Annotated in this window: 106 protein-coding genes (2 of these 106 cut by a window edge); 86 read left to right on the top strand and 20 right to left on the bottom strand. The window is 60.6% G+C overall.

Annotated elements, in window-relative coordinates:
• The 3 genes from tadA to LHAB_RS11160 form a co-directional block, all read left to right on the top strand.
• Positions 1-192 carry the end of a tRNA adenosine(34) deaminase TadA gene (tadA, locus tag LHAB_RS11150; RefSeq protein ID WP_090046357.1) on the top strand. Its footprint begins 1188 nt before the window's first position, so 192 of the gene's 1380 nt are visible here — the last part of the coding sequence; its start codon lies off the left edge, out of view; it ends in the stop codon at positions 190-192.
• Positions 193-207: 15 nt separating this feature from the next.
• Positions 208-1119: an LD-carboxypeptidase gene (locus tag LHAB_RS11155; protein WP_090046359.1), complete on the top strand. Its 912-nt coding sequence runs from the start codon at positions 208-210 to the stop codon at positions 1117-1119.
• A gap of 85 nt (positions 1120-1204) precedes the next feature.
• Positions 1205-3685: a penicillin acylase family protein gene (locus LHAB_RS11160; RefSeq protein WP_090046362.1), complete on the top strand. Its 2481-nt coding sequence runs from the start codon at positions 1205-1207 to the stop codon at positions 3683-3685.
• A 30-nt stretch (positions 3686-3715) separates the two neighbouring features.
• Here LHAB_RS11160 and LHAB_RS11165 read toward each other — a convergent pair whose 3' ends face one another.
• Positions 3716-4333 (bottom strand): helix-turn-helix domain-containing protein, encoded by a 618-nt coding sequence (locus LHAB_RS11165; protein ID WP_194943164.1) that lies wholly within the window; start codon positions 4331-4333, stop codon positions 3716-3718.
• A 317-nt stretch (positions 4334-4650) separates the two neighbouring features.
• On the opposite strand from LHAB_RS11165, the gene LHAB_RS11170 reads away from it, so the two are divergent.
• The 3 genes from LHAB_RS11170 to LHAB_RS11180 all read left to right on the top strand — a co-directional run bounded on the left by LHAB_RS11170 (position 4651) and on the right by LHAB_RS11180 (position 8577).
• A complete protein-coding gene (locus LHAB_RS11170; protein WP_090046367.1) occupies positions 4651-5832 on the top strand; it encodes a YbfB/YjiJ family MFS transporter in 1182 nt (393 codons plus the stop codon).
• A 137-nt stretch (positions 5833-5969) separates the two neighbouring features.
• Positions 5970-8042, top strand: coding sequence for a RecQ family ATP-dependent DNA helicase (locus tag LHAB_RS11175; RefSeq protein ID WP_228763414.1), 2073 nt, complete (start codon positions 5970-5972; stop codon positions 8040-8042).
• Positions 8043-8073: 31 nt separating this feature from the next.
• Positions 8074-8577 carry a hypothetical protein gene (locus tag LHAB_RS11180; protein ID WP_090046372.1) on the top strand — a complete coding sequence of 168 codons (504 nt, stop codon included), beginning with the start codon at positions 8074-8076 and terminating at the stop codon, positions 8575-8577.
• Positions 8578-8607: 30 nt separating this feature from the next.
• On the opposite strand, the gene LHAB_RS11185 is transcribed toward LHAB_RS11180, so the two are convergent.
• Entirely contained in the window at positions 8608-9315 is a 708-nt protein-coding gene (locus LHAB_RS11185) for a VOC family protein (RefSeq protein ID WP_090046373.1), read from the bottom strand.
• A gap of 85 nt (positions 9316-9400) precedes the next feature.
• On the opposite strand from LHAB_RS11185, the gene LHAB_RS11190 reads away from it, so the two are divergent.
• From LHAB_RS11190 to LHAB_RS11230, 9 genes are all read left to right on the top strand, one after another.
• Entirely contained in the window at positions 9401-10006 is a 606-nt protein-coding gene (locus tag LHAB_RS11190; protein WP_090046375.1) for an isochorismatase family protein, read from the top strand.
• Positions 10007-10179: 173 nt separating this feature from the next.
• Positions 10180-12078: a propionate--CoA ligase gene (locus LHAB_RS11195; RefSeq protein WP_090047912.1), complete on the top strand. Its 1899-nt coding sequence runs from the start codon at positions 10180-10182 to the stop codon at positions 12076-12078.
• Positions 12079-12305: 227 nt separating this feature from the next.
• On the top strand, positions 12306-15173 hold the full coding sequence (locus tag LHAB_RS11200; protein ID WP_090046377.1) for a 2-oxoglutarate dehydrogenase E1 component: 2868 nt from the start codon (positions 12306-12308) through the stop codon (positions 15171-15173).
• A 91-nt stretch (positions 15174-15264) separates the two neighbouring features.
• Complete coding sequence (odhB, locus tag LHAB_RS11205; RefSeq protein WP_090046379.1) at positions 15265-16518, top strand: 2-oxoglutarate dehydrogenase complex dihydrolipoyllysine-residue succinyltransferase; 1254 nt, start codon at positions 15265-15267, stop codon at positions 16516-16518.
• A 58-nt stretch (positions 16519-16576) separates the two neighbouring features.
• A complete protein-coding gene (lpdA, locus tag LHAB_RS11210) occupies positions 16577-18004 on the top strand; it encodes a dihydrolipoyl dehydrogenase (RefSeq protein ID WP_090046381.1) in 1428 nt (475 codons plus the stop codon).
• Between the two features lie 113 nt (positions 18005-18117).
• Complete coding sequence (gene zapE, locus LHAB_RS11215; RefSeq protein WP_090046384.1) at positions 18118-19215, top strand: cell division protein ZapE; 1098 nt, start codon at positions 18118-18120, stop codon at positions 19213-19215.
• The gene (locus LHAB_RS11220; protein WP_090046386.1) at positions 19212-19550 is read left to right on the top strand and encodes a hypothetical protein; all 339 of its coding nucleotides are present in this window, start codon (positions 19212-19214) and stop codon (positions 19548-19550) included. Before zapE ends, LHAB_RS11220 begins: the two co-directional genes overlap by 4 nt.
• A complete protein-coding gene (locus LHAB_RS11225) occupies positions 19547-19765 on the top strand; it encodes a DUF465 domain-containing protein (protein WP_369814116.1) in 219 nt (72 codons plus the stop codon). Before LHAB_RS11220 ends, LHAB_RS11225 begins: the two co-directional genes overlap by 4 nt.
• A 95-nt stretch (positions 19766-19860) precedes the next feature.
• Entirely contained in the window at positions 19861-21876 is a 2016-nt protein-coding gene (locus tag LHAB_RS11230; protein ID WP_090047914.1) for an ATP-dependent DNA helicase, read from the top strand.
• Here the strand turns inward: LHAB_RS11230 and LHAB_RS11235 are convergent.
• The gene (locus LHAB_RS11235) at positions 21842-22627 is read right to left on the bottom strand and encodes an outer membrane protein assembly factor BamD (protein WP_369814117.1); all 786 of its coding nucleotides are present in this window, start codon (positions 22625-22627) and stop codon (positions 21842-21844) included. The genes LHAB_RS11230 and LHAB_RS11235 overlap by 35 nt on opposite strands.
• 73 nt (positions 22628-22700) lie before the next feature.
• Between LHAB_RS11235 and LHAB_RS11240 the strand changes: the two genes are divergently transcribed.
• The 22 genes from LHAB_RS11240 (at position 22701) to LHAB_RS11345 (ending at position 44103) form a co-directional block, all read left to right on the top strand.
• Positions 22701-23702 (top strand): RluA family pseudouridine synthase, encoded by a 1002-nt coding sequence (locus tag LHAB_RS11240; RefSeq protein WP_090046390.1) that lies wholly within the window; start codon positions 22701-22703, stop codon positions 23700-23702.
• 139 nt (positions 23703-23841) lie between these two features.
• Positions 23842-24624 carry an SMC-Scp complex subunit ScpB gene (gene scpB, locus LHAB_RS11245; protein ID WP_090046392.1) on the top strand — a complete coding sequence of 261 codons (783 nt, stop codon included), beginning with the start codon at positions 23842-23844 and terminating at the stop codon, positions 24622-24624.
• Positions 24621-25829 (top strand): pseudouridine synthase, encoded by a 1209-nt coding sequence (locus tag LHAB_RS11250; protein ID WP_090046395.1) that lies wholly within the window; start codon positions 24621-24623, stop codon positions 25827-25829. Before scpB ends, LHAB_RS11250 begins: the two co-directional genes overlap by 4 nt.
• A gap of 125 nt (positions 25830-25954) precedes the next feature.
• Positions 25955-26380 (top strand): nucleoside-diphosphate kinase, encoded by a 426-nt coding sequence (ndk, locus tag LHAB_RS11255; RefSeq protein WP_090046397.1) that lies wholly within the window; start codon positions 25955-25957, stop codon positions 26378-26380.
• Between the two features lie 33 nt (positions 26381-26413).
• Positions 26414-27565, top strand: coding sequence for a dual-specificity RNA methyltransferase RlmN (gene rlmN / locus LHAB_RS11260; RefSeq protein WP_090046400.1), 1152 nt, complete (start codon positions 26414-26416; stop codon positions 27563-27565).
• Positions 27558-28514 (top strand): helix-turn-helix domain-containing protein, encoded by a 957-nt coding sequence (locus LHAB_RS11265; protein WP_090046401.1) that lies wholly within the window; start codon positions 27558-27560, stop codon positions 28512-28514. Before rlmN ends, LHAB_RS11265 begins: the two co-directional genes overlap by 8 nt.
• Positions 28511-29782 (top strand): flavodoxin-dependent (E)-4-hydroxy-3-methylbut-2-enyl-diphosphate synthase, encoded by a 1272-nt coding sequence (gene ispG / locus LHAB_RS11270; protein ID WP_090046404.1) that lies wholly within the window; start codon positions 28511-28513, stop codon positions 29780-29782. Before LHAB_RS11265 ends, ispG begins: the two co-directional genes overlap by 4 nt.
• Complete coding sequence (hisS, locus tag LHAB_RS11275; protein ID WP_090046405.1) at positions 29779-31116, top strand: histidine--tRNA ligase; 1338 nt, start codon at positions 29779-29781, stop codon at positions 31114-31116. The genes ispG and hisS overlap by 4 nt, the downstream gene beginning before the upstream one ends.
• A gap of 24 nt (positions 31117-31140) precedes the next feature.
• The gene (locus LHAB_RS11280) at positions 31141-31812 is read left to right on the top strand and encodes a YfgM family protein (RefSeq protein WP_090046408.1); all 672 of its coding nucleotides are present in this window, start codon (positions 31141-31143) and stop codon (positions 31810-31812) included.
• The gene (bamB, locus tag LHAB_RS11285; RefSeq protein WP_090046410.1) at positions 31812-32945 is read left to right on the top strand and encodes an outer membrane protein assembly factor BamB; all 1134 of its coding nucleotides are present in this window, start codon (positions 31812-31814) and stop codon (positions 32943-32945) included. The genes LHAB_RS11280 and bamB overlap by 1 nt, the downstream gene beginning before the upstream one ends.
• Before the next feature lie 19 nt (positions 32946-32964).
• The gene (gene der, locus LHAB_RS11290; RefSeq protein WP_090046412.1) at positions 32965-34305 is read left to right on the top strand and encodes a ribosome biogenesis GTPase Der; all 1341 of its coding nucleotides are present in this window, start codon (positions 32965-32967) and stop codon (positions 34303-34305) included.
• A 70-nt stretch (positions 34306-34375) separates the two neighbouring features.
• Positions 34376-34639: an RNA chaperone Hfq gene (gene hfq / locus LHAB_RS11295; protein ID WP_082431612.1), complete on the top strand. Its 264-nt coding sequence runs from the start codon at positions 34376-34378 to the stop codon at positions 34637-34639.
• Between the two features lie 43 nt (positions 34640-34682).
• Complete coding sequence (gene hflX / locus LHAB_RS11300) at positions 34683-35879, top strand: GTPase HflX (protein WP_369814118.1); 1197 nt, start codon at positions 34683-34685, stop codon at positions 35877-35879.
• Positions 35880-35935: 56 nt separating this feature from the next.
• Entirely contained in the window at positions 35936-37321 is a 1386-nt protein-coding gene (gene hflK / locus LHAB_RS11305; RefSeq protein ID WP_090046415.1) for an FtsH protease activity modulator HflK, read from the top strand.
• A gap of 12 nt (positions 37322-37333) precedes the next feature.
• Positions 37334-38233 carry a protease modulator HflC gene (gene hflC, locus LHAB_RS11310; RefSeq protein WP_090046418.1) on the top strand — a complete coding sequence of 300 codons (900 nt, stop codon included), beginning with the start codon at positions 37334-37336 and terminating at the stop codon, positions 38231-38233.
• 3 nt (positions 38234-38236) lie between these two features.
• Positions 38237-38419: a DUF2065 domain-containing protein gene (locus tag LHAB_RS11315; RefSeq protein WP_090046420.1), complete on the top strand. Its 183-nt coding sequence runs from the start codon at positions 38237-38239 to the stop codon at positions 38417-38419.
• Between the two features lie 66 nt (positions 38420-38485).
• Positions 38486-39646 carry an ATP phosphoribosyltransferase regulatory subunit gene (locus LHAB_RS11320; RefSeq protein ID WP_090046422.1) on the top strand — a complete coding sequence of 387 codons (1161 nt, stop codon included), beginning with the start codon at positions 38486-38488 and terminating at the stop codon, positions 39644-39646.
• Between the two features lie 17 nt (positions 39647-39663).
• Positions 39664-40992 carry an adenylosuccinate synthase gene (locus LHAB_RS11325; RefSeq protein WP_090046423.1) on the top strand — a complete coding sequence of 443 codons (1329 nt, stop codon included), beginning with the start codon at positions 39664-39666 and terminating at the stop codon, positions 40990-40992.
• Between the two features lie 53 nt (positions 40993-41045).
• The gene (locus LHAB_RS11330) at positions 41046-41570 is read left to right on the top strand and encodes a phosphoribosyltransferase (RefSeq protein ID WP_090046425.1); all 525 of its coding nucleotides are present in this window, start codon (positions 41046-41048) and stop codon (positions 41568-41570) included.
• Between the two features lie 73 nt (positions 41571-41643).
• On the top strand, positions 41644-42900 hold the full coding sequence (locus LHAB_RS11335; protein WP_090046427.1) for a PLP-dependent transferase: 1257 nt from the start codon (positions 41644-41646) through the stop codon (positions 42898-42900).
• Between the two features lie 125 nt (positions 42901-43025).
• Positions 43026-43895 carry a DUF2189 domain-containing protein gene (locus LHAB_RS11340; RefSeq protein WP_194943165.1) on the top strand — a complete coding sequence of 290 codons (870 nt, stop codon included), beginning with the start codon at positions 43026-43028 and terminating at the stop codon, positions 43893-43895.
• Positions 43896-43905: 10 nt separating this feature from the next.
• Positions 43906-44103 (top strand): hypothetical protein, encoded by a 198-nt coding sequence (locus tag LHAB_RS11345; RefSeq protein ID WP_090046429.1) that lies wholly within the window; start codon positions 43906-43908, stop codon positions 44101-44103.
• Positions 44104-44218: 115 nt separating this feature from the next.
• Here LHAB_RS11345 and mnmH read toward each other — a convergent pair whose 3' ends face one another.
• Together mnmH and LHAB_RS11355 are read right to left on the bottom strand one after the other, a co-directional pair.
• Positions 44219-45277, bottom strand: coding sequence for a tRNA 2-selenouridine(34) synthase MnmH (mnmH, locus tag LHAB_RS11350; RefSeq protein WP_090046431.1), 1059 nt, complete (start codon positions 45275-45277; stop codon positions 44219-44221).
• Positions 45274-45924 (bottom strand): arylesterase, encoded by a 651-nt coding sequence (locus tag LHAB_RS11355; protein ID WP_090046433.1) that lies wholly within the window; start codon positions 45922-45924, stop codon positions 45274-45276. Before LHAB_RS11355 ends, mnmH begins: the two co-directional genes overlap by 4 nt.
• Between LHAB_RS11355 and LHAB_RS11360 the strand changes: the two genes are divergently transcribed.
• The 3 genes from LHAB_RS11360 (at position 45923) to LHAB_RS11370 (ending at position 47834) form a co-directional block, all read left to right on the top strand.
• Entirely contained in the window at positions 45923-46621 is a 699-nt protein-coding gene (locus LHAB_RS11360; protein WP_090046435.1) for an ABC transporter ATP-binding protein, read from the top strand. The genes LHAB_RS11355 and LHAB_RS11360 overlap by 2 nt on opposite strands.
• Before the next feature lie 7 nt (positions 46622-46628).
• Positions 46629-47363 carry a 23S rRNA (guanosine(2251)-2'-O)-methyltransferase RlmB gene (gene rlmB, locus LHAB_RS11365; RefSeq protein WP_090046437.1) on the top strand — a complete coding sequence of 245 codons (735 nt, stop codon included), beginning with the start codon at positions 46629-46631 and terminating at the stop codon, positions 47361-47363.
• A gap of 120 nt (positions 47364-47483) precedes the next feature.
• Positions 47484-47834: a hypothetical protein gene (locus LHAB_RS11370; protein WP_090046439.1), complete on the top strand. Its 351-nt coding sequence runs from the start codon at positions 47484-47486 to the stop codon at positions 47832-47834.
• 6 nt (positions 47835-47840) lie between these two features.
• Here LHAB_RS11370 and LHAB_RS11375 read toward each other — a convergent pair whose 3' ends face one another.
• From LHAB_RS11375 to LHAB_RS11385, 3 genes are read right to left on the bottom strand one after another with little or no spacing between them, the layout of a single operon-like run.
• A complete protein-coding gene (locus LHAB_RS11375) occupies positions 47841-48443 on the bottom strand; it encodes a chromate transporter (protein WP_090046440.1) in 603 nt (200 codons plus the stop codon).
• Positions 48440-49045 (bottom strand): chromate transporter, encoded by a 606-nt coding sequence (locus LHAB_RS11380; protein ID WP_090046442.1) that lies wholly within the window; start codon positions 49043-49045, stop codon positions 48440-48442. Before LHAB_RS11380 ends, LHAB_RS11375 begins: the two co-directional genes overlap by 4 nt.
• 13 nt (positions 49046-49058) lie before the next feature.
• A complete protein-coding gene (locus LHAB_RS11385; protein WP_090046444.1) occupies positions 49059-49658 on the bottom strand; it encodes an IMPACT family protein in 600 nt (199 codons plus the stop codon).
• 129 nt (positions 49659-49787) lie between these two features.
• Between LHAB_RS11385 and LHAB_RS11390 the strand changes: the two genes are divergently transcribed.
• Positions 49788-52160 carry a YgiQ family radical SAM protein gene (locus LHAB_RS11390; protein ID WP_090046446.1) on the top strand — a complete coding sequence of 791 codons (2373 nt, stop codon included), beginning with the start codon at positions 49788-49790 and terminating at the stop codon, positions 52158-52160.
• 48 nt (positions 52161-52208) lie between these two features.
• On the opposite strand, the gene LHAB_RS11395 is transcribed toward LHAB_RS11390, so the two are convergent.
• Complete coding sequence (locus LHAB_RS11395; RefSeq protein WP_090046448.1) at positions 52209-54848, bottom strand: [protein-PII] uridylyltransferase; 2640 nt, start codon at positions 54846-54848, stop codon at positions 52209-52211.
• A gap of 1 nt (position 54849) precedes the next feature.
• Positions 54850-55725: a type I methionyl aminopeptidase gene (map, locus tag LHAB_RS11400; protein WP_090047918.1), complete on the bottom strand. Its 876-nt coding sequence runs from the start codon at positions 55723-55725 to the stop codon at positions 54850-54852.
• Positions 55726-55866: 141 nt separating this feature from the next.
• Between map and LHAB_RS11405 the strand changes: the two genes are divergently transcribed.
• From LHAB_RS11405 to LHAB_RS11430, 6 genes are all read left to right on the top strand, one after another.
• Positions 55867-57210: an NAD(P)H-dependent oxidoreductase gene (locus LHAB_RS11405; RefSeq protein WP_090046450.1), complete on the top strand. Its 1344-nt coding sequence runs from the start codon at positions 55867-55869 to the stop codon at positions 57208-57210.
• A gap of 196 nt (positions 57211-57406) precedes the next feature.
• Positions 57407-61393 carry a phosphoribosylformylglycinamidine synthase gene (gene purL, locus LHAB_RS11410; protein ID WP_090046452.1) on the top strand — a complete coding sequence of 1329 codons (3987 nt, stop codon included), beginning with the start codon at positions 57407-57409 and terminating at the stop codon, positions 61391-61393.
• Between the two features lie 10 nt (positions 61394-61403).
• A complete protein-coding gene (locus LHAB_RS11415) occupies positions 61404-64802 on the top strand; it encodes a DEAD/DEAH box helicase (protein WP_090046453.1) in 3399 nt (1132 codons plus the stop codon).
• A 106-nt stretch (positions 64803-64908) separates the two neighbouring features.
• Positions 64909-65172 (top strand): cystatin domain-containing protein, encoded by a 264-nt coding sequence (locus LHAB_RS11420; protein WP_194943166.1) that lies wholly within the window; start codon positions 64909-64911, stop codon positions 65170-65172.
• A 61-nt stretch (positions 65173-65233) separates the two neighbouring features.
• Positions 65234-65488, top strand: coding sequence for a ribbon-helix-helix domain-containing protein (locus LHAB_RS11425; protein ID WP_194943167.1), 255 nt, complete (start codon positions 65234-65236; stop codon positions 65486-65488).
• Entirely contained in the window at positions 65485-65973 is a 489-nt protein-coding gene (locus tag LHAB_RS11430; RefSeq protein ID WP_090046459.1) for a type II toxin-antitoxin system VapC family toxin, read from the top strand. Before LHAB_RS11425 ends, LHAB_RS11430 begins: the two co-directional genes overlap by 4 nt.
• Here the strand turns inward: LHAB_RS11430 and LHAB_RS11435 are convergent, their stop codons facing one another.
• The 6 genes from LHAB_RS11435 to LHAB_RS11460 all read right to left on the bottom strand — a co-directional run bounded on the left by LHAB_RS11435 (position 65974) and on the right by LHAB_RS11460 (position 72061).
• Positions 65974-67944: a peptidase U32 family protein gene (locus LHAB_RS11435; RefSeq protein ID WP_090046460.1), complete on the bottom strand. Its 1971-nt coding sequence runs from the start codon at positions 67942-67944 to the stop codon at positions 65974-65976.
• A gap of 453 nt (positions 67945-68397) precedes the next feature.
• Complete coding sequence (locus LHAB_RS11440) at positions 68398-69171, bottom strand: peptidylprolyl isomerase (RefSeq protein ID WP_090046462.1); 774 nt, start codon at positions 69169-69171, stop codon at positions 68398-68400.
• A gap of 82 nt (positions 69172-69253) precedes the next feature.
• On the bottom strand, positions 69254-69526 hold the full coding sequence (locus LHAB_RS11445; RefSeq protein ID WP_090046464.1) for a BolA family protein: 273 nt from the start codon (positions 69524-69526) through the stop codon (positions 69254-69256).
• Entirely contained in the window at positions 69523-70065 is a 543-nt protein-coding gene (locus LHAB_RS11450) for a septation protein A (protein ID WP_090046466.1), read from the bottom strand. Before LHAB_RS11450 ends, LHAB_RS11445 begins: the two co-directional genes overlap by 4 nt.
• Before the next feature lie 44 nt (positions 70066-70109).
• Positions 70110-70517, bottom strand: coding sequence for a peptide-methionine (R)-S-oxide reductase MsrB (msrB, locus tag LHAB_RS11455; protein WP_369814119.1), 408 nt, complete (start codon positions 70515-70517; stop codon positions 70110-70112).
• On the bottom strand, positions 70514-72061 hold the full coding sequence (locus LHAB_RS11460; protein ID WP_090046468.1) for a protein adenylyltransferase SelO: 1548 nt from the start codon (positions 72059-72061) through the stop codon (positions 70514-70516). The genes msrB and LHAB_RS11460 overlap by 4 nt, the downstream gene beginning before the upstream one ends.
• Positions 72062-72182: 121 nt before the next feature.
• Here LHAB_RS11460 and LHAB_RS11465 point away from each other — a divergent pair, with 121 nt between their 5' ends.
• From LHAB_RS11465 to LHAB_RS11555, 19 genes are all read left to right on the top strand, one after another.
• The gene (locus LHAB_RS11465) at positions 72183-73811 is read left to right on the top strand and encodes a 3-(methylthio)propionyl-CoA ligase (RefSeq protein ID WP_090046470.1); all 1629 of its coding nucleotides are present in this window, start codon (positions 72183-72185) and stop codon (positions 73809-73811) included.
• A gap of 125 nt (positions 73812-73936) precedes the next feature.
• Positions 73937-75169, top strand: a complete 1233-nt coding sequence (locus tag LHAB_RS11470) for a branched-chain amino acid ABC transporter substrate-binding protein (protein ID WP_090046472.1) — start codon at positions 73937-73939, stop codon at positions 75167-75169.
• Between the two features lie 198 nt (positions 75170-75367).
• Positions 75368-76402: a branched-chain amino acid ABC transporter permease gene (locus LHAB_RS11475; protein ID WP_090046473.1), complete on the top strand. Its 1035-nt coding sequence runs from the start codon at positions 75368-75370 to the stop codon at positions 76400-76402.
• A 4-nt stretch (positions 76403-76406) separates the two neighbouring features.
• Entirely contained in the window at positions 76407-77699 is a 1293-nt protein-coding gene (locus LHAB_RS11480) for a branched-chain amino acid ABC transporter permease (protein ID WP_090046475.1), read from the top strand.
• Positions 77696-78466: an ABC transporter ATP-binding protein gene (locus LHAB_RS11485; RefSeq protein ID WP_090046477.1), complete on the top strand. Its 771-nt coding sequence runs from the start codon at positions 77696-77698 to the stop codon at positions 78464-78466. The genes LHAB_RS11480 and LHAB_RS11485 overlap by 4 nt, the downstream gene beginning before the upstream one ends.
• Complete coding sequence (locus LHAB_RS11490; RefSeq protein WP_090046479.1) at positions 78466-79161, top strand: ABC transporter ATP-binding protein; 696 nt, start codon at positions 78466-78468, stop codon at positions 79159-79161. Before LHAB_RS11485 ends, LHAB_RS11490 begins: the two co-directional genes overlap by 1 nt.
• 132 nt (positions 79162-79293) lie before the next feature.
• Positions 79294-81405, top strand: coding sequence for a 3-hydroxyacyl-CoA dehydrogenase NAD-binding domain-containing protein (locus LHAB_RS11495; RefSeq protein ID WP_090046481.1), 2112 nt, complete (start codon positions 79294-79296; stop codon positions 81403-81405).
• Between the two features lie 59 nt (positions 81406-81464).
• Positions 81465-82640 carry an acetyl-CoA C-acyltransferase gene (locus LHAB_RS11500; protein ID WP_090046483.1) on the top strand — a complete coding sequence of 392 codons (1176 nt, stop codon included), beginning with the start codon at positions 81465-81467 and terminating at the stop codon, positions 82638-82640.
• 96 nt (positions 82641-82736) lie between these two features.
• On the top strand, positions 82737-84578 hold the full coding sequence (locus LHAB_RS11505; RefSeq protein WP_090046485.1) for an acyl-CoA dehydrogenase: 1842 nt from the start codon (positions 82737-82739) through the stop codon (positions 84576-84578).
• Entirely contained in the window at positions 84578-84880 is a 303-nt protein-coding gene (locus LHAB_RS11510) for a Dabb family protein (protein ID WP_090046487.1), read from the top strand. The genes LHAB_RS11505 and LHAB_RS11510 overlap by 1 nt, the downstream gene beginning before the upstream one ends.
• Before the next feature lie 30 nt (positions 84881-84910).
• Positions 84911-85702, top strand: coding sequence for an SDR family oxidoreductase (locus tag LHAB_RS11515; protein WP_090046489.1), 792 nt, complete (start codon positions 84911-84913; stop codon positions 85700-85702).
• A 17-nt stretch (positions 85703-85719) separates the two neighbouring features.
• Entirely contained in the window at positions 85720-86142 is a 423-nt protein-coding gene (locus tag LHAB_RS11520; RefSeq protein WP_090046491.1) for a PaaI family thioesterase, read from the top strand.
• A gap of 25 nt (positions 86143-86167) precedes the next feature.
• Positions 86168-87184 (top strand): NADP-dependent oxidoreductase, encoded by a 1017-nt coding sequence (locus LHAB_RS11525; RefSeq protein WP_090046493.1) that lies wholly within the window; start codon positions 86168-86170, stop codon positions 87182-87184.
• Between the two features lie 10 nt (positions 87185-87194).
• Positions 87195-88130: a glutathione S-transferase family protein gene (locus LHAB_RS11530; protein WP_090046495.1), complete on the top strand. Its 936-nt coding sequence runs from the start codon at positions 87195-87197 to the stop codon at positions 88128-88130.
• Complete coding sequence (locus tag LHAB_RS11535; protein WP_090046497.1) at positions 88127-89032, top strand: SDR family oxidoreductase; 906 nt, start codon at positions 88127-88129, stop codon at positions 89030-89032. The genes LHAB_RS11530 and LHAB_RS11535 overlap by 4 nt, the downstream gene beginning before the upstream one ends.
• Before the next feature lie 100 nt (positions 89033-89132).
• Complete coding sequence (locus LHAB_RS11540) at positions 89133-91493, top strand: Tex family protein (protein ID WP_090046498.1); 2361 nt, start codon at positions 89133-89135, stop codon at positions 91491-91493.
• Between the two features lie 5 nt (positions 91494-91498).
• Positions 91499-92596 carry a patatin-like phospholipase family protein gene (locus LHAB_RS11545; RefSeq protein ID WP_090046500.1) on the top strand — a complete coding sequence of 366 codons (1098 nt, stop codon included), beginning with the start codon at positions 91499-91501 and terminating at the stop codon, positions 92594-92596.
• 9 nt (positions 92597-92605) lie between these two features.
• On the top strand, positions 92606-92893 hold the full coding sequence (locus LHAB_RS11550) for a DUF1330 domain-containing protein (RefSeq protein WP_090046502.1): 288 nt from the start codon (positions 92606-92608) through the stop codon (positions 92891-92893).
• A gap of 28 nt (positions 92894-92921) precedes the next feature.
• Positions 92922-93875 carry an oxygen-dependent tRNA uridine(34) hydroxylase TrhO gene (locus LHAB_RS11555; RefSeq protein ID WP_228763416.1) on the top strand — a complete coding sequence of 318 codons (954 nt, stop codon included), beginning with the start codon at positions 92922-92924 and terminating at the stop codon, positions 93873-93875.
• Between the two features lie 130 nt (positions 93876-94005).
• On the opposite strand, the gene LHAB_RS11560 is transcribed toward LHAB_RS11555, so the two are convergent.
• The gene (locus tag LHAB_RS11560) at positions 94006-95142 is read right to left on the bottom strand and encodes an iron-containing alcohol dehydrogenase (protein ID WP_090046506.1); all 1137 of its coding nucleotides are present in this window, start codon (positions 95140-95142) and stop codon (positions 94006-94008) included.
• Between the two features lie 200 nt (positions 95143-95342).
• Here LHAB_RS11560 and LHAB_RS11565 point away from each other — a divergent pair, with 200 nt between their 5' ends.
• Both LHAB_RS11565 and LHAB_RS11570 read left to right on the top strand, forming a co-directional pair.
• Positions 95343-96329 carry an alpha/beta hydrolase gene (locus LHAB_RS11565; RefSeq protein WP_090046508.1) on the top strand — a complete coding sequence of 329 codons (987 nt, stop codon included), beginning with the start codon at positions 95343-95345 and terminating at the stop codon, positions 96327-96329.
• Between the two features lie 106 nt (positions 96330-96435).
• The gene (locus LHAB_RS11570; protein ID WP_090046510.1) at positions 96436-97293 is read left to right on the top strand and encodes a YbgC/FadM family acyl-CoA thioesterase; all 858 of its coding nucleotides are present in this window, start codon (positions 96436-96438) and stop codon (positions 97291-97293) included.
• 59 nt (positions 97294-97352) lie between these two features.
• Here the strand turns inward: LHAB_RS11570 and LHAB_RS11575 are convergent, their stop codons facing one another.
• Positions 97353-98309, bottom strand: a complete 957-nt coding sequence (locus LHAB_RS11575; RefSeq protein WP_090046511.1) for a CAF17-like 4Fe-4S cluster assembly/insertion protein YgfZ — start codon at positions 98307-98309, stop codon at positions 97353-97355.
• Positions 98310-98379: 70 nt separating this feature from the next.
• Between LHAB_RS11575 and mltG the strand changes: the two genes are divergently transcribed.
• The 9 genes from mltG to LHAB_RS11620 all read left to right on the top strand — a co-directional run bounded on the left by mltG (position 98380) and on the right by LHAB_RS11620 (position 105612).
• Positions 98380-99381, top strand: coding sequence for an endolytic transglycosylase MltG (gene mltG / locus LHAB_RS11580; protein ID WP_194943168.1), 1002 nt, complete (start codon positions 98380-98382; stop codon positions 99379-99381).
• 58 nt (positions 99382-99439) lie between these two features.
• Positions 99440-100138: a dTMP kinase gene (gene tmk, locus LHAB_RS11585; protein ID WP_090046513.1), complete on the top strand. Its 699-nt coding sequence runs from the start codon at positions 99440-99442 to the stop codon at positions 100136-100138.
• Entirely contained in the window at positions 100135-101139 is a 1005-nt protein-coding gene (locus tag LHAB_RS11590) for a DNA polymerase III subunit delta' (RefSeq protein ID WP_090046515.1), read from the top strand. The genes tmk and LHAB_RS11590 overlap by 4 nt, the downstream gene beginning before the upstream one ends.
• A 3-nt stretch (positions 101140-101142) precedes the next feature.
• Positions 101143-101952: a TatD family hydrolase gene (locus tag LHAB_RS11595; protein WP_090046517.1), complete on the top strand. Its 810-nt coding sequence runs from the start codon at positions 101143-101145 to the stop codon at positions 101950-101952.
• 4 nt (positions 101953-101956) lie between these two features.
• The gene (locus LHAB_RS11600; protein WP_090046518.1) at positions 101957-102784 is read left to right on the top strand and encodes an ankyrin repeat domain-containing protein; all 828 of its coding nucleotides are present in this window, start codon (positions 101957-101959) and stop codon (positions 102782-102784) included.
• A 173-nt stretch (positions 102785-102957) separates the two neighbouring features.
• Positions 102958-103239 carry an HU family DNA-binding protein gene (locus tag LHAB_RS11605; protein WP_090047922.1) on the top strand — a complete coding sequence of 94 codons (282 nt, stop codon included), beginning with the start codon at positions 102958-102960 and terminating at the stop codon, positions 103237-103239.
• 170 nt (positions 103240-103409) lie between these two features.
• Positions 103410-103970 (top strand): hypothetical protein, encoded by a 561-nt coding sequence (locus tag LHAB_RS14695; RefSeq protein ID WP_194943169.1) that lies wholly within the window; start codon positions 103410-103412, stop codon positions 103968-103970.
• Positions 103971-104078: 108 nt separating this feature from the next.
• Complete coding sequence (ylqF, locus tag LHAB_RS11615) at positions 104079-105014, top strand: ribosome biogenesis GTPase YlqF (protein ID WP_090046521.1); 936 nt, start codon at positions 104079-104081, stop codon at positions 105012-105014.
• Between the two features lie 4 nt (positions 105015-105018).
• Positions 105019-105612, top strand: coding sequence for a 3'-5' exonuclease (locus tag LHAB_RS11620; protein WP_090046523.1), 594 nt, complete (start codon positions 105019-105021; stop codon positions 105610-105612).
• Between the two features lie 22 nt (positions 105613-105634).
• Here the strand turns inward: LHAB_RS11620 and LHAB_RS11625 are convergent, their stop codons facing one another.
• Positions 105635-106729, bottom strand: coding sequence for a DNA glycosylase AlkZ-like family protein (locus tag LHAB_RS11625; protein WP_090046525.1), 1095 nt, complete (start codon positions 106727-106729; stop codon positions 105635-105637).
• 90 nt (positions 106730-106819) lie between these two features.
• On the opposite strand from LHAB_RS11625, the gene LHAB_RS11630 reads away from it, so the two are divergent.
• Positions 106820-107722, top strand: coding sequence for a hypothetical protein (locus LHAB_RS11630; RefSeq protein WP_090047923.1), 903 nt, complete (start codon positions 106820-106822; stop codon positions 107720-107722).
• A 35-nt stretch (positions 107723-107757) separates the two neighbouring features.
• Here LHAB_RS11630 and LHAB_RS11635 read toward each other — a convergent pair whose 3' ends face one another.
• Entirely contained in the window at positions 107758-108669 is a 912-nt protein-coding gene (locus LHAB_RS11635; protein ID WP_090046526.1) for a LysR family transcriptional regulator, read from the bottom strand.
• Positions 108670-108843: 174 nt separating this feature from the next.
• Here LHAB_RS11635 and LHAB_RS11640 point away from each other — a divergent pair, with 174 nt between their 5' ends.
• The 8 genes from LHAB_RS11640 to LHAB_RS11675 form a co-directional block, all read left to right on the top strand.
• Positions 108844-109563, top strand: coding sequence for a succinate dehydrogenase/fumarate reductase iron-sulfur subunit (locus LHAB_RS11640; RefSeq protein ID WP_090046528.1), 720 nt, complete (start codon positions 108844-108846; stop codon positions 109561-109563).
• A 77-nt stretch (positions 109564-109640) separates the two neighbouring features.
• Positions 109641-109928, top strand: coding sequence for a succinate dehydrogenase (locus tag LHAB_RS11645; protein ID WP_090047924.1), 288 nt, complete (start codon positions 109641-109643; stop codon positions 109926-109928).
• The gene (gene sdhC, locus LHAB_RS11650) at positions 109925-110287 is read left to right on the top strand and encodes a succinate dehydrogenase, cytochrome b556 subunit (protein ID WP_228763418.1); all 363 of its coding nucleotides are present in this window, start codon (positions 109925-109927) and stop codon (positions 110285-110287) included. The genes LHAB_RS11645 and sdhC overlap by 4 nt, the downstream gene beginning before the upstream one ends.
• Positions 110288-110334: 47 nt before the next feature.
• On the top strand, positions 110335-111330 hold the full coding sequence (locus LHAB_RS11655; protein WP_228763419.1) for a tripartite tricarboxylate transporter substrate binding protein: 996 nt from the start codon (positions 110335-110337) through the stop codon (positions 111328-111330).
• A gap of 100 nt (positions 111331-111430) precedes the next feature.
• Positions 111431-112306: a fumarate hydratase gene (locus LHAB_RS11660; RefSeq protein WP_090046531.1), complete on the top strand. Its 876-nt coding sequence runs from the start codon at positions 111431-111433 to the stop codon at positions 112304-112306.
• A gap of 29 nt (positions 112307-112335) precedes the next feature.
• The gene (locus LHAB_RS11665; protein ID WP_090046534.1) at positions 112336-112947 is read left to right on the top strand and encodes a fumarate hydratase C-terminal domain-containing protein; all 612 of its coding nucleotides are present in this window, start codon (positions 112336-112338) and stop codon (positions 112945-112947) included.
• Positions 112944-114737 (top strand): L-aspartate oxidase, encoded by a 1794-nt coding sequence (locus LHAB_RS11670; protein ID WP_369814120.1) that lies wholly within the window; start codon positions 112944-112946, stop codon positions 114735-114737. Before LHAB_RS11665 ends, LHAB_RS11670 begins: the two co-directional genes overlap by 4 nt.
• 53 nt (positions 114738-114790) lie before the next feature.
• On the top strand, positions 114791-115343 hold the 5' portion of the coding sequence (locus LHAB_RS11675) for a sulfite exporter TauE/SafE family protein (protein ID WP_090046538.1). 194 nt of this gene lie beyond the right edge of the window; only the first 553 of its 747 coding nucleotides appear in the window; the start codon lies at positions 114791-114793; the stop codon falls past the right edge of the window.

Here is a 115343-nt window from a genome sequence, read left to right on the forward strand (position 1 = left end):
AAGGACTGGCAAGGCCAGACGTTCATGGCCATCGGTCAGCAAGACCCGGTGCTGGGCGAACCGGTGATGCGCCAATTGCAAAGCCAGATCTTGGGCTGCCCCGAGCCGATGCTGCTGCCTGATGCCGGGCATTTTGTGCAGGAGCAGGGCAGGGTGATTGCCGAGGCGGCTGTGCGACACTTCAAGCCCTGAATCCGGACTCCCGCTATGGCCCACATTTACATCTTTTCTCCGTCCAGCGCGGTGCGCGACAAGGCCGCATTCCGCCGTGGCGTCAAGCGATTGCAAGCCCAAGGGCATGAGGTGGAAGTCGATGAAGCGGCGCTGGCCAGCCACATGCGTTTTGCGGGCGACGACGCCACGCGCATTGCGGCCATCGCCCGCGCCTCAGCCAGTGGCGCCCATGTCGCACTCATTTCGCGCGGGGGCTATGGCCTCACGCGCATCTTGCCCAGCTTGCCCTACAAGCAGATCGCCAAAGCGATTGATGGGGGCATGCAGTTCGTAGGCCTGAGCGATTTCACGGCGTTCAACCAAGCGGTGTATGCGCAAACCGGGCGCATCAGCTGGCAGGGCCCGGCATTGGGCGAAGACTTTGGCCCCGAGCAAGAGCCCGACGACATCATGCAGGCCTGCTTTGACGACCTGATTTTGGAGCAAGGCGAGGGCACGGGCTGGCAACGCCCCAAGGCCGAGACCGAGCGCTCAGTGCGTGTGAAAGACGCGCCGTTGTGGGGCGGCAACCTGTCGGTGCTGACCTCGCTGCTGGGCACGCCGTACTTCCCGCAAATCAAAAATGGCGTGCTGTTCCTCGAAGACGTGGGCGAGCACCCTTACCGCGTCGAGCGCATGCTGACCCAGTTGTTGCACGCAGGCGTTTTGGCCCAGCAAAAAGCGGTGCTGATGGGGCAGTTCAGCCGGTACAAGCTGGTCCCCGCCCACGACAAGGGCTTCAAGTTGACCGCCGTGATCGACTGGCTGCGCAGCCAGATCAAGGCCCCTGTGCTCACGGGCCTGCCCTTTGGCCATGTCGAGACCAAAGTGCTGCTGCCCGTCGGGGCGAAGGTGGACCTTGTCACCGAGGGGCGTGACGCGTTGATGGTTTGGGGCCATATTTGAAGGGCGTGTTCAAGCCAGTCTGCTCTGGCCTTGGCGCACAGAAGTCGGCTGCAGTGCCGACGCTCTGAAAAAAATGGAGACAAACATGAAATGGATCGCAAGAATCCTGTGGCTGGCTTTGGTCGCTACCTTGGCAGCAGGTGGTGCGCTCAGCGTCTATCTGTTGCGCGGCATGCCCCAACTCGATGGTGAGGTTCAACTCAAGGGCCTGTCTGGCGCGGTTGAAATCACCCGGGATGCCTCGGATGTGACCCACATCAACGCCAAGAACGCCTTGGACGCCTGGCGCGCCATTGGCTTTGTCCATGCGCAAGAGCGTGGTTGGCAGATGGCGTTCAACCGTCGCCTCATGCGCGGCGAGTTGTCTGAAATTTTGGGCAAAGCCACACTGGACACCGACAAGCTGATGCGCACGCTGGGCATTGTTGGCATGGCCCAGCAGCAGTTGAAAGGCCTGTCGCCAGCCACCCAAGCTGCGTTGCAGGCCTACAGCGAGGGCATTCAAAACGCGTGGCAAAGTGGTGCGGTGCGTCCTTCGCCCGAGTTCAAATTGTTGGGCAGCCAGGCCATCGGTGCCGATGGCCAAGCCTGGACGCCCGAAGACAGTGTGGGCTGGGCATTGATGATGGCGCTGGACTTGGGCGGCAACTGGGGCCAGGAATTTGCCCGTTTGTCCGCAGGCCAGGTGCTCAACAACGCGCAGCTGTGGCAACTCTTGCCCGCATACCCCGGCGAAAAACCGGCGACATCCGTGGACTTGCCCGCACTGTACCGAGGGCTGGGCGTTTATGCCCCTTCGACGGCCAAAGCGGCCCATGCGCCAGTTCCCCACACCCCTTTGGCCCAATGGTCGGCCGAGTGGGTGCGCGACATGGGCATTCTGGAGGGCAAAGGCAGCAACAACTGGGTGCTGCCTGGCAGCCGCACCGTGTCGGGCAAGCCTTTGCTGGCCAATGATCCCCATCTGGCCTTGAGTTCTCCCGCCATTTGGTACTACGCCCACCTCAAAGCCCCGGCGGGTGAATTGCCCGGTGGGTACCAACACCCGCCGCTCGACGTGATCGGCGCCACCTTGCCCGGCCTGCCTTTTGTGGTGCTGGGGCGCACCACCGGTGTGGCCTGGGGTTTCACCAACACCGGCCCCGACGTGCAGGACTTGTATCTGGAGCAACTTGATGCAGCCAAGCCCGGGCAATACCGCACACCCGATGGCTGGGCCGCTTTTTCACAGCGCAGCGAAACCATCCGCGTCAAAGGGCAGGCCGATGTCGCGCTCCAGGTGCGCAGCACCCGCCATGGTCCGGTCATCAGCGATGTGCAGCCGCAATACCAAGGCCTGATCGACGCGAGCCGTTATGCCGTCAGCCTGCGTTGGTCTGCGCTCACGCCCGACAACAAAACCATCGAAGCGGGCATGCAGGCCAACTGGGCCCAAACAGTGCCGCAACTGCTAGAGGCCTTTGCCGAACACCATGCGCCCATGCAAAGTGTGGTGATGGCCGATGCCTTGGGCGATGTGGCCTACAAAGCCGTGGGCAAAGTGCCCACGCGTTCGGCCCAAAACGACATCCGTGGCGTGGCGCCATCCCCGGGTTGGCTGGCCCCATACGACTGGACCGGTTGGCTGCCCTATGCACAAAACCCGGCGGTGGACGCCGCCCAGATCGAGAAAAAGGGCTGGCACGCCACAGCGAACCAGAACATCCTGCCGCCCGGGTATGCCCATTTTTTGGGGGGTGACTGGACCACGCCCGAGCGCTTCGAGCGCATCGAACAGCTGCTGGCGGCCACGCCTCGCCACAGTCTGCAAAGCATGCAGGCCATTCAGAACGATGTGCTGTCCCTGGGTGCCAAAAACTTGCAGGCCAAGCTCGGACAGGTCACATCAGCGCACGCCTTGGCCCCTGCTGCCTTGAAGCTGTTGGCCGGTTTTGATGGGCAGATGCGCACCGACAGTGCAGCGGCTTTGGTGCTGAATGTCTGGGCCGATGAGTTGACGCGGGGCTTGTTGGTGCCGCATTTGGGCGCAGAGCGTTTCCAAGCGCTGTATGGGAAGCGCCATTTCAGGGCCGCCGTGGAGGGCATCCTGGAGCGTTCCGATGCGTTTTGGTGTGGCCCTTCTGGCTGCCTCGCGCAAGTGACTGGGGCGCTGGAGCGGGCGCTTGACCGGATTGTGGCCAGCCAGGGGCGCGATCTGTCGGCTTGGCGTTGGGGTGCGTGGCACCCGGCCATCAGCAGCCACAAACCTTTTGGCAAAGTGCCTTACCTCAACGCCGTGTTCGATGTGCGGGTGGAAAGTGCCGGGGATTTATTCACCGTGAATGTGGGTCAATATTGGGCCAATGACAAGCAAGCCCCTTTTGCCAACCGGCATGCGGCCTCCATGCGGGCGGTCTACGACTTGAGTGGGGCTGGTCCGTCGGTTTTCATTTACCAGACAGGGCAGTCTGGCCATGCGTTTGATCCACGCAGTCGCGACATGGCCGGGCTTTGGGCTAAAGGGAGCTACCGCGCATTGCAGCAACAGCCACAAGCCGTGATGCATCACATGACGCTGCGGCCTTGAGTCGCCCAACGGTCTTGTAGGGTGTGGACGTCAGGCGCGGCGCTGCGCGACAAAGCCTGACAAATAGGCCGACATCCAGACGGGTGACAGCGCCTTGTTGAGGACCTGAATACTGGCCGTGTGGCTGGCTAATTTGGACGGCGGCAGCAAATCTGCCTCCGCAGTCAGGATCAGCGTGTGGGCCACGGTGTGCCTGGAGCTCACAAATTTCTGCAAGATGTCCAAGGCTTTTTCTTGCTGTTTGCGCGACTCGGTCATTTGAACGACCAGCAGGTCGTGCTTTTCGTTCAACAACGCCAGCAAAGCTTCTGTCAGGGAATCGTAAAACGACATTTGAAGTGGCAATGGCCATTGGGCCATGTCCTTTTTGAGCCGGTGGGTCAGCTCTGGGGACTCGATCACCATCATGACTTTGGCGCGCCGGTCCGTGGGCAAGCGCGGTGCTTCAGAAAAATTGTTGGCACTTTGGTAATTCAGCACCGAGGACAGCGAAATCCGACGGTGTCCGCCAAAGGTTTTCCAAGCCTGCAAGATGTTGTTGTCGACCAGTTTCTGGATGGTCGCCATCGACAAACCCAAACGCTTGGCGGCCTGTGAACTGGTCAGAAACTCGGCAGTTTCTGCTTCGAGGGGTTCGGCTTCGGTCATGGTGTGTGGGCTCTCTGGGTGGTTTAGGGCGTTGCGCGATGCTCGGTCCGCTGGCACATTCCCTGGCGTGCCTTGCCAAATTTTTGACTTTTTGGTGGATGCCACGGTGCTATGAAGCATCAAAATCATCCGCCGCAGCGCTTTCAATTTTCAAGAAAAACAATTCGTCAGAACACCCCCAATTAGGGATGTTTTGATTGAATTTATTGAAAATTTAAAAATAATTAACAAAATTGATGAGATTCAAAGGGGATCTCTGCGTGGCCACGCCCCAGGGTGACTGTCGGGTCAAGCGCCTGCAGTTACATTCAAGGCACATGTCTTCCGATCCTCCGTCCCACCTACACCCCTGGCAAGTGATCACAGGCGGTATTTGCGGCTTGGTCTTGTCCATCGGCCTGGCCCGGTTCGCCTTCACCCCCTTGTTGCCCCAACTGCAGTTGCAGACGGGCCTGAGCGATGCCGCAGCTGGGGGCCTGGCCGCCACCCACTACGCGGGTTACATCTCAGGCGTTCTGGCGGCTGCCTGGATCGACGATGTGCGCTGGCGGCACCGCCTCTACAGCATGGGACTTTGGGTGTCGCTGCTCACCGTGGCCGGGATGGCCTTGTCCACTTGGATGCCTGCTTGGGCCATGTGGCGCTATTTGGGGGGCTTGTGCGGTGCCACCGGCATGTTGCTCGGTGCAGGTTTGGTGTTGGGTTGGCTGATGCGACAAGGCCGACGGCCCGAGTTGGGGGTGCTTTTTATCGGATTGGGCTTGGGCATCGTGGTGTCGGCCCTGGGTGCCTGGGGCGTGTCGCACATCTGGGCGAATTGGTCGCATCAATGGCTGGCCATGTCGGCAATCGGGCTGGTGTTTTTGGTGCCGGCCTGGTGGTGGCGGCCGCCCGTGCCGCCTGCTCAGGCTGCCGTGACCTCTGCAGAGGCTGGGCCCAAAGTGTCGCGCCGTTGGATGCTGACCATGGCGGCCAGCTACTTTGCGGCGGGTTGGGGCTTTGTGATCAGCGCCACCTTCACGGTGGCCGTTGTCGAGCGAGAACCGGCATGGGCCGGGCAGGGCGCATTGGCTTGGGCACTGGTGGGGCTGGCGGCCATGCCTGCGGTATTTTTGTGGGACAAGGTGGCGCGGCGCTGGGGTGACACCCGGGCCCTGCTGCTGGCCTTTGGTTTGCAGACCTTCTCGGTCATCTTGCCGGCCCTGTCGGGCTCTTTGGCGGCCGCACTGGGTGGCGCCATCGGCTATGGCGCCACCTTCATCGGCATTGTCAGTTTGACACTCGCGTTGGTCGGGCGGCGAGCCCCGAACAACCCGGGCAAAGCCATGGCCCGCCTGACCTTGAGTTATGGCGCAGCGCAGGTGATTGCCCCCGTGGTGGCCGGCGCCATGGCGCAGGCCACTGGCACTTTCAAGGGCGCTTTGTGGTTGACCGCTGGGGTGATGCTGCTGGGCATGGCCTTGCTGGCCACTTTGCCGGATGACCCTTCTACGACATGATCACCTTGCGTTGGCCAAGACGGCTGATTCAACGCAAATGGCTTGAGACCCATGCGCGTCATCGGTCAATGGGTGTTGTTCGCAAAATGGCTTTTCTCTAAAAAGCCTTTCAAGGCAACAGGGTGGAAAATATGAACATGTCCGACACCTTGGACGGGCCAGGACGCCATTTTGCCGAGCAGCATCTGCACACCGTCCTGGCCCGCCTGGCCGGGCCGGGTGCTCTGCCCCGCGCCGATCAGGTTGACGCGGTGCATGCTGCGCTGCAACCGGCGTCCCGCGTGTTGGTGGTGCAAGCCACGGGCTGGGGCAAGTCGGCGGTGTACTGGGCAGCTACTCACGCCATTCGCAGCAAGGGCGCTGGCCCCACTTTGGTGATCTCGCCCCTGCTGGCACTGATGCGCGACCAGGTGAGCGCCGCCGAGCGGGCGGGTCTGAAGGCGGCCACCGTGAACTCCACCAACCTTGACGACTGGGACGAGGTGTTTGCGCAACTGGACGCAGACAGGCTGGACGTGTTGCTGGTCTCGCCCGAGCGGCTGGGCAACCCGCGCTTTGCGGCGCGCTTGGGCGCTTTGCTGGCCCGGGTGGGCCTGATTGTGATCGACGAGGCGCACTGCATCAGCGACTGGGGCTTTGACTTCAGGCCCGATTACCAGCGGCTGGCGCGGGCGCTCTTGTCCACCCCCACGGCCAGCGTCCTCGCCACCACTGCCACGGCCAACCAGCGGGTGACGCACGACATTGGCCAGCAGCTGGGCGTGGGCACGGTGATCTTTCGCGGCACGCTGGCTCGCACCTCCCTGACGCTGTCGGTGGTGCCCGGCTTATCCCCCTTGCAGCGTTATGCCTGGTTGGCCGACGCCCTGGAGCAGTTGCCTGGTTCGGGCATTGTCTATGTGCTCACGGTGGCCGAAGCCGAACGGCTGACGGCGTTTTTGCGCAGCTGCGGGCATGCGGTCGATGCCTACACCGGACAAAGTGACGCGGACACGCGCTGGTTGGTGGAAGACCGTTTGCGCCACAACCAGATCAAGGCGGTGGTGGCCACTTCGGCGCTGGGCATGGGTTACGACAAGCCCGACCTCGGGTTCTGTGTGCATGTGGGTTCCCCCTCGACCCCGGTGGCGTATTACCAGCAGGTGGGCCGGGCAGGACGGGCGGTGGCGCATGCCGAAGGGGTGTTGTTGCCTTCCGACGCCGATGAGCGCATTTGGGATTACTTCGCCACCGCGTCGATTCCAGACCCCGTCACGGCGGCCAAAGTCCTGGCGAGTTTGGGCACGGACGGGCGCAGCTTGCTGGAAATCGAAGCCGATACCGGCGTGCGCCGGGGAAGACTCGAAGCGCTGCTCAAAATTTTGGCTGTGGATGGCGTCGTGGACAAAGACGGCTCGGCATGGCGGGCGACGGGCGTGCCCTACGAACACGACGCGGCCAAATGGACGGCCTTGGCGCAGGTGCGCCAGCAAGAGGCCGACATCATGCGCCAGTACGCACACGGGCAAGGTTGCTTGATGGCTTATTTGCAGACTGCTCTGGACGACCCTTTGCCCACGCCTTGCGGCCGCTGCTCGGTGTGCACCGGGCATTTGCCCTTTCCGGGGCTTTCGCCCTCACCCGAAAAGCTGATCGCTGCCCGCGACTTCTTGCGGGGCATGGACGTGGCCATCGAGCCGCGCAAACGCTGGCCGGGCGGGGTGGGGCGCCGGGGCGCGATTCGCGGCTTTGATGCAGGCCGCGCCGTGGCGTTTGCCGATGACCCGGCCTGGGTGACCGAGCTGCAGGCGCTGCGCACGGCGGTGTCGGGGGATGTGCCTGCCGAGATCCTGGCAGGGGCTGTGGCCTTGCTCGGGCGCTGGGCCAAGAGCTGGCCAGCCCGTCCGCTGTGCGTGGTGCCCCTGCCTTCGCCCGACATGGCCTTGAACCGGCGTGTGGCCGATGACATCGCCCAAAAGGGCCGCCTGCCTTTGCTTGACGTGTTCAGCTGGACGGGCGGACCTGCGCCGGATGACGCGGCCTCTACCCCGGTGGTGGCGCATCTGGAGTCGGCCATTCGTCTGGCACCCGATGCCGCTTTGCCCGCCGGGCCGGTGCTGCTGGTGGCCGCCGATGTGCGCACCCGCTGGACGGCTACGGTGGCGGCAGCGCTCTTGCGCGAGCGGGGGGCCAGCCAGGTTCTTTTGCTGGCCTTGCACCTGCGGCCTTGAGGCATGATGAGCGATTGATTTGAAGAAGACGATGAACGACCACACCCCAGACATGCAAGACCGGCCCCTGCTTCAGGAACCACGCCTGTGGCAAAACGAGCAATGGACCGCCCAAGTCATCAAAAATGACGATGACGACGGTTGGGCCGTGGCCATGTACCGAGAAGGCGAGAGCGAGCCCGCCTTGGTGGGGCCGTGGACCATGGGTCGCGACAAAAAGAACCCCAAGCCGCTGGACGGCTCGGCATTCATCACCTTGGTGAAAACCGCCAGTGAGTTTGTGCGACGCAGCGAGCAGCAGTTGCACGCCACGCTGCACCAGTCGGTCGTGGTCAATGGCCCAGGCGGGCGGGTGACGGTGCTGTTGGACATCGTGCCCGACGAGGACAGCCCATACGCCACGCTCAGCGCGCAAGATGACGCTGACACCCTGCTGGCCCAGGTCAAGGTGGAGGCCGGCTTCAAGCTCAACCGCCAAACGGCGCAGGCCTGGGTCGATGCCGACTTTGCCAAGTCGGGTGCGGCTCGCCGCTGAAGCATCAGCAAGCCGATGCGGCGATGGGGCTCAAATCCCCAGGCTTTGCAACTGAACCAGCCCTTTCGGGGTTTGCAGCGTGGCCACCAAATTGGCTGGGCCGGCCTCGATGGCAATGCCTTCGAGTCCAATGGCCGCGTAGGCCGCTTGGAGTTTGGCGGCGCTGGGGTGGCTCACGCTCAGGCTTTGCAAGGTCACGCCGGAGCGCGGCAGGCTGTTGCGCGGGTGCAGGCGCAGCGGGTCGGTCGCGTCGGGTTTGCCCCATTGGATCAAGGTGGGCAAGGTGCCGTCGAAGAGGCGCTCGCCGTCTTCGCGCACTGTAATTTGCCAGTTGAGAGTGCCTTTGCCAGACTTGCGGCTGGCGTGCACGACTTGGCCACGCTCAATGCCTTGGGCCCGCAGCAGATGGCGGGCGGCCTTGATGTCGTCGGTGCTGGACACGAAGTGGATCAGCCGGGGTTGCTCGGCAACGGTTTTTTGCAAGGCCTTGTTGTCCATGTCGAACCAGCGTGGCACCTGCGAACGTTTGGGGATCACGGCCGCTGGGTTGATGGCGATGATTTCAAAATAAGCCAAGGGGAATTGGGGGGAGGCAATTTTGAACAGGCGGTTGTGCGTGCCATATTTTTCGTGTTCGCCGCCGGGGCCGGGTGTGATGCCCAGGGTCTCTTCACACCATTGCACGCCGTCTTGCAATGACGCTGCCATCACCACCAAATGGTCAATTTGAGTTTTCATTTTTTCAAAATCAGATATTGCCTCAGAGCATAACGGATGCATGCTCGCGCCTGCGACAATCGCAGGCACTGTTCTTGGAGTCTTTATGTTGATCGATGCTGATGAAAGCCAACTGGTGCTGGTGGATTTTCAGGTCCGCCTGAAACCTGCGATGCTGGACGCAGACGCCGTGTGGGCCAACGCCGCACGCCTGGCCACCTTGGCCCAAGCGCTGGAGGTGCCCACTTGGGGCACCGAGCAAAATCCATCGCGCCTGGGCGAGATGCCCCCCGACATCCGCAGCCATTGCCGCCAGGTCCTGGCCAAGATGCAGTTCAGCGCTGTCGAAGAGGGTCTGGGCGAATGGCTTCAGCCCGAGCCAGTTCAGGCCCCGCGCGGCAATGCCCGCAGTTTGCCACGCCACTTGCAAAAGCCCCAGACCGGAACCGAGCCACGCAAGATCATCGTGTTGGCCGGTTGTGAAGCGCACATTTGTTTGATGCAGACCGCCCTGGATTTGCTGGAAGATGATTTCGAGGTCTGGGTGGTGACCGATGCCTGCAGCTCGCGCACCGAGCGCAACCGCGATGCCGCTTATGACCGATTGGCGGGGGCAGGCGCAGAGTTGGTCACTGCCGAGATGGTGGCGTTTGAGTGGATCCGCACCGCCGAGCATCCCGACTTCAAGTTGCTGCAAAGCTTGTTCAAATGAAGGGCCATCGGTCAGTACAGCGCTGTCCGACTCTGTGGGTGGCTATTTTGCAGCCGGTTTGAGTCAGCTTATTGCAAGTCCTTTGTCCATAATTATGAATTCAGAAGTTCGGGGTGATGCGAGACCATCGCACCCTTCTGGGTTTCAACTTGGTGGGTTTTCAGGAGACATCCATGGGCCATTTCGAAGAATTTCATGCCCGGTCGATCAACGACCGTGACGCTTTTTGGGCCGAGCAGGCCAAACTGGTGGACTGGAAAGTTCAGCCGCAGCAAATCTGCGATTACAGCAACCCGCCTTTTGCCAAATGGTTTGTCGGCGGCGAGACCAACCTGTGCCACAACGCGGTGGACCGTCATCTGGCCGAGCGGGCCGACCAGCCGGCTTTGATCTTCGTTTCGACCGAAACCGACCAGGAAAAAACCTACACCTACCGTGAGCTGCACGCCGAAGTGCAGCGCATGGCGGCCATCTTGCAAGACCTGGGCGTGGTCAAGGGCGACCGCGTGCTGATTTACATGCCCATGATCGCCGAGGCCGCTTTTGCCATGCTGGCCTGTGTGCGCTTGGGGGCCATCCACTCGGTGGTGTTCGGCGGTTTTGCCTCGCATTCTCTGGCCACCCGCATCGAGGACGCTTCGCCCAAAGTCATCATCAGCGCCGATGCCGGCTCACGCGGGGGCAAGGGCGTGCCCTACAAGCCGCTGCTGGACGAAGCCATCAAGCTCTCGGCCCACAAGCCGGTCAATGTGGTCATGGTGGACCGTCATCTGGCTGCATTCACCCCCGTGGCCGGACGTGATGTGGATTACGCCACCGAGCGCGCCAAGCACATGGATGCGGTCGTGCCCTGCGTGTGGGTCGAATCCACCCACCCCAGCTACACCCTCTACACATCGGGCACCACCGGCAAGCCCAAGGGCGTGCAGCGCGACACCGGGGGCTACACCGTGGCTTTGGCCGCCAGCATCCCCAACATCTTTGAAGGCAAGCCCGGCGGCACCTTTTTCTGCACCAGCGACATCGGCTGGGTGGTGGGCCACAGCTACATCATCTACGGCCCACTGATCGGTGGCATGGCCACCATCCTCTACGAAGGCCTGCCGATTCGCCCCGACGGCGGCATCTGGTGGAGCTTGGTCGAGAAGTACAAAGTCCAGGTCATGTTCAGCGCCCCCACGGCCATCCGGGTGCTCAAAAAGCAAGACCCTGCGCTGCTGACCAAGTACGATCTGTCCAGCCTGCAGGCCCTGTTCCTGGCCGGAGAGCCACTCGACGAGCCCACCGCCAAATGGATATCTGAAGGCCTCAACGGCAAGGCCATCATCGACAACTACTGGCAGACCGAAACCGGTTGGCCGATCTTGAGCATCTGCAACGGCGTGGAAAAAGCACCCAGCAAGTTCGGCTCGCCCGGTAAGGCGATTTACGGCTACAACGTCAAGCTGGTCGACGACCAAACCGGCGAGGAGCTGACCGGCGCCAATCAGAAAGGCGTGCTGACCATCGAAGGCCCCTTGCCCCCCGGCAACCTGCAAACCATCTGGGGCGACGACGAGCGTTTCGTCAAGACCTACTGGAAAACCGTTCCGAACAAGCTGGTCTACAGCACCTTCGACTGGGCGGTGCGCGACGAAGACGGCTACTTCTTCATCCTGGGCCGCACCGACGATGTGATCAACGTGGCCGGCCACCGCCTGGGCACCCGCGAGATCGAGGAAAGCATCTCCAGCCACCCCAACATCGCCGAAGTGGCGGTGGTCGGTGTGGCCGATCAACTCAAAGGGCAAGTGGCCATGGCCTTTGCCATTGCCAAGGACACCTCGGGCCTGACGGATGCGGCAGCGCGTCTGAAGCTCGAAGGCGAGGTCATGAAGGTGGTGGATTCGCAATTGGGTGCGGTCGCCAGGCCATCCCGTGTGCTGTTTGTGACGGCGTTGCCCAAGACGCGCAGCGGCAAATTGCTGCGCCGGGCCATTCAGGCCGTGGCCGAGGGGCGCGATCCCGGCGACCTGACCACGATGGACGATCCGGCTGCTTTGCAGCAGATCGTGGATCTGATCAAAGGCTGACCATTCTGGACCCCGCTTTGCCGGGGTCTTTTTTTGTCCCGAAAACCTTGTGCACACTTTCTGGGATTCGACTGTAAGTTTGATATCGGACTGGGCGTGGCACAATGCACACTGTACTCAGGCCCTTCCTTTGCCACAGTCGCATCCGCCAACCGGTTCAGCCGTGTCGCGGAAGGTAAATCTCAACCAACTAATGTTTCCCAGAGGGAAACGGAGGTCAGCGAAATATGAGCGAGACTAATTCCGTCTACGCTGCCTACCAAGGCAACACCTATTTGTTCGGCGGTAACGCCCCGTACGTCGAAGAGATGTACGAAAACTACCTGGCCAATCCCGGAAGCGTTCCTGATTCTTGGCGTGAGTATTTCGACGCCCTCCAGCATGTCCCCGCAGTCGATGGCAGCAACGCCAAAGACGTCCCCCATCTGCCCGTCATCAACGCCTTTGCCGAGCGCGCCAAGTCCGGCGGTACCAAAGTCGTCATGGCCAGCGCCGATGTCGAGATGGGCCGCAAGCGCACCGCCGTGCAGCAGCTGATCGCCGCCTACCGCAACGTGGGCCAACGCTGGGCTGATCTGGACCCCTTGAAGCGCACCGAGCGCCCCAACATCCCTGACCTCGATCCCGCTTTCTTCGGCTTCACAGACGCCGACCAGGAAACCGTGTTCGATACCAGCAACACCTTTTTCGGTAAAAACCGGATGTCTCTGCGCGAGTTGCTCAATGCGCTGCGCGAGACCTATTGCGGCACGATTGGCGCCGAGTACATGTACACCACCGAGCAGGCTGAAAAGCGCTGGTGGCAGCAAAAGCTCGAGAGCATCCGCAGCAAGCCCAATTTCACGGCTGAGAAGAAAAAACAGATCCTCGACCGCCTGACGGCTGCCGAAGGTCTGGAGCGCTACCTGCACACCAAATACGTGGGTCAAAAGCGTTTCTCGCTCGAAGGCGGTGAGAGCTTCATCGCCGCCATGGACGAGCTGATCCAGTCGGCCGGCGCCCAAGGCGTGCAGGAAGTTGTGATCGGCATGGCCCACCGTGGCCGCTTGAACGTGCTGGTCAACACCATGGGCAAGCTGCCGGCGGACTTGTTTGCCGAGTTTGACCACACCGCCCCCGAAGATTTGCCTGCCGGTGACGTGAAGTACCACCAGGGTTTCAGCTCCGATGTGAGCACGGCCGGTGGCCCGGTCCACTTGACTCTGGCCTTCAACCCCTCGCACCTGGAAATCGTGAACCCCGTGGTGGAAGGCTCGGTGCGCGCCCGCATGGACCGTCGTGGTGACCCGCAAGGCAAGCAGGTGTTGCCCGTGCTGGTGCACGGCGACGCCGCTTTCGGCGGCCAGGGTGTGAACCAAGAAACCTTTGCCCTGGCCCAAACCCGTGGTTACTCCACCGGCGGCACGGTGCACATCATCATCAACAACCAGATCGGTTTCACAACGTCGGACCCTCGCGACATGCGCTCGAGCGTGTTTTGTACCGACATCGTCAAGATGGTCGAAGCCCCGGTGCTGCACGTCAACGGCGACGATCCAGAAGCCGTGGTCATGGCGGCGCAACTCGCGCTGGAATACCGCATGACCTTCCGCAAGGACATCGTGCTGGACGTGGTCTGCTTCCGCAAACTGGGCCACAACGAGCAGGACACTCCGGCGCTGACCCAGCCGCTGATGTACAAAAAGATCGCGGCCCACCCCGGCACGCGCAAACTGTTTGCCGACAAACTGGCCGCGCAAGGCCTGGGCGACAACTTGGGCGAGGAGATGGCCAAGGCTTACCGCGCCGCACTGGACGCTGGCAAGAACACCACCGACCCCGTTTTGACCAACTTCAAGACCAAGTTCACCGTGGACTGGTCGCCCTTCTTGGGCAAGAAGTGGACCGACGCTGGCGACACCGCTGTTCCCTTGGCTGAGTGGAAGCGTCTGGCTGAAAAGATCTCGACCATCCCTGAGTCGGTCACGCCTCACCAACTGGTCAAGAAGGTGTACGACGACCGCGCGGCCATGGGCCGTGGCGACATTCCCGTGGACTGGGGCATGGGCGAGCACATGGCTTTCGCATCCTTGGTGGCCAGTGGCTACCCGGTGCGTTTGTCGGGTGAGGACTGCGGCCGTGGCACGTTCACACACCGCCATGCGGTCATCCACGACCAAAAGCGTGAAAAGTGGGACACAGGCACTTATGTGGCCCTGCAAAACGTCTCAGACAAGCAGGCACCCTTTGTGGTCATCGACTCGATCTTGTCCGAAGAAGCGGTGCTGGCCTTTGAATACGGCTACGCCTCCAACGACCCCAACACCCTGGTGATCTGGGAAGCCCAGTTTGGCGACTTTGCCAACGGTGCACAGGTGGTGATTGACCAGTTCATCGCCTCGGGTGAAGTCAAGTGGGGCCGCGTCAATGGCATCACCTTGATGTTGCCCCATGGCTACGAAGGTCAGGGTCCTGAGCACAGCTCGGCCCGCGTCGAGCGCTTCATGCAGCTGGCCGCCGACACCAACATGCAACTGGTGCAGCCCACCACGGCCAGCCAGATCTTCCATGTGCTGCGCCGCCAGATGGTGCGCAACTTGCGCAAGCCCTTGGTCATCTTCACGCCCAAGTCACTGCTGCGCAACAAGGACGCCACATCGCCGGTGTCCGAGTTCACGCATGGCAGCTTCCAGACCGTGATCCCGGAGAACAAAACGCTCAAGGCCGATAAGGTCAAGCGCGTGGTGGCTTGCTCGGGCAAGGTCTACTATGACCTGGTCAAGCACCGCGAAGCCAAGGGCGCCGAGGACGTGGCCATCATCCGCGTCGAACAGCTCTACCCCTTCCCGCACAAGGCGTTTGCGGCCGAGCTGAAAAAGTACCCCAACGCCACCGACATCGTGTGGTGCCAGGACGAGCCGCAAAACCAGGGTGCCTGGTTCTTCATCCAGCACAACATCCACGAGAACATGCTGGAGGGCCAAAAGCTCGGTTATGCCGGTCGCGCCGCTTCGGCCTCGCCTGCAGTGGGTTACTCGCACCTGCACCAGGACCAGCAAAAGGCGCTGATTGAGGCGGCATTTGCCAAACTCAAGGGCTTCGTGCTGACCAAGTGAGGCGGCCTCTGGTGCTGAGTGTTCAGCGCCAGGCCCTTCACCCCAATCCTCCAGTACACCTTCCTAACGTTCAACGCATAACGGAAAAATCATGGCAATCGTAGAAGTCAAAGTTCCCCAACTGTCCGAGTCTGTGGCCGAGGCCACCATGCTGCAGTGGAAAAAGAAAGTCGGCGACACCGTGGCCGCCGACGAAATCCTGATCGAGATCGAAACCGACAAGGTCGTGCTTGAAGTGCCAGCGCCCTCTGCTGGCGTTCTGTCCGAAATCATCCAGGGCGACGGCGCCACTGTGGCCGCTGAACAGCTGATCGCCCGCATCGATACCGACGGCAAAGTGGCCGCCGCGGCCCCAGCGGCTGCCGCACCTGCTGCCGCTGCGCCAGCTCCTGCGGCTGCAGCGCCTGCTGCTGCTGCCTCGGCGAGCATGGCCGGTGTGGCCATGCCCGCTGCAGCCAAACTGATGGCCGACAACAGTTTGGCTGCAGGTTCTGTGGCCGGCTCTGGCAAAGACGGCCGCGTGACCAAGGGCGATGTGCTGGCCGCTGTGGCCGGTGGCGTCAAGTCCACCGCTGCCGTGATCCCGACCGGCGTGCCCACCAAGGCCTTGCCTCAGGTGTCCGGACCGGCGGTCGACTTGGGCGAGCGCCCCGAGCAGCGCGTGCCCATGACCCGTCTGCGCGCCCGTGTGGCCGAGCGTTTGCTGCAATCGCAGTCGACCAACGCCATCTTGACCACCTTCAACGAAATCAACATGGCCCCGGTCATGGAGATGCGCAAGCGCATGCAAGAGCGTTTCGAGAAGGAGCACGGCTGCAAGCTGGGTTTCATGAGCTTCTTCGTCAAAGCCGCTGTGCACGCCCTCAAGAAGTTTCCGGTCTTGAACGCCTCGGTCGACGGCAACGACATCGTCTACCACGGCTATTTCGACATCGGTATCGCGGTGGGTTCGCCGCGCGGTTTGGTGGTGCCCATCTTGCGCAACGCCGACCAGATGAGCTTTGCCGACATCGAGAAGAAAATTGCCGAATTCGGCGTCAAGGCCCGTGACGGCAAGCTGGGCATGGAGGAGATGACCGGCGGCACCTTCTCGATCTCCAACGGTGGCACTTTCGGCTCGATGATGTCCACCCCCATCATCAATCCACCCCAGTCGGCGATTTTGGGCGTTCATGCGACCAAAGACCGCGCCATGGTGGAAAACGGCCAGGTTGTGGTTCGCCCCATGAACTACTTTGCCATGTCCTACGACCACCGCATCATCGACGGCCGCGAAGCGGTGTTGGGCCTGGTGGCCATGAAGGAAGCGCTGGAAGACCCAGCCCGCCTGCTGTTCGACATCTGATTTCCTTGTTTCAATGCCCCCTGCCCAGGGGGCGTTTTTCATCCAGAAGACCTATCCCATGAGCAAACAATTCGACGTCGTTGTCATCGGCGGTGGCCCCGGTGGCTACATTGCAGCCATCCGCGCTGCACAACTCGGTTTCCAAGTCGCTTGTATCGACGAATGGAAAAACGCAGCCGGTGGCCCAGCCCCTGGCGGCACCTGTACCAATGTGGGTTGTATCCCCTCCAAGGCGTTGCTGCAGTCCAGCGAGCACTTTGACCACGCCAACCACCACTTCGCCGAACACGGCATCAGCGCCACGGGCGTGAAGATGGACGTGGCCCAGATGATTGCGCGCAAAGACACCGTCGTGAAGCAAAACAACGATGGCATCTTGTATTTGCTCAAGAAAAACAAGGTCACCTTTTTTCACGGTCGGGGCAGCTTTGCTGGCCAAGCCGAAGGCGGCTACACCATCCATGTGGCAGGCAAGACCGAAGAGGCCATCTCGGCCAAGCAAGTCATCATTGCCACGGGCTCCAACGCCCGTGCCTTACCAGGCACGCCTTTTGACGAAGTCAATGTCCTGTCCAACGACGGCGCTTTGCGCTTGGGCGCGGTGCCCAAGAAGCTGGCCTTGATTGGCTCTGGCGTGATTGGTTTGGAAATGGGCTCGGTCTGGCGTCGTCTGGGGGCTGAAGTCACCATCCTCGAAGGCCTGCCTACTTTTCTCGGCGCGGTGGACGAGCAAATCGCCAAAGAGGCCAAGAAAGCATTCGACAAGCAGGGCCTCAAGATCGAGCTGGGCGTGAAAGTGGGCGAGATCGTCAACGGCAAGAAGGGTGTCACCGTCCACTACACCAACGCCAAAGGCGAAGCCGTGAAGTTGGACGCCGACAAGCTGATCATCTCGATTGGCCGCGTGCCCAACACCATCGGTTTGAACACCGAAGCGGTGGGCCTGCAGCTCGACGAGCGCGGCGCGATCGTGGTCGACGCCGACTGCAAAACCAACCTGCCTGGCGTGTGGGCGGTTGGCGACGTGGTGCGCGGCCCCATGCTGGCGCACAAAGCCGAAGAAGAGGGCGTGGCGGTGGCCGAGCGCATCGCGGGCCAGCATGGACACGTGAACTTCAACACCATCCCCTGGGTCATCTACACCAGTCCCGAGATCGCTTGGGTGGGCCGCACCGAGCAGCAACTCAAAGCCGATGGCGTGGCGTACAAGGCGGGCTCGTTCCCCTTCTTGGCCAACGGCCGTGCCCGCGCTTTGGGCGATACGACCGGCATGGTGAAAATGCTGGCGGACGCCACCACCGACGAAATTCTGGGCGTGCACATCGTGGGCCCACAAGCCTCCGAGTTGATCGCCGAGGCCGTGGTGGCCATGGAATTTCGCGCCAGCGCCGAGGACATCGCACGCATTTGCCATGCACACCCGTCCTTGAGCGAATCGACCAAAGAGGCTGCTTTGGCTGTGGACAAGCGCAGCTTGAATTTCTGAGACCTTGACGCACCCGTCACTGCGGTTTCGGGTGAGTTGGGTTAAAGTTCCGCATCCCTGAAAACCCGGGCTTTGTCCCGGGTTTTGTTATTGAAATCAAGAGCAAGCCACCCATGTCCGTTCGTGCAGTTTACGAAGAAGAACTCCAAAAACGGGGCTACCAAAGCGACCCCGCGCAGTTGCGGGCCATTGAGGCACTGGAGCGCTGCGCCGGCGAGTGGTCGGCCTACAAGTCCAAGCGCTCGGGCCTGCTGGGCAAATTTCTGAGCCGCCCGGAGATCCCCAAGGGGGTCTACATGTTTGGTGGGGTAGGGCGTGGCAAGAGCTTTTTGATGGATTGTTTTTTTGCGGCCGTCCCGATCGAGCGCAAAACCCGTTTGCATTTTCATGAGTTCATGCGTGAGGTGCACCGCGAACTCACCGTGATCCAGGGCACCGTCAACCCGCTCGATGAGTTGGGCAAACGCATGGCCAAGCGGTACCAGCTGATTTGTTTTGACGAGTTCCATGTGGCCGACATCACCGACGCCATGATCTTGCACCGCCTGCTGGTGGCACTCTTCGATAACGGGGTGGGTTTTGTCACCACCTCCAACTTTGAGCCCGACGGCCTCTACCCCGATGGCCTGCACCGCGACCGCATACTGCCTGCCATCGCTTTGCTGAATGCGCGCATGGAGGTGCTCAATGTGGACAACGGCACCGACTACCGCCGCCGCACCTTGGAGAGGGTCAAGCTCTACCACGCCCCTTTGGGCGAGCAAGCCGACGCCGAGATGAACGACGCCTTCAACCGCCTGGCCACCGGGCCCGATGAAGACACGGTGCTGCACATCGAAGCGCGGGAAATCACGGCCAAGCGCCGTGCCGGTGATGTGGTTTGGTTCGACTTCCGAGCGATTTGCGGGGGGCCTCGCTCGCAAAACGATTACCTCGAAATCGCCACGCAGTACCACACGGTGCTGCTGAGCAATGTGCCGCACATGCCCGTCAGTATGGCCTCCGAGGCGCGACGCTTCACTTGGTTGATTGACGTGCTGTATGACCGCCGGGTCAAGTTGATCATGTCGGCCGCCGTGGCCCCTGAAGGGCTGTACACCTCGGGGCCCATGTCGCATGAATTTCCGCGCACGGTGTCTCGTCTGCACGAGATGCAGTCGAGCGAGTTCCTCGCGCTTGAGCACCGCACCGTGGACACGCACCTCACATGAAACGCTACGCCATGGCGGTTTTGGCCGCATTGTCGAGTTCTTGGTTGGGCGCGCAATCTTTGGTGGGCGAGCCAGAGTTCATCCGTGTGCAGCGCGAAGCGCTGGCCAGCCAACGTGCCGAGGTCATGGCGGTCTATCAGGAAGAGGCCAAGGCCTGCTGGCGAAAATTTGCCGTCAATGCTTGCCTGAGTGAAGCCCGGCAAATACGCCGGTCCGCACTGGAGCCCTTGCGCCAACAAGACCTGCTGCTCAATGCCCAAGAGCGTCAGTGGCGAACCGAGCAGCGTGATTTGCGTTTGCAGGGCAAGCAAACCAGTCAGCCCACTGCGCCATGATGGACGCTTCAGCCGAAAACCTGCGCTCGCCCCAGCGGCAGTTGATCGAGTGCCAGATGGCCCATGCCGATTTGGATGCCTTGATTGACCAGGCGGTGTTGGCCCCGCAGCCTCTGGACGAGTTGCTGCTGCGTCGGCTCAAAAAAAGGCGATTGGCTTTGCGCGACCAAATGACCCGATTGCAGTGGCTTCTGGACCCTAAGGAGCCTGCTTGAGCTTGTTGCTGCAAAGGGTGTCCGAAACCTTGTCCAGCCATGGGGCCTTGGCCCATTCGGTGCCGGGTTTTCAACCACGTGCTGGGCAAACCGACATGGCGCTGGCGGTGACGCAGACCCTGGAGCAGGGTGGCCAGCTGGTGGTGGAGGCTGGCACAGGTGTTGGTAAAACCTATGCCTATCTGGTGCCGGTTTTGCTCAGCGGGCAACGGGCGCTGGTGTCCACGGCCACCAAGGCGCTGCAAGACCAATTGTTTTCTCGCGACATTCCTCGCCTGATCGAGGTGCTGGGTTTGCCGATCCGCGTGGCGTTGCTCAAGGGCCGCGCCAACTATCTGTGCTTGCACCGCATGGCGCAAGCCCGCCACAGCGCCGAGTCCGCCCAGCCGGGTGCCGAGTGGGCGCTGGCCAAGATCGAAACCTGGTCACAGACCACCCGCACCGGCGACATGGCCGAGCTGACGGGTCTGGATGAGCGTTCTGCCTTGTGGCCGCTGGTCACGTCGACCCGGGACAATTGTCTCGGGTCGAGTTGTCCCAGCTACCGCGCCTGCCATGTGAACCTGGCCCGCAAGGAAGCGATGGCCTCGGATGTGGTGGTCATCAACCACCATCTCTTCTTTGCCGACATGGCTGTGCGCGAGTCGGGTGTGGCCGAGTTGCTGCCCACGGTGCGCGTGACGGTGTTTGACGAGGCCCATCAGCTCAACGAGATCGGTGTCAACTTTCTGGGCAAGCAACTGTCCACAGTGCAGCTTTTGGAGTTGTCGCGCGATGTGCTGGCCACGGGTCTGCAGCTGGCCCGGGGCCTGGTCGATTGGCATGCCTTGACCGATGGCCTTGAAAAATCAACCCGCGATTTGAGATTGGCCGCCGGCCTGCACCGCGGATCCGTGCGCTTGCGCTGGACCGAGCGCTGCCCCGAGGGCGTGGCGTCGGCCGATTGGGCGCAGGCCTTACACACATTGCAGCAAGCTTTGGCGCTCATGCAGGCCGGGCTGGAGATGGTGGTCGAGCTGGCGCCGGATTTTCAGCGCCTGTTGGAGCGCACCCGTGAGTTGGAACAGAAAGCGGCCTTGTTTGCCAATCCACCGGACCCGGAGGGTGTGCGTTGGGCCGAAGTCAGTGCACAGCTGCGATTGATCGAGTCGCCTTTGGACATCGCGCAGGCCTTTTCTGCCCTGACCTGTCCTGTGCAGCCCACCTTGTCCGGCGCGGCTGTTGAGCCCGCTGATCCCGATTCACTGGAGGCCTTGATGGCGGGCGACCCCCGGCACCCGGCAGACGATTCGACAGCGACGCCCGTTGGGGTCGGGCAGCGGGCCTGGATTTTCACCTCGGCCACGCTGGGGGACGAGCCCAGATTGCGCTGGTTCACCGAGCCTTGCGGTCTGACTTCCGCGCAGGTTATGCAGGTCAGCAGCCCCTTTGACTACGCACAGCAAGCTGCACTGTATGTGCCCGAGCATTTGCCCAAACCCGCAGACCCGGGTCACGCTGCGCATGTGGCGCAGCTGGTGGTCGATGCGGTGGAGTTGCTGGGCGGGCGCACACTGGTGCTCACCACCACCTTGAATGCCATGCGCTCGATCGGGGAGTATTTGCAGACCCGACTAGACCCGGCATCGAACGTGGAAGTGCTGGTGCAGGGGCAAAGCCCCAAGCGGCGCTTGATGGAGCGCTTTCGCGAAGGCGGGGGCGATGGGCGTGCAGGTTGTGTGCTGGTGGCATCGGCTTCCTTTTGGGAGGGCTTTGATGTGCCCGGTCAGGCCTTGCAGTTGGTGGTGATCGACAAGCTGCCCTTCCCGCCGCCCGGAGATCCCTTGTTTGAAGCCCGAAGTCAGCGCATCACCCGTGAAGGGGGCAGTGCTTTTGCCGACCATGCACTGCCCGAAGCCGCCGTGACCCTCAAGCAAGGGGCTGGACGTTTGATCCGCAGTGAAACGGATCGGGGTGTTTTGGTGGTGTGCGATACACGCCTGGCCACCATGTCTTATGGCCGCAGACTGCTCCGGGGCTTACCGGAAATGCGCCGCTTGAACGGCCATGACGAGTTTTTAGCGACTTTGCGTCAACTCACCACAGACGCCACCAGCTGGACGACTTCTTGACCCCGCCGGCTTTGAGGTAATCGGATTGGGGAAAATTCTTTTCGAGCACGCGCTTGGCGTCGTCTCGCAGGGCAGTCATGCCCATGGCATCGTAGGAGCTGACCAAAATCGCCAATGCTTCCTCGACCGCTGGCACACCCTGGTATTCGGCAATCGCCTGTTGAGCGCGGTTGACTGCGGCCACATGGGCCCCGCGGCTGGCGTAGTAGCGGGCCACGTGCACTTCGTAGGCGGCCAGTGCGTTCACGATGTGCAGCATGCGTTGACGTGCTTCCGGGGCATATTTGGAATCGGGAAAGCGTGTGGTCAATTCTTTGAAGGATTCGTAGGAGTCCTTGGCTGCTTTTTGGTCGCGTTCCGAAAGATCTTGTCGGGTGATGAAAGCGAACAATCCCAAGTTGTCATTGAAGTTGACCAAGCCTTTGAGGTAAATCGCGTAGTCGAGCGCTGGGCTGGCCGGGTGCAGGCGGATGAATCGGTCCAAGGTGGCGATGGCCTGGATTTTGTCGCCGGTTTTGTATTGGGCGTAGGCCTTGTCGATCTGGGCTTGTTGCGCCAAAACGGTACCGGCAGCGCGGCCTTCGAGCTTTTCGTAATAGGTGATGGCCTTGTCCCAGGCACCGGCGTTGGCCTCGTCACGTGCTTCAGCATAGATTTTCTCAGGGGTCCAGCCCGCTGTGACGTCCTTGGTGGTATTGGCGCAGCCTGACAGGAACAGTCCCGCAGCCAAAACCAGGCCAGTTGGAACCATCGATAATCTCAAGCTTCGCATCTGTGACACCCTTGTACTGTTGAACGCCTTGATTATATCGACCGACCCTGAAATGGATGAGCCCTCTGCCTTGCTGGACGATGGCGAGCGCGTGCTGGAGGCATCGGACGAGGAGGTGCGCACCTGTCTGGTGCCGGTGGCCCTGCATGGCCAACGCCTGGACCGTGCTTTGGCGCAAATGGTGCCCGAGTTTTCGCGCAGTTACTTGCAGCAATTGATCGAGCAGGGCGATGCCCTGATCGACGGGCGAGTGGTCACCAAGGTGTCGACCAAGGTGCGCCTGGGGCATCAGGTGTTGGTCACCTTGCGGGCCACCCCCCAGTCGCAGGCATTTGTGCCGGAAGACATGCCCATCGATGTGGTCTACGAAGACGCTCACCTGCGTGTCATCAACAAGCCAGCGGGTCTGGTGGTGCATCCGGCCCCTGGCAACTGGCGCGGCACGCTGCTCAATGGTTTGTTGGCGCTGGACCCGCAAGCCTGCGAAGTGCCCCGCGCAGGCATCGTGCATCGCTTGGACAAGGACACCAGCGGCTTGATGGTGGTGGCCCGTACGCGCCAGGCCATGGATGCGCTGGTCCACTTGATTGCGGCTCGTGACGTGCGCCGTCAGTACCTGGCCATTGGACACAAAGCGTGGCATACACCTTCGCCAACCAAGGTGGAGGCTGCCATTGGCCGTGACCCTGCGAACCGCCTGCGCATGGCGGTGGTTGATTTGACGCACCAGTCCGGCAAGACGGCCGCCACCACCATCGAGGTGTTGGACCACAACAAGCTCGGATGCTTGGTCGAATGCACCTTGCACACCGGTCGCACCCACCAAATCCGGGTGCACATGGCGCACATGGGCCACCCCTTGCTGGCGGACGCCGTCTATGGCGGAGCCAAAGCCGCTGGCATGGCGCGCCAGGCTTTGCATGCTTGGCACCTGGCCTTTGTTCACCCCATCACCGGTCAGTCGGTCGACATCCGATCGCCTTTGCCCGAAGACATGGCGCGGGCTTTGTCCGATTGGGGCCTCAGCTACAATGCAACCACTCAGGGAGCTTGAGCCGGAACACCGGTTTGGGCGCATCCAGGGCCTGGCCAACGGCCAAAGCCCTCCAGAACGGGGTTGTTTCTTTGCAGAAGCGGCCATCACCTCTGCACCTTTGACGCCGTGAGGCGTCTTTTTCCCGAAAGATCGACACATGAATACGGCGCAAGCCAAGCGTGTCCTGGAAACGGCCTTGCTCACGGCAGGTCAGCCTTTGTCATTGCGCGACATGCGCGTGCTTTTTGACGATGCGCTCGGGGCCGACACCCTGCGGCAATTGCTGCAAGACCTGCAAAACGAATGGACCCCAAAGGGACTGGAGCTGATCCGTGTGGCCAGCGGCTGGCGCTTTCAAAGTCGCCCCGAGTTGCGCACATACCTAGATCGCTTGCACCCCGAAAAGCCCCCCAAGTACACCCGCGCCGTGCTGGAAACATTGGCCATCATCGCCTACCGCCAGCCGGTCACGCGCGGCGACATGGAAGACATCCGTGGCGTCACCATCAACTCGCAAATCCTCAAGCAGCTTGAAGACCGAGGCTGGGTTGAAGTCATCGGCCACCGTGAAACTGTCGGTCGCCCTGGGCTCTATGCCACGACACGCCAATTTCTGGATGATCTGGGCTTGGCCGCGCTGGATCAGTTGCCCATGCTGTCGCAAGTCGATGGCCAGACCTCGGCTTTGTCGGGTCTGGTGGACGAGTTGCCGGTTCAGCCGTCCTTGTCTCTAGAAGACGCGATCAATGCCTTGCCGTTCGAGATGCCCATCGTGGCGGACTCGAACGATGACCAATTTCCGGCCGAATCGGTCGGCTTGAATGAATCCCAGGACGCACCGAGCGCTCCTTCCGATCACAACGATGATCCTAGCTTGTCTGCGCCATCAGATCACCACCCTGACCATCCGCTCAATGGCGAAGCGTCTTCCAACACATGAACCAAGATCATCAAGACGACCCCCGCTCGGCATCACCTGAGACCCCAGCGCACCGATCCAAGGCTGGGGGGGCCGCCGAGTCGGTCTACAAGCCAATTGCGTTGGCCGATGTGGTCTCGGGACAGTTTGACGACGAAGAAGCGGCCCAAGAGGTCGCCATCGACCTGGGTAAGCGTGTGCTGGCCCCTCAGACCGATTCTCCCAAGCTGCACAAAGTGCTGGCCCAAGCGGGCATGGGCTCGCGCCTTGAGATGGAAAAACTCATTGCCGAAGGTCGAATTTCGGTCAACAACGAATCCGCCCACGTGGGCCAGCGTGTTCAATATGGTGACCAGATCAAGGTCAACGGCAAGGCCATCCACATCCGGATTGACCCGCCGCCCGCCCGCGTCATTGCCTACCACAAGCCCGCAGGCGAGATTGTCAGCAACGACGACCCGCAAAACCGCCCCTCGGTGTTTCGCAAGCTGCCGCGCTTGCAAAATGGCAAATGGCAATCGGTGGGTCGTCTGGACCTGAATACCGAAGGCCTCTTGTTGTTCACCAGCTCGGGCGAGTTGGCCAACCAGCTGATGCACCCGCGTTTCGGTCTGGAGCGTGAATACGCAGTTCGCGTTTTGGGCGCTTTGAGCAAGGACGAAAAGCAAAAACTGCTCGACGGCGTGATGCTCGACGACGGCCCGGCGCAGTTCGGCTCCATTGAAGACGGCGGTGGCGAAGGCTCCAACTGTTGGTACCGCGTCACCATTTCCGAGGGCCGCAACCGCGAGGTGCGCCGCATGATGGAAGCCGTGGGCCACGCGGTCAGTCGCCTGATCCGCATTCGCTATGGCGCCATGGTGCTGCCGCATGGCCTGCGCCGCGGCGCCTGGCTGGAGTTGGACGAATCCGACATCCGTGCGCTCATGCGTGCTGCGGGGACGCTGGATCGGACTCGGACCCCTGCGCCGCGCCCCGTCTCACGCACCGACCGCAATGATCGGCGCCCTCGTACTGGCGGGCAGGGCAGGGCAGGCACGGCTGTTCCGCGGGCCAAGCCTGTGGCCAAACCCAACCAGGCCCCAGGTGGTTCAGGCTTGCATGCCAAGCCGGATGGCCCCAAAAGCGAGGCCAAGTACATTGGAGCCGAGAGTTTCAACCGCTTGAAAAAAGCCCCGGGTGGCCCTGGCCGTGGTGGGCGGGGCAGCGGTGGCCGCAGCCGCTGATTCCAGCTTTTTCCATGGGGCCATGTGCCCCACGGCTGCCTTTGGGCGGGCCCGCTCAGGTTAGAATGACGGGCTTTGCCGCAGGGCAAAAATGCAATTAAAACCCTTTCGTTACAGGAAATACCATGGCCATCGAACGCACCCTCTCCATCATCAAGCCCGACGCAGTCGCCAAGAACGTCATCGGTCAAATCTATGCCCGTTTCGAAGCTGCTGGCCTGAAAGTGGTCGCTGCCCGCATGGCGCACTTGTCGCGCGGTGAAGCCGAGCAGTTTTACGCTGTGCACAGTGCACGTCCTTTCTTCAAGGACTTGGTTGACTTCATGATCTCCGGCCCCGTGATGATTCAGGCTCTGGAAGGCGAAAACGCCATTGCCAAAAACCGCGACCTGATGGGTGCGACCGATCCCAAGAAAGCCGATGCTGGCACCATCCGTGCTGATTTCGCTGACAGCATCGATGCCAACGCTGTGCACGGCTCCGACGCGCCTGAAACTGCTGCCGCCGAAGTTGCCTTCTTCTTCGCTGGCTTGAACGTTTACCCACGCTGATCGCGTCGCGGCTCCTGCGCGACTGACGACCCCATGACGGCCAACCTTCTCGAATTCGACCTGGAAGGTCTGGCCGTTTTTTGCGAAGGCTTGGGCGAAAAGCGCTTTCGGGCCACCCAGTTGTTCCGCTGGATCCACCAGCGGGGCGCTGCAAATTTTGATCAAATGAGCGATTTGGCCAAGTCCTTGCGCCAAAAGCTCCAAGCCCATGCACACGTTTCGGCGCTGCCTGTGATCAGTCAGCACATGTCTGCCGACGGCACCATCAAGTGGCTGTTCGATGTGGGCGATGGCAATGCCATCGAATCGGTGTTCATCCCCGAGGACGACCGCGGGACCTTGTGCATTTCGTCCCAAGCCGGTTGTGCGGTGGGCTGCCGTTTTTGCTCGACCGGCCATCAGGGTTTCAGTCGCAACCTCAGCACAGGTGAGATCCTGGCCCAGCTGTGGTTTGCCGAACACTTTTTGCGCCAACACCTGAAAACCGAAGAGCGTGTCATCTCCAACGTGGTGATGATGGGCATGGGCGAGCCACTGCAAAACTATTCGGCCCTGCTGCCTGCATTGCGCGCCATGCTCGACGACCATGGTTACGGCCTCTCGAGACGCCGTGTCACGGTCTCCACATCGGGGGTGGTGCCCATGATCGAGCGCTTGTCAGCCGATTGTCCGGTGGCTCTGGCGGTCTCGCTGCACGCGCCCTTTGATGCGCTGCGCGACAACCTGGTGCCGCTCAACCGCAAATACCCGCTCGATGAACTCTTGCAGGCCTGTATCGGCTATTTGGCCCATGCCCCGCGTGACTTCATCACCTTTGAATACTGCATGCTCGATGGTGTCAATGACCAGCCCGAGCACGCCAGCGCTTTGATCGACCTGGTGCAAAAGCACGCCCGTCAGGGGCTGCGTTGCAAATTCAACCTGATTCCTTTCAACCCTTTTCCGGCTTCGGGCTTGCTGCGCTCACCTCAGGCCCGAGTGCAAGCCTTTGCCAAGCAGTTGCAGGACGCGGGGCTGGTCACGACCGTGCGCAAAACCCGCGGTGACGACATCGATGCCGCTTGCGGCCAGTTGGCCGGTGATGTGAAAGACCGCACCCAGGTGCAAAATCGCATGGCGCAGCAGCGCACCATCCGTTGGGTGCCTGCGTCTTCTGTTCCAGCCCAGGAGCCCGGTGATGCCTGACCAAACGAATGCGGACACCCTTTCATTGACGCCTGAAGGCGCGGCGACCGCGCCCACGACAGCGGGCTCTTTGTTGAAAGCTGCACGGCAACTGGCCGGGGTGCATCTGGCGGTCTTGTCGGTGAACCTGAAAGTGCCCGTGCGTCAGCTGGAGGCTTTGGAGGCGGACCAGTACCCCGCTGACCAAAGCCCAGTGTTTGCCCGGGCGCTGGCTGCCAGCATGTGCCGCCAATTGCGCGTCGATCCCGCCCCAATTTTGGCTTTGATGCCCATGTCGTCCAATTACCTGGAGCCGCATGGTGCAGTGCGCCATGCGTACGTCGCACCCACCGATCTGGGGCGAGTGCGCAGGGTTTCGGCGGATGTGCCCAGCAAGGCCAGGTGGGCTGCTGGCGCGATGGTGGTCCTGATCGTTGTCCTGATCTGGGCGCCTCATCCGTCGCAATGGGTCTGGCTCAAGGCGGTGACGGCAGCGTTGACTGCAACCTTGGCCTCGCCCGAGTCCCAACCCGAGTCGGTGGCCACGGTCATCACACCGGTTTCTGAAGCCATGTCCCCAAATCCTCCCGCCATCACCGATCCATCGCAGGCTGGTGGGCAGGGCGGCCCTGTGAGCTTGCCGATGGCCATTCCCTTAACGCCTGGCATGCTTGCTGCGGCCTCCGTGCCTGTTTCGGCCTCAGTGCCCACTGCGGCTTCGGTTGCGCTGCCACCTGAATTGCTCTTCAGTGCCCTCAACACCAGCTGGGTCGAAGTGCGGGACAGCCAAAATCAACTTTTGTGGAACGGGGTGCTTCACACGGGCGATTCAAAGCGCTTGCCAGCACCCCATCCTGTCTCTGTGGTGGTCGGCCGGGCCGATGCCATTGAGGTGAATTTCAAGGGCCAACCTTTGGACCTGAAGCCACACACCAAAATCAATGTCGCCCGTTTTGAGGTGAAACCATGAGTGCTTTGTCTCCCGTTGCCATCGCTGTGCCTGCCCAGCGCAAAAGTCGCCAATCCAAAGTGGTCTGGGGTTCGCGTGTCGTCACCGTCGGTGGCGGCGCCCCGGTGCGCGTGCAGTCGATGACCAACACCGACACGGTGGACGTGATCGGCACCGCCATCCAGGTCAAGGAACTGGCCATTGCCGGCTCCGAGATGGTGCGCATCACCGTCAACACCCCCGAAGCTGCCGAGGCCGTGCCGCACATTCGCGACCAGCTCGACAAAATGGGCATTGATGTGCCGCTGATCGGCGACTTTCATTACAACGGCCACCGCTTGCTGACCGATTACCCGGCTTGCGCCGAGGCGCTGTCGAAGTACCGCATCAACCCGGGCAATGTGGGCAAGGGTGACAAGCGCGATGTGCAGTTTGGCCAAATGATCGAAGCGGCCATGCGGTGGAACAAAGCCATCCGCATCGGTGTGAACTGGGGCAGCCTCGACCAAGACCTGCTGGCCGAGTTGATGGACGCCAACAGCCAGCGCGCCCAACCTTGGGAGGCGCGACAGGTCATGTACGAAGCGCTCATCTCTTCGGCCATTTCGTCAGCCCAGCGTGCCGAAGCCATGGGCTTGGATGGGGCGCAGATTGCCCTGTCGTGCAAGGTCTCCGGCGTGCAGGATTTGATTTCGGTGTACCGTGAGCTTGGCCGCCGCACCGACTACGCCTTGCACCTGGGCCTGACCGAAGCGGGCATGGGCACCAAGGGCACGGTGGCTTCGGCGGCGGCTTTGTCGGTGCTGCTGCAAGAAGGCATTGGCGACACCATCCGCGTGTCCCTCACCCCCCAGCCGGGCGAAGCCCGAACCCAAGAGGTGGTGATCGCGTCCGAGATTTTGCAGTCACTGGGCTTGCGCATTTTTGTGCCCAGCGTGACGGCCTGCCCAGGCTGTGGCCGCACGACCAGCAGCACCTTCCAGGAGCTGGCCAAACAAATTGACGACTTTTTGCGCGCCCAAATGCCCGTCTGGCGTGTGCGCTACCCTGGGGTCGAAAACCTCAAGGTGGCCGTGATGGGCTGCATCGTCAACGGCCCTGGCGAGAGCAAGCACGCCGACATCGGCATCAGCCTGCCCGGCACCGGCGAAGCGCCTGCAGCCCCGGTGTTCATCGACGGTGAAAAGCGCCTGACCTTGCGCGGCGAAGGCATCGCGCAAGAGTTTCAGGGGCTGGTTGAAAACTACATTGAGAACCGATTCGGTTCCGGATCTGCTGAGAAAAAATGAGCGAGTCGCTGAAAGAAAACACCCCCAAAGTCGAAAAAACGGCCAAAGCCCAGAAGCTGGTCGGCGTCAAGGGCATGAACGACATCTTGCCGCCCGACTCGGCGCGTTGGGAGTGGCTGGAGGGCCAAGTTCGTGCTTTGATGGCCCGTTACGCCTACCGCAATGTGCGATTGCCCATCGTCGAGCCGACTGCCTTGTTTGTGCGTGGCCTGGGCGAGGTCACCGACATCGTCGAGAAGGAGATGTACTCCTTTGAAGACCGCTTGAACGGCGAGCAACTCACGCTGCGCCCAGAAGGCACGGCCGGTTTGGTGCGCTCGGTGGTCGAGCACAACCTGCTGTACGAAGGCGGCAAGCGCCTGTATTACATGGGCCCCATGTTCCGCCACGAGCGGCCGCAGCGCGGTCGCTATCGGCAGTTTCACCAGATCGGCGCCGAGGTACTGGGCTTTGGTGGCCCGGAGGTCGATGCCGAACTGATCTTGCTGGCGCATGACCTGTGGAAGGTGCTGGGCCTCCAAGACGTGCGCTTGGAACTCAACAGCCTGGGCCAGCCGGCTGAGCGCCAAGCCCACCGCGCGGCATTGATCGCCCACCTCGAACAGCACAGCGATGTGCTGGACGAAGAGGCCAAACGCCGCTTGCACAGCAACCCGTTGCGCATTTTGGACACCAAAAACCCGGCCATGCAAAGTGTGGTGGATGCTGCGCCCCGTTTGCTCGATTTTTTGGGTGAGGCCTCATTGGCCCACTTCCAGGCCGTCACGGCCATCCTCGATGCCAACGGCGTCACCTACAGCATCAACCCGCGCCTGGTGCGCGGCATGGATTACTACAACCTCACGGTGTTCGAGTTCATCACCACCCGCTTGGGCTCGCAAGGCACCATCTGTGGCGGTGGCCGGTATGACTACCTGATTGAACAAATTGGCGGCAAGCCAGCGCCTGCCGTCGGCTGGGCTTTGGGCGTCGAGCGTGTGCTTGAACTCATCAAGGAACAGGGTGAGGCTTTGCCCGATTTGGCCCCTGATGTGTACGCCATCGTTCCCGAAGCGGCTGCCTTGCCTTTGGCCATGCAGGTGCTGCAGGCTTTGCGCGCTTGCGGCCTCTCGGCCCAGATGCATGCAGGCAGTGGCGAAGGCATGGGCAGCATGAAGTCCCAATTCAAGAAGGCCGATGCCTCGGGGGCTCGGTATGCCCTGGTGTTTGGGGCCGAAGAACTGGCCCAAGGCCAGGTGGCGGTCAAATCGCTGCGCGACGGCGCAGGTGCCCAGCGTACCGAGTCTTTGAGCACGGTAGCCGACTGGGCCCTGAGCCTACAATCTCCGCTTTGAAGCGCAAACAGCAACCAACACACCATGGCCAAAGCACTCGACCTCGATGAACAAGAACAACTTGACCAGATCAAACACTTCTGGAAGACCTGGGGCAACCTGATTTCCTGGGTGCTGATCGCTGTTTTGGGCAGCTTTGCTGCCTGGAACGGTTACCAGTACTGGGAGCGGACTCAGGCCACCAAGGCCGCTGCGCTTCATGACGAGGTCGAGCGGGCAGTGGCCTCCGGGGACATCAGCCGGGTCGAGCGCAGCCTGGCGGACATGAAGGACAAGTTTGGGCGAACCCAGTTTGCCCAGCAATCGGCCTTGTTGGCGGCCAAAGCACTGCATGCACAAGGCAAAGCCGAAGCCGCTCGCGATGCACTGAGCTGGGTGGCCCAAGGCGCTTCTGACAAAGCCTACCGCGACATTGCGCGTTTGCGTTTGGCTTCACTGCAACTCGATGTCAAGGCGTATGACGAGGCTTTGAAGCTGCTGACTCTGGAATTCACGCCTGAGATGTCAGGCTTGGCCGCGGATTTGCGCGGCGATGTGCTCCATGCCAAAGGCCAACGTGCCGAAGCCATCGCTGCTTACCAGCAAGCCTGGAAAAAACTGGCAGACACCCCTGATTACCGGCGTTTGGTCCAAGCCAAGCTCAACGCACTGGGCATCGATCCTGATGCGGCTGCTGTTTCGGAGGCCCCAAAGTGATGTCTGTCTTGTCAAACACCTGGACCCGTTGGGCCTTGTTGGGGGCCTTGGCCATGTCGATCGCGGCATGCTCGAGTTCGCCCGACAAGCCCAAGCCAGCCGAGCTGCCTGCCGTCAGCGGCGAATTGACCGTGCAAAAGGCCTGGTCCACGACCTTGGGGCCTGTCACCACACCTTTGTTCGCTTCGGTGCATGGTGATCAAGTGGCGGTGGCTTCGACTCAGGGTCAGGTGGCCTTGATCAACGCCTCCAGCGGCAAGGACGTTTGGCGACTCCAATTGGACAGCCCCATCCAAGCGGGCGTCAGCGGTGACGGTCAGCGTTTTGCGGTGATCACCCGAAACAACGAGGTCGTCGCCATCGAGTCGGGCAAGGTCGTTTGGCGTTACCGTTTGTCTGCCCTGTCTTACACCGCACCTGTGGTCGCGGGTGCACGCGTGTTTGTGTTGACGGCGGACCGTGCGGTCACCGCACTCGACGGTGCTTCGGGCCAAAAACTTTGGAGCCAGCAGCGCACCGGAGACCCTTTGGTGTTGCAACAAGCCGGTTTGCTGATGCCCTTGGGTGACACTTTGCTGGCCGGTTGGGGTGGGCGTTTGGCCGCTCTGAACCCGAATACGGGTGCTGTATTGTGGGAAACCCTGGTTGGATCGACGCGTGGCACGAACGAAGTCGAGCGACTGGTGGACTTGGTTGCAGGGGCTAGCCGTCAAGGACAAACCCTGTGCGTGCGCGCCTTCCAGTCGTCGGTGGCCTGTGTGGATGCCAACCGCGGGACCACCTTGTGGACGCGTCCTGCACAAGGCCATGAAGGCCTGGATGGGGATGACAAGTGGGTGTTTGGTGTGGAATCAGACAGCAAGGTGTTGGCTTGGCAGCGCCAGGGCGGACAGCCTGCATGGACTCAGGATGCCTTGCGTTTTCGGGGCCTGAGTGCACCTTTGGTGCTGGGTCGCTCGGTGGTCATGGGCGATGACAATGGCTTGGTTCACTTCCTGTCTCGACAAGACGGAAAGCCCTTGCAGCGTTTGAGCACGGATGGCAGTGCCATCATGGGCAAGCCGGTGGCCGCTGGGCAGACTTTGGTGGTGGTGACACGCGCCGGGGGCGTTTTTGGATTTCGCCCTGAATGATGGATCGGAAAATTTTTAAGTGAAACCTGTACTGGCCCTCGTTGGCCGCCCCAATGTGGGCAAATCCACGCTGTTCAACCGCCTCACCAAGACCCGGGATGCCATCGTGGCCGATTTTGCGGGCCTGACACGTGACCGCCATTACGGCAATGGCAAACAAGGCCGTCAGGAATTCATCGTCATTGACACGGGCGGTTTTGAGCCCGATGCCAGCGCTGGTATCTACAAAGAGATGGCCAAGCAGACGCAGCAGGCCGTGGCCGAGGCGGACATCGTCATTTTTGTGGTGGACGCCCGCGGTGGGCTGTCGGCGCAAGACCATGACATTGCCAAATACCTGCGCAAGATCGGCAAACCCTGCTTGTTGGTGGCCAACAAGGCCGAAGGCATGCTCGAAGGCATCCAGCTGACCGAGTTCTACGAACTGGGTCTCGGCGAGGTGATCGCCATCTCGGCAGCGCACGGGCAGGGCACACGTGGCCTGGTGGAGTTGGCTTTCGAGTCGCTGAATTTGCCCGATGAACCCGAGGAGACCGAAGAAGACCCCTCGGTCATCAAACTGGCGGTGGCCGGTCGCCCCAACGTGGGCAAGTCCACCCTGATCAACACTTGGCTGGGTGAAGAGCGCCTGGTGGCTTTTGACATGCCGGGCACCACGCGTGATGCGATCAGCGTGCCGTTTGAGCGCCAAGGTCAGAAGTTTGAGCTGATCGATACCGCCGGATTACGCCGCAAAGGCAAGGTGTTTGAAGCCATCGAAAAGTTTTCGGTGGTCAAAACCCTGCAGGCGATCGAATCGGCCAATGTCGTGTTGCTGCTGCTGGATGCCGAGCAGGGCGTGACCGACCAAGACGCCCACATTGCCGGTTATGCCCTGGAAAGCGGCCGCGCCATGGTACTGGCCGTGAACAAATGGGACGCGATCGACGAATACCAGCGCCAATTGGTCCAGCGCTCGATTGAGAACCGCTTGCCGTTTTTGAGTTTTGCCAACATGCACTTCATCTCGGCCAAGAAACGCCAAGGTTTAGGCCCGGTCTGGAACTCGATCGTGCAGGCCCACAAATCGGCCATGTGCAAGATGAGCACGCCCATCTTGACGCGCTTGCTGCTTGAAGCGGTGCAGTTCCAAAGCCCGCAGCGTGGCGGCATGTTCCGCCCCAAGATGCGTTATGCGCACCAAGGCGGCATGAACCCGCCTGTGATCGTGATCCATGGCAACTCGCTCGAGCACGTCACCGATACTTACAAGCGTTTTCTGGAGGGGCGCTTTCGCAAAGCCTTCAACCTGTCGGGTACACCTTTGCGCATTGAAATGAAAACCTCGGTGAACCCCTTTGCCGACAAGGAATCCAGTTGAGATTTGAGGAATTTGAGACTTCTACCGAATTGACTTTTGCCCCTGTGGTAAGGTCTTGACTTCAAAACTTCTGAACACGGAGAATATCGTGAGCAACAAAGGTCAACTTTTGCAAGACCCCTTTCTGAATGCACTGCGCCGCGAGCATGTGCCGGTTTCGATTTACCTGGTCAATGGCATCAAGCTCCAAGGTCAGATCGAGTCTTTTGATCAATACGTGGTGCTTTTGCGCAATACAGTTACCCAAATGGTCTACAAGCACGCCATCTCGACCATCGTGCCTGGCCGCTCCGTCACCTTCAGCACCCCCGAAACGGGTGAAATCACCGCTTGATGTGGTTTGGGCTTGCCCGGCGGTGTGACCCCGCCGATGCTGGTTGCTGACATTGTCTGAAATATCCTTCCAAAAAACCCCGCCGACCTTACTGGTCGGCGTTGACTTTGGGCTGCCCCATTTTGATGGCGACTTGCAAGAACTCGGTCTTTTGGCTGAATCCGGCGGCTTGAAACCTGTGGCGCGTCTGACTTGCAAACGCAAGGCCCCTGACCCAGCGCTCTTTGTGGGCAGCGGCAAGGCCGATGAAATCAAGGCCTTGGCCCTGCTGCACGGGGCGGTCGAGGTGCTGTTTGACCAGGCTTTGAGTCCGGCGCAGCAGCGCAATTTGGAGCGCCACATCGGCTTGCCGGTGAACGACCGCACCTTGTTGATCCTTGAAATTTTCGGCCAGCGTGCGCGCAGCCACGAGGGCAAACTCCAGGTGGAGCTGGCGCGTCAGCAGTATCTGAGCACCCGCTTGGTGCGCCGTTGGTCGCACTTGGAGCGTCAAAGCGGCGGCATTGGCATGCGCGGCGGACCTGGTGAGACGCAGATTGAGCTGGACCGCCGCATGATCAATGATTCGATCAAGCGCATCAAGGAGCGATTGGTCAAGGTCAAAAAGCAGCGCAACACCCAGCGCCGCCAGCGCGAGCGGCGCGACACCTTCAACATCTCTTTGGTGGGTTACACCAACGCGGGCAAGTCCACCTTGTTCAATGCTTTGGTCAAAGCCCGTGCCTATGCAGCCGACCAGCTGTTCGCCACCTTGGACACCACCACACGCCAGCTTTACCTGGGTGAAGCGGGACGCTCTGTCTCCTTGTCCGACACGGTGGGTTTCATCCGTGATTTGCCGCACGGTCTGGTCGAGTCTTTTCAGGCCACACTGCAAGAAGCCACCGAGGCAGATTTGCTGCTGCACGTGGTCGATGCATCCAACCCGGATTTTCCGGAGCAGATGACCGAGGTGCAAAAAGTGCTGACCGAAATCGGCGCCGAGCATGTCCCTCAACTGCTGGTTTTCAACAAACTCGACGCCCTGCCACCGCAGCTTTACCCCCTTCAATTGCAGGATCAATACGAGCTGGACGGCGTGCCCGTTCCCCGTGTATTTTTGAGCGCCCAATCGGGGAAGGGTTTGGACTTGTTGCGTTCTGCCTTGTCCGACATCGTCAAAAAGGCCTTGCCCCCCACCATTTCTGAAGCCGCAGATCCCCGTGACTTGACCCGGGAATATCCGGGTGATCTGCCATGAAGTCCAACCGAATTCGGCACAATGCGGATTCGTCATCCTGACAAAGACTCTTCACCATGAATTTTCACCTGCCAGCCCTGCGATGGTCCTTGCTTCCCGCAAAGATCCGAGGCATGTTCAATCTGAATGACCCACGTTGGGGTCGGGACGACGACAAATCCACAGCGGACTCGGGCAACAAGCCTGCAGGCGATGTGCCGCCACCGGGCTCCAAGCCAGAATCTTGGCAGCAAGCACCCGGTCGTGGTTCGCAGCAGCAACAAAGCGGCCCCCCTGACCTGGACGAGCTCTGGCGCGACTTCAACCGCAAGTTGGGCCAGTTGTTTGGCGGCAAGGGCGGACCTCAAAAACCCCAAGGCCCGGGTGGCTCCGGCGGCGGATCGGGCGGACCTGGCATGCCTGTTTTCTTGAAAAATCTGGGCTTGGGTGTGATTCTGGCGGGCGCCTTGTTGGTCTGGCTAGGCACAGGATTCTTCATCGTGCAAGAAGGCCAGCAAGCCGTGATCACGCAGTTTGGCAAGTACCACTCCACAGTGGGTGCCGGTTTCAACTGGCGGATGCCATACCCCATTCAACGCCAGGAACTGGTGTTCGTGACCCAAATCCGTTCGGTGGACATTGGCCGTGACAACATCATCAAGGCCACGGGCCTGCGCGAATCGGCCATGTTGACCGAGGACGAGAACATTGTCGAGATCAAGTTTGCCGTTCAATACCGACTCAATGATGCCCGCGCTTACCTGTTCGAAAGCCGCAATCCGACCGAAGCCGTGGTTCAGTCTGCTGAAACGGCGGTGCGCGAGGTGGTGGGCAAAATGAAAATGGACTCGGCCTTGGCCGAGGAACGCGACCAGATTGCGCCCCGCGTGCGTGAAAAAATGCAGACCATCCTTGACCGCTACAAAGTGGGCATTGAAGTGGTGGGCATCAACTTGCAGCAAGGCGGCGTGCGCCCACCCGAGCAGGTTCAGGCAGCGTTTGATGATGTGCTCAAGGCCGGTCAGGAGCGCGAACGCGCCAAAAACGAAGCCCAAGCCTATGCCAACGATGTCGTGCCCCGGGCTGTGGGTGCGGCTTCGCGCTTGAAAGAAGAGGCCGATGCTTACCGCGAACGCATCGTGGCGCAAGCCGAAGGTGATTCGCAACGCTTCAAGACCATCTTGCCTGAATACCAAAAGTCGCCGCAAGTCATGCGTGACCGCATGTACACCGACGCCATGCAGCAGATTTACAGCAACGTGACCAAGGTGCTGGTGGACAGCAAGCAGGGCTCGAACCTTTTGTACCTGCCGCTTGACAAGATCATGCAGCAAGTGGCTGCCGCTGCACCTCCCGCCGTGGATGTGCCCGCTGGGCCTGCCAATGGCAATTCGGTCAACAACGGGGCTGTGGACACACGTTCACGCGACCTCCAGCGTTCGCGTGACCGCGATCCACGATAAGGACAAATAAAAATGAATCGCATTGGATTGTTGATATCGAGCTTGCTGGTGGCCTTTGTGCTGTTCAGCTCGACCGTGTTTGTGGTTGACCAGCGCCAATTCGGGGTGGTTTATGCCCTGGGTCAGATCAAGGAAGTCATCACCGAGCCAGGTTTGCACTTCAAGTTGCCGCCGCCGCTGCAAAACGTCAACTACATCGACAAGCGCTTGCTGACTTTGGACAGCCCCGACAACGAGCCCATGCTCACGGCTGAAAAGCAGCGTGTGGTGATCGATTGGTATGTGCGCTGGCGCATCACCGACCCACAGGCTTACATTCGCAACGTGGGCCTGGACGAGAAGGCGGGCACCAACCAGCTCAACCGGGTGGTGCGCAATGCCTTCCAGGAAGAGATCAACAAGCGGACCGTCAAGGAATTGCTTTCTTTGAAGCGGGAAGAGCTGATGGACGATGTCAAAGCCGCCGTTCTGGTGGTGGTCAAGGGTGCCAAGCCATGGGGGGTGGATGTGGTGGATGTGCGCATCACACGCGCCGACTATGTGGACACCATCACCGAATCGGTTTACCGCCGCATGGAAGCCGAGCGCAAGCGCGTGGCCAATGAACTGCGCTCGACCGGCGGTGCCGAGGGTGAAAAAATCCGCGCCGATGCCGACCGACAGCGCGAGGTGACGATTGCCAATGCTTACCGCGATGCCCAAAAGATCAAAGGTCAGGGCGATGCCCAAGCGGCCCGTTTGTATGCCGAGTCATTTGGTCGCGACCCCCAGTTTGCGCAGTTTTACCGCAGTCTAGAGGCCTACAAATCCAGCTTTGCCAGCAAGAGCGACGTGATGGTGCTCGATCCCGGCAGCTCCGAATTTTTCAAGGGCATGCGCGGCACACCCGGCAACACGCCTGCCCGGAAGTAAATCTTGCTGGACACCCTCCTGCTGGCGTTGGGCCTCATGCTCATCCTGGAGGGCTTGATGCCCATGGTCTCACCATCGAATTGGCGTCGCCTGTTTGAGCAGCTGCTGCAGCTCGAGGATGGGCAAATCCGGTTCTTTGGGATGGCCATGGTCATCACCGGCTTGTTGTTCTGGTTTGTTTCCTGAGCGCAAACCCGGAAACGGGCTTTCCAGCCGGTAAAATCTCGTTTTTAACAGTCCCCCTCCATCCCCATGTCTGCTTGGGTCCTCCCGGATCACGTTGCCGATGTCTTGCCTTCCGAGGCTCGTCACATCGAAGAACTCCGTCGCGAACTGCTGGACACCGCCCGTGGCTATGGCTACGAGCTGGTGATGCCGCCGCTGCTGGAGCATTTGGAATCCCTGCTGACCGGCACGGGTGAAGCCCTGGATTTGCAGACCTTCAAGCTGGTCGACCAACTCTCGGGCCGCACCTTGGGTTTGCGTGCCGACACGACCCCCCAGGTGGCACGCATCGACGCCCATTTGCTGGGACGCACCTCACTGACCCGTCTTTGCTACTGTGGACCCGTGCTGCACACCCGTCCAGCACGTCCGCACGCCACCCGCGAGCCGCTGCAACTGGGCGCTGAAATCTACGGCCATGCCGGCCCTGAAGCCGATCTGGAAATTCTGCAATTGGCGCTGGCCTGTCTGGCCGCTGGCCGTGCATCCGGGCTGCAGGTGGACCTGGCCGATGCCCGCATCGTGAACCGCTTGCTGCAAGACCAGCCTTTGAGCGAAGTGCAACGCCACGCCCTGCATGCCGCTTTGGCGAGCAAGGACGCTTCGGCGGTGGCCCGTTTGAGCACCGGTTTGACCCCCGCGGCGCGAGAGGGGCTGTTGGCCCTGGTTGATTTGTACGGCGATATCGGTGTTTTAGACCGGGCTGCATCGCGCTTGCCTGACGACCCCGAAATCACCCAGGCCTTGGCGCAATTGCGCTGGTTGGCCGAGCAGATCCCGGGTGTGGCCGTCAGTTTTGACCTGGGCGACTCCCGAGGCTACGCCTATTACAGCGGCATGCGCTTTGCCATTTATGCCAAAGGAGCTTCGGACGCCCTGGCCCGTGGCGGGCGTTACGACGGCGTGGGTGCGGTCTTTGGCCACCGCATCGACCGGGACCGTCCGGCCGTGGGTTTCAGCCTCGATTTGAAAGAATTGGTGGCTGCCGTTCAGCCTCTGGCTTTGCGTGCAGCCATCCGCGCCCCTTGGGGCCAGTCGGCTTCCTTGCGCGCGGCCATCGCTGCGCTGCGCAGCCGTGGCGAAACCGTGGTCTGCGTGTTGCCGGGCCACGAAAGCGAAGTGGACGAATTCCATTGTGACCGTGAGTTGATCGAAGCGGCAGGGCAGTGGTTGGTACAGGCTCTTTGAGAAAGAACATTTCAAGCATGAACAAGTTGCAAGGCCGTAACGTGGTCGTCGTGGGCACCCAATGGGGCGACGAGGGCAAAGGCAAACTGGTCGACTGGCTGACCGAAAGCGCCCAGGGCGTGGTGCGTTTCCAGGGCGGTCACAACGCGGGCCACACCTTGGTGATCAATGGCGTGAAAACCGCTTTGCACCTGATTCCCAGCGGCATCATGCGCGCAGGCGTCAAGTGCTACATCGGCAACGGTGTGGTTTTGTCGGTGCCCAAGCTGCTCGAAGAAATTGCAGGCCTTGAAAAAGCCGGTGTCGAGGTGCGCTCCCGCTTGCGCGTGAGCGAGGCCTGCCCGCTGATCTTGCCCTACCACGTCGCCCTGGATGTCGGCCGTGAAGCCGCCAAGGAAAAGGCCGGGACCGCCAAAATTGGCACCACCGGTCGTGGCATTGGCCCCGCCTATGAGGACAAGGTGGCGCGCCGTGCCCTGCGCGTGCAGGACCTCAAATACCCCGAACGTTTCGCCACCAAGCTGCGCGAAAACCTGGCTTTGCACAATGAGATCCTGGTCAATATCCTGGGCGCTGCGCCGGTGGACTTTGACAGCACCTACAACGAAGCCATGGCCTACGCCAAAGAGCTGCTGCCCATGGTGGCCGACGTCTCGCGCGAGTTGAACGATGCGCACAAGGCGGGCGCCAATTTGCTGTTTGAAGGCGCACAAGGCACCTTGCTCGATGTGGACCACGGCACATACCCGTTTGTGACGTCCAGCAACTGCGTGGCCGGCAATGCCGCTGCCGGGGCTGGCGTGGGCCCTGGCATGCTGCACTACATTTTGGGCATCACCAAGGCTTATTGCACGCGCGTGGGCGGCGGTCCATTCCCAACCGAACTCGACTGGGAAACCCCAGGCACACCCGGTTACCACATGTCTACCGTGGGCGCTGAAAAAGGCGTGACCACAGGCCGTTCACGCCGCTGCGGCTGGTTCGATGCGGCCTTGCTCAAGCGCAGTGCGCAGGTCAACGGTTTGAGCGGTTTGTGCATCACCAAGCTCGACGTTCTCGACGGTTTGAAAGAGTTGCTGCTGTGCACGGGCTACGAGTTGGACGGCGAAACCATCGACATTTTGCCCATGGGCGCGGACGAAATTGCTCGCTGCAAGCCCATCTACGAAGTGATTCCCGGTTGGACCGAGACCACCGTGGGCGTGACCGAGATGGCCAAGCTGCCGGCCACGGCCCGTTATTACCTGGACCGCATAGCCCAGGTGACCGGTGTGCCCGTTCACGTGGTGTCCACCAGCCCTGACCGCGACCACACCATTTTGTTGCACAACCCCTTTGCGGCCTGATCGCATTCGCCTGATTTTTTTACCCTGACTGATTTTTCAATGGAGTTCACCCCATGTTGACCGAAGACGGCAAGCACCTGTACGTGAGTTACGACGAGTACCACAACCTCATCGAAAAACTCGCCATCAAGATCCATCAATCTGGCTGGCAATTTGACAACATCCTTTGCCTGGCCCGTGGCGGCATGCGCCCCGGCGACATTCTGTCGCGCATCTTTGACAAACCATTGGCCATCATGTCCACCAGCTCGTACCGCGCAGAAGCTGGCACGGTGCAAGGGCATCTGGACATCGCCCGCTACATCACCACCCCCAAAGGCGAGATCGCGGGCAAAGTTTTGCTGGTGGACGATCTGGCCGATACAGGCCACACCCTGCGCGCGGTGGTTGATCAGTTGAAAAACAACTACAAACCTGTGACCGAGTTGCGCACCGCTGTGATCTGGACCAAAGGTGTGTCCACTTTCAAGCCCGATTATTCGGTGGATGATTTGCCCACCAACCCCTGGATTCACCAACCCTTTGAGCCGTATGACAACATGCGCCCCGAGAAGTTGATCGAAAAGTGGAGCGTCTGAGCGCCCTCGGACATACCCTGCCTGAACCGACCACAGCCTCCTTTTGGGAGGCTGTTTGCATTAGGATGCGCGGATGCAAGACGAACCGACAGCTTCCTCATTCATGGGCACCTCGACCGGCCTGATTCACCATCCCTACACACCGCCAGCCGGTTTTGACGCACCCCAGCCGGGTGTGTTCAAGGCCTCGACGGTTTACTTTCCCACCGTGGCTGACATGCGCCAGCGCGAATGGAAAGACAAGTCGGCTTACACCTATGGCCTGCACGGCACGCCCACCACCTACATGCTGGAAGAGCGTTTGTGCAGCTTGGAAGGCGGCCTGCAATGCGTGCTGGTGCCCAGTGGCTTGGCGGCTTTGGCCCTGGTGGCCTTGTCGGTGCTCAAAACCGGCGATGAAGTCCTGATTCCAGACAACGCCTACGGCCCCAACAAGGCGCTGGCCGGTGCTGAGTTGCGGTACTTTGGCATCACGCACCGGTTTTACGATCCGATGGACCCGGATGACCTGTCTGGGCAGATCACCGAACGAACCCGCCTGGTGTGGCTCGAAGCGCCTGGCTCGGTCAGCATGGAGTTTCCCGATTTGCCCGAGATGGTGCGCCGCTGCCGCGAGCGCGGCGTCTTGTGCGCTCTGGACAACACTTGGGGGGCTGGCTTGGCCTTCAAGCCATTTGATTTGCTGGGCGATGGTGCAGGCAGTGAAGGCAGCCTGGCGGTGGACATCAGCGCCCACGCATTGACCAAATACCCCAGCGGCGGCGGTGACGTGTTGATGGGCAGCGTCATCACCCGCGATGCGGCTTTGCACCTTCAGATCAAGCTTTGCCACATGCGACTGGGCTTGGGCGTGGCGGCGAACGACGCCGAAACCGTGCTGCGCTCTTTGCCCAGCATGGCGCTGCGTTATGCCGCGCATGACCAGACCGCCCGCGCCCTGGCCGCCTGGTGGCAAGCGCAGCTGCCATGCACTCAGCTGCTGCACCCGGCCTTTGAAGGGGCACCGGGCCATGCCCATTGGCAGGCCCTGTGCGATCGCGTGCCTGGCACGGGGCTGGCCGCCGGCTTGTTCAGCGTCATGATCGATGCGCGGTTCAGCCAAGCGCAGGTGGACGCGTTTTGTGACGGCCTAAAACTCTTCAAGATCGGCTACAGCTGGGGTGGCCCGGTGAGCTTGGTGGTGCCTTATGACATCGCCTCGATGCGTCAGGCCTGGCCTGGCCATTTGAAGCCCGGCACCCTGGTGCGTTTTTCGACCGGTCTGGAGTCGGCGCATGACTTGATTCTTGACTTGCATCAAGCTGTGCAGGCGCATTTGCCCATGGCCTGAACTCCCCTCTGCCATGTTGGGCAGTTGGGTGGCCCAGGACACACCGAGTTGGGGCTTTTCTGACTGTTCAAAGTGTCTCTGTGGGGGTAACCTGAAAACCTTTGTGATGTCAGATGGATGTGTCCATGAGCACCGATGCCAAGTCTCTTGAAGCTGCCCAGGTGACAGACCTGCCCACGATGGCCTCGCCCTATGAGTTGCCACCGCCCGTAGGGCCGCGCTCGCACATGCGGCCCCTGGGTTTGTCAGATCCTTTTCGTTGGCTGGCGCGGGGCCTGATCGACCTGCGCCAGCACCCGGGCATTGCCTTGTTTTATGGCCTGTGCTTTTGGGGCATGGCGCAGGTGTTGGCCCTGGTGTTCAAGCACAGGCCCGAGTACACCTTGTCGCTGGTTTCTGGCTGTCTGCTGGTGGGGCCGTTCATGGCCATGGGCCTGTACGAGGTCAGCCGCAAACGCGAGCGCGGCGAGTTGCCCGAGATGGCCTCGTCGCTCATGTGCTGGGATCAACACATCCGGAGCATGGCCATGCTGGTGCTGGTCTTGATGGTGCTGGAGCTGCTGTGGGGCAGGGCGTCCCTGGTGGTGTTTGCGGTGTTTTTCAACACCAGCATGCCTTCCACCACGGGGGTGATCGAAGCGGTGTTCAATCCGCAAAACATCGAATTCTTGATGGTTTACCTGGCGGTGGGGGGCGTGTTCGCCGCTTTGGTTTATGGCCTGTCGGTGGTGTCCATCCCCATGATTTTGGACCGCGACACCGATGCCATTTCGGCGGTGCTCACGAGCATGCGGGTGGTTTTTTCGCACCCGGGTGTGATGCTGCTGTGGGGCTTGCTGCTGAGCATTTTGGTGCTGGCGGCCTTGTGGCCTTGGGCCTTGGGCATCATCGTGGTGGGGCCCTGGCTTGGCCATGCCAGCTGGCACGCTTACCGCGGCAGTGTCGAGTGGGAAGAATGCCCTGAAGAAGCTGTTACATTGGGCAGCACAAATTAAAGGAGCCACCTTGGCCACACCCAACTACGGATTCGAAAAACGCCAGAAAGAACTGGCCAAAAAACGCAAAAAAGAAGACAAGCTCAAGGCCAAATCCGACCGCAAATCGGGCCTGTTGCCTGAAGACGGCTCCGAGGTCGATGGTGATGAGGTTGATGCCAACACCGCAGCGCCGGGTGCGGCCGAAACACCCACGCCGGCCCCCTGACACCAGGGGTGCGGCCATCCGCCCTGTCGCCATGTCACTCTGGTTGGCTTAGACCGGTGGGCCTCCAGTTCAGCCAATAAGCCCATGACTGGGCTACAGAACAAGGCTCCTGCAGTCAGGCCGTTGACACCAGTTGCTTGGCCACACCCAGCATGTCCGCCATGCTGTGGCTCGCAGGGGTGACCCGCGGGGCTTGGGCGTAATGCACAAAGTTATGGCCCGTCGATGTCTCGTAGCCTGGGTCGTAATGGCCTGAGAGCAACTCGGTCACCACCTCGCGCATTTCGCCCCGCTCGATGCGTTCTTGCCAGCCTTGCACCACGGCCTTGCCGCGCAGGGCCGTGAGGCGCTCCAGCCGGTCGGCAAAAAGGGCACGGTCGTGTGTGAAGAACGCATAGTCCTCCAGCAGCAAATTCACCCGATTCTCCAGCGACAGGTCCACCTTCAGGCATGGGCTGGCCCGCATGGCGGCCATCAGCGCATCGGGTACCGCCAGATTGCCCACCTTTTTGCTTTCGGCTTCGACGAACACCGGGCGATCGGCACTGAAGCCGCGTAAGGCGTCCCACACCTGCGTGTCAAACGCCTTTTGGGTGGGCTGCGGCGTACCGGGAATCAGGCCCAGCACCGAGCTGCGGTGGCAGGCAATGGCTTCGAGGTCCAGTACCTGCGCGCCTTCTTGCGCCAGCGCTTGCAGCATGCGCGTTTTGCCCGAACCGGTGGGCCCGCACAGCACCTTGAACTGCAGGCGCTGAGCTTGGCGGGGTGTGTCTTCCATCACCTCTTTGCGAAAGGCCTTGTAGCCGCCTTCAATGAGGTGCACCTTGAAGCCAATTTGCCCCAGGATCAATGCCAGCGAGTTGCTGCGCTTGCCCCCGCGCCAGCAATACACCAGAGGCTGCCAGTTGCGCGGCTTGTCCATCACCTGGGTTTCGATGTGGCGGGCGATGTTTTTCGCGACCAGCGCTGCGCCGACCTTTTGCGCCTCAAAAGGGTTGACTTGCTTGTACAGCGTGCCCACCCGGATGCGCTCTTCGTTGTTCAGCGATGGCCAACTCAAGGCGCCAGGCAAGCGGTCTTCGGCGTGTTCGCCTTCGGAGCGGGCGTCGAGGATCGCATCGAATTGGTCCAGTCGGGCCATGGCATCGGAGGCTGAGATCAGGTGAAGGCTCATTTCAATTGTTTTTTCAAAGTGGGCCAGACGTTGGCCAGCATGCGCGGCTGCGCGGCTTCGTTGGGGTGGATGCGGTCGGGCTGGAACCATTTGAGCGGATCGGGGTCGTCGCCCACGCCTTTCAAAAAGAAAGGGACCAGCGCCACCTTTTGGGTTTTGGCGACTTGGGCATAGGCCGCTTCAAACTGACGCGCCATGTCGGGGCCGTAATTGGGCGGCATTTGCATGCCCAGCAGCAGAACTTGGGCGCCGGCGGCTTGGGCTTGCTGCGTCATGGCCAGCAAATTGCCTTGCGTCAGGGTCATGGGCAGGCCGCGCAGTGCATCGTTGCCGCCCAGCTCAATGACCACATGGGTGGGCTGGTGACGCTTGAGCAGGGCAGGCAGGCGAGATCGCCCGCCCGAGGTGGTGTCGCCACTGATGCTGGCGTTGATGACTTCTACGCCAGGCTTTTCTTGTGCCAATTGTTTTTGCAGCAAGGCCACCCAACCCGTGCCCCGGGTCAGGCCGTACTCGGCGCTCAAAGAATCGCCGAGAACCAAAATGCGCTGGGCTGAAGTGGCGTGGGCCGACGCGGCAAAGCCCCAGCTGACAAGGGCAAGCAGGGTCCAGTTAAAGTGGCGACGTCTCAACAAAGGTTTGTGCATGCCTGAATCCATCATTGCCGTGCGTGGCGTTTCCAAAAGTGTGCAAGACGCCAGTGGGCAGCTGGACATTTTGCGCGATATCGATTTCTCATTGAACGCCGGGGAAACAGCCGCCATTGTCGGCGCTTCCGGCTCGGGCAAAAGCACCTTGCTCGCCATCCTCGCAGGTTTGGACACGCCCAGCAGCGGGCAGGTGGTGCTGGCGGGGCAATCGCTGTTTGATTTGTCCGAAGACCAACGCGCTGCTGTGCGGGCCCAGCATGTGGGTTTTGTGTTCCAGAGCTTTCAGCTCATGCCCAACCTCACGGCGCTCGAGAACGTGATGCTGCCTTTGGAATTGGCCGATCGCCCCGATGCCCGCAGCACCGCCACCGCCATGCTGCAGCGCGTGGGTTTGGGCGAGCGCTTGAAACACTTGCCCAAAGTCTTGTCGGGCGGTGAGCAGCAGCGCGTGGCCCTGGCCCGCGCTTTTGTGGTGCAGCCCGATTTGCTGCTGGCCGATGAACCGACAGGGAGCTTGGACCACGCCACTGGCGAGGCCATCATGGACTTGATGTTCGCGCTCAACCGTGAGCAGGGCACCACCTTGGTCCTGGTCACGCATGATCGACAGTTGGCCGCGCGCTGTGAGCGCAGCCTGGTGATTCAGGCGGGGCGGTTGGCTGAGGCCCCGGGCGCAGTGGCTGACCAACGATAATCGGGCCATGTCATCCCACAAAGTGCTGTTCGGCTTCCATGCCGTGGGCGTTCGCCTGAAGATCGCTCCCCAATCCGTTGTTGAAATCCATTACGAGGTCACCCGCCGCGACGCCCGCATGCGGCAGTTCATCGACAAAGCCCGAGATTCCGGCATGCGCCTGATCGAGTCGGACAATGAGCGCTTGGGCAAACTGATCGGCGGCCACGGTCACCAAGGCGTGGTGGCACTGGTCACGCCCATGCCGCAAAACCATTCGCTCGATGATCTGCTCGACACCGTGCAAGGCCCGCCCTTGCTTTTGGTGCTGGATGGTGTGACCGACCCGCACAACCTGGGCGCTTGCCTGCGCGTGGCCGATGGCGCAGGCGCGCACGCCGTGATCGCACCCAAGGACCACGCGGCCGGCATCAACGCCACCGTGGCCAAAGTGGCCAGCGGTGCGGCCGAAACCATGCCGTATTTCATGGTCACCAACCTGGCGCGCACCTTGGGCGAACTCAAGGAGCGCAGCATCTGGGTGATTGGCACCAGCGGCGACGCGCCACGCAGCATTTACCAAGCCGACCTGAAAGTGCCCACCGCTTTGGTGCTGGGGGCCGAGGGCGATGGCATGCGCCAGCTGACCCGCAAAAACTGCGACGAGTTGGTCAGCATTCCTATGCGCGGCGCCGTGGAGAGCCTGAATGTCTCGGTGGCCAGCGGTGTGTGCCTGTACGAGGCACTGCGCCAGCGCACTTGATGTGGCTGCCTCTGCGGCTTTGCGCGGGTTTAGCATGACCGTTTGTGCCAGACCGCACATTCGCGAGCAGGATCTCGCTCTGACAGCAGCCACAATGACCATTGACACAGGAGTTGCATCATGCAAAAAAAGTTCACCCGCCTCACGCTGATCGCCGCAGTGCTGTCGAGCGTTTTTTTGGCCGCCTGTACCCAGGAGCAACAAAACAAGATCAGCCGTGACATCCAGAACTGGACCGGCACCAATGGGGTGTTGGAGGTTTATGCCGGAGACAAGTTGGTGCGCCGCTTTCTGAAAGTGGACAAGATCAGCACAGCCTTGGGTACCGATGACAAAGCGCCGCGCGCTTACCGTTACGGTTACGGCGTGCTCGATGAAAACCTGAACATGATCGCCGACCCTGACGAGAAAAAAGTGTATTTCGAGGTCAGTGATTTCTCGAACACGGTGTTCTTCGAAAACCCGCGTTGACCGGACTTAAATCCAGCCCAAGCTGCCGAGCAGGGCGCCCAGGCCAATCAGCCACAGCATGTGCACTCGGGTACGCCAAACCACCCAGGTGGTGAACAGGGTCAGGGCGTACAAAGGCCAATCGCGAGTCGGCTGGTCGTTGCTGAGGGTGAGCAGCCAAGCCGTGGCCAGCAAAAGCGCGATCACGATGGGGGCCATGCCGGATTTGAAGGCCCGAATGCCCAAGTTCTCGCGGTGTTGGTGTGCCCACCGCGTGGCCGTGTAGGTCAGGATGGAAGAGGGCAGCATGATGCCCAGCATGGCCACCCCCACACCCAAGAAGCCCATACCCGCACTGAGCCATCCCCCACCCAAGCCGGCCCCGGCGTTCAAGCCCACGTTCCAGCCCATCAAGGCCACGAACAAGACATTGGGCCCCGGTGCAGCTTGCGCCAGCGCAATAGAGGCATTGAATTGCGCCTCACTCAGCCAGTGCGTATCGTCGACCAGGTAGCGGTGCATATCGGGCGCGGTGGTGATCGCGCCCCCCACAGCCAGCAGCGACAAAGCCGCAAAATGGTTGAACAGGTTCAGCCAGTCCGCTGCGGTGAGTTGCAAAACCGGGTTCATGGGGCCTTGGCTGCGCTTCGCGCTTGCAGGAACAGTTGCCTGTACGCCCAGCCACAGGCTACCAGTCCTGTGCCCAGCAGGACATAAGCCAAGGGCCAACGCAGCAAGCCGACCCCTGCGAAACTGGCTGCCGACAGTCCGATGCAAACCGGCATGCCCATGGGGTTGCTGCGCAAGGTGCCGATCAATTTCAGACCTACGGCCGCAATCAGTCCGGCCGACACCGCGCCCATGCCACGCAAAGCGCCCTGCGCCCAAAGGGCATCCGATACCCCCGCGAAGGCCGCAGCCAGCAACAAAACCACCACCAATGGGGCGATCAGCATGCCCGCCAAACCTGCCAAGGCGCCGGGCAAGCCAAAGTAACGGCCGCCAATCATCAAGGACAGATTGACCACATTCGGGCCCGGCATGATTTGAGCCACCGCCCAGTCTTCGACAAATTGCTCGCGGGTCATCCAGCGTTTTTTCTCGACCAGCTCGCGCTGCACCACGGCCAACACACCGCCAAAGCCCTGCAAGGCCAAGAGGGTGAAGGTCACAAAAAGATCGGTTTTGGAGCTGGGTTGGTTCAGCGGTGCGGTTTCTGGCATGGCGGGCATTATCGTTGCGGTTTCATCCGGCCTGCTCGGCGTCCAGCCACACCAACTGGCCACGACCGCTCTCGCTCAGGCGTTCCACCAGCGCGGAAGCTTGGGTTTCGGGCAGTGCAAAGCGCAAGCGCACCACGCTGCCGTGCGCCACGTCCTGCAGCTGGGCTTTGGCCTGTTCCAGCTCGCGGCGCACCAAGCCTTCGAGCGCGTAGGGCACGCTGCAGGCCAGCTGGGTCTGTGCAATCCGCTGCACCTTCTCAGCTGTCAGAAGGGCTTGTGCTACGGCATCGGTGTAGGCCCGTACCAAGCCGCCTGCGCCCAGCTTGACGCCACCAAAGTAACGCACCACCGAGGCCATCACCCCTTCCAGGTCTTGATGCCGGAGCACCTCCAGCATCGGGCGTCCTGCCGTGCCGCCGGGCTCACCATCGTCGTTGGCCGCCGACTGGCCGCCGGCCAGCAAGGCCCAGCACACATGGGCCGCATCGGGGTGCTTGGCCTTGAGCTGGGCCACTCTGGCCTGAGCTTCCACTCGACCGGGCATGGGCTCCACGCAAGCGATGAAACGGCTTTTCTTGATGACCAATTCGTGGTGGGCGGGTGTGGCGAGGGAAAAGGGCATTCAGGGATTGTCGGGCAAGCTGTGCTGATCTGGCCGCTGTGGTTGGATACGCACCGCATGGAATACCCACCAGCCCCGTGAGCCCACCCCCAAACCCCTACACTAGCAGGTTATCCCGATACTGAGCCCATGAACGCCTTCACCGACGTCTCTTTTTTCCCGCGCGACGCCAAACCGCTGACCAGTTACCGCAAGTACTGGGCGCAGCGCTTTGGCACGGCCCCGTTTTTGCCGATGAGCCGCGAAGAAATGACCCAACTGGGCTGGGACAGCTGCGACATCATCATCGTCACGGGCGACGCCTATGTGGACCATCCCAGTTTTGGCATGTCGGTCATTGGCCGCATGCTCGAAAACCAGGGTTTTCGGGTCGGCATCATTGCCCAGCCGGACTGGACCAGCGCCGACCCCTTCAAGGCCTTGGGCAAACCCAACCTGTTTTGGGGCGTGACCAGCGGCAACATGGATTCCATGATCAACCGCTACACGGCGGACCGCAAAATCCGCACCGACGACGCCTACACCCCCGGTGACGTGGGCGGCCAACGGCCCGACCGTGCGGCCATCGTCTACAGCCAGCGCTGTCGCGAGGCCTTTCCTGAAGTGCCCATCGTGCTCGGCGGCATCGAAGGCAGCCTGCGCCGCATCGCGCATTACGACTACTGGTCTGACAAGGTGCGCCGCTCGGTCGTGGTGGACAGCAAGTGCGACTTGCTTTTGTATGGCAACGCCGAGCGCGCGATTGTCGAGATCGCCCACCGCTTGGCCGCCCGCGAGCCCGTACAACAAATCACCGATGTGCGCGGCACCGCCTTTGTGCGCCGTGAAACGCCAGAGGGCTGGTTCGAGATCGATTCCACCAGCGTGGATACGCCTGGCCATGTGGAAGCGCACATCAACCCCTACTTGATGATTTCCGACCAAGCACGTGAGCAAGGTGCGTCCTGCGCCCGTGAAGAAGAGGCCAAGGAAGTGGCCGAAGGACACAATACGCAAAACGTGGAACGCGATTTGTCGGCTGCCGTGGCCCAGTCTCGCACCGTGCAAGCCGCCATCCAGCCGCTCACCTTTGTGCCCAATCCCGCCCTGCGCGGCAAAGGCACGCACAAAGTCCCGCCCCGCGACAAGAGCGTGATCCGTTTGCCCAGTTACGAGCAGGTCAAGCAAGATGCCGTGCTCTATGCCCACGCCAACCGCGTGCTGCACCTGGAGACCAACCCCGGCAACGCGCGTTGCCTGGTGCAAGCGCATGGCGAAGGCCACACCGCGCGCGACGTGTGGATCACGCCGCCGCCCATCCCGCTCACCACCGCCGAGATGGATTTGGTGTTTGACCTGCCCTACGCCCGCAGCCCGCACCCGCGCTATGCCGACGAGAACGGCAGCCACGATCACGCGACCAAGATCCCCGCTTGGGAGATGATCCGTTTTTCGGTGAACATCATGCGCGGCTGCTTTGGCGGCTGCACCTTCTGTTCCATCACCGAGCACGAAGGCCGCATCATCCAAAGCCGCTCAGAGGAGTCGGTCATTCGGGAGGTGGAAGACATCCGCGACAAGGTCAAAGGCTTCACCGGTGTGATTTCTGACCTGGGCGGCCCCACGGCCAATATGTACCGCTTGGGCTGCCGCAGCCCCGAGATCGAATCGGCCTGCCGAAAACCCAGTTGCGTGTTCCCCGGCATCTGCCAGAACCTGACCACCGACCACGGCCCGCTGATCAACATGTACCGCCGGGCGCGCAACTTGAAGGGCATCAAGAAAATCTTGATCGGCTCGGGCCTGCGTTACGACCTGGCCGTGCAGTCGCCCGAGTATGTGAAAGAACTGGTGCAGCACCACGTGGGCGGCTACCTCAAGATTGCGCCCGAGCACACCGAGGGCGGCCCGCTGTCCAAGATGATGAAGCCGGGCATCGGCACCTACGACCGCTTCAAGTCGATGTTCGACAAGTACAGCGAAGAAGTGGGCAAAAAGCAGTTCCTCATCCCGTACTTCATCGCCGCCCACCCGGGCACCAGCGACGAAGACATGATGAACCTGGCGGTTTGGCTCAAAAAGAACGGTTTTCGGGCCGACCAGGTGCAGACCTTCTACCCCAGCCCCATGGCCACGGCCACGGCCATGTACCACTCCACCCGCAACCCGTTGCGCAAAATCACCCGCGACAGCGAAAAGGTGGACGTGGTCAAGGGCGACAAACGCCGCCGTCTGCACAAAGCGTTTTTGCGCTACCACGACGCCACCAACTGGCCGCTGCTGCGCGAAGCCCTCAAGGCCATGGGCCGCTCAGACTTGATTGGGAACGGCAAACACCATCTGATTCCGAACTGGCAGCCGCTGGCCGAAGAAGGTTACCAAAGCGCCCGACGCAAAAACAGCACGGGTGCAGGAGCCAAGTCATCGGTCTCGCTCTCCACAACACCCAAGCGTTCGGGTCAGCCGAAAAAAGGCCAGTTGCTCACCCAGCACACTGGGCTGCCGCCACGCAAGCGGACTTGAGCTTCGGCAAGATCGGTCACTTGCTGAAGTGGTGGTCTGCGGTGTGGCTCATGCAGGGGTCAGCGCCGCCAACAATTCCGTCTCGATTTCGATTTGCGCCTTGTTTTGTTGCAACTCAGGGCCGCTGATCAGGAAGGTGTCTTCCACGCGTTCGCCCAAGGTGCTGATCTTGGCCAGTTGCAGGTGGATGCCGTGGCGGGCCAGCACGCTGGCGATGCTGTAGAGCAAGCCAATGCGGTCACTGGCAGAAATGCTGAGCAGCCAGTTTTGTCCTTTTTCATCGGGCTGCAAGCTGACCCGCGGTGTGACCGGAAAGCTCTTGACGCGGCGTGAGACACGGCCGCGTGTGGGGGCGGGCAAGGGGCTTTGCTTTTCCAGGGTCTGCGCCAGACCCGACTCGACCATGGTCATCAACTCTCGGTAATGCTCGGGCAGCATGGACGTGACGATCTGGAAGGTGTCCAGCGCCCAGCCGGTGCGTGTGGTGTGGATCTTGGCATCCAGAATGCTGAAGCCCGATTGGTCAAAATGACCGCAAATGCGGGCGAACAAATCAGGCTGATCGGGGGTGTAGACCAGCACCTGCAGGCCCTCGCCCAATGGCGAGATGCGGGCGCGCACGATGGTGCGGGGCTGGCCTGGGCTGGCCAAGGCCACATGGCGCGACAACTGCCGTGCATGCCAGGCGATGTCCGAAGCGTCATGGCGCATGAAATAACCCACGTCCAAGGTGTCCCACAAAGCCTTTTGCCCCTCGTGCGGCTGGGCCTGACGGGCCAGTTCGATCAAGGCTTCACGTTTACGGGCTTCGACCTCTGCGTTGGCGTCGGGTGCCCGCCCACCCAGCACGCGCAGGGTTGATTTGTACAAGTCTTCCAGCAGCTTGCCTTTCCAGGCGTTCCACACTTTGGGGCTGGTGCCACGGATATCGGCCACGGTCAGCAAGTACAGGGCCGTCAGGCGTCGCTCATTGCCCACCCGTTGCGCAAACCGGGCGATGACTTCGGGGTCGCTCAGGTCTTCCTTTTGGGCCACATGGCTCATGGTCAGGTGTTCGCCCACTAAAAATTCGATCAGTTGCGCATCGTTTTTGTCGACCAGGTGCTGACGACAGAATGTGCGTACTTCGGTGATGCCGAGTTTGGAGTGGTCCCCACCCCGGCCTTTGGCGATGTCGTGAAACAGGGCCGCGGTGTACAAAATCCAAGGCTTGTCCCAGCCCCCGGCCAGTTGAGAGCAAAAAGGGTATTCATGGGCATGCTCGGCCATGAAAAAGCGCCGCACATTGCGCAGCACCATCAGAATGTGTTGGTCCACCGTGTAGGCATGGAACAGGTCGTGCTGCATCTGGCCCACGATGCGGCGAAAGACCCACAGGTAGCGCCCCAGCACCGAGGTTTCGTTCATCAGCCGCAGCGCGTGCATGATGCCTTGGGGCTGCTGCAAAATCTGCAAAAACGTCTGCCGGTTGACCGGATCGGCCCGAAAGCGCCCGTTCATGATGGCCCGAACGTTGTACAGCGCCCGCAGTGTGCGGGCCGACAAACCCTTGACACCCGGCGTGCTCTGGTACAACAAAAAGGTTTCCAAAATCGCGTGTGGGTGCTTTTGATACAGGTCGTCGCTGGCCACTTCGATCAGGCCCACTTTTTCAAAAAATCGCTCGTTCAACGGGCGGAAGTCGCTGAGCGTTTCGCCCCGGTCGGCTTGGAGCCGGTCTTCGATGTTGAGCAACAAAATCTGGTTGAGCTGGGTCACCGCCTTGGCGGCCCAATAGTATTGGCGCATCAGTTTTTCGCTGGCGCGCAGGGCCAAACGCCCCTCGGGTGTCACGTCAGAGCTGTAGCCAAAGGACTCGGCCACATTGGTTTGCAGGTCAAACACCAGCCGGTCTTCGCGCCGTCGGGCCTGCAAATGCAAGCGGGCGCGGATCAAACCCAGCAGCGCTTCGTTGCGCTTGATCTGTCGCGCTTCCAACGCCGTGGCCAGGCCTTTGCGGGCCAGTTCGTCCCAACTGTGGCCGAGGCCTGCAGCGCGGGCCACCCATAAAATCACCTGCAAATCACGCAAGCCCCCGGGCGACTCCTTGCAGTTGGGCTCCAGCGCATAGGGCGTGTCTTCGTATTTGGTGTGGCGCTGGTGCATTTCGAGGGTTTTGGCCACCCAAAAAGCCTGCGGATCCATGGCCGCCTGGAACTGTTGTTGAAACTCGCAGAACAAGCGGGTGTTGCCGGTCACACGGCGAGACTCCAAGAGCGAGGTCTGCACCGTGATGTCTTTGGCCGACTCGGCCAGGCACTCGCTGAGGGTGCGCACGCTGGAGCCGATCTCCAGGCCCGTATCCCAGCAGCTGCCAATGAAGCGCTCCAGCTGGCCCTGCAATTCGGGCGAAGACTCGGGCGACAGGCCATCGGGCAGGAGCACCAGCACGTCCACATCGGAAGCAGGAAACAGCTCGGCCCGGCCAAAACCACCCACTGCCACCAGGCTCAGTTCGGGGGCAAAACCAGCGTTTTCCCACAGCTGGATCAGCAAGCCGTCGGCCAGGATGGACAGTTGCCGCAGCGTTTGTTTCAGGCCCCGAACCGCTGCGCCGCTGTTGGCCAGGGTTTGCAATACCGCGGCCTTGTCGCGTTTGTAGGTGTCACGCAACGTGGCCAGGCTGGCCTGCTGGGCCTGGGCGCTCATGTCAGGCCGTGGCTTTGTCTTGGATGAAGGCGGGCACTGGCGGCATGCCCGCAGAAATGGTCAGCACCTCGTAGCCGGTTTCGGTCACCAGCACGGTGTGTTCCCACTGGGCCGACAGGGAGTGGTCCTTGGTCACGATGGTCCAGCCATCGCCCATTTCCTTGATGTCGCGCTTGCCCGCGTTGATCATGGGCTCGATGGTGAAAATCATGCCGGGCACCAACTCGACCAGCGTGCCGGGCTTGCCGTAGTGCAGCACTTGCGGCTCTTCGTGAAAACCGCGGCCAATGCCATGGCCGCAGAATTCACGCACCACCGAAAAGCCGTGGCCTTCGGCAAATTTCTGGATCGCATGACCGATGTCGCCCAGGTGTGCGCCAGGGCGGACCTGTTCGATGCCTTTCCACATGGCCTCATGCGTCAAGCTGGCCAGTCGCTTGGCCGCGATCGAGGCTTCACCCACATGGAACATCCGGCTGGTATCGCCGTGCCAGCCATCCTTGATGGTGGTGATGTCGATGTTCAGCGAATCGCCCTTTTTGAGGGGCTTGTCGTTCGGAATGCCATGGCAAACCTGGTGGTTGATGGAGGTGCAGATCGACTTGGGGTAGGGCTTGTAGCCGCCCGGCGCGTAATTGAGCGGGGCCGGTATGCACTGCTGCACATTGACCATGTAGTCGTGGCAGAGTTTGTCAATCTCGTTGGTCGTGACACCGGGTTTGACAAAGGGTTCGATGTAATCGAGAACTTCGGCAGCCAAGCGACAGGCCACACGCATGCCTTCGATGTCTTCGGCGTTTTTGATGGTGATGCTCATGGCTTGGATTATCCCATTGAGCGATCTTGCTTGCTGGCAAGGGTGGCTGCAACCGTTCAGGTCGATGGGTCGCACGGGAGACTTTTTGAACGCCCACTGGCCGACTGGGTGCTGTGCACAAGGGTTAAAGTGAATCGAAATGCAGCAGGCCCAGGCCGCTTGCTGTCCTGATCAGCCACGAGATGAACGGAGAGCCGACTTATGAACTTGCACGCCAAACTCCTGCAGCGCGCCGCCGAAAACCGCCCCATCCGCATCGGTCTGATCGGTGCGGGCAAATTCGGCTCCATGTACCTGGCGCAAATTCCCCGCACCCCCGGGGTGCACTTGGTGGGCATCGCCGATCTGTCGCCTGACAGCGCCCGCGCCAATTTGGCCCGCGTGGGCTGGCAGGCCGAACGCCTCACGGCCTCCAGCCTTCATGATGCCGTCAAAAACGGCACCACCCATGTGGGCGACGACTGGCAAAGCCTGGTACGCCACCCGGCGGTGGATGTGATCGTGGAATGCACAGGTTCGCCCCTGCACGCGGTTGACCACATTTTGGAAGCGTTTGCCCACCGCAAGCATGTGGTCAACGTGACGGTGGAGGCCGACGCCTTTTGCGGCCCCTTGCTCGCCACCCGGGCGCAATTGGCTGGCGTGGTTTATTCGCTGGCCTTTGGCGACCAGCCTGCGCTCATCTGCGATTTGGTGGACTGGGCGCGCACCTGCGGTTTTCCGGTGGTGGCCGCGGGTCGGGGCCACAAATGGCTGCCGCATTTTTGCGAATCCACACCCGAAACCGTGTGGGGCTATTACGGCCTCACGCCCGAACAGGCCGAGCGCGGGGGGCTCAACCCCAAAATGTTCAACAGCTTTCTGGATGGCTCCAAACCCTCGATCGAGAGCACGGCGGTGTCGAACGCGACGGGCCTGGGTGTGCCCAGCAACGGCTTGCTCTACCCACCGGCCAGCGTGGAAGACATCCCTTACGTGACCCGTCCGATCTCGGAAGGCGGTGTGCTCGAGCGCAAAGGCATGGTCGAGGTCATCTCCAGCCTCGAGACCGATGGCCGGAAAATCCCCTATGACATCCGCATGGGCGTTTGGGTCACGGTGGAGGCCGAAACCGACTACATCAAGAACTGCTTTGAAGAGTACAACGCCCACACCGACCCCTCAGGCCGTTACTTCACGCTCTACAAACGCTGGCACCTGATTGGCCTGGAAGTGGGTGTGAGTGTGGCGAGCGTCGCCCTGCGCAACGAGCCCACAGGCGTGGCCATCGGCTGGAACGCGGACGTGGTGGCCACGGCCAAGCGCGACCTCAAACCTGGTGACATGCTGGACGGCGAGGGCGGCTACACCGTCTGGGGCAAGTTGCTGCCGGCGGCCACCTCCAAACGCATGGGCGGCGTGCCGCTGGGCTTGGCCCATGGCGTCAAGGTCATTCGCCCCGTCGCCAAGGGCCAAAGCCTGACGTGGGACGATGTGGCCATGGACACCAGCACCCACGCCTACCAAATTCGGCGCGAGATGGAGGCGACTTCGTTGCTGGGTTGACCGATCTGCGGCACTTTGAACAACAAAGCCGTGCTGCTTGTGCAGCACGGCTTTTTGCTTCTTGAAAAACACAGTCCTGGATCTGTCCATCTCGCCTCCAGATCAGGGTTTCCCCCGTTAAAATACCGCCTTTGCCGGTCAGCCCCAGTCAGCGGCCCCGGAACAACGGTTTTCCGTCTCTTTACAAGGCCACCCCGTGTCCCTGCACATCACGACTTTTGAAGGCGCCAGTGCCCTCAGCGACTTTCGCATTGCCCAGTTCTTGCCTCGATTGGCCGCCATTTCGCCGCAAATCCAGGGAATTTCGGCCCGTTTTGTGCACTTGGTGGCGACAGTGGACCCTTTGGCTGAGGCCCAAAAACAGACCTTGTCGGCCTTGTTGACTTATGGCGAGCCCTATGCCGGACCGGTCGATGGCCCCCTGATCGTGGTCAGCCCCCGCATCGGAACCGTGTCCCCTTGGGCTTCCAAAGCCACAGACATCGCGCACAACTGCGGTTTCGATGTGCGCCGCTTGGAGCGTCTGACCGAATACCGTTTGACCATGAAGTCGGGCCTTTTGGGCGCGGCCAAGCTCAGCCCCGAGCAACTGGGCCAAGTGGCTGCGGTGCTGCACGACCGCATGACCGAGTCGGCCATGCCCAGCCGCGACGAGGCCGCTGCCCTGTTCACGGCCCTCACCCCCGCGCCCATGGCCCATGTGGACGTGTTGGGCGGTGGACGCGCGGCGCTGGAAGAAGCAAACAAAAACTGGGGCCTGGCCCTGGCCGACGACGAAATCGACTACCTGATCAAGGCCTTCACCGGTCTGCAGCGCAACCCCACCGATGTGGAGTTGATGATGTTCGCCCAGGCCAACAGCGAGCACTGCCGCCACAAGATTTTCAACGCCGAGTTCACCATCGACGGCGTGGCGCAGCCCAAGAGCCTGTTCGGCATGATCCGCAACACCCACCAACTCAGCCCCCAGCACACGGTGGTGGCGTATTCGGACAACGCATCGGTGATGGAAGGCCACACCGTGGAGCGTTTTGTTGCGCGTTCGGCAAAGCAGGGCGCGGCTTACCAATCAGAACAAGCCCTGCACCATGTCCTGATGAAGGTGGAAACCCACAACCACCCGACCGCGATTTCGCCATTTCCGGGCGCCGCTACGGGCGCGGGCGGTGAAATCCGTGACGAGGGGGCCACAGGTCGCGGCTCCAAGCCCAAGGCGGGACTGACCGGTTTCACCGTGTCCAAACTCTGGGGCGGCATGTCCGACCAAGCGGGCGGCAAGCCCGAGCACATCGCCAGCCCTTTGCAGATCATGACCGAGGGCCCATTGGGGGGCGCGGCCTTCAACAACGAGTTCGGCCGCCCCAACTTGTTGGGCTATTTCCGCGAATACGAGCAGACCGTGGATGGCGTGGTGCGCGCTTACCACAAGCCCATCATGATCGCGGGCGGTCTGGGTCAGATCGATGCCGAGCAAACCCAAAAGATCGAATTTCCTGCGGGCAGTTTGCTGATCCAGCTGGGTGGCCCCGGCATGCGCATCGGCATGGGCGGCAGCGCCGCCAGCTCGATGGCCACCGGCACCAATGCGGCCGACCTCGACTTTGATTCGGTGCAGCGCGGCAACCCCGAAATCGAGCGCCGGGCGCAAGAGGTCATCAACCACTGCTGGGCGCAAGGCGCGCACAACCCGATCCTGGCGATCCACGATGTGGGCGCGGGTGGTTTGTCCAACGCTTTCCCTGAATTGACCAACGACGCCGGTCGCGGTGCACGTTTTGATTTGCGCGCTGTGAAGCTGGAAGAGTCCGGCTTGTCGCCCAAAGAAATTTGGTCCAACGAAAGCCAGGAACGCTATGTGATGGCGATCGCGCCCGAGTCTTTGGCGCAGTTCACCGCCTTTTGCGAACGCGAACGCTGCCCGTTTGCGGTGATCGGTGTGGCGACCAATGAACGCCAGCTGGTGCTGGAAGACAAAGGCCAAGCGTCACCGGTGGACATGCCCATGGACGTGTTGTTGGGCAAGCCGCCCAAGATGCACCGGGACGTGACGACCGTGGAGCGCCAGTCGCCTGCCATGGACTTGACGGCCGTCTCTTTGCAAAAAGCCGTGATCGACGTGTTGAGCCACCCCACCGTGGCGTCCAAGCGTTTCCTCATCACCATCGGCGACCGCGCCGTGGGTGGCCTCACGCACCGCGACCAAATGGTGGGCCCCTGGCAAGTGCCTGTGGCCGATGTGGCGGTGACCCTGGCCGATTACGCGGGTTTTGCGGGCGAAGCCATGAGCATGGGCGAGCGCACCCCTTTGGCTTCGCTGAACGCCGCAGCCTCTGGGCGCATGGCCGTGGCCGAAGCGATCACCAATTTGCTGGCCGCGCCCATCGAGCTGCCCCGCGTCAAGCTGTCGGCGAACTGGATGGCCGCTTGCGGCGAACCGGGCGAAGACGCCGCTTTGTACGAAACCGTCAAGGCGGTGGGCATGGAACTGTGCCCGGCGCTCGACATCTCGATCCCCGTGGGCAAAGACAGTTTGTCGATGCGCACGCAGTGGCAAGCGGATGGCCAGACCCGCAAAGTCACTTCGCCCGTCAGCCTGATCATCACCGCCTTTGCCAGCTTGCCCGATGTGCGCGGCACGCTCACCCCGCAACTGGACGCGCACACCGATGACACCAGCTTGCTGCTCATCGACCTGGGCCAAGGCCGCCACCGCATGGGCGGCAGCGTGCTCGGCCAGACCTTGGGCCAATTCGGCGACCAAGTCCCGGACCTGGATGACCCACAAGCCTTGGTCAATTTGGTCAAAGCCATCAATGTCCTGCGCGCCAAGGGCCAAATCTTGGCTTACCACGACCGCAGCGACGGCGGTTTGCTCGCGGCTGTGGCCGAAATGGCTTTTACGGGCCATGTGGGCGTGGCGCTCAATGTGGACATGCTGGTCACCGAAGGCGATGGCATTTCTGACAGCCGCGCTGACCACGGCGACGCCAAAAACTGGGCGGGCCAAGTCAGTGCCCGCCGCGACGAGCTCACGCTCAAAGCCTTGTTCAATGAAGAGCTGGGCGTGGTGCTGCAGGTGCGCACGGCCGAGCGCAATGCGGTGCTGCAGACTTTGCGCGAGCACGGCTTGTCCAAGCACAGCCATGTGATTGGCAAAACCCGTCCCTCGCAGTCCACCATCCAAAAGGGCGTCGGTGAATTGAGCATTTGGCGCGACACCAAAGAGGTGTTTGCCGCCAAGCTCGAAGACCTGCACCAGGTCTGGGACAGCGTGAGCTGGAAAATTTGCCAGCAGCGCGACAACCCCGCTTGCGCCGATGCCGAACATGCCGCCGCTGGCCGTGCCGATGACCCCGGCATGCATGTGGCGCTGAGCTTTGACCCGTCCGACAATGTGGCCGTGCCCTTCCTGAATTTGTCACGTCCCAAAGTGGCGATCTTGCGCGAGCAGGGCGTGAACTCGCATGTGGAAATGGCCTATGCCTTCCACCAAGCCGGTTTCGAGGCGCACGATGTGCACATGACCGACCTGCAATCGGGCCGCGCCCATTTGGCCGATTTCCAAGGCCTGGTCGCGTGCGGTGGCTTCAGCTATGGCGACACCCTGGGCGCTGGCATCGGCTGGGCCCGCAGCATCACCTTCAACCCGGCTTTGGCCGAGCAGTTCAAGGGCTTTTTCAGCCGCACCGACACCTTTGGTCTGGGCGTTTGCAATGGCTGCCAGATGTTTGCCGAACTGGCCGACATCATCCCGGGTGCGCAGGCCTGGCCGCGCTTCACCACCAACCAGAGCGAGCGCTTTGAAGCCCGCTTGTCGATGGTGGAAGTGCTCGAGTCGCCCTGTTTGTTCCTGCAAGGCATGGCAGGCAGCCGCCTGCCGATTGCCGTGGCGCATGGCGAAGGCTTTGCGAACTTCAAGCACCGGGGCCATGCGGCGCAGGCCATTGGGGCCATGCGATTTGTGGACAACACCGGCGCGCCCACCGAGCAGTACCCGTTCAACCCCAACGGCAGCGCGGGCGGTCTAACGGCCGTGACCACGGCCGATGGGCGCTTCACGGCCATGATGCCGCACCCTGAGCGGGTGTTCCGCAATGTGCAAATGAGCTGGACGAGCGGGGACATCAACGCCAGCAGTCCTTGGCTGCGGGTGTGGCAAAACGCCCGCAAGTGGGTGGGTTGAGCTGCCCCGCATGAAGTCCCACAACCCGGCTCAGTGGTTCCCGCCCTCGCAACTGGCTTTTTACTTTGACCAGGGCGCTTGGTCGCGCGGCACCACCCTCTACCTGCAAGACAAGGTCTTGTCTTCACAGCTCATGCCTGATGGCGACGGCTGGCGTTTGCAAGGCCAGGTGCAGGGCAACGATGCACAGCCCTATTCGGTCAATGCCGAATTGCGCGTGAGCGCGGGCGGCAACTTGAGCGATTGGCGAAGTGGTTGCACCTGCCCGGTCGGCCGTTACTGCAAGCACGGTGCGGCGCTGGGCATTTTGGCGTCGATGCAAGGGCTGGCCTTGCTCAACGAGTGGGGCCCCGATGGTCCTTCCGACGAGGTGCTGGAGCGCCGCTCCCAGATGGAAAAAGAGCGGGCCCTGAACCACGCCGAATACCTGGTGCGTGACTGGCTGACACGCCTTGAACATGCCAACGGTCCGCCCGCCTACACCTTGCCGAGTGCCACGCTCGATCAGTTTGTGTACAGCTTATCGGTCGTTCAAAACGCCTCCAAACCCTTGTTTCACTTGGCCGTTAAGCGGGCAGCGCAAAAGCGCAACGGCGAGTGGGGCAAAGCCAAAAAGCTGAGCACCGAGCCGTCGCCACACGACCCCATTTGGCAAACCAGCAGCCCCTTGGACCGTGATATTTTTGACCTGTTGAAGGCTTGTCCGGCTGCCAGCAGCTTCAGCGCCTATGGTTTTCAAAACGAGGTCAAGCTGCAGGGCATGCCGGGCCAATTGTTGTTGAAGTTGTGCAGTCAGACCGGCCGCTTGGTCTCGGACGATGGCATCGCTTTGCGCTGGCAAGACGCGCCAGAGACGTTGGTGGGTGCATGGCGCGAGGTCAAAGGCCAAGACCATTTGCCCGATGGCTGGCAGCTGACCATGCAGCCGCAGCGCCCGGGGGTGGTGTTTGGTCTGAACCAGCCGCCTTTTTTCATGGACACGGAGCAGGGCGTTTGTGGCCCCTTGGACACGCAGGGCCTGAGTGCCAATGCCCTTCAAGTGCTGTCCAATTCGCCCGTTTTGCCAGAGAGCGTGGCCTTCAAGTTCCAAAACCAGTTGCTCGAGCGTTTGGGTCCTGTGCGCTTGCCGCCCGTGATCGAGCAGATGCCCGAGATTCGGGAGGTCAAACCCCGCGCTGTCCTTGAGATTGCGCCCGTGCACCCCGCCGACCGTGGTGTTCAGGGGCTGTTTTTGGCCGAATTGACGTTTGACTATGACGGTCACCGCGGCTTTTGGCCTGGCACCTCAAGCCGTGTCATGGTGGGGCAGGGCAAACAAGCGCGGATGTTGCTGCGCGATTTGCCCAGCGAGCGCAAAGCCTGGGATTCGGTGACCGCGTTGGGGCTGGTGACATTGGACGCCAACCTGCTGGTGGTGCCGCCCGATCAATCGCAGCAGCGCTGGCTGGAATGGGTCGAGAGTGACTTTGCACCCTTGCGCCAAGCGGGCTTGGACGTGCATTTCATCGCGGGCGCTACCCCTTGGCTGCGCCAGGCCGATGACGTGCACATCGATTTGACGGGGGATGCTGAAGCGCCGGAAACCTCACCGTGGTTTGACTTGTCGTTGGGCATGGACATCGACGGCAAACGGGTGAACATCCTGCCTTGGGTGCCGACGATTTTGGCGACGCTCGCTCAAATCAGCAGCGCGACCCCCGAGGGCGACAAGGCCGGCTTGCCGCCGTATTTGTACCTGCCCGACTTGCAAGGCGAGGGATTTGTCAAGTTGCCCACCGCCAAAATCGAGCCTTGGCTGAGCACCCTGATGGAGTTGGTGTCCGAGCGCGGACGCGATTGGGGCGGCGATGAACTGCGCCTGTCCCGTCTGGAAGCCCTGCGCACCGCAGCTTCCCTGGGCGAGGGTGTGGCCTGGGCGGGTGCCCAAAGCCTCATGAATCTGGTGGAGCAAATGCGCGGCCTTGACAGCTTGCCTGTGGTCAATGCACCCGGCAGCTTGCAAGCCACCTTGCGGCCATACCAGCAGCAGGGCTTGAACTGGTTGCAGTTCTTGCGCAAGCACCACTTGGCCGGTATCTTGGCCGATGACATGGGTCTGGGCAAAACCCTGCAGACGCTCGCGCACATCCTGACCGAGAAGGAAGCCGGTCGCCTCATCCATCCCGCTTTGATCGTGGCCCCGGTGACGTTGCTGAGCAATTGGCAGCGCGAAGCCGCCCGCTTTTGCCCCAGTCTGCACACCCACATTCACCATGGCCTGACACGCCACGATGCCGCTCAAGACCTGAGCGGTTTTGACATCGTGCTCACGCCTTACTCCTTGTTGCACCGTGACCGCGAGCTGTGGATGGCCACCGATTGGCACCTGCTGGTGCTGGACGAAGCGCAAAACATCAAGAACGCCAACACCCACGCCGCGCAAACCGTGGGCGACATCCCAGCACGGCATCGCCTGTGCTTGTCGGGCACGCCCATGGAAAACCACTTGGGTGAGTTGTGGAGCCTGTTTCACTTTTTGATGCCTGGTTTTTTGGGCAGCCAAAAGCGCTTTGGCGAACTGTTTCGCCACCCGATCGAGCGCTTGGGCCACAGCGAAAAAATGGACCAGCTGCGCAAGCGCATCACACCCTTTATGCTGCGCCGCACCAAAGACGTGGTCGCCAGCGAGCTGCCGCCCAAGATCGAAACCTTGATGCCTGTGCCGCTCCAAGGCCAGCAGGCCGACCTGTACGAAACCATCCGTTTGGGCATGGAAAAAACCGTGCGCGATGCCCTGAACGCACAGGGTTTGGCCAAATCCCAAATCACCATTCTGGATGCGTTGCTCAAGCTGCGCCAAGTGTGCTGTGACCCGCGCCTGCTCAAACTGGGCACAGCCAGCCAAGTGCAGCAATCGGCCAAGCTCGAGCAACTGCTCGACATGTTGCCCGAGATGGTGGCGGAGGGGCGCAAGATTTTGCTGTTCTCGCAGTTCACCCAGATGCTCAGCCTGATTGAGCAGGAGCTTCCGCGTCTGGGCATTCCATGGGTCAAGCTCACGGGCCAAAGCAAAAAACGCGACGCCCTCATTGAGCAGTTCACCAGCGGGCAGGTGCCACTTTTCCTGATCAGCCTGAAGGCCGGGGGCGTGGGCTTGAACTTGCCGCAGGCCGACACGGTGATCCATTACGACCCGTGGTGGAACCCTGCGGTGGAAAACCAGGCCACCGACCGGGCCCACCGCATCGGCCAAACCCAAAGCGTGTGGGTGCTCAAACTTGTGGCCCAAGGCACGATTGAGGAGCGCATGCTGGCCCTGCAAGAGCGCAAAGCCCAACTTGCGCAAGACATGTATTCTGGCGCGGTGCAACGCAAAGAGCCGTTGTTTGGCGAGTCCGATCTGAACGAGTTGTTCAAGCCGCTGGGATGAAAGATGGGAATCGACTTTGTTGAAAGTCTTGCTTTTCTTCGCTTTGGCTTGCGTCAGTGCTTGCAGCCCCGACAAGACGACGGATGTACCTCCCACCCAAACCCAAATGGGTGCATGGGCCCCCATCGACGCTTTTAACCCCGATGTTCAAGAAGCTGCGCGCTTTGCGGTGCAAACTTTTGCAGTTCAAAACAAGGTTCGAGTGCTTTTCAAAGAAGTCACCCAAGCCCGCCAGCAGGTGGTGGCCGGCCTCAACTTACAGTTGCAGCTTCAAGTGACACTGGACGGCGCCCCTAAAAACGTCAACGTGACGGTGTGGCGACAGCTCTATGGGGACTACCGTTTGCAGTCTTGGGATTGGGTGGACTGATGGCGGACTTTACAAAGGTGACTTGATCGGTAATAATAAATTTATTACGCGAGAAAATGCCATGACCACCACCGTCAAACTGCCTGACCCTTTGGAAAAATCCCTTCGCCAGCGATGTGCGCAAGAAGGCCGCAGCATCAGCGAAGTCATGCGCGATGCACTCACTGCGTATTTGGCTCAGCCTGCAGTCACCGCATCGGCTTTTGCCTTGGGCGAGGGCGTTTTTGGGCGATTTGCAGGAAAAGATGATTTGGCCGAAACCCACAAAATCCAAGTGCTTGATGTGTGGGAAGACAAGCAGGGACGGCGTTCATGACCCGCGTGGAAAAACGACCGCTTGCTGTCCAAGAGCCCCATGCGCTTTACTTGCGCCACTTACCCGTGCAAGACGCCCTGATCGACAGCGGCCCTTTGCTGGCCTTGTTCAATCGGGGTGACAAATGGCATGCACCTACTTTGGCCTTGCTGCAAGCTCAGCCGCAGTTGCGTCTGCACAGCACTTGGCCCGTTTTGACCGAGGTGTGCGCCCTGTTGGCGAGGCGCATCCACAACGACGCAGCGCTTGATTTTTTGCAGTGGGTGCAGCGCGGCGCGGTGCAGCTGGACAGTCCTGCCGACTGGAGCTTGACCAGCGTGTTGGCCATTTGCCAGCGTTTTGCCACTTTGCCGCTGGACTTGGCAGACGCCTCGATCGCCGAAGCCGCTGAACGTCTAGGCATTCGGCATGTGGTGTCGATCGACCAAGACTTCGATGTTTACCGGGATGCCAAAGGGCAAGCCTTGGTCAATTTGCTGCGCTGATCAGTGAATGCCCACCACAGGGCGTGTCTTGTAAAACTGAACCGGGCTTTCTGCCACAGAGTTCAGCACCGATTTTTTGATCTTGCCCACCACATGCATCTCGCAGGGCTTGCAATCAAAGCGCAGCGTGAGTTTTTCCTTGCCGTTGATGAGCTGCATGGGTTCGGCTTTCACCGTGCCTTGCACGCCGGTCACGCCTTTGGCCTGCTTGGGGCACAAGCTCAGACTGAAGCGCACGCAGTGCTTGGTGATCATCAGGCTGACCTCGCCCAGTTCTTCTTGGCTTTCATAGGCCGCATCAATGACCTTCACGCCGTGCTTGGCATAAAAGTCGCGGGCCTTTTGGTTGAACACGTTGGCCAGATAGGTGAGCGTATCTTCTGGATATGCGACTGGCGGCTCCACCGGCAGCGCTCGAGGCAGGCGTTGCAGGCCATGAGTGCGGGCGTCTTCGAGTGCCTGCACGGCGTCGCGTCGCAAGGCGTTGAGCTGTGAGGGCGGCACAAACCAGGGGCGGGGCAGTGCAACTTGAACATCCAGCGGCTCAAAGAGGGTGTCCCCCAGTTTGCCCAAGGCGCTTTTGAGCTTGTCCTCGGCCAAGGCTGGGTCTTTGGGGGCTTGCCAAGCGATGGCCATGTGCGCCGTGGCGCTGTGTCCCACTTCGTCGGTCAGCGTCAGTTGCAGACCATGGTTGTTTTCGGCCAGCTGCATCCACACGCCCATGCGGCGCTCAGCAGATTTTTTGTCCAGCGTGCGCACCCAACTCATGTCGCGGTTGCGGTTGACCTCAACGCCTTGGCGCAAGTCCTTGAAGCCGTCCATCGGGTCTTTGGGGAACAAGCGCCAGACACCCTTGGCTTTTTGTGCTTCGGCGCGGTTGATCTGCAGGCCGACCAGCTCTTTTTGCAGGTCGTAATAGCAAAGACCATCGCCGTTGTGCAGCACGGTGGACGGGTCATCGGTGGTGATTTCCAAGTGCTCGGGCGTGACTTTGCTGACCCAACCGATGGTCTGGCCCGGGTTTTTGGGGGTATCGAAGGCGCCGATGTCTTCCTTGCGGCCTTGCACAAAGTAGTCGGTGAACTCGCGGTTGAAGTTTTGGTTCGGGTCGGGCTCGAAGCTGAAGGTGGTGCGGCCGTGCGAGGACGGGGCCAACTCGGGCCGCTCGGCCAGCACTTCGTCGAACAGCTTGCGGTAATGGGCCGTGATGTTTTTCACATAGGCCATGTCCTTGTAGCGGCCTTCGATCTTGAAGCTGCGGATGCCCGCGTCCACCAAGGCACGCAGATTGTCGCTTTGGTTGTTGTCTTTCATGCTGAGCACGTGTTTGTCGTGCGCCACGATGCGGCCTTGCGCGTCTTTGACTTCGTAGGGCAGGCGGCACGCTTGCGAACAGTCGCCCCGGTTGGCGCTGCGGCCCGTATGGGCGTGGCTGATGAAGCACTGGCCGCTGTAGGCCACACACAAAGCGCCGTGCACAAAAAATTCAATCACCGTGCGCTCGGTGTCGATGACATCGCGGATGGCACTGATCTGAGGCAGTGTGAGTTCGCGGGCGAGCACGATCTGGCTCAAACCTGCGTCTTGCAAGAATTTGGCTTTTTCGGGGGTGCGGATGTCGGTTTGCGTGCTGGCGTGCAGCTGGATCGGCGGCATGTCGATCTCGAGCAAGCCCATGTCTTGGATGATCAGCGCATCTACACCCGCGTCATACATTTGCCAGGCCAGCTTGCGTGCACCTTCCAGCTCATCGTCACGCAAGATGGTGTTGAGCGTGACAAAGATGCGGCTGTGAAAGCGGTGGGCGTATTGCACCAGCTTGGCAATGTCCTGCACCGAGTTGTCGGCGGTGGAGCGCGCACCAAAAGACGGCCCGCCAATGTAGACCGCATCGGCGCCGTGGTTGATGGCTTCGATGCCGATATCGATGGTGCGGGCAGGCGCGAGGAGTTCGAGGTGGTGAGGCTGCATGGCTTGGGATTATCCCAGCTTGTGTCCTTTAGCTTTGTAGATGCCTTTTCGCCATGAGGTAGCCCTGAAGCGGCGGGCACTGGCCGGGGCTCAGAGGCGCTTCGCTTTGCCACATCGCCCCAGCCAATGCCCGCCGCTTCAGGGCGTGGGTGTTCGTGGTTCAGGTGCAGGTGCAGGTTTGAAGTTTGGCGCTGCCTTCGGCTGGTGGTTAGCCAAGACACGGTGGGGCTGAAGGCTCCGACATATTGGGGTGCGCCTTCCAGAGACGCCCCACAAAAGGTTTGGGCGCGGGATGGGGTGATGTGGCAAAGCGAAGCGCCTCTGAACCCCAGCCCGCGCCCAAGCCTTTTGCCCCACAAATCAAAGTGGACCCTCTCAAGGCCCAAAATTTGACCACTGCGCAAACAAAAAAACGCGACCGAAGTCGCGTTTTTCAGAGGGGCAAAGTCCAGATCACTGGATCTTGGCTTTGGCGCGCAGGTCTTCCTGGAACTTGGCCAGTTTTTGCTGCTGCAACTGCTGAGAAATCTGAGGCTTGACCTCGTCGAGCTTGGGCAACTGGGCCTCACGCACATCGTCCACGCGGATGATGTGGAAGCCAAACTGGCTCTTGACGGGGGCATCGGTCATCTGGCCTTTAGCCAGTTTCACCATGGCGTCAGAGAATTCGGGCACATAGCTGCCCGCGGCGGCCCAATCCAGGTCACCGCCATTGGCGCCAGACCCTGGATCTTTCGAGGCTTTCTTGGCCAATTCTTCAAAGCTGCCGCCTTTTTTGATGTCGGCAATCAGAGCCTTGGCTTCGTCTTCCTTTTCCACCAGGATGTGGCGGGCGCGGTATTCCTTGCCACCGTTTTCCTTGACGAATTTGTCATATTCAGCCTTGATGTCGGCATCGGTCACCGGATTTTTCTTCTGGAAATCGGCAAACAACTGGCGGATCAGGATGGTTTGACGGGCCAGTTCCAACTGGGTTTTGTACTCTTCGCTGGCGTCCAAGCCGCGCTTGCGGGCTTCTTGCATGAAGACTTCCCGGGCGATCAGCTCTTGCTTGATTTGGTCCAAGACTTCAGGCGTCACAGGGCGACCCGAGGCTTCCACTTGCTGCTGCAGCGCTTTGACGCGCGAAGAGGGCACGGGTTTGCCGTTGACCACAGCCAGGTTTTGCGCCAGAACGGGGGACGCCAGCAAGGCCACCAAGGCGGCGCTGAGCATTTGCTTTTTCATCGTATTTTCCTAAGAGACAGGGTGTCGGAGAGGGGGCTAGGGTTCAAAAAAAGGGGCTGCCACCCAAGGGTGACGGCCCGGTTCAGATCAGCTCGATGGCCAGGGCATGCAAGCCTTGGTCCATGAAATCTTGCAGCGCATCATACACAAGGCGATGGCGCTGAACACGTCCGATGCCGGCAAACAGGGGTGAGGCAATGCACACACGCATGTGCGTGCCTTCTCCACTGTCGTTGGCCCCGACATGGCCCGCATGTTGGGCGCTCTCGTCGATCACGCGCAGCGCGGTGGGTTGCAGGCGCTCGGTCAGGCGGGCGTGGATTTGGGCGCTCAAGGGCAGGGTGCCGGTGCTCATTTCTGGTCGCCTTCGTCTTTGGGCAAATAGCGCGAAATGTACAGCCCCTGGCCCAGAATGAATGCGACAGGGAACACATAGCCCCAGAGTTTGAAATTCACCCAATCTTCGGTGCTGAAGTAATGGGCCACATAGGCGTTGATGGCGGCCATGAACAGGCAGTACAACATCCACGACAGGTTCAAGCGGTTCCACACGGCGTGCGGCAGCTGCAATTGGGTGCCCAGCAGCATGTGCAGGAAGTTTTTCTTCAACAACCAGTGCGCCACGGCCAGGGCGATCGCCAGGCCCGAATACAGCAAGGTGGGTTTCCACTTGATGAAGCGTTCATCGTGCAGGCCCAGCGTCAAGGCACCAAAGCCCAGCACCAGCACCAGCGTGATCTTGTGCATGGTCAGCAACTTGCCGTCCATCTTGTAAATGATGGCGGTTTGCAACACGGTCGCACCCATCAACACGGCCGTGGCGGTGTAGATGTCGGCCATTTTGTACGCGCCGAAAAACAGCAGGATGGGGAAAAAATCGAGGATGAATTTCATGAAAAATGGTTGAAGACTGCGCAAGGGGCCGCAGCCGTGGTCGGTCAGGAAGCTTCGAAGTCTAACGAAGCCGAGTTCATGCAGTAACGCAGACCCGTGGGCGCGGGGCCATCTTCGAACACATGGCCCAGGTGTGCGCCGCACTGGGCACACACGGTTTCTACTCGGCGCATGCCGTGGCTGGTGTCCACACGCTCTTCGATGGCTTGTTCGGAGGTGGCTTGGAAAAAGCTTGGCCAGCCGCAGCCCGCATCAAACTTGGTGTCGGACTTGAACAATTCGGCGTCGCAGCAGATGCAGCGGTAAATGCCGCTGGACCAATGGCCTTCGTATTTGCCGGTGAAGGGCCGCTCGGTGGCGGCTTGGCGTGTGACGGCGTAGGCCGCAGGCTCGGCCCCTTTGGCGGCCAGCAGTTCGCGCCACTCGTGGTCGGTTTTGGTGATTTTGCTCATGATGAACAGCTGATTTCCAGTTGACCCGCCCAATCGGGCGGCAGGGCGGCATGGGCCTCATAGCCCGGATGCTCGTCGAAAGGCGACTTTAACAACATGTGCAAGGTCTCGATTTCGGAGAAGTCACCCGCCTGGGCCTGCCGGATGGCGATCTCGGCCAAGTGGTTGCGCAAGACAAACTTCGGGTTGGTGCGCAGCATCTGATCGCCCATGGCCGAAAAATGCGTCTGACCGGTGCGGGCGGTGTACCGCGCCAACCAAGCCAGCAGGCGAGGGCGGTCCAGCACCAGGTCGGTCACGGAGCGCCAAGCCGCATCGGTCACCGCCGAGGCCTGGGATTGCTGCACCACCGCGTGGCTCAGTTGCCGCCAAAACAAGGTGAAGTCCACTTTTTCGGCGGCCATCAGCTGCATCACGTCTTCGACCAAAGTCCAGTCGGCTTCGCGCTCGGACTCGGGCGCCAGGGCGCCCGTCAGGCCCAGCTTGGCCCGCATCGCATCCCCCAAAAAGCGCGGAAACTGGCTCTTGTAGCCTTCCAGCACCTCCAGCGTCATGTCATGGTCATCGATCAAAGGGGCCAGCGCTTGCGCCAGGCAGTAGAGGTTCCAATAGGCCACATTGGGTTGACGCCCGTAGGCATAACGCCCCTGGTGGTCCGAGTGGTTGCAGACGTGGCCCGGATCAAACCCGTCCATGAACTGGAAGGGCCCGTAGTCGATCGTCAAGCCCAAGAGGCTCATGTTGTCGGTGTTCATCACGCCGTGGCAAAAGCCCACCGCTTGCCACAAGGCGAGCAGCCGGGCGGTGCGCTCTTGCACCACATCGAGCAAGGCCGCGTAGACATTGCCTTGCCAAAGTGTGGCGCGTTCCATGCACTCGGGCAGGTGGTGGGCGAGGGCATGGTCGGCCAGAGCGCGCAGACTGTCCGTGTCGCCTTGGGCTGAAAAATGCTCGAAGTGCCCAAAGCGCAAAAAACTGGGGGCCACGCGGGCCACCACGGCAGCGGTTTCGAGGGTTTCGCGCCGCACCGGCTCGGGTGAGGCCACCAAACACAGCGCCCGGGTGGTGGGAATGTCCAGTCCATGCATGGCCTCGCTGCACAAATACTCGCGAATGCTCGAGCGCAGCACGGCCCGGCCATCGCCGCCGCGTGAGTAGGGCGTGCGGCCTGCGCCTTTGAGCTGGATTTCCTGGGGTCCTTGGGTGGACGCGGCTTCGCCCAGCCAAATGGCTCGCCCGTCGCCCAGCTGTCCGGCCCATTGCCCAAACTGGTGCCCGCTGTAGACCGTGGCCAGAGGCTGTGAGCCGACCATGGTCGCATTGCCTGCGAAGGCCTGCAGGTGGTCCTCGTCAAAGAGTTGTACGGGCCAGCCCAGTTCGTGCCGCAAAGCTTCGTTGCGGGCCGCCCAGCGGGGCGCTGCCACGGGTGTAGGCTGCAAGGTGGTGAAAAAACTTGTCCCCAGTTGGGTCAGGCGGTGCGTCCAGTCCAGCACGGGCTGGTCGGCTGGTGTGTTGGCGGGATTTTCCAAAGGAGCAGATGACATGGTGTGTGATTGTCACCCCCTTGACAAGCACCCGCTCTTTGGCGGGTTTTAGGCCCAGGACCGGCTGAACTCGGGTGCACAATGATTCGTTCAAGAACAACACTTCTGACAGGAGCGCCCCATGCTGGGATTGATGCAACAGCAATCATTGCTGATTTCTTCACTGATCGACTTTGCCGAAAAACACCACGGTGACAGCGAGATCGTCTCGCGCCGTGTGGAGGGCGACATCCACCGCTACGCTTGGGCCGATGTGGCCCGACGCTCACGCCAAGTCGCCAACGCTCTGGATGCCCAGAAGGTGCCGCAAGGCGCGCGCATTGCCACGCTGGCCTGGAATGGTTACCGCCATTTGGAGTTGTATTTTGGTGTGAGTGGCTCAGGCCGTGTGTTGCACACCATGAACCCTCGCCTTCACCCGGAGCAGCTGGCCTGGATCGCCAACCATGCCGAAGACCAGGTGCTGTGCTTTGACATGACTTTTTTGCCCCTGGTGCAAGCGGTGCATGCCCAGTGCAAAACCATCACCCACTTTGTGGCCTTGTGCGACGCCGACAAGTTGCCCGCCGACACCGGCATCCCCAACCTGGTCAGTTACGAGGCCTGGATGGGCCAGCAGCCGAGTGACTACACGTGGCCGCAGCTCGATGAAAACACGGCCTGCAGCTTGTGCTACACCAGCGGCACCACGGGCAACCCCAAAGGGGCCCTGTACAGCCACCGCTCCACGGTACTGCATGCGTATGCCGCCGCTTTGCCCGATTCGATGTGCATCTCGGCGCGCGACTCGATCTTGCCAGTTGTGCCCATGTTCCACGTCAACGCCTGGGGCATTCCCTACAGCGCGGCCATGGCGGGATCCAAATTGGTCTTTCCTGGCCCTGCGCTCGACGGTAAATCGGTGTACGAACTGATCGAAGCCGAAGGCGTGACTTTTGCGGCTGGCGTGCCCACTGTTTGGCAAATGCTGCTGGGCCACATGGCGCCAGCAGGCCTGACATTCAGCACCCTCAGCCGCACGGTGATTGGCGGATCGGCCTGCCCACCCGCCATGATCGATGCCTTCCGGCAAAACTACAACGTGGATGTGCTGCACGCATGGGGCATGACCGAGCTCAGCCCACTCGGCACCGTGTGCACCCTGAAAAACAAACACCTGAGCTTGCCCGCAGATGCGCAGATGAAGCTGCGCATGAAACAAGGCCGTTGCATCTTCGGCATCGACATGAAGATCGTGGACGCGCAAGGCCATGAATTGCCGCACGACGGCAAGGCGGCGGGTGACCTGTTGGTCAAAGGCCCTTGGGTGATCGCTTCGTATTACAAACAAGAAGGCGGTAACCCCTTGGTGGATGGCTGGTTCCCAACGGGCGATGTGGCCACGATCGACGCCGATGGTTTCATGCAAATCACCGACCGCAGCAAAGACGTGATCAAGTCCGGTGGCGAGTGGATCAGCTCGATCGACGTGGAAAACATCGCCATGGCCCACCCGGCCGTCGCCATGGCCGCTTGCATTGGCATGCGCCACCCCAAGTGGGACGAGCGACCGATTGTGTGCGTGGTCAAGAAGCCAGGGGCGCAAGTCAGCCGCGAAGAATTGATCGCCTTCTACGATGGCAAGACCGCCAAGTGGCAGATTCCGGACGATGTGGTGTTTGTCGATGCGATTCCTTTGGGGGGCACGGGCAAGATGCTCAAGACCCGTTTGCGCGAGCAATTGGCCAACTACGTGTTGCCAGGTCTTTGATGCGCGTCAAACCCGCGCGGATTCAAGTCGCGCGGGTGATATGCCTTAGGGGCAAACCCCGAGCGCATTCGGTATTTCAGCGGTTACGCTGACACCGTACAAATTCACAACGCAGGAGCCCTTGAATGAAAACCACCCACCGCTTGATCGCCGCAGCTGCCTTGGCTGCTTGTTCCTTGGGCGCTCATGCGCAAAAGGGCGAAACCGTCAAAATTGCCTGGATCGATCCTTTGTCCGGTTTGATGGGGCCCGTGGGTAACAACCAGCTCAAGAGCTTTCAGTTTTTTGCCGAGAAATTCAACAAGACCAATCCGGCCGGCGTCAAATTCGAGGTGATTGGCATCGACAACAAGCTCAGCCCTGCCGAAAGCTTGAACGCACTCAAAGCCGCCCTTGACCAGGGTGTTCGTTACATCACCCAAGGCAACAGTTCTGGTATTGCAGGTGCCTTGATCGATGCGGTGAACAAGCACAATGAGCGCAACCCGGGCAAAGAGGTCATTTTTTTGAACCATTCTGCGGTTGACCCGGACTTCACGAACAGCAAGTGCAGCTACTGGCATTTCCGTTTTGATGCCGACACTTCGATGAAGATCGAGGCCATGACCACCTTCATGAAAGACGACAAGTCCATCAAAAAGGTCTATCTCCTCAACCAAAACTATTCACACGGCCATCAAGTCGTCAAGTTCGCCAAAGAAAACTTGGCGCGCAAGCGCCCTGACATTGAAATAGCGGGTGAAGACCTCCATCCCTTGGCACAAGTGCGAGATTTTTCGCCTTACATCGCCAAGATCAAGGCTTCAGGCGCCGACACCGTGATCACCGGCAACTGGGGTTCTGACTTGGCTTTGCTCGTGAAGGCGGCCAACGAAGGCGGCTACAACGGCAAGTTTTACACCTATTACACAGGCGTCACTGGAACGCCGACCGCTTTGGGCCAAAACGGTGCAGGTCGTGTGTACCAAATCGCCTATGGTCACTACAACATGGGCGGTCAAATGGACAAATGGGCCGCTGAGTTCAAGCAGCGGTTCAATGATGATTTCTACACCCATTCCATCATTCGAATTTACGAATCTCTTGGCGCTGCCATGGCAAAAGCCAAATCCACCGATCCGGTCAAGGTGGCCGCGGCTCTTGAGGGTTTGAAGTTCAACACGTTCAATGGTGAAGTGGAAATCCGCAAGACCGACCACCAACTGCAGCAACCGCTGTACATGACGGTTTGGCAAAAAGCGGATAAAAAATACCCTTACAGCCCCGAGAAAACCGGTATGACCCTGGCTCCCGTCAAGGATATCCCTTCTTATGTCGCCAGCACACCCACCAGTTGTCAGATGAAGCGTCCTGGCTGAGGCGCACCCCCAGCCGCTCCAGGCCTCTGAGCGATCCGTTGCGTGCGCTCAGGGATGGGCGGTGGGGCCAAGGCCCGATCACCTGAGGGTTCATCGGGCTTTTTTTTGGGCGGTTGGGCCCCCATGAGACCGGGTTGGCCACAAGCCAGCCCACTTTCGGTAACGCAGTAAGACCTGGCAGGGTCTGGAAAGTTTGTGATGGAGTTTTTCATCATTTCCATGCTCAACGGCCTCAGTTACGGGCTGTTGTTGTTCATGCTCAGCTCCGGGCTGACGCTGATTTTCAGCATGATGGGCGTGCTCAACTTTGCACACGCCAGTTTTTACATGGTCGGTGCCTATTTCGGCCACACCTTGTCTAATTGGATAGGGTTTTGGCCTGCACTCATCGTTGCACCGTTTTTGGTGGGCGCTTGTGGAGCGCTTTTTGAGCGTGTCACCCTTCGCAAAGTGCACCCATTTGGCCATGTCCCCGAATTGCTGGTCACCTTTGGTCTGTCCTATGTGGTGGTCGAATTGGTGCAGCTCGTGTGGGGCCGCACGGCGGTCGAGTTTCCGCCGCCCGAGATTTTGCGCAGCTCGGCGTTCACGCTGATCAACCACTCGGCCAATGGCTTGAGCATGGTTTGGGGCTCTGCGCCTGCCGAGATGTGCAGTGCAAGCGATGCCGCCATCCGCGTGGTGTGTTCGCCGTTTCCTGCCACACGCGGCTTCATGATGCTGGTGGCCTTGCTCATGCTGGTGTCCTTGTGGCTCTTGCTCACCCGAACCCGGATCGGTCTGGTCATTCAGGCTGCCCTGACCCATCCCGACATGGTGGAGTCGCTCGGCCACAACGTGCCGCGCGTGTTCATGCTGGTGTTTGGTGCTGGCACGGGCCTGGCCGGGCTGGCGGGTGTGATCGGTGGCAGCACCTTTGTGACGGAGCCGGCCATGGCCGCCACCGTCGGCTCGGTCATCTTCGTGGTTGTGGTGGTGGGCGGCATGGGCTCGCTGTCGGGGGCCTTTTTGGCATCCATCCTGATTGGCGTGATCCAGACTTTTGCAGTGGCCATTGACTACTCCTTTTTGACCCTGGCCAAGGACATGGGCTGGGCCTTGTCAGCCGCCACGCAAGAAAATTCCTTTGCCAAGCTCACGCTGTCCCAGGTCGCGCCCATCTTGCCCTACCTGTTCTTGGTGCTGATCCTGATCTTCCGACCCAAGGGTCTGCTGGGTACACGCGAGACTTGAAGCCATGGCTGCTGTTTACAAATTCAAACCTTACAACGTCGGCCGCTGGGTCATCTGGAGCTTGTTTGCGCTGGTGTTGGTGGCCTCACCTTGGGTGTTCACCAGCAACTTGTCGACCACCATGCTTGCACAAATGGGCATCGCCATCATTGCGTGCTTGTCCTACAACATGCTGCTGGGTCAAGGCGGCATGCTCAGTTTTGGCCACGCGGTGTACACGGGCCTGGGTTCCTACATGGCCATTCACGCGCTCAACGCCGTGAGTGCGGGCAAGCTCAACATCCCGGTCAGCCTGCTGCCCATTGTGGGTGGCTTGACCGGCATGGGTTTTGCCATCTTGCTCGGCTGGGTCACCACCCGCAAATCGGGCACCACCTTTGCCATGATCACCTTGGGCGTGGCCGAGTTGGTGTTCGCCATGTCGCTCATGTTCTCGGAGTTCTTTGGGGGGGAAGCGGGCGTTTCGGGCAACCGCGTGGCCGGTCAGCCATTCTTTGGCATCACCTATGGCCCGCAAGTCCAGGTGTATTACCTGATCGCGGCCTACACATTGGTGTGTGTGGCCCTCATGTACGCCTTCACGCAGACGCCGTTGGGCAGGATTTTGAATGCCGTTCGCGACAACCCCGAGCGGGTCGAGTTCATCGGCTACAACACGCAGCGCGTGCGTTACATGGCGTTCATCATCTCGGGATTTTTTGCGGGCATCGCGGGCGGCCTGGCTGCCCTGAACTTTGAGATCGTCACCGCCGAAGTGGTGGGGGCCGCCCGCTCGGGTGCTTATTTGTTGTTCACCTTTTTGGGCGGTGCGACCTTCTTCTTTGGCCCCATCATCGGCGCCGTGCTGATGATCATCGCCTTTGTGCTGCTGTCAGAGTTGACCAAGGCCTGGCTGCTGTACTTGGGCTTGGTGTTTTTGTTCATGGTCATGTATGCCCCAGGCGGCATTGCCAGCCTGATCATGATGAACCTTCGGGTGGCCAAGTTCGGCAGGCTTCGCCAGATCTGGACCAGCTACCTGGGCTTGGGCCTGACCGCCATCGTCATGCTCGCCGGAGCAGGGGCCATGATCGAGATGGTCTATCACCTGCAACTCAATTCGGCCCTGGGTGACACCGTCAAGTTCATGGGCGCCACGCTCAACGCCAAGAGCCTGGACAGTTGGTTCGGTTCTGCTTTCGTCATGCTCACGGGCCTGGGCTTGTTCGAGCTGGCCCGCAGGCAGTTTGCACGCGATTGGGGTGAAATCCAGACCGACATCGAAAAAGAAATCAAGCGAAGGGAAACGGCCTTATGAGTTACGCCCTCGAACTCCAGGACGTGCGCAAGAACTTCGGCAAGACCGAAATCATCCGGGGTGTGAACTTGGCCGTGAAGGCCGGTGAGCGCGTGGCTGTGATTGGCCCCAATGGCGCAGGCAAGTCCACGTTGTTCAACCTGATCAGCGGCCGCTTTGGCCCCACCAGTGGCGAGATTTTGCTCAATGGGCTGGCCATCCAGAACAAGACGCCTTATGAGATCAACCGCATGGGGCTGTCGCGCAGCTTCCAGATCACCAACATCTTTCCCAAGCTGAGTGTGTTTGAGAACCTGCGCTGCGCGGTGCTCTGGAGCCTGGGCTACAAATACAGCTTTTTCAAGTTCCTTTCGGGCCTGAAAGACGCCAACGAGCGCACCGACGCGCTGCTGGAAATGATCCGCTTGGACAAAAAAAGGGACGTGTTGGCGGTCAATTTGACCTACGCTGAGCAGCGGGCGCTGGAAATCGGCGTGACCATTGCGGGCGGCGCGGAGGTGATTTTGCTGGACGAACCCACGGCCGGCATGAGCAAGAGCGAGACCTCGCGTTTCATCCAGCTCATCAAGGACGTGACCGTGGGCAAAACTCTGCTCACGGTGGAGCACGACATGGGCGTGGTGTTTGGCTTGGCCGACAAGATTGCCGTGGTGGTGTATGGCGAAGTCATCGCCTTCGACACCCCCGAGGCCGTGCGGGCCAATGCCAAAGTGCAGGAGGCCTATCTGGGTTCTCCCGTCGCAGACAGCCAAGCAGGAGGCCACTGATGCTGCAAATCGACAACCTCCACGCTTACTACGGCAAAAGCCATGTGCTGCATGGCGTTAATTTCGACGTGGGGCAAGGCGAAATCGTGGCCTTGCTCGGGCGCAACGGCTCGGGCCGATCGACCACCGCCAAGGCCATCATGGGTTTGGTGACGTGCGAGGGGCGCATCGACTGGAAGGGTCAGCCCATCCAGGGCAAAAAAGCCTATGAAATCGCCCACCTCGGCTTGGGCTATGTGCCTGAAAACCGCGAGATTTTCCCCAAGCTGACCGTGAGCCAAAACCTTCAGTTGGGCCAAAAACGCAGCGGACAAAACGGTCGCTGGTCCTTTGATGACATGTTTGCCATGTTCCCTCGCCTCAAGGAGCGCGAGCACACCGAAGCCGGGGTGCTGTCGGGCGGCGAGCAGCAAATGCTCACCTTGTGCCGGACCCTGATGGGAGACCCCGACCTCATCATCATCGATGAGCCTACCGAGGGTCTGGCGCCCAAGATTGTGGAGTTGGTGGGCCAATTCTTGCAAAGTCTCAAGGCGCGGGGTGTTTCGGTCCTGTTGATCGAGCAAAAGCTCACCATTGCCATGAGCATTTCTGACCGGGCGCTGGTCATGGGCCATGGCGCCATCGTGTTCCAGGGCACGCCAGACGAGCTGAGGGCCAACACCTACATCCGCAAGGAATGGTTGGAAGTCTGATGCAGCTTAGAGTGGGTTCCCGTCACGTCCCTGTGGCGACAAAATTTCTGCTTTGACGGGCCTATTTATGTCTACAATGCTCAAAAACGAACGGTCGTTCTTTTTTAACTTTTCACGCAAAGGAAGCCCAGCATGACAGCTGAATACAAAGTCCACGGTGATGTCGCGGTCATCACGATGATGAACCCGCCGGTCAACGGATTGGGCCTGTCGACCCGCATCGGCATCACCGATGGTCTGGAAAAGGCCAACAAAGACGCATCGGTCAAAGCCATCGTCATCACGGGCGCAGGCAAAGCCTTTTCTGGCGGTGCCGACATCCGCGAGTTTGGCTCGCCCAAGGCGATCCAGGAACCCAATTTGCTCAGCGTCATCCGAGCTTGTGAAAACTCGGCCAAACCTGTGGTGGCGGCCATCCATTCGGTGGTCATGGGCGGCGGTTTGGAGCTGGCCCTCGGTTGCCACTACCGCATCGCATCACCGGGTACCAGCGTGGCGCTGCCCGAAGTCAAATTGGGCCTGATTCCTGGCGCTGGCGGCACGCAGCGTCTGCCCCGCGTGATCGGTGTCGAGCCTGCACTCAACATGATCGTCAGTGGTGAAGCCATCAAGAGCGAGATGCTGGCCATGTTGCCCGGACAGAAATTGTTCGATGCCATGGCCCAATCGGCCGACAGCTTGCCAGAAGAAGCCTTGGCCCTGGCCCGCAAAGTGGCTGCAGCCCATGCCGATGGAAGTCCTTTGCCACTGGTGCGCAACCTCCCTTGCAAGCATGTTCAAGGCGATGCCTACTTCCAGTTCGCCCGCAACATGGTCAAAGGCATGGCCAAGAACCTGCCAGCGCCTGTCAAGTGCGTGGACGCCGTGGAAGCTGCCACAAAGAAAAAGTTTGAAGATGGCTTGGTTTTTGAGCGCGACATTTTCATGAACCTGATGCTCACGCCCGAGTCGCGTGCGCTGCGTCACATTTTCATGGCCGATCGCGCCGCCAGCAAAATTGCCGACGTCCCCGAAGACACGCCCAAGCGCGAGATCAAATCCGTGGCCGTCATTGGTGCTGGCACCATGGGCGGCGGCATTTCGATGAACTTCCTGAACGCGGGCATCCCGGTCAAGATCCTCGAAATGAAGCAGGACGCGCTTGACCGTGGTGTGGCCACCATCCGCAAAAACTACGAAGCCCAAGTCAAAAAAGGAAAGCTCAAGCAGGAAAAATACGACGAGCGCATGGCTTTGTTGACGACCACGCTCAGTTATGACGACATCGGCCAAGCCGATTTGGTCATCGAAGCGGTGTTTGAAGAGATGGGCGTGAAAGAGGCGGTCTTCAAAGAACTCGACCGAGTGATGAAGCCCGGCGCGATCCTGGCATCCAACACGTCCACCCTGGACGTGAACCAGATCGCCAGCTTCACCCAGCGCCCACAAGACGTGATCGGCATGCACTTCTTCAGCCCGGCCAACGTGATGAAGCTGCTGGAAGTCGTGCGCGGTGCCCAGACGGGCAAAGACGTGCTGGCCACCGTGATGGCCATTGGCAAAAAGATCAAGAAAACTTCGGTGGTCTCGGGCGTGTGCGATGGCTTCATCGGCAACCGCATGATCGAACAGTACAGCCGCCAGGCTGGCTTCCTGATCGAAGAGGGCTGTACGCCGGCTCAGGTGGACAAAGCCGTGGAGAAGTTCGGCTTTGCCATGGGCCCCTTCCGCATGGGCGACTTGGCGGGCAACGACATCGGCTGGGCCATCCGCAAGCGCCGCTATGTGGAAAAGCCGAACCTGAAATACAGCAAAACGGCTGACCTGCTCTGCGAAATGGGGCGCTACGGTCAAAAAACCGGCGCAGGCTGGTACGACTACCAAGCGGGAAAGCGTGATGCGATCCCCAGTCCCGTGGTGGTCGAGATGATCGAGAAGCACCGCACCACCATGGGCATCACGCCACGCAAGATTTCGGACGAAGAAATTGTGCAGCGCTTGGTGTTCTCGCTGGTCAACGAAGCTGCCCATATTTTGGAAGAGGGCATCGCCAGCAAGGCCAGCGACATCGACATGGTCTACATCACCGGCTATGGTTTCCCGTTCTGGCGCGGTGGTCCGATGGTTTACGCCGACACCGTGGGCCTGTTCAACGTGGCCGAAGCCATGAAGCGCTTTGCCCAAAACCCCCACGACGATGCCCAGTTCTGGCAACCCGCGCCCTTGTTGGCCCTCTTGGTCGCCGAAGGCAAGACATTCAACTGATTTTTTAATTTTCTGGCATTGGGTTGACTGACCTGATGCCCTCATGAAAGGTTTTCATCATGACGAATGCTGTCATCGTATCCACCGCCCGCACACCTCTGGCCAAAAGCTGGAAGGGCGCTTTCAACATGACCCACGGCGCCACTTTGGGCGGCCACGCGGTGCAACACGCTGTGGCCCGCGCCGGCATTGATGCCGCCGAAGTGGAAGATGTGATCATGGGTTGCGCCACGCCCGAAGGTGCCACGGGGGCCAACATCGCCCGTCAGATCGCACTCAAGGCCGGCTTGCCCATTTCGGTGTCCGGCATGACCGTGAACCGTTTTTGCTCTTCTGGCCTGCAAACCATTGCGCTGGCTGCGCAACGCATCATCGCGGGCGAAGGGCAGGTGTACGTGGCCGGTGGTGTGGAAAGCATCTCCTGTGTTCAGCAAGAAATGAACACCCACATGCTGCAAGACTTGGCCCTGGCCAAGCAAAAGCCCGAGATCTACTGGAACATGCTGCAAACCGCCGAACAGGTGGCCAAGCGCTACAAAATTGGTCGCGACCGCATGGACGAATACGGTGCCGCCAGCCAGCAAAAAGCCTGCGCAGCGCAAGCCGCCGGCCTGTTCAATGACGAGATCGCCCCCATCACCGTCACCCAAGGGGTGATCGACAAGGTCATGGGCATGACCACCAAACAAGTGACCGTGAGCGTGGACGAAGGCTTGCGCGACGGCACCACGGTGGAGGGCATCAGCGGCCTGCGTTCGGCTTTGCCGGGCGGCTTGGTCACAGCGGGCAATGCCAGTCAGTTCTCAGACGGCGCAGGTGCTTGTGTGCTGATGGACGAAAAACTCGCCGAGCAACGTGGCTTGAAGCCCCTGGGCCGATTCCTGGGTTTTGCCGTGGCCGGCTGCGAGCCCGACGAAATGGGCATTGGCCCCGTTTACGCCGTGCCCAAAGCTTTGGCACGGCTGGGCTTGACGGTCAATGACATCGATCTGTGGGAGCTGAACGAAGCTTTTGCGGTGCAGGTGCTGTACTGCCGCGACAAGTTGGGCATTCCGGCCGATCGCTTGAACGTCAACGGTGGCGCGATTGCGGTGGGGCACCCCTACGGCGTCTCGGGTCAGCGCTTGACCGGTCATGCCCTGATCGAGGGCAAGCGCCGTGGCGCCAAGCGCGTCGCCGTGACCATGTGCATTGGCGGTGGCATGGGGGCTTGCGGCATTTTTGAGGTGCTGTGATGCCCAAGGCCGTTGACGCCTGATCAACGCCAAGGCGGTCGGTTTGAAGCCGATCGCCTTTTTCTTTGTCTGTTCATTGAACCGGGATGATGCGAGATGAGCCTGCGCCCCACCGTTGATTTTTTGCTCCACGATTGGTTGAAGGTCGAAAGCCTGCAGTCCCGTGAGCGCTTTGCCGACCATTCGCGCGAAACCTTCGATGCGGTGCTCGACACCTGTGAGCGTATCGCCCGCGAGAAGTACGCCCCCTTCAACCGACTGGTTGACACCCAGGAGCCGCAGTTTGACGGCGAAAAAGTCATCCTGCCCCAAGCCACGCACGAGGCCTACAAGGCCTATGCCGAGTCGGGCATGCTCAGCGCCGCGCAAGACTACGACGTGGGGGGCATGCAGTTGCCCTACACCGTCGAAGCCGCGGCGAACGCCTTTTTTGCCATGGCCTCGGTCAGCATCGGCTCGGGCATGCTGACCAGTGGCAACGCCAATTTGCTCATGGTGCATGGCACCGATTTGCAAAAGAAGGTGTTTGCCGCGAACGAATTTTCGGGGCGCTTTTCGGGCACCATGTGCCTCTCTGAGCCCCAAGCAGGGTCGTCACTGAGCGACGTGACCACCCGCGCGACACCCGATGGGGATGACTTTGGCGCGGACCCTTTGGGCGCACGCTACCGCCTCAAGGGCAACAAGATGTGGATCTCGTCGGGTGAGCATGAACTCTCTGAAAACATCATCCATCTGGTTTTGGCCAAGATTCCCGATGCCCAGGGCCAATTGGTGCCCGGCGTCAAGGGCATCTCGCTGTTTATCGTGCCGAAGAAAATGGTGGACACCCATGGCCAGCTCACGGGCGAGCGCAACGACGTGGCGCTGGCCGGGCTGAACCACAAATGCGGTTGGCGCGGCACCACCAACACCTTGCTGAACTTTGGCGAGGGCAAGTACCCTGTGCGCGGGCAGTCCGGTGCTGGCTTGGATGGCGCCGGCAGCGGCGCTGTCGGGTATTTGGTGGGCCAGCCCGGCGAAGGCCTGCGCTGCATGTTCCACATGATGAACGAGGCCCGCATTGGCGTGGGCATGGCGGCCACCATGCTGGGCATGGCCGGTTACTACGCCAGCCTGGACTACGCCAAGAACCGTCCGCAGGGTCGGCCCACCGGGGCAGGGGGCAAAGACGCCAGCCGCCCGCAGGTGCGCATCATTGAGCACGCTGACATCAAGCGCATGCTGCTGGCGCAAAAAGCCTACAGCGAAGGGGCACTGGCCTTGGCCTTGTACAGCGCTCGCTTGGTGGACGAGCAACACACGGGAACGGCCGAAGACGCCGATGTGGCTCGGCTGCTGCTCGAAGTGCTCACACCCATCGTGAAGAGCTTCCCCAGCGAGTGGTGCCTGGAGGCCAACAGCTTGGCCATCCAGATCCATGGCGGCTATGGCTACACCCGTGACTTTCCGGTGGAGCAATACTGGCGCGACAACCGCCTGAACATGATCCACGAAGGCACGCATGGCATCCAAGCCATGGACCTGCTGGGCCGCAAAGTGTTGATGGAAAACGGCCGAGGCCTGCAACTGTTGGGCGAACGCGTGCTGGCCACTGCCGCCCAAGCCGAATCGGACTGGGCGCCGGAAGCCGCTGCTTTGCGCGATGCGCTCATGCAAATCGGGCAAGCCACCCAGCAAGCTTGGGCCGGCGCAGCGCCGGCCGAAGCTTTGGCCAATGCTGTCCCCTACCTGCAAGCTTTTGGACACACCGTGATCGCCTGGATTTGGCTCGACGTTGCCCTGACTGAGGCAGGAAACACCTCGCCCGCTTCTTTGGGCCGCCGCGCAGCCTGCCGCTACTTTTACCGCTACGAACTGCCCAAAATCGCGGCCTGGCTCCAAGTTGTCAAAAACCGTGATCTGACCTGTGCCGAACTGCCCGAGGAGGCCTTCTGATGATCCGGCACATCGTGATGTGGACCTTGCGCGAGCAGGCCGAAGGCGCCGACAAAGCCTCCAATCTCCTCCAAGCCAAGGCTTTGCTGTTGTCCTGTGCCCAGGTGGTGCCGGGCATTCACACGTTTGAAGTCGCGACCGACACGCCCGGCATGGACTGCACCCACGATTTGGTCTTGCACATGTTGGTCGATGACGCGCAGGTGCTAGCGGCTTACCAGAATCACCCCGATCATCTGGCCATCAAACCTTTCATGAAGTCGGTGGTGCAAGAGCGCCACTGCATGGATTTCAAGGTCTGATTTCATCGTCACATTCAAAGGAGCCCAGCGATGGCACGCACTGTTCAACAACTCTTTGACCTCACCGGTCAAGTGGCCTTGGTCACCGGCGGCTCTCGCGGTCTGGGCTTGCAAATGGCCCATGCTTTGGGTGAAGCCGGGGCCAAGATCATGCTCAGTTCGCGCAAGGCAGCGGATTTGGAAGCGGCGGCCGCCGAGCTTCAGGCCGCGGGCATCGACGCCCGCTGGATCGCCGCCGATTGCGGCAAGGAAGAAGACATCCGCCGGCTGGCGGCCGAGACCGTCGAGCGCATGGGCCCGATTGACATTTTGGTCAACAACGCCGGCGCCACCTGGGGCGCCCCGGCCGAAGACCATCCGGTCCAAGCCTGGGACAAAGTCATGAACCTGAACGTGCGGGGCTATTTCATCCTCTCCCAAGAGGTCGCCAAGCTGTGCATGATCCCCCGTGGCAAGGGGCGCATTTTGAACGTCGCGTCGATTGCCGGACTGGCGGGCAACCCCTCCGAGATGAAGACCATCGCCTACAACACCTCCAAAGGCGCGGTCATCAATTTCACCCGTGCTTTGGCGGGCGAATGGGGTGAGCATGGCATCACTGTCAACGCCATTTGCCCCGGTTTTTTCCCCAGCAAGATGACCTACGGCCTGCTGGAAAAACTGGGGGCCGACAAAATGGCCCAAGGCGCACCGTTGCGCCGTCTGGGTGACGACGAAGACCTCAAGGGCTTGGCTTTGCTCTATGCCTCTGACGCCGGCAAACACATCACCGGGCAATGGATGGCGGTCGACGGTGGCGTCAGCGCCATCATCGGCGGCTGATCAGAAGGTTTCAGCGCATGAGCATTCCTTTTGGCGCCAAGATTCCTTTCGTTGACCATTTGGGTTTCTCGCTGGAGAAATTTGAAGGCGGCGAATCCGAACTGCATTTCGCCCCGCACCCTGAGCACATGAACTCATTCGACGTCACGCATGGCGGCGCGGTCATGACGTTTTTGGACGTGATCATGGCGACAGCGGCGCGAAGTGTGGACCCCGACATGGGCGTGGTCACCATTGAGATGAAGACCACCTTCATGCGTCCTGCCAAAGTGCCTGCCGGTCAGGCGTTGGTGGGCAAAGGCCATTTGCAACACCGAACACGCAGCATGGCGTTCACCGAGGGCAGTGTCTTTGATGCGCAAGGCCAGTTGTGCGCCCATGCGACCGGCACCTTCAAGTACGTGAGCCGCCGCGATACCGCTTCACCTTCCACCGATTAACTTTTTCAATTCACAGGAGACACCCATGCCCATCAACCACCGCATCGTTTTGGACAACCGCCCGCAAGGCGAAGCCACCGTCAACAATTTCAAAATGGTTGAACTGCCATTGCCCGATTTGAAAGATGGCGAAGTGCTGGTTTGCCACCATTTCTTGAGCCTTGATCCCTATATGCGCGGCCGCATGAACGAGAGCAAAAGCTACGCGGTGCCTCAGCCTCTGGGTGAGGTCATGATCGGCGGCACCGTGGGAGAGGTGGTGGACAGCCGCCACCCCAAATTCAAGGCCGGTGACCAGGTCGTGGGCATGGGCGGCTGGCAAGAGTACAGCGTGGTCGATGCCACCGTGATCGGTGCCCTGCGCAAGGTCGACACCACCCATGTGCCACTGTCGCACTACCTGGGCGCGGTGGGCATGCCTGGCGTGACCGCTTGGTACGGCCTGGTCAAGATCATCAACCCCAAAGCCGGTGAGACCGTCACCGTGAGCGCCGCCAGCGGAGCGGTGGGCAGCGCTTATGGTGCCCTGGCCAAAGCCCGTGGCTGCCGCGTGGTGGGCATCGCCGGGGGCAAGGACAAGTGCGATTACGTGGTCAATGAGTTGGGCTTTGACGCCTGCATCGACTACAAGGAACACAAGGACTACCTGAGCCTGTCCAAGGCGCTGCGCCAAGCCTGCCCGAACGGCATCGACGGCCATTTTGAAAACGTGGGCGGCATGGTGCTCGACGCGGTGATGCTGCGCACCAATGCGTTTGCACGCATTGCCGTGTGCGGCATGATCGCTGGCTACGATGGGGCACCGCTGCCCATGGCCAACCCAGCCCTGATTTTGGTCAACCGCATGAAGATCGAAGGCTTCATCGTCAGCGAGCACATGGAAGTTTGGCCCGAAGCCCTGCAAGAGTTGGGCACCTTGGTGGGCACAGGGAAGTTGCGTCCTCGCGAATCGGTGGCCCCAGGCTTGGCGGCTGCACCCGAGGCCTTTTTGGGGCTGCTCAAAGGCAAGAACTTTGGCAAGCAATTGGTCAAGCTGATTTGAGGACCCGCGCATGTCCGATCTGATCCTGCACCACTACCCCGTTTCTCCGTTTGCCGAAAAAATCCGGCTGATTTTGGGGCACAAGCAACTGGCCTGGAAGAGTGTGCTTATCCCGATGGTCATGCCCAAGCCCGAATTGACAGCGCTCACAGGGGGCTACCGCAAAACACCTGTGCTGCAGATCGGTGCAGACCTGTATTGCGACACCGCCCTCATCTGCGATGTGCTCGAGCATTTGGCCCCAGCGCCCACCCTCTACCCCGCAGCCAACAAGGGGGCGGCCCGCATCGTTGCGCAGTGGGCAGACAGCGCCTTGTTTCCAGTCGCGATGGCCTACAACTTCCAGCCTGCGGGGGTGGCGCAAGTCTTTGCAGGCGCACCCACGGAAGTCTTGCAGGCTTTTGTGGCCGACCGCACCGCCATGCGCGGCGGCGCCGCCCGCATGGCTTCTGCGGATGCCACCGGCGCTTACAAGAGCTACTTGCGGCGCTTGGCCAACATGTTGCAAGGGCAGGATTACCTCTTTGGTGAGCAACCCTGTGTGGCCGACTTTGCGGCTTACCACCCGCTGTGGTTCACGCAAGAGCGCACGCCCGCTTTGACCGGGATTTTTGATCCGACACCCGAAGTCTTGGCCTGGATGGCCCGCATGAAGGCCATCGGTCACGGCACTTCCAGTCAGTGCAGCGCCGAAGAGGCTTTGCAGTTGGCCCACAGCGCCACGCCTGCGACTTTGCCTGACGAGGGGTTCCAGGATGAGCATGGCTTGCCGCTGGGCAGTGCGGTGGTGATCGCCGCGGATAACTTTGGGCAGGAGCCGACCGAGGGTGAACTCGTGGCTGCCACCCGCACCCGCTTGACCCTGCGCCGCACCGATGCCCGTGCGGGGACGGTCCATGTTCATTTCCCGCGTGTCGGGTTCACACTCAAGAAGGCCGTTGCATGATCGACAATTTCCAAGGCAAAACCGCCGTGTTGACTGGCGCCGGTTCAGGCTTCGGCCTGGAGTGTGCCCGCATCGGTGCCAAACTGGGCATGAACCTGGTGCTGGTCGATGTGCAGCAAGACGCGCTCGACAAAGCCGAAGCCGAGATGAGCGCTCAGGGCGTGCAGGTGCTGGCCCGCAGGGTGGATGTGTCCAAAGCCCAGGCCATGGAACAGCTGGCGGCCGACGTGAAAGCCCGTTTTGGCGCACCGCACTTTGTGTTCAACAACGCAGGCGTGGGGGCAGGGGGCTTGGTGTGGGAAAACTCGGTGGCCGATTGGGAATGGGTGCTGGGCGTCAACCTCTGGGGCGTGGTGCACGGCGTGCGCCTGTTCACACCCATGATGCTCGAAGCCGCCAAGGCGGACCCGAACTACCAGGGCCACATTGTCAACACCGCCAGCATGGCCGGTTTGTTGACGCCGCCCAATATGGGCATCTACAACGTGAGCAAGCACGCCGTGGTGTCCCTGACGGAAACCCTCTACCAAGACCTGCAACTGGTCAGTGACCAAGTCAGCGCCAGCGTGCTGTGCCCTTACTTTGTGCCCACGGGCATCAGCCAGAGCCATCGCAACCGGCCGGCAGATCTGGCCGCAGACCGACCCACGGCCAGCCAGTTGATTGGACAGGCGCAAAGCGACAAGGCGGTGGGCAGTGGCAAGGTGTCTGCTGCCGATGTGGCGCAAAAAGTGTTCGATGCCGTGGCGCAAGGTCAGTTTTACATCTACAGCCACCCGCAAGCGCTGGGCAATGTGCAAAGCCGCATGGAGGCGATTGTGCAAGGCCTCAATCCGCCCGACCCTTTTGCGGCCAAACCGGAAGTGGGTGAAGGCTTGCGCCAGGCATTACGCCGCATTTGAAGGCTATAAGCAGGCGTTGGCCGGGCCCTCGCAGGCACCCGGCCAGGCCTGGGTGTGTGGCAAACTCTCGGGCTTTTCCCTTTGAGATGTGACCTGAGACATGCAGAAAATCCTGGCCCAACTGGCCGATGAAATCCGGATCCGCCCTGAGCAGGTCAAAGCGGCCGTGGAATTGTTGGACGGTGGGGCCACCGTCCCCTTCATCGCCCGTTACCGCAAAGAAGTGACCGATGGGCTGGACGACATCCAGCTGCGTGAACTCGAGGCCCGCTTGGGCTATTTGCGCGAACTGGAAGACCGCCGTGCCGCAGTGATCAAGAGCATCACCGAGCAGGGCAAGATGACGCCCGAGTTGTGGGCCGCCATCGATGCCGCGCCCACCAAGCAGGAACTGGAAGACCTGTACATCCCTTTCAAACCCAAGCGCCGCACCAAAGGCATGATCGCCCGCGAGGCAGGCTTGGAGCCTTTGGCCGACAAGCTGTTTGCCGACCCCTGGCTCGACCCGCAAGCCGAGGCCGCCGCTTTTGTCCTGCCCGCTGGGGCGATTGAAGGCGCGGACTTCAGCACCACGGCGGCGGTGCTCGATGGCGTGCGCGATTTGCTCAGTGAGCGCTGGGCCGAAGACGCCTTGCTCGTGCAGGCCTTGCGTGAGTGGCTCTGGAGCGAAGGCCTGTTCAAAAGCAAACTGGCCGATGGCAAGGACGAGCACAACGCGGATGTGGCCAAGTTCCGCGATTACTTTGATTACGACGAACCCATTGGGCGCGTGCCCAGTCACCGGGCTTTGGCGGTGTTTCGCGGCCGTGCCTTGGAAATACTCGATGCCAAACTGGTGCTGCCCGTCGAACCGGAGCCGGGCAGACCCAGCATCGCCGAGGGCAAGATCGCCATGCACCTGGGCTGGAGCCATGCCGGCCGTTCATCGGACGACCTGATCCGCAAATGCGTGGCCTGGACCTGGCGTGTGAAATTGAGCCTGTCCACCGAGCGCGATTTGTTTGCGCGTCTGCGCGAGGAGGCCGAGAAAGTGGCCATCAAGGTTTTTTCTGACAACCTGCGCGACTTGCTGCTGGCCGCGCCTGCCGGCCCCCGCGTGGTCATGGGGCTGGATCCGGGCATCCGCACCGGCGTGAAAGTGGCCGTGGTGGACACCACCGGCAAGCTGGTCGACACCTCCACGGTGTACCCCCACGAGCCGCGCAAGGACTGGGAAGGCTCGCTGTTTACCTTGGCCAAACTGTGCGAAAAGCACCAGGTCAACCTGATCGCCATTGGCAACGGCACCGCCAGCCGCGAGACCGACAAACTGGCCGGGGACCTGATCAAGCAACTGGCGCGCCTGCAGGGGAGTGCAGAAATCCAAAAAGTTGTGGTCAGCGAGGCCGGGGCTTCGGTTTACAGCGCCAGCGAATTCGCCAGTCAAGAAATGCCGGATGTGGATGTGAGCCTGCGCGGTGCGGCCTCCATTGCCCGGCGCTTGCAAGACCCGCTGTCCGAGTTGGTCAAGATCGACCCGAAAGCGATTGGTGTGGGCCAGTACCAGCACGATGTGAACCAAAGTGAGCTGGCCAAGACGCTGGACGCGGTGGTCGAAGACTGTGTGAACTCGGTCGGGGTCGACCTGAACACCGCCAGTGTGCCTTTGCTCACGCGGGTGTCGGGCTTGTCGGCCTCGGTGGCCAAGTCGGTGGTGCGTTGGCGCGACGCCAACGGGGTGTTCAAGGCCCGCCAAGACTTGCTCAAGGTGACCGGCCTGGGCGCCAAGACCTTCGAGCAAAGCGCCGGCTTCTTGCGCATCCGAGGCGGCGACAACCCGCTGGACATGACGGGCGTGCACCCTGAAACCTACCCGGTGGTCGAACAGATCATTGTGAAAACCGCCAAGCCAATCCAAGACATCATGGGCCGCAGCGACGTGCTCAAAACGCTCAAGCCCGAGCTGTTTGCGAACGACAAGTTCGGCGCCATCACGATTCGGGACATCCTCGGCGAGCTGGAAAAACCCGGCCGTGATCCACGGCCCGATTTCAAGGTGGCCCGCTTGGCCGACGGTGTGGAGGACATCAAGGACCTCAAAGAAGGCATGACCTTGGAAGGCACCGTGAGCAACGTGGCCCAGTTTGGCGCGTTTGTCGACCTGGGCGTGCACCAGGACGGGCTGGTCCATGTGAGCCAGTTGGCCAACAAATTTGTCACCGATGCCCGTGAAGTCGTCAAAACCGGTGACATTGTGAAGGTCAAGGTGCTCGAAGTCGACGTGGCCCGCAAGCGCATCAGCCTGACCATGAAGCTCGACGCCGCACCTGCAAGGCGCGATGGCCCCCGAGACAACAAGTTTGAAGGGGCAGGGCGCGATCACCGCCAACGCAGCGGCGGGGGGTACACCTCGCCGCCAGCTGCCGTTGCGGGATCGGCCATGGCCAGTGCCTTTGCCAAGTTGCAGGGAATCAAGAAGTAAAGACCATGCAAGCCCTCCACATCCACGCAGGCCCCAAGGCGCTGGCCCATATCCGTGAACACGGTTTGCGACCCGAGCACATTGGCGTCATTCCGGGTGCGGCGGGCGGCCCCAAGGGGCTGATCCTGGGGCCACTGGACCGATTCATCTTTGGTGAGTGGCTGCCCCAAAGCCAGCAGCTGGTGGACTTGGTGGGGGCCTCGATTGGCGCGTGGCGCATGGCGACGGCCTGTCTGAACGGGTCAGTGTCGGCGTTTGAGCGGCTGGAGCACGACTACATCCACCAGCATTACGAGCCGCTGCCGGGCAAAAAGCGCGTGAGCGCCGAACAGGTGAGTGCTGCGTTTGGTGACAGCCTGCAAGCGTTTTACGGCGGCCGGATCGCGGAGGTGCTGGACCAAACACGTTACAGACTGCACATCGTCACCTCGCGTGGTCGGCATGTCCTGAACCGCGAACACGCGGTGGGCACGCCGCTGGGCTATGCAGGGGCTTTTTTGAGCAACGCTGTGCACCGCCGGGCCTTGGGCGGCTGGTTGGAGCGGGTGGTCTTTTCCGCGCAAGGCGCAGCCCTGCCGTTTGACGCGCACGACTTTCGCACCCGCGCTGTGGGCCTGACAGAGGACAACTTCATGCCTGCACTGCAAGCCAGTTGTTCCATTCCGTTTGCACTCAAAGCCGTGCATGATATTCCCGGTGCCCCCGCTGGAGCGTATTGGGACGGCGGCATCACCGATTACCACCTGCACCTGAACTGGACTACAGGGTCGCCGATGTATGGGAAAGGTCCGGAGCGGGCCATTGTGCTGTACCCACATTTTCAGAAAAGCGTGGTGCCGGGTTGGCTCGACAAATCACTCAAGTGGCGTCACCGCGCGACGCCTTTTCTGGACAGCACCATCGTCCTGGCCCCCAACCCCGAGTGGGTCAAAACCCTGCCCAATGGCAAATTGCCTGACCGCCAGGATTTCCTGAGCTACGACCGCGATCTGGCAGGGCGGGTGAAGGTTTGGAATGCGGCTGCCCGCGCCAGCGAGCAATTGGCCGCTGAATTTAGGGCCTGGTTGCAAAACCCGAGTTTGTTGAGTGTTCAACCCTTGTGAGGAGGTTACATGTCTGAAGCGTATGTGGTGGGTCAAATGACGGTTAAAAACGCCGACAAATGGGCCCAATACCGGGGGCAGGTACTGGCCACATTGCTGCCGTTTGGCGGCGAACTGGTGTTTCGGGGTCAACAGGTCCAGTCGTTTTCGGGCTCTAGCCCGCATCCCGACATCGTGGTGATCCGGTTTCCTTCATTGGACCATGCGCAAGGGTGGCATGGTTCAGCCGCTTATCAAGCCTTGATTCCTTTGCGCCAAGAGGCCGCCGACGTTGTTTTGCTCACCTATGCTTCATAACCCTGTTGCAAAAGTGGATAATCACGCCATGTTGACTGAACCGCTTTACCTCACCGCCGCGCTCTATAAATTCGTCGATTTGCCCGATTTTGCTGACCTGCAAGCGCCTTTGCAGGCCTATTGCGAGGCCCATGACGTCAAAGGCACCTTGCTGTTGGCGCACGAGGGCATCAACGGCACGATTGCGGGGCCTGAGGCTGGGGTGAGGGCGGTGCTGGCGTTTTTGCATGCCGATCCACGCCTCGCTACATTGCCGCACAAGGCGTCTTGGAGCCCCAAGCCACCGTTCACCCGCATGAAGGTCAAGCTCAAAAAAGAGATCGTGACCTTGCGCGTGCCCGAGCTGGACCCCAACAAGACCGTGGGCCAATACGTCAAACCCGCCGACTGGAATGCCTTGCTGGCCGACCCGGACGTGGTGGTGATCGACACGCGCAACGACTATGAGGTGGCGATTGGTACCTTCAAGGGCGCCATCAACCCGAACATCAAAAACTTTGTTCAGTTGCCTGCCTGGCTGGATGCACAGCCGAACTTGCAAGGCGAAGCCGCCAAAAAAACCAAAGTGGCCATGTTTTGCACGGGCGGTATTCGATGCGAAAAATCGACCGCTTTGATGAAAATGCGCGGTTTTGACGAGGTCTATCACCTCGAAGGCGGCATCCTCAAGTACCTGGAAGAAATCCCACCCGAGCAAAGCACCTGGGAAGGCGAATGCTTTGTGTTTGATGAGCGCGTGAGCGTGGGCCATGGCCTGGGTCTGGGCCACCACGAACTGTGTCGCTCTTGCCGCTGGCCTTTGAGCGAGCAGGACAAGCAGTCACCGCACTACGTGTTGGGCGTGAGCTGCGCGCATTGCCACGACCAGCGGACTGCGGAACAAAAGGACAAACTGGCCGAGCGCCAGCGCCAAGTCGAGCTGGCTGAGGCACGGGGTGAGCGCCATGTAGGGGCCAAGATGCCCCACCACGACGCGCCCTGAAACCGAAACCGCCCCTCAGCGACTTCATTGCCTTAGTGCGGGCATTGCTGAAAGTTGGGCCTCGGTTCCAGCACGACGACGCATCTGCCTCCAAGGCGTCCACACCCGGCCCTCTCGGGTGTGACGGGGCTCACAAGCTGGTCAGCAACAGGTCCCGGTATTCGTCGGCCGAGGCGATGCGCGGATTGGTCTTGTGGCAGTGGTCGGCCAGCGCCCCGGTGATGACGGCGTCAAACAGGCCTTCGTTCACACCCATGGCGCCAAGCCCAGTGGGCAGACCCAGGCGGGCGTTCATGTCCTTGATGGCATCGGGAATGTCCGAGCCGCTTTGCAGGCCCATGGCCTGGGCCATGCGGTTGAGGCGGTTTTCTTTTTGCACGGATTCGGCCACGGCGTTGAACTTCACCACCGCTGGCAAAAACATGGCGTTCAACGTGCCGTGGTGCAGACGCGGGTTGACGCCACCCAGGCTGTGGCTGAGGGAGTGCACACAGCCCAGACCTTTCTGGAACGCCATGGCCCCTTGCATGCTGGCGCTCATCATGTTCAAGCGGGCTTCGCGGTCTTGGCCATTGACCGTGGCGCGTTCGATGTTGGCCCAGCCACGGGTCAGTCCGTCGAGCGCAATCCCGTCAGCGGGCGGGTTGAAGGGCGCGGCCATGAAGGTTTCCATGCAATGCGCCACAGCGTCCATACCGGTGGCAGCGGTCAGGATGGGGGGCAAGCCGAGCGTGAGCTCAGGGTCGCAAATGGCCGCTTTGGGCACCATGAACCAGGAATGAAAACCCACTTTTCGGCCATCGTCCAGGATCAAAATAGCGCCTCGGGCCACTTCGCTGCCCGTGCCACTGGTGGTGGGCACCGCGATCAGGGGGGCCACGCGGTCGGTGATTTTGAGCGAGCCGCCCTCGATGGTGGCGTAGGTTTTGAGCGGGCCATCGTGGCTGACGGCAATCGACACGCCTTTGGCGCAGTCGATGGCCGAGCCGCCACCCACGGCGATCAGGCCGTCGCAGCCATGCTGCTTGTAAAGGAGCGCCGCAGCGCGAACCGCCGCTTCGGTCGGGTTCGATGGTGTCTGGTCGAACACGGTCACCGGCAGGTCCGGCAGCGCGTCGAGCGCTTTTTGCAGCACGCCAGCGGCCCTGACCCCGGCATCGGTCACGATCAGGGGTTTGCGGATGCCCACGCGTTCACACTCGGCCTGCAGGAGCTTCACAGCGCCATGGTCGATCTGGATCTGGGTCAGGTAGTTGATGAAAGACATGCAATAACTCCAATCAAGGTGGGCCCGTCCAACCGTGAAAGGACAGGCGGGCGGGGCGTTGTACGATCAAGGTCCATTTTGATGCAGGTTGAGGTATTCATGCTTGCGCTGGCTGTCACCCTTGTTCAAAGCGGCAGCTTGCACCGCGGCCCAACCCTCGGCCTATTTCACTGATTGAACAACACCACAGTTTTCTTCCCATGAGCAGCCACCACGCCAACCCTCGCGCATTGCTGAACGCCGCCACGCGCAGCCTGATTGAGCGGGTCCACCGCGCAGGCCGCCCGCCCATGGCCGCCATGACGCCCACGCAGGCCAGAGCGTTTTACGACATCGGCGGGCCCATGCTGGACCTGCAACCCGCACCCCAGGTGGACCGGGTGGAGGACTTCACCCTGCCTGCCCGCGATGGCCATGCCATGCCCGCGCGGCTGTATGCGCCACGCTCTGAAGCGGCATTGCCCGTTCTGCTGTACATCCACGGCGGCGGCTTTTCGGTGGGGAGCTTGACCACCCATGACGTGTTGTGTCGCCAACTCTCACGCCAGGGCCACTGCGCTGTGGTGTCGCTCGATTACCGACTGGCCCCCGAGCACCGATTTCCGACGGCCGTGCATGACAGTTGGGACGCCCTGAACTGGCTGCAACAACACGGCCAAGCGCTCGGCTTGGACACCTCGCGATTGGCTGTCGGCGGCGACAGTGCAGGCGGTACCTTGGCCACGGTGTGTGCTCTGATGGCCCGTGATGCAGGCCTGCCCCTTCGCCTGCAGCTGTTGTTTTACCCTGGCTGCATTGCTCGGCAAGACACCGCTTCTCACCACAGATTTGCAGATGGCTTCATGCTTGACAAAACCACAGTGGACTGGTTTTTTGCCAATTACATCGACGAAGCCGATCGCGACGACTGGCGCTTTGCCCCCCAGAATGCACCGGACCATGCCGGCTTGGCGCCCGCCTGGATCGGCTTGGCCGAATGCGACCCCTTGGTGGATGAGGGCGTGCAGTACGCCGACACGCTGCGCATGGCGGGTGTTGCAGTCGATCTGGACATTTACAAAGGCGTGGTCCACGGTTTCATCACCATGGCTCGGGCCATCCCCGATGCCCTGCAAGCGCACGCCGATGCGGGCCGAGCTTTGCGGGGCGCCTTTGGCATCATGGAGAGCCGGTCAAGCCCGTCATGAAGGGGGCGTTGCGGTGCCGGTGCGCACATCATCATCCTCACACCATCGACAATACCGTGGTGATGCCCGCGCACGCGGATCGCCATCAACCCCCAGGAAGTGATTCATGAAACGCCAAGATTTCCGTTTTTCCCACCGCATGCGCGTGCGCTGGGTGGAGGTGGACATGCAAAAAATCGTGTTCAACGGCCACTACCTCATGTACTTCGACACCGCTGTGACCGAATACTGGCGGCAACTGGCCATGCCCTACGCTCAGACCATGCACCAGCTCGGCGGCGATCTGTTTGTCAAAAAGTCCAGCCTTGAATACCACGCCAGCGCCGAGATGGACGATTTTCTCGACGTTTGCATGCGATGCGACCGGGTGGGAAACTCGTCCATGACGTTTGCGGGGGCGATTTTTCGCGGCGACGAATTGCTGATTACCAGCGAACTGGTCTACGTGTATGCCGATCCGGTGGCCAAGAAAAGCCAGACCATCCCGGACCCACTGCGCGACATGCTCGAAGGCTTTGAACGCGGCGAAGACATGGTGCAGGTCCATGTGGGTTCTTGGCACGACTTCGAGAAGCTGGCCAGCCCGCTGCGTCACGAGGTGTTTGTGGATGAGCAAAAAGTGCCGCTTGAGTTGGAGTTGGACCACGAGGACGGGACCGCCTTGCACGCCGTGGCCCTCAATCGCATGGGCCTGTGCCTGGCCACAGGCCGTCTGATTCAACACGCGCCCGGTGTGGCCCGCATTGGCCGCATGGCCGTCAAAAAGCAGATGCGCGGCAGTGACCTGGGCCGACGCGTTCTGCATGCCCTGATGGACGCGGCGCAGCACCGGGGCGATACCCGGGTGATCTTGCATGCCCAATGCAGCGCCGAAGGTTTTTACAAACGCTCAGGTTTTGAGCCGCATGGGGCTGTTTATGAAGATGCGGGAATGGCGCACATTGACATGGTGCGTGACCTTTAGGCGCGACGCTGCCCTTGCCTAAACCAAAGCGACAGCCATGTTGCCATGGCGCAAAGGCATCAAATGTCAGCCAGCAATGGGTAGGGCAGCGGCAGCAAGTCCAAGGCGGCGCCGTCTGCGCCGCCGACGCGCCAGCCCGATTGCATGCTTTCTGTCGTGCCACTGACCAGTGCATCAAAGCCCTGGCCATCGGCACGCGCTGCGCTCAGCACCACGGTGGCGCAGGCTTGGTCGGGGTCGGTGGGGGTGAAAACGTCTTGACCTGCGGTCAAGGCGACAAGGCTGTGCACCAGCGCCGTGCGGCGCTTGAGGGTGCCTCGAAACTGGCTGCGTGCGACAACCTCTTGACCGGGGTAACAGCCTTTTTTGAAGTTCACACCGCCCACCGATTCGTAATTGAGCATTTGCGGCACGAAAGCCTCGAACACGGGCTGGCTGACCAATGTGACGCCACTCATCACTTCGGCCCACTGCCAAACTTGGGCTGGCACATCGGCGCCGGCTGGCAGCGCATGGCCCGATGGGGCGATCCACAGCGCACGGGGAATTTCAGAAGCGCCCAACACTGCAGGATAAAGCGACACGGTGTACACGCCATCCTGGGCGAGGGTCTGCCAAGGCGCAGCATCGCCCGCCAAAGCTTGGACACTCGCGCCAAGCAAGCCGCGCAACTGGCACTGGCTGGTGATGTCGCTGATTTTGACTTTGGCCCGCAGCACGAACATGGACAGGCGCTTGAGGGTCTGGGCCAGCAAGTCGAGGCTCAAGACCAGCAAAACCGTGTCCGGCGCGGTTTTGACAAGGATAAAGCTGGCCTGCATTCGGCCTTTGGCCGAGCAAAAGGCCGCCAGACGCGACTGGCCCACGGGCAACAGCAACACATCGTTGCTGAGCTGGTTGTGCAAAAAATTCGCCGCGTCCTCGCCTTGGGCCTGGATCACACCGAGGTGGGGCAGGGGGCTCGTGCCGTTCAAGAGGGTCTGAAGGTGAGGGCTGAAATCTGCAGGGGTGTTCATGTCGGGGCTCAGTCGTCGGGCAAGGGGTGAATTATCATCCCCTCCACGTTTTCAACACCCGAACAAGGACATGGCCGTGCTCAAAGGCTTGATGAAGTGGTTGGCCAGCCTGTTGCTTGTGGCCTCGGGTCTGCTGGGGGGCGCTTTCTGGTGGGTTCAGCACCCCTTGGACACCCGTCAAGCCACGCTGGATCTGTCGATCGAGCCCGGCACCTCGGCCAAAGCCATTGCCCAAGCTGTGGCCGATGCGGGCGCCCAAAACTCGCCCGAACTGCTCTATGCCTGGTTTCGCTTGTCGGGTCAGTCGCGCCAGATGCGGGCGGGCAGCTATGAAATTGCACCTGGCACCTCACCCCAACGTTTGCTCAGTATGCTGGTGCGGGGCGAGGAAAGCCTGCGCACGGTGACGGTGGTGGAAGGCTGGAACTGGCGCCAAGTGCGGCAGGCTTTGGCCAAGGCTGAAAACCTCAGACCTGACAGCCGCGCCTTGACCGATGAAGCGTTGATGATCCAGCTGGGTCGCCCCGGCGTGGCCCCGGAAGGGCGCTTTTATCCCGACACGTATTCGTATGCCAAAGGCACCAGCGACTTGGCGGTGTTGCAGCGGGCCATGAAAGCCATGGACAAGCACCTGCAGCAAGCCTGGGCGGCCCGGCAACCCGATGCATCCCTGCAGTCGCCCGAACAGGCGCTGATTTTGGCCAGCATTGTTGAAAAGGAAACAGGCAAGGCACAAGACAGGGCCCAGATTTCGGGCGTGTTCAACAACCGCCTGCGCATCGGCATGCGCCTGCAGACCGACCCGACGGTGATTTATGGCTTGGGTGAGGCTTTTGACGGCAATTTGCGGCGGGTGCACCTGACCACCGACAACCCTTGGAACACATACACCCGCTCGGGCCTGCCGCCCACGCCCATTGCCATGCCGGGCAAGGCTTCGTTGTTAGCGGCTGTTCAGCCGGCTAAAACCTCTGCCATTTATTTTGTGGCCAAAGGCGATGGCAGCAGCCATTTCAGTGTGACGCTGGACGAGCACAACCGGGCCGTGAACCGTTACCAGCGCGGCCAGTGAACGGTGTTGAGCTTGCCCATCAGCTTCGGCGACAATCGGGGATTGATTTCACACCTTTATGAGCATCGGCACATTCATCAGTTTTGAAGGCATCGACGGTGCGGGCAAGTCCACGCACATCGCCCGCGTGGCCGACCTGTTTTCCCAAGCGGGCAGGGCTGTGGTGCTCACCCGTGAGCCGGGCGGCACGCCTGTGTCTGAAAAGCTGCGCGAATTGGTGCTGCACGAGCCCATGGACCCACTGACCGAGGCGCTTTTGATGTTCGCAGCCCGTCGCGAGCACCTGGTGCAGGTGATCGAGCCGGCCTTGGTCCGCGGCGATGTGGTCTTGTGCGACCGCTTCACCGACGCCACCTTTGCCTACCAAGGGGGTGGGCGGGGCTTTGACTGGCAGGTGCTGGGGGCGCTTGAGCGCATGGTGCAGCAACGCCCCATCCAAGACCCATCCTCAGTCTCTGACCCGCATGCTGGTCATGATCGCGCAGGCGGGAATCCCTCATTGAGGCAACCTGATTTGACGGTCTGGTTTGATCTGGACCCGCTCATTGCGGCCCAGCGCCTGGCCTCGGCCAGGGTGCCCGACAAGTTTGAGTCCCAGCCCGCTGACTTTTTTGCGGCGGTGCGGGCCGGATACGCTCGCCGCCTGGCCGAAATGCCCAGCCGTTTTGCACGCATCGACGCTGCTCAAGCCATGGAAGCTGTGGGTGCTGACGTGACCCGCATTGTTCGCGATTGGCTCCATCGGAGGGCGCCATGAGCGCTGTCTTGACTGCGCCCTGGATCACCCGGCAAGCCACCCAGTTGTTGGCCCAGCGTGGACACGCCTGGCTGCTTCAAGGCCCTTCGGGCCTGGGTCAATACGAATTGGCTCTGGCTTTGGCGTCGGCCTGGCTTTGCGAAAAACCCACAGCGTTGGGTGCTTGCGGTGTGTGCGCCAGTTGCCATGCCATTGCCGTGCACACCCATGCGGATCTGGCCGTGTTGATGCCCGAGACCGTGATGATCGAGCTGGGCTGGCCTTTGTCCGAAAAGGCCCAGGACGAGATCGATAAAAAAACCCGCAAGCCCAGCAAAGAGATCCGGGTCGACGCGATGCGCGATGCGGTGGAGTTTTCACAGCGCACCGATGCGCGCGGGCGTGGCAAAGCGGTGCTGGTGTTTCCGGCTGAGCGCATGAACACCATCACGGCCAATGCGCTGCTCAAAACCTTGGAAGAGCCGCCAGGCGACGTGCGCTTTGTGCTGGCCACCGAGGCCGGCCACATGCTGCTGCCCACCATCCGCAGCCGTTGTTTGGCCCACACCATGCATTGGCCCGAAGCCGACGAGGCGCTGCCCTGGCTGATGGGGCAGGGCGTTGCCACTGCTGTCGCACAAGACTTGCTGCGCAGTGCGGGCGGACGTCCGGCCGATGTGCTGCGCCAAGCTGAATCTGGTTTGTCACCGGATTGGTGGGCCCATTTGCCCAAAGCCATGCGACAAGGCGATGCCCGGCATTTGGCCGATGTGAGTCCCGCGCAAGCCATCGACGCCTTGCAAAAGCTCTGTCATGACCTGGTTCTGCGTCACTCGGGCGCTTTGCCTCGCTTTTTTGATGCAGCGCATTTGCCCGCCTGCGCTGCTTCTGCGCTGGTGCTGACCGACTGGTTCAAGCGCCTGATGCAGTCGGCCCGCACGGCCGAGCACCCCTTCAATGCCGGTTTGATGCTGGAAGCCTTGACCGCCGATGCCCATCAAACCCTGATGTCCAAGGGCTGAGCCATGTACACCGATTCCCATTGCCATCTGAATTTTCCCGAACTGATGGCTCAGCTCGACAGCATTCAGCAGGCCATGCAAGACGCACAGGTCACGCGCGCCCTGGTCATCTGCACAACCCTTGAAAAGTTTGACGAAGTGCATGGCCTGGCCATGGCCCATGACAACATGTGGGCCACCGTGGGCGTTCACCCCGACAACGAAGGCGTGCGAGAACCCAGCCTGCAGGATTTGCTGGAAGGTGCCGCCCGCCCCAAAGTCGTGGCGATTGGAGAGACCGGACTTGACTACTACCAGATGGATGAGCGCAAGGGCGGGCGCACTGTGGCCGACATGGAATGGCAGCGCGAGCGTTTTCGCACCCACATCCGCGCAGCCCGCCAGACGGCCTTGCCCTTGGTCATCCACACCCGCCAAGCCTCAGACGACACCATCGCCATCTTGAAAGAGGAGGGTGAAACGGGAGGCATCGGTTGTGCGGGCGGTGTGTTTCACTGCTTCACCGAAAGCCAGCAGGTGGCCCGTGCCGCTCTGGACTTGGGTTTTTATATTTCGTTTTCCGGCATCCTGACCTTCAAAACGGCGGCCGATTTGCGTGAAGTGGCCCAGTTTGTGCCTGATGACCGCCTGCTCATCGAAACGGACAGCCCTTACTTGGCCCCAGTGCCGTATCGGGGCAAGATCAATAACCCGTCCTATGTGCCCTATGTGGCCAAGTTGCTCGCAGAGTTGCGAGGCACCAGCAGCGAGGCGGTGGGTGAGCTGACCACTCGAAATTTCCTTCAATTGTTTGCCCAAACATCGGCTGAATAACTTCATGTTGAACATTAATTTATTCAAAAAGATCCTTGTTTTTATTGGTTTTTCGACATCTGTTTTAGGCGTTCACGCTGGCTCGTATGAGGACTTTTTCAAGGCTGTTCAATTTGACGATGTCAAGTCGGTTCAGTCTTTGCTCCAGCGTGGTTTTGATCCCAACACCGTCAATCCTGCAGGGGTTCCGGCCTTGATGTTGGCCGTTCGGGAACCCTCGCTGAAAGTGGCTCAATTGTTGGCGCAATGGCCCAAAATCAAGGTTGAAGTTCGCAATGACAAGGACGAAAGCCCTTTGATGCTGGCTGCACTCAAGGGGTATTTGCCCTTGGTTAAAACGCTCGTTGAGCGCGATGCCGATGTCAACAAGCCTGGCTGGACGCCTTTGCATTACGCGGCATCGACCGGTCAAGTGCCTGTGATCGAGTATTTGTTGGACCAGAGTGCTTATTTGGATGCCGAATCTCCCAACGGCACAACCCCCTTGATGATGGCAGCCATGTACGGCAGCCCTGAAGCTGTCAAGGTATTGATCCAGGCCGGGGCCGACTTGACCCTTAAAAACCAATTGGGCTTGTCCGCGCTCGATTTTGCAGTTCGTGGGGACCGCGCCAATGCCAAGGCGTTGATTGAAACGGGTCTTCAGCGTCTTCAACAGCGAACGCCCGTACGTGATGCTTCATCCTTTGCCGCACCGGTTGAGGCGTCTGGCAGGAGTGCGGATGCAACTTCAAATGCTGCAGTGCCCAGGGTCTCAGCATCACCCGTGCCTTCGTCTTCATCCGAAAGCGTGACGCCCACACCAAGCCATCCTTTGAAAGGTCGTTGGTAGAGCGTTGTCGTTTTTGGGAAGTTCTTTGGATTAAACTTCCTCTTTAGATACATACGATGTGCATTATGTAAAGTTATGGGCATGCAACAAGATGACAAAATTGAGAGAAATTATGTGCAAGACCCATCAGTTGCATGGCAGAATCTCGTCGTTCTATTCATTTGGAGAAAATCTTGAACAAAGCAGAACTGATCGAAGCCTTGGCAAAAGAAACAGACATGTCCAAAGCAGCTGCCGGCCGTGCCGTCAGCGCTTTGGTTGAAATCATCACCAAGACCGTTGCCAAAAAACAAGACGTGCAACTCATTGGTTTTGGTACCTTCAAGGCAGCCAAGCGCGCTGCCCGCGTTGGCAAGAACCCACGCACGGGTGAGAAGCTGAAGATCGCAGCCGCCACTGTGCCACGTTTCACAGCCGGTGCCGCTTTCAAAGCTGCCGTGAACAAGAAGAAGTAATCCCCGTTTGCTTCAGCCGAAAGGCAGCCATGGTGAACAACCTGGCTGCCTTTTTTCATGGGAGAAATGACGGAATGGTTTCAATGAGTGCGCTCGCACACAGAGCAAAAAGGTTCGCGCTGCTAAGGTGTTGAAGGTCTCAGTTCAACATGCCCAAGGGAAAGCGCCCCATGAAACACAGACGGTCCATTGTTCTTGCATTCTGGCTACTGAATCTGTCATTTATAACTGTGCAAACCGTGAACGCACAAAAGACGGTCACCGATGGTGCATATTCAGCCCCCCAAAAAAATCGACCTGAAACCGCCCATCCAAGGCATAAGCCAAATCCGGGCAAAGATCAGAAAAAAATTGAACACCTGCAAGACCGGTCGCCTCCACATGTCTTGGCACCCTCCTCTGTTGGCCATGTGGCTGTTGGGGGGTATTTTCAAATTCATCAAATTGAAGCCGCCCGAAACTTCTACAACAGACCCGAAAACAGGGGATTCTGTCCTCCAGGATTGGCTAAAAAAGGCACGGGTTGCCTGCCGCCAGGACAAGCCAAATCCTGGCGCAAGGGGAAGCCATTGCCTGATCATGTGGTCTATTACGATTTGCCAAGGTCTGTGGTCCTGGCGTTGGGCGTGCCGCCTCACGGCTACCAATACGTGCGGGTGGCATCCGATATCTTGCTGATGGCCATCGGCACTCGCCTGGTCATGGATGCGATAGAAGATTTGGTGCAATGAAACTCAGCGCAGGATGCCACCCTTGCCCCTGATTTGAAAAAAACTGAATAAATCAGCACGAGGTGACCGACAATTGTCTTCTTTGACTTTCGGTTGGCATCGGTATTTATGGCGATTCAATGGTTTCCTGGACACATGCACCTGACGCGCAAGGCGATCGGGGAACGCATCAAAGACATTGACGTTGTGATCGAAATGCTGGACGCGCGCTTACCAGGCTCAAGCGCCAATCCCATGTTGGCCGAGCTGATCAAGGGCAAGCCAGCCCTCAAGATCCTGAGCAAGCAAGACTTGGCCGATCCGGCCCGAACCAGCCAATGGTTGGCTCATTACAACGCCATGCCCGGCGTGCGAGCCATTGGCTTGGACACGAGCATGAGCTCACCCGCCAAAGCGCTGATCGAAGCCTGCCAGCAACTGGCACCCAACCGAGGCGGCATGGTCAAACCCATGCGCGTGCTGATTTGCGGCATCCCCAATGTGGGCAAATCCACCCTGATCAACACCCTCAAAGGCAAACGTGCCGCCAAAACAGGCGATGAAGCCGGCGTGACCAAACAGGAAATGCGGATTGCCTTGGCCGACGACTTCTACCTCTATGACACCCCTGGAGTGCTCTGGCCGCGCATCATCGTCGAGCAAAGCGGCTACAACCTGGCCGCCAGCGGGGCGATCGGTGTGAATGCTTTTGATGAGGAAGTGGTCGCGCTGGAGTTGCTCAACTACCTGATCCCCCACTATCCGCAGGCGCTCAGCGACCGCTACAAAGTGACCGATGTGGCCAGCCACACCGACGAAAGCCTGCTCGAAGCGATCGGACGTGTTCGTGGCGCCATGCAAAGCGGTGGAAGGATCAACAGCACCAAGGCCGCACACATCGTGATCCACGATTTCCGCGCGGCGGCGCTGGGCCGCATCACTCTGGAAACTCCCGAACAATTTGCCCAATGGCTGGCAGAAGGCAAAAAGGCCGATGCCGAACGTGCGGTTCGCAAAGAGGCGAGCGACAAATCCAAGAAAACTTCACGAAAAACGGTGGGTTGATCGCATGAGCCCGCAACACGCCACCCCCGACAAAGATGCCATCGCCCTCCTCCCGCCTTTTGAGCGGCTGGGGCTGGACCGGATCACGCTGGTCAGCAGCGGCGCGCAAGCGCAACAGGCCCTTGGGCACTTGCTACAGGCCAGCGCTTGGGGCTTCGACACAGAGTCCAAACCCACCTTCAGAGTGGGCGAAGCCTCAGACGGACCCCACATTCTTCAACTCGCTACATCCGAGCGGGCTTGGGTTTTTCAGCTGAACGACACGGCATGTCGCCGCGTGGCGGCCGAACTGCTGGCGCAACCAGGCATCGTCAAGGCTGGCTTTGGTTTGGGTGATGACCGCAGGCGCATCATCCATAAGCTGGGCATCGAGCCACAAGGCATCCTCGAGCTCAACACAGTGTTCCATCAGCGCGGTTACCGCAAAGACATGGGCGTCAAAGGCGCCGTGGCGGTCTTGTTTAACCAACGCTTCATGAAATCCAAAAAGGCCGCCACCAGCAACTGGGCCAATGCACAGCTGACCGAGTCGCAGGTGGTTTATGCGGCCAACGATGCTTATGCCGCCATGCGGGTCTGGCAGGCGCTGGCGCTTTGAAGCGCCATCACGACAAGCGTTTTCAGGTCGGCAACCCCAAAAACACCGTCATGCGCTGCAACTCTTCGTCCAAGGCGGCTGAAAAGCTGGTGTCTTTGGGCGCTGAAGTCACATATCCCACATCGGGTGATAACAAACCGTCTTTCACGCTCAGATTGGCCCAGCCGATCACCTGATCGCGCCACAGCAGGGGCAAGGCATAGTGACCGCGCACACGTTTGGCGGCTGGCGTGTAGGCCTCAAAACGATAGGGCCAGCCCCACAACAGTTCAAAGCGCCGACGGTCCCAAACCACGGGGTCAAATGGGGCCAGCAAGCGCACTTGATCGTCCACCGCGTGGCGGTGCGACGCGGGGTTTTCTCCCTCTGGCCAAAACCAAGTCACACCGTCCACCACAGCGCTGGGTAGCCTGGCGTGCGCCCGCCGCAAAACCGCTTGACGTTGGCCGCGCCACTGTGGCACGCCGCCGGCCAACAACAAGCCCACCAATTGCCCCAAACTGGCAGCAGGCAGAGGCGCGTATTTGGACACGATCACATCCACCAGCGCGTCCACTGCCGCCTCGTCACTCAACAAGCGGGGTTGCGATTCGCGCACCGTATAAAGACGCTGCCCCGCTTCGCGCTTGACCACCCGCAACAGGCCCCGGTGATGCATGCCATCCAGCAACTGCGTGCTGGCACGGCTGTTGCCTCCAAACCAATGGGTCACGGTACCGTGATCAAAATGCGCATCCACCTCGGCGGGTCGCACCACGCCACGCTCGCGCACAAACGCCAGCACCTCGGCAACCTGCTTCATCCGGCTGGCAGACCATGCGATGCGCGGCGTGCGTGGGTGCATCAGGTGGTGCACGTCTGGCCTCACAAAACCATAGTTGACGAAAAAGTCCTCCTCCACGTCCAAGCTTGCGTAGCGCGCTTCCAGATCGCCCGCCCGATACCCAGCGACACGGTGACGAAGCGTAAAATCTTGCGCACGCGCGGGCGCACGCAAGGGATCGGCCTGCACAAAGCCCAGCCGCTGCAAAGCCTTGGGCAAACTCGTGGGTGCAAAAAGACTGCGCGCCACGGCATGGCGGCGCAGCTGATCGAGGTTGACAGTGCGTGCAGACATGGGGGGATGATGCCGCACAAACCTCAAGCCCTAAAATGACCCCCAGTTCAAATTTGGCTGCCCGAGCTCGCCCTCACCCGAATGTTCACCATGTCCGAAGCTACGGCCCCCAGCTGTGTCACACCCACTGAAAGCGTCTCCCAGGTGCTGCACTTTGCCAACGCCTCTTGGCGCGTGCGCAGACCCCGGCCCTTTGTGTTGGTCATTGAAGGCGAAGTGGGTCATGAAGACACCGCGCCCAGCGACTACCTGCACGACCAACTGCTCTTGCCCGAATGGCGCGAAGCCTTTTACCAGTTGGTCGATGCCACGGGCTTGGTGGTTTGCCTGAACGTACTCACCCAACACCCCACCTACCGCGATGTGCGCGGGCGCTCCAGCAAAGGTCGACTGAGCCAGGGCGAGTACTACCACCACGACGGCTGCACCGGTCCCGTCAAACCGCGCTTTGTGGAAATCCGTTGCCCCATCCAGCCGCAAACCCGTGGCGTGGCCACTGCTGTGGCACCCCACCGCGATGTGGTCCAAGCCATGGTGCAGGTGCTACCCGCCGAGTTGGCGGCCACGCCTGCACTGGCAGGACTTGATATGTGCCTGGACACCATCGGCCAGATGGACGACGCCGCACTCGACCACTTGCAAGGCCTGATCACGCGCACCGTGCGCAAAAAGCTCAATGCCGAAGGCGCTCGCGCCTACTTCCGCCAAGTGGATGCCGCCGCCAACGCCTACTTCGAGCCATGGGCCTTGGGCGAAAGCCGTTTCATCGCCAACGCCAACCATGGCGTCACCCTGCAGCACCGACGCGCTTACCAAGCCCCGCACACGGGTGGCGTGGCCAATGGCCATTTGGTCAAGCGCTGGACAAACGAAGAATTGCTGCTGCCCGGTCAGGTGGTCGACCAGGACCTGATGGCCGCTCTGTGCAAAGAGGACGGTGATGAAGGGGAAGACAATGAACGGGCTGACAGGTGTTACCTCGGGGCTCATTGAGTTCAACCCCGTGGTTTGAACGGCGTGAACTTGATTCAAGTTTCTCCGGTGCTGAAACTCTGTCGGTTGGCTGCCAATGAGAAGTAGGCCTTGATCTCGGAAGTGAACCGTTCGCGGCTGTGTTGGCGGCGCTCCAGCAGGCCGACATGCCGCTGCACATTCACACTGGGCAATGGCAGCACCTGAAGCAGTCGGTCGCGCGACCAAGTCACATTGGCCAAGCGGGGCACGATGGAGACGCCAAAACCTTGACGCACCAGCGCCACGATGGCCTCCACCGAATTCAACTCGATGCTCTCTTTGACCTGCGCGTTGCATTGGCCCAAAGCTTCATTGACCAAATGACCTGTCCAGGTTTGGCGGTCAAACCGCATAAAAGGCGCTTGAGACAAGATGTCCAAGGGTGTGGAGGCCAGCTCAAAGTGCGGCTTGCGGGGAACGATGAGCACCAGCGGCTCTGAATACAAGGGCGTCCAAAGCAAGCTGGACGGGAGGGCATGAGGGGGCTGCGTGACCACGGCGGCATCCAACTCACCGCGCTCGACCCTGAGCGCAAAGTCTGACGATAAACCGGCCAACAGCGTGACATCGAGCTTTGGGTGGCGACGTTTGAGCGCCCACAAGCCATCGGAAAAAGCACCCATCAAAGCGGAGACCAGTGCGCCAACCACCACCGTGCCGACCAACTCCTGGCCGTTTTCGACCGCCGCGAGCGCTTCAAAACGGTCAACCAAGTCTTGCACGGGGGCCACCAAGCCACGCCCAGCCGTGTTGAGCACGATGGAGCGGCCATTGCGGTCAAACACCGTCAGCCGTAAATCGGCCTCTAATGACCGGATTTGCAAACCAACGGCGGCAGCTGTCAAGCCCACCTCTTTCCCAGCGGCGGCCAAGCTGCCGTGTCTCACCACGGCCAGAAAAGTTTTGAGAATACGGATGGAGGACATGACAAAGCAAGGGTAAAGCGGCCAAATGGTCCAGGTTGAGAGAAAGGGTAAACCCCATCACTTGAGCTCTATTAGAAAGCAATTCTTTTGCTGGACTAAAAAAATATTCGCTTTTTCTTTCTTGGCTGAGCCACTACAGTGAATCAAATCATGACGCAATGAAAGATAAACCCCATGACAGCAACCCTGTCGGTCAAGGTATGGCGAGGCAAAGCCGAAGGCGGTTTCAGCCACTATGAGGTGCCGCGTCTGGCCAGTCAGACCGTGCTGGATGTCGTGACCCACATCCAGCGCCAACTGGAACCCACGCTGAGCTACCGCTTTGCGTGCCGTGTGGGCATGTGCGGCTCGTGTGCCATGACGGTCAATGGCAAGGCATGCTGGACTTGCCGCACCCATGTCAGCAAAGTGGTGGACGCACAGGGCAGCTTGGAAATAGCCCCTCTGGCCAACTTGCCGGTGATCAAAGACTTGGCCACCGACATGAGCGAATTTTTTGACAAATGGACACGCGCCGGAGGGGCCTTCAAAGGCGCGGCCACCCGGCACGATCCATTTGCCAAGGTGGCACCCGCTTCCAATGAGCGAAAGGCCGCCAATGCCGGCATTGAGTGCATTGGCTGCGGCGTGTGTTACGCCTCCTGTGATGTGGTGAGCTGGCGTCCCGATTACTTGGGCCCCGCGGCAATGAACCGGTCTTGGACGCTCGTCAACGACGTGCGCGATGTGGCGCAAACCGAACGCCTGCGCGCGGTGGCCGGTGATGCGGGCTGTCACGCCTGTCACACGCTGGGCTCATGTACCGAGCGTTGCCCCAAACATTTGTCGCCCACGGTGTCCATAGCCGGGCTCAAACGCACCGTGGCACGTGCTGCAGTGCGCAAACAACTGTGAGGAACAGAGCCTTGAGCCCAGACCTCTCTAACCCTATTGCGCAAGCCAAACGCTGGTACTGGCAACGCATCAGCGCCATGGTGCTGGCTTTGTGCGTCATCGTGCACCTGGGGGTCATCATGTACGCGGTGCGTGGCGGGCTCAGCGCCGCCGAGATTTTGGGTCGCACCCAGGGCAATTGGGGTCTGGGTGCTTTTTATGCCCTGTTTGTGCTGGCCTGCGCGGTCCATGTGCCCGTGGGGATGGCCAATATAGCCCGCGAATGGTGGGGTTGGGGTGAGGCGGTGGCGCTGTGGTTGTCCCGCCTGTTTGCGCTGCTGCTCTTGGTCACGGGTCTTCGTGCGGTTTGGGGAGTTGTGACGTGACTGCGAAACGATCCAATGACCAGCGGGCGCGGGCCCACCCGGCTTACTGGGCTTTTTTGCTGCATCGCTTGTCGGGGCTCGGTTTGGCGTTGTTTTTGCCTCTGCACTTTTGGGCTTTGGGTCAAGCGATCCACGGTGCTGCAGCGCTCGATGGCTTTTTGCGACTGGCTGACCAGCCCCTCTTCAAGTTGGCCGAATGGGGCCTGGTGGTGTTGCTCTCACTGCACTTGATGGGCGGTGTACGCTTGCTGCTGATCGAATTTGGGCAAGCTTCGGGCCTGCGCAAGAACTGGATTTCCGTGGCTGTGGGTTTTGCGGCCGCGGCGGGTCTGGTCTTTGCATTGTCCCTTTGGGCTTGATGGTGTAAAAAACGGTAGATTTTTTTAAAACGACAGGAGACAAAGAGATGAACAGAAATCGACGTGCTGGCCTGAAAGGCATTTGGGCCATGACCGCAATGGCCATGGCTGCTTGGGTGGCGATGCCCGCAGCCGCACAACAGCCCTGGCCCAGCAAGCCGGTGCGCATCGTTGTGCCTTTTGCCCCAGGTGGTTCCACCGATGTGGTGGCCCGCATGGTCGGCCAAAAACTCTCAGCCATTTGGGGTGTGCCCGTGATCATTGAAAACCGCGCCGGTGGCGGTGGCAACGTGGGGGCTGATTTGGTGGCCAAGTCGCCCGCCGACGGCTACACGCTGCTGATGGCGTCGGGCAGCATCACCATCAACCCGCACATTTACAAAAAAATGCCCTTCGACACGGTGAAAGACCTGACGCCGATCACCAACGTGGCCAGTGGCCCCATGCTGGTCGTGGTGAACGAGTCCGCGCCCCAGAAAACCCTCAAAGAGTTGATCGACTTTGCCAAAGCCAATCCCGGCAAGGTCAACTTCGGATCTGCAGGCGTGGGCAGTCAGGTGCACTTGGCCGCTGAAAACTTTGCCGATGCAGCTGGCATTGACATTGCACACGTGGCCTACCGCGGAGAAGCGCCTGCCTACAACGATCTGATGGGCAAGCAAATTCAGATGATGGTGGGTAATTTTGCCGCCGCCTCTGCACTGCTCGGCAATGGACGTCTGCGCGCTCTGGCCGTCACCGGCAAAGAGCGGTCTTCTCAGTTGCCAGAGATTCCGACAGTGGCTGAATCCGGCCTGCCCGGCTTTGAAAACACGGGCTGGTTTGGCCTGTTGGCCCCCGCCGGTACGCCCGCAAGTGTGATCAACAAGGTGCAAGCCGATACGGTCAAAACCCTCTCCCAAACCGACACCAAGGCCAGACTCTTTGTGCAAGGCATGTCGCCGGTGGGCAACAGTTCGGCCGACTTTGCCAAGGCCATGGTGGCCGAATCACAGCGTTGGGCCACGGTGGTGAACAACCGCAAGCTGGCTGGCACGAACTGACAGCGTGCACCACTCGCCAGCGGCTTCAGGGCCGCTGGTTGTTGGGTTGACAAGGCCTTGTCAAGGACCAACTGTTCCGTCTTCACTGAATCGAATCCCCATGAAAATTGACCTGCAAGCCGTTGAGGACGCCTCCAAAGCCCTGTACATCCAGGCACTCAAGGTTTTGCCGCCCGATATCAAAACTGGATTTGGCCGATTGCAGGCCAGCGAAACCGGAGACACCGCACGCCAAGTGCTGGCCACCATGGTGACCAACATCTCGGTGGCAGAGTCCACCGACAACCTCTTGTGCCAAGACACGGGCATCCCGATTTACAACGTGGTGATCGGGCGTGATGTGGTGGTGGACGGTCACGCACTGATGCAGGCGGTGCGGCGCGGCTGCGAACGTGCGACCCGAGAATACCCCTTGCGCAGCTCGGTGGTGCATCCGCTGACGCGCAAAAATGAACACAGCTCGTGCGGCATTGAGGTGCCGGTGATCCATGTGAAGTTCAGCGACGAACCCGAATTGCTCGAAATTGAAATGATCCCCAAGGGCAGCGGTTCTGAGAACAACTCTTTCCTCAAAATGGCCATCCCTGCCGAGGGTATTGACGCGATCAAGACCTTTGTCATTGACTGCGTTTTGGCTTCTGGCGGCAAAACCTGCCCGCCCACCATCGTCGGCGTTGGCCTAGGTGGCACTTCCGACTTGGCGGTGGCCTTGGCCAAACGTGCCTCCACCCGCGAATTGGGCAGCCGCTGTGCTGACCCCGCAGGCGCTGAACTGGAGCAACAGCTGTCCATGGCGGTCAATCAGCTGGGCGTGGGACCTCAAGGTCTGGGCGGCGACTCGACCGCTTTTGCGGTGCACATTGAGTTGGCGGCGACTCATATCACCATGAACCCGATTGCCGTGAACATGCAGTGCCATTCGGCGCGGCGGGCACGGGCGAGCTTCACGCCAGCTGGCGTGCGCTATGGCTTCTGAACCTGAATACCTTGAAAGAGCGCTGCCCCATGGCACACCATGAACTGACCACACCCGTGACCGAAGCCCAAGTTCGGGCCTTACGGGTCAACGATACCGTCACATTGCAGCAAACGCTCTATGGCATCCGCGACGCCACCCAAATTCACATGTTCGACCGTGGACGATCCACCCGCTTTGATTTGAGCGGTCACGCCGTCATCCACACCGCGCCGAATGTTCGCAAGGTCACACCCGACGCCACTTACCCGGCTGGCTACCAAGCCATTTGCATCGGCACCACCACGTCCGACCGAATGGAGCGCTTCACCCGTCCGCTGATGACCCAAAACGGCGTGCGCCTGATCGTGGGCAAAGGCGGTTTGCGAGAGGATTCGTCACAGGCCTTCCGCGACATCGGAGGCGCTTATTTGGCCATCGTCGGGGGCACCGCGGCCCTTGAGACCACCTGGATCACCCAAATCGAAGACGTCGACATGGATGACCTCAATCCCGAATCGCTCTGGAAGTTCCGCATCCATAACTTTGGCCCCCTGCTGGTGGCCATGGACAGCCATGGGGGCAGCCTCTACAGCGTCGTCAAAGACGAGGCACAGGCGCGACGCGCCCAAGTGCTGGCCAGCTTGGGCGTCAAAGCATGAACGCGTCTACCCCCATGAACATCCAACGCATTCAAACCGACATCCTGATTCTGGGTTCGGGTGGGGCGGGACTTTTTGCGGCCTTGCACGCGCAGCAGACTGCGCCAGATCTGAAGGTGACCGTCGCGGTCAAGGGCTTGCTGGGCAAGTCAGGGTGTACGCGCATGGTTCAAGGGGGCTACAACGTGGCGCTGGCGCCGGGCGACTCGGTCGAGCGCCACTTCATGGACACCATCGAAGGCAGCAAATGGCTGGCCGACCAAGACCTGGCTTGGACGCTGGTGACGAAGGCGGTGGAGCGCATCCACGAGCTGGAAAACGAGCTGGGTTGTTTTTTCGATCGCAACCCAGATGGCACCGTGCACCAGAAGGCCTTTGCGGGACAAACCTTTGACCGCACGGTTCACAAGGGCGACCTGACCGGTATTGAAATCATCAACCGCCTGGCCGAGCAAGTCTGGGCCCGTGGCATTGACCGACTGGAAGAGCACCGTGCCATCGAACTCATTCGGACGGCCGACGGCAGTGCTTTGGCGGGCGTGCTGATGATCAATATGCGCGACGGCTCGTTTGTGTTCGTGCAGACCCAGGCTGTTTTGCTGGCCACCGGTGGCGGCCCGACCATGTACAAATACCACACGCCATCGGGCGATAAAAGCTGCGATGGACTGGCCATGGCACTGCGCGCGGGCCTTGCGGTGCGAGACATGGAAATGGTGCAATTCCACCCCACGGGTTTGCTCGCTGGCAGTGGCACACGCATGACCGGCACCGTACTCGAAGAAGGCCTGCGAGGCGCCGGCGGCTACCTGCTCAACGGCGACAAGCAGCGCTTCATGGACCGCTACGATGCACGCGAGGAACGGGCCACGCGGGACATTGTTTCCCGCGCCATCTTCTCTGAAATGCGCGATGGTCGCCTCTCACCCAACGGTGGCGTGTACATCCAGATGTCGCACCTGGGTCCTGAGAAAGTGCGTCAGCAATTCAAAGGCATGGTCGAGCGCTGCGGCGATTGCGGCTTTGATCTGGCTGGCGGTTTGGTCGAGGTGGTGCCCACTGCCCACTACATGATGGGTGGCGTGGTGTTTAACGCCGATTGCACGACGGGCCTCGTGGGTCTGTTTGCCGCTGGCGAAGACACTGGGGGCGTGCATGGCGCCAACCGGCTGGGTGGCAACGGCGTGGCCAATTCGACCGTGTTTGGTGGGATTGCTGGCGACAGCATGGCCGCTTGGGTCAAAGCCCAAGGTGCATGGCGTGCGCCGGATGAAGAAGCCATCGCACGCAGCGTGGCCTGGCATGAGATGCCCCTGGCACTGGGCGCTCCTGATCCACGCACTTCGCTGGGGTCCGGCGGCGGGTTGAGTGGACTTGAAAGCATCCGTGAAGCGCTGTTTGAGTGCATGTGGACCGATGTGGGCATCTTGCGCACGGGTGATGGTCTGCAGCGGGCGCTGGTCACTCTGGCTGAATTGGATGAGCGTTTGGCCCAAACCGGTGTGGCCGATGGTGACCGCGCCTTCAACTTGAGCTGGCACGACTGGATCAACCTTAAAAATCTGATTTCGGTGAGCCGTGTGATTGCCACTTCGGCGCTGGCACGCGAGGACTCACGCGGGGCCCACTTTCGTGAAGATCACCCCCAGACCGGCGACTTGCCGGGTTCCACTTTCATTGTGGTGACCCAAACAGGTACAAGGCTGGACATGCGGCGCGAGCCGGTGGTGTTTTCCAAAGTTCGACCAGGGCAGACTGTTCTTGAAGATACCATTGCAACAACACAATAAAGGGCAACGCACTCGGCTTGCGTCGAACACGCTCTTGAGGCTTGAACATTCCGATGCTTGATTATCCTTGGCCCACATTGCTGGCAACGGTGTTCATTGTGTTGCTCGCTTACTCGGTTTACGGGCTCACCGGATTCGGCGCGGCCATTGTGGGCATCCCTTTGTTGGCGCACTTTTATCCGCTGCGTTTTGCTGTGCCCATGATGCTCGTGCTCGACCTCTGCGCGGGTCTGATGTTTGGTTTGCGCGATCGCCAGCAAGTCAGTCGCACCGAACTGCTTTGGATGGCCCCTTTTGTGCTGATGGGCATGGGCATGGGTATCGTGTTGCTCATCCATGTCAATGAGCGCTGGTTGCTGATGCTGCTGGGCTCATTTGTGCTGTTTTACGCCTTGCGCAAATTGCTCAACAAAAATACCCCTCAAGCCATCTCCAAACATTGGGCGTTGCCAGCTGGAGTGATTGGCGGTTCATTGACGTCCATGTTTGGCACGGGTGGGCCTATTTATGTCTTGTATCTGGCGGGTCGGATCACGGACGTCAGCGTGCTGCGTGCGTCATTGGGCATTCTGATTTTCAGCACCGCTTTGGTGCGTCTGGGTTTGT

Origin of the sequence: Limnohabitans sp. 2KL-27 (assembly GCF_001269345.1) — a bacterium.
Classification (GTDB): domain Bacteria; phylum Pseudomonadota; class Gammaproteobacteria; order Burkholderiales; family Burkholderiaceae_C; genus Limnohabitans_A.

Excerpts from the sequence above, each read along its gene's own strand:
- LHAB_RS11155 (WP_090046359.1), top strand. The coding sequence starts at position 208 with ATGGCCCACATTTACATCTTTTCTCCGTCCAGCGCGGTGCGCGACAAG.
- LHAB_RS11160 (WP_090046362.1), top strand. The coding sequence starts at position 1,205 with ATGAAATGGATCGCAAGAATCCTGTGGCTGGCTTTGGTCGCTACCTTG.
- LHAB_RS11165 (WP_194943164.1), bottom strand. The coding sequence starts at position 4,333 with ATGACCGAAGCCGAACCCCTCGAAGCAGAAACTGCCGAGTTTCTGACC.
- LHAB_RS11170 (WP_090046367.1), top strand. The coding sequence starts at position 4,651 with ATGTCTTCCGATCCTCCGTCCCACCTACACCCCTGGCAAGTGATCACA.
- LHAB_RS11175 (WP_228763414.1), top strand. The coding sequence starts at position 5,970 with ATGTCCGACACCTTGGACGGGCCAGGACGCCATTTTGCCGAGCAGCAT.
- LHAB_RS11180 (WP_090046372.1), top strand. The coding sequence starts at position 8,074 with ATGAACGACCACACCCCAGACATGCAAGACCGGCCCCTGCTTCAGGAA.
- LHAB_RS11185 (WP_090046373.1), bottom strand. The coding sequence starts at position 9,315 with ATGAAAACTCAAATTGACCATTTGGTGGTGATGGCAGCGTCATTGCAA.
- LHAB_RS11190 (WP_090046375.1), top strand. The coding sequence starts at position 9,401 with ATGTTGATCGATGCTGATGAAAGCCAACTGGTGCTGGTGGATTTTCAG.
- LHAB_RS11195 (WP_090047912.1), top strand. The coding sequence starts at position 10,180 with ATGGGCCATTTCGAAGAATTTCATGCCCGGTCGATCAACGACCGTGAC.
- LHAB_RS11200 (WP_090046377.1), top strand. The coding sequence starts at position 12,306 with ATGAGCGAGACTAATTCCGTCTACGCTGCCTACCAAGGCAACACCTAT.
- odhB (WP_090046379.1), top strand. The coding sequence starts at position 15,265 with ATGGCAATCGTAGAAGTCAAAGTTCCCCAACTGTCCGAGTCTGTGGCC.
- lpdA (WP_090046381.1), top strand. The coding sequence starts at position 16,577 with ATGAGCAAACAATTCGACGTCGTTGTCATCGGCGGTGGCCCCGGTGGC.
- zapE (WP_090046384.1), top strand. The coding sequence starts at position 18,118 with ATGTCCGTTCGTGCAGTTTACGAAGAAGAACTCCAAAAACGGGGCTAC.
- LHAB_RS11220 (WP_090046386.1), top strand. The coding sequence starts at position 19,212 with ATGAAACGCTACGCCATGGCGGTTTTGGCCGCATTGTCGAGTTCTTGG.
- LHAB_RS11225 (WP_369814116.1), top strand. The coding sequence starts at position 19,547 with ATGATGGACGCTTCAGCCGAAAACCTGCGCTCGCCCCAGCGGCAGTTG.
- LHAB_RS11230 (WP_090047914.1), top strand. The coding sequence starts at position 19,861 with ATGGCGCTGGCGGTGACGCAGACCCTGGAGCAGGGTGGCCAGCTGGTG.
- LHAB_RS11235 (WP_369814117.1), bottom strand. The coding sequence starts at position 22,627 with ATGGTTCCAACTGGCCTGGTTTTGGCTGCGGGACTGTTCCTGTCAGGC.
- LHAB_RS11240 (WP_090046390.1), top strand. The coding sequence starts at position 22,701 with ATGGATGAGCCCTCTGCCTTGCTGGACGATGGCGAGCGCGTGCTGGAG.
- scpB (WP_090046392.1), top strand. The coding sequence starts at position 23,842 with ATGAATACGGCGCAAGCCAAGCGTGTCCTGGAAACGGCCTTGCTCACG.
- LHAB_RS11250 (WP_090046395.1), top strand. The coding sequence starts at position 24,621 with ATGAACCAAGATCATCAAGACGACCCCCGCTCGGCATCACCTGAGACC.
- ndk (WP_090046397.1), top strand. The coding sequence starts at position 25,955 with ATGGCCATCGAACGCACCCTCTCCATCATCAAGCCCGACGCAGTCGCC.
- rlmN (WP_090046400.1), top strand. The coding sequence starts at position 26,414 with ATGACGGCCAACCTTCTCGAATTCGACCTGGAAGGTCTGGCCGTTTTT.
- LHAB_RS11265 (WP_090046401.1), top strand. The coding sequence starts at position 27,558 with ATGCCTGACCAAACGAATGCGGACACCCTTTCATTGACGCCTGAAGGC.
- ispG (WP_090046404.1), top strand. The coding sequence starts at position 28,511 with ATGAGTGCTTTGTCTCCCGTTGCCATCGCTGTGCCTGCCCAGCGCAAA.
- hisS (WP_090046405.1), top strand. The coding sequence starts at position 29,779 with ATGAGCGAGTCGCTGAAAGAAAACACCCCCAAAGTCGAAAAAACGGCC.
- LHAB_RS11280 (WP_090046408.1), top strand. The coding sequence starts at position 31,141 with ATGGCCAAAGCACTCGACCTCGATGAACAAGAACAACTTGACCAGATC.
- bamB (WP_090046410.1), top strand. The coding sequence starts at position 31,812 with ATGTCTGTCTTGTCAAACACCTGGACCCGTTGGGCCTTGTTGGGGGCC.
- hflK (WP_090046415.1), top strand. The coding sequence starts at position 35,936 with ATGAATTTTCACCTGCCAGCCCTGCGATGGTCCTTGCTTCCCGCAAAG.
- hflC (WP_090046418.1), top strand. The coding sequence starts at position 37,334 with ATGAATCGCATTGGATTGTTGATATCGAGCTTGCTGGTGGCCTTTGTG.
- LHAB_RS11320 (WP_090046422.1), top strand. The coding sequence starts at position 38,486 with ATGTCTGCTTGGGTCCTCCCGGATCACGTTGCCGATGTCTTGCCTTCC.
- LHAB_RS11325 (WP_090046423.1), top strand. The coding sequence starts at position 39,664 with ATGAACAAGTTGCAAGGCCGTAACGTGGTCGTCGTGGGCACCCAATGG.
- LHAB_RS11330 (WP_090046425.1), top strand. The coding sequence starts at position 41,046 with ATGTTGACCGAAGACGGCAAGCACCTGTACGTGAGTTACGACGAGTAC.
- LHAB_RS11335 (WP_090046427.1), top strand. The coding sequence starts at position 41,644 with ATGCAAGACGAACCGACAGCTTCCTCATTCATGGGCACCTCGACCGGC.
- LHAB_RS11340 (WP_194943165.1), top strand. The coding sequence starts at position 43,026 with ATGAGCACCGATGCCAAGTCTCTTGAAGCTGCCCAGGTGACAGACCTG.
- mnmH (WP_090046431.1), bottom strand. The coding sequence starts at position 45,277 with ATGAGCCTTCACCTGATCTCAGCCTCCGATGCCATGGCCCGACTGGAC.
- LHAB_RS11360 (WP_090046435.1), top strand. The coding sequence starts at position 45,923 with ATGCCTGAATCCATCATTGCCGTGCGTGGCGTTTCCAAAAGTGTGCAA.
- LHAB_RS11355 (WP_090046433.1), bottom strand. The coding sequence starts at position 45,924 with ATGCACAAACCTTTGTTGAGACGTCGCCACTTTAACTGGACCCTGCTT.
- rlmB (WP_090046437.1), top strand. The coding sequence starts at position 46,629 with ATGTCATCCCACAAAGTGCTGTTCGGCTTCCATGCCGTGGGCGTTCGC.
- LHAB_RS11370 (WP_090046439.1), top strand. The coding sequence starts at position 47,484 with ATGCAAAAAAAGTTCACCCGCCTCACGCTGATCGCCGCAGTGCTGTCG.
- LHAB_RS11375 (WP_090046440.1), bottom strand. The coding sequence starts at position 48,443 with ATGAACCCGGTTTTGCAACTCACCGCAGCGGACTGGCTGAACCTGTTC.
- LHAB_RS11380 (WP_090046442.1), bottom strand. The coding sequence starts at position 49,045 with ATGCCCGCCATGCCAGAAACCGCACCGCTGAACCAACCCAGCTCCAAA.
- LHAB_RS11385 (WP_090046444.1), bottom strand. The coding sequence starts at position 49,658 with ATGCCCTTTTCCCTCGCCACACCCGCCCACCACGAATTGGTCATCAAG.
- LHAB_RS11390 (WP_090046446.1), top strand. The coding sequence starts at position 49,788 with ATGAACGCCTTCACCGACGTCTCTTTTTTCCCGCGCGACGCCAAACCG.
- LHAB_RS11395 (WP_090046448.1), bottom strand. The coding sequence starts at position 54,848 with ATGAGCGCCCAGGCCCAGCAGGCCAGCCTGGCCACGTTGCGTGACACC.
- LHAB_RS11405 (WP_090046450.1), top strand. The coding sequence starts at position 55,867 with ATGAACTTGCACGCCAAACTCCTGCAGCGCGCCGCCGAAAACCGCCCC.
- LHAB_RS11415 (WP_090046453.1), top strand. The coding sequence starts at position 61,404 with ATGAAGTCCCACAACCCGGCTCAGTGGTTCCCGCCCTCGCAACTGGCT.
- LHAB_RS11420 (WP_194943166.1), top strand. The coding sequence starts at position 64,909 with ATGGGTGCATGGGCCCCCATCGACGCTTTTAACCCCGATGTTCAAGAA.
- LHAB_RS11425 (WP_194943167.1), top strand. The coding sequence starts at position 65,234 with ATGACCACCACCGTCAAACTGCCTGACCCTTTGGAAAAATCCCTTCGC.
- LHAB_RS11430 (WP_090046459.1), top strand. The coding sequence starts at position 65,485 with ATGACCCGCGTGGAAAAACGACCGCTTGCTGTCCAAGAGCCCCATGCG.
- LHAB_RS11435 (WP_090046460.1), bottom strand. The coding sequence starts at position 67,944 with ATGCAGCCTCACCACCTCGAACTCCTCGCGCCTGCCCGCACCATCGAT.
- LHAB_RS11440 (WP_090046462.1), bottom strand. The coding sequence starts at position 69,171 with ATGAAAAAGCAAATGCTCAGCGCCGCCTTGGTGGCCTTGCTGGCGTCC.
- LHAB_RS11445 (WP_090046464.1), bottom strand. The coding sequence starts at position 69,526 with ATGAGCACCGGCACCCTGCCCTTGAGCGCCCAAATCCACGCCCGCCTG.
- LHAB_RS11450 (WP_090046466.1), bottom strand. The coding sequence starts at position 70,065 with ATGAAATTCATCCTCGATTTTTTCCCCATCCTGCTGTTTTTCGGCGCG.
- msrB (WP_369814119.1), bottom strand. The coding sequence starts at position 70,517 with ATGAGCAAAATCACCAAAACCGACCACGAGTGGCGCGAACTGCTGGCC.
- LHAB_RS11460 (WP_090046468.1), bottom strand. The coding sequence starts at position 72,061 with ATGTCATCTGCTCCTTTGGAAAATCCCGCCAACACACCAGCCGACCAG.
- LHAB_RS11465 (WP_090046470.1), top strand. The coding sequence starts at position 72,183 with ATGCTGGGATTGATGCAACAGCAATCATTGCTGATTTCTTCACTGATC.
- LHAB_RS11470 (WP_090046472.1), top strand. The coding sequence starts at position 73,937 with ATGAAAACCACCCACCGCTTGATCGCCGCAGCTGCCTTGGCTGCTTGT.
- LHAB_RS11475 (WP_090046473.1), top strand. The coding sequence starts at position 75,368 with ATGGAGTTTTTCATCATTTCCATGCTCAACGGCCTCAGTTACGGGCTG.
- LHAB_RS11480 (WP_090046475.1), top strand. The coding sequence starts at position 76,407 with ATGGCTGCTGTTTACAAATTCAAACCTTACAACGTCGGCCGCTGGGTC.
- LHAB_RS11485 (WP_090046477.1), top strand. The coding sequence starts at position 77,696 with ATGAGTTACGCCCTCGAACTCCAGGACGTGCGCAAGAACTTCGGCAAG.
- LHAB_RS11490 (WP_090046479.1), top strand. The coding sequence starts at position 78,466 with ATGCTGCAAATCGACAACCTCCACGCTTACTACGGCAAAAGCCATGTG.
- LHAB_RS11495 (WP_090046481.1), top strand. The coding sequence starts at position 79,294 with ATGACAGCTGAATACAAAGTCCACGGTGATGTCGCGGTCATCACGATG.
- LHAB_RS11500 (WP_090046483.1), top strand. The coding sequence starts at position 81,465 with ATGACGAATGCTGTCATCGTATCCACCGCCCGCACACCTCTGGCCAAA.
- LHAB_RS11505 (WP_090046485.1), top strand. The coding sequence starts at position 82,737 with ATGAGCCTGCGCCCCACCGTTGATTTTTTGCTCCACGATTGGTTGAAG.
- LHAB_RS11510 (WP_090046487.1), top strand. The coding sequence starts at position 84,578 with ATGATCCGGCACATCGTGATGTGGACCTTGCGCGAGCAGGCCGAAGGC.
- LHAB_RS11515 (WP_090046489.1), top strand. The coding sequence starts at position 84,911 with ATGGCACGCACTGTTCAACAACTCTTTGACCTCACCGGTCAAGTGGCC.
- LHAB_RS11520 (WP_090046491.1), top strand. The coding sequence starts at position 85,720 with ATGAGCATTCCTTTTGGCGCCAAGATTCCTTTCGTTGACCATTTGGGT.
- LHAB_RS11525 (WP_090046493.1), top strand. The coding sequence starts at position 86,168 with ATGCCCATCAACCACCGCATCGTTTTGGACAACCGCCCGCAAGGCGAA.
- LHAB_RS11530 (WP_090046495.1), top strand. The coding sequence starts at position 87,195 with ATGTCCGATCTGATCCTGCACCACTACCCCGTTTCTCCGTTTGCCGAA.
- LHAB_RS11535 (WP_090046497.1), top strand. The coding sequence starts at position 88,127 with ATGATCGACAATTTCCAAGGCAAAACCGCCGTGTTGACTGGCGCCGGT.
- LHAB_RS11540 (WP_090046498.1), top strand. The coding sequence starts at position 89,133 with ATGCAGAAAATCCTGGCCCAACTGGCCGATGAAATCCGGATCCGCCCT.
- LHAB_RS11545 (WP_090046500.1), top strand. The coding sequence starts at position 91,499 with ATGCAAGCCCTCCACATCCACGCAGGCCCCAAGGCGCTGGCCCATATC.
- LHAB_RS11550 (WP_090046502.1), top strand. The coding sequence starts at position 92,606 with ATGTCTGAAGCGTATGTGGTGGGTCAAATGACGGTTAAAAACGCCGAC.
- LHAB_RS11555 (WP_228763416.1), top strand. The coding sequence starts at position 92,922 with ATGTTGACTGAACCGCTTTACCTCACCGCCGCGCTCTATAAATTCGTC.
- LHAB_RS11560 (WP_090046506.1), bottom strand. The coding sequence starts at position 95,142 with ATGTCTTTCATCAACTACCTGACCCAGATCCAGATCGACCATGGCGCT.
- LHAB_RS11565 (WP_090046508.1), top strand. The coding sequence starts at position 95,343 with ATGAGCAGCCACCACGCCAACCCTCGCGCATTGCTGAACGCCGCCACG.
- LHAB_RS11570 (WP_090046510.1), top strand. The coding sequence starts at position 96,436 with ATGAAACGCCAAGATTTCCGTTTTTCCCACCGCATGCGCGTGCGCTGG.
- LHAB_RS11575 (WP_090046511.1), bottom strand. The coding sequence starts at position 98,309 with ATGAACACCCCTGCAGATTTCAGCCCTCACCTTCAGACCCTCTTGAAC.
- mltG (WP_194943168.1), top strand. The coding sequence starts at position 98,380 with ATGGCCGTGCTCAAAGGCTTGATGAAGTGGTTGGCCAGCCTGTTGCTT.
- tmk (WP_090046513.1), top strand. The coding sequence starts at position 99,440 with ATGAGCATCGGCACATTCATCAGTTTTGAAGGCATCGACGGTGCGGGC.
- LHAB_RS11590 (WP_090046515.1), top strand. The coding sequence starts at position 100,135 with ATGAGCGCTGTCTTGACTGCGCCCTGGATCACCCGGCAAGCCACCCAG.
- LHAB_RS11595 (WP_090046517.1), top strand. The coding sequence starts at position 101,143 with ATGTACACCGATTCCCATTGCCATCTGAATTTTCCCGAACTGATGGCT.
- LHAB_RS11600 (WP_090046518.1), top strand. The coding sequence starts at position 101,957 with ATGTTGAACATTAATTTATTCAAAAAGATCCTTGTTTTTATTGGTTTT.
- LHAB_RS14695 (WP_194943169.1), top strand. The coding sequence starts at position 103,410 with ATGAAACACAGACGGTCCATTGTTCTTGCATTCTGGCTACTGAATCTG.
- ylqF (WP_090046521.1), top strand. The coding sequence starts at position 104,079 with ATGGCGATTCAATGGTTTCCTGGACACATGCACCTGACGCGCAAGGCG.
- LHAB_RS11620 (WP_090046523.1), top strand. The coding sequence starts at position 105,019 with ATGAGCCCGCAACACGCCACCCCCGACAAAGATGCCATCGCCCTCCTC.
- LHAB_RS11625 (WP_090046525.1), bottom strand. The coding sequence starts at position 106,729 with ATGTCTGCACGCACTGTCAACCTCGATCAGCTGCGCCGCCATGCCGTG.
- LHAB_RS11630 (WP_090047923.1), top strand. The coding sequence starts at position 106,820 with ATGTCCGAAGCTACGGCCCCCAGCTGTGTCACACCCACTGAAAGCGTC.
- LHAB_RS11635 (WP_090046526.1), bottom strand. The coding sequence starts at position 108,669 with ATGTCCTCCATCCGTATTCTCAAAACTTTTCTGGCCGTGGTGAGACAC.
- LHAB_RS11640 (WP_090046528.1), top strand. The coding sequence starts at position 108,844 with ATGACAGCAACCCTGTCGGTCAAGGTATGGCGAGGCAAAGCCGAAGGC.
- LHAB_RS11645 (WP_090047924.1), top strand. The coding sequence starts at position 109,641 with ATGGTGCTGGCTTTGTGCGTCATCGTGCACCTGGGGGTCATCATGTAC.
- LHAB_RS11655 (WP_228763419.1), top strand. The coding sequence starts at position 110,335 with ATGAACAGAAATCGACGTGCTGGCCTGAAAGGCATTTGGGCCATGACC.
- LHAB_RS11660 (WP_090046531.1), top strand. The coding sequence starts at position 111,431 with ATGAAAATTGACCTGCAAGCCGTTGAGGACGCCTCCAAAGCCCTGTAC.
- LHAB_RS11665 (WP_090046534.1), top strand. The coding sequence starts at position 112,336 with ATGGCACACCATGAACTGACCACACCCGTGACCGAAGCCCAAGTTCGG.
- LHAB_RS11670 (WP_369814120.1), top strand. The coding sequence starts at position 112,944 with ATGAACGCGTCTACCCCCATGAACATCCAACGCATTCAAACCGACATC.